Here is an 81,817-nt window from a genome sequence, read left to right on the forward strand (position 1 = left end):
CATTGGGGCGACCAGTGGAGCGACGGGCCTCTTCGAGCACGCAAGTGATCGCCTTGCCGCGCGTCGGTGGCCTCCAGCATCGGTACGCGTGGGCGGAGGCGGCGTGATCGTGTCGCGGACGGGTTCTGAGAACGCACAGGAACGGAGTTGTCGACATCGCCGGGCAGTGCGCGTTGGGGTTTGCAAACGGGCGAGTAGGAAGCTGCTGCAACGGCGGTTGTCGCTTGACCGACGCTGGACGCGAGCCTTTTGTGGCTTCGTGCTCCAGAGCGCTCGGCTTCGGAGGTGGCCCAGCCGCCGAAAAAGGAGGCCGCCTTCTACGAGCCCGGCGCCGCGGTCGGCGTCGGCCGTGGCCACTGCCAGTCTTCTGTCTTCAATTCCCAGCCTCCGCCGAGGACCCGATACAGGAGCGCTACACTCACGAGTTGCTCCCGCTCCACGCGCGCCAGCGCGATCTGGGCGGGAAATAACTCCTGCTGCGCTTGGAGGACTTCGAAGTAATTCGCCAGACCGATTTCATAACGCAAAAAGGAGAGCTCCACGGAACGCCGGAGCGCATCCACCTCGACCTGAACCTTCTTGCGCTGCTCGAGCAGGTTGTGCTGAGCAGTGAGAACGCTCGAAACTTCCGCAAACGCTCGAAGAACCGTTTGCTCGTACAAGGCAACCTCGGCCTCCCAGGCCGCGATCTGGAGCTGGTACTGCTCGTAGTTTCGCCCACCGGTAAAGATCGGTCCGGAGACCGAAGCAGCGATGCCCCAGACGCCGAACGTGCCATTCAGCATGTCCGACAGTTCGGTCGAACTGGCACCATAGAGGCTCGAGAGGCCAATCCTCGGAAAGAAATTGGCAACCGAAACGCCGATTTCGGCGTTCGCGGCCCGCACCTGGTCTTCGGCCTGGCGCAGGTCGGGCCTGCGGCTCAGAAGTTCAGACGGCAGGCCAGCGGGCACCACCGGCAGCGTTCGCTGCTCACTGAGTTTCATTCCGCGGTCGATTTCGCTGGGGTTTCGCCCAAGAAGCAGGCTGATCTCGTTCTCGGTGGCGACTACCTCGGACTGCAGCGCTGGAATCTGCGCCTGCACGTTGGCCAGCGACGCCTGAGCACGAGCGACGGCCAGGTCGGAACCGACGCCACCCTGAAACCGCCGGGTGAAAAGATCGAGCGACTTTTCAAACGACACCACGGTGGACCGGGCGATTTCTATTTCGGCGTCGAGCTCAATCAGGCGGAAGTAGGCTTCCGCCACGGAGCTCACGAGCGAGAGCAAGATTCCGCGTTGCGCCTCTTCGGTGGCGAGCAACTGGGCTTCGGCCGCTTCGGTCGCGCGCCGGATCCGGCCCCAGAGGTCGATTTCCCAGGCCAGATTGAAGGCACCCGTGAAGAGGTTGAAGGTTTGCGGAGGGAGCGGGGGCACGATGACCGAGCTCTGACGAGTCCCGTTGCCGTCGTACCCGACCTGCGGCAGGAGCTCGGACCGGGCCACACCGACAAAGGCCGAAGACTGACGAACCCGCGCAGCGGCGGCACGGATGTCGTAATTCCCCTCGACGGCTCTCGAGATCAAGCGCTGCAGCGCGGGATCTTCGAACACCTCCCACCACGGCAGATCCGCCAGGGACTGTGCCTGCTCGGCGGGGACGGCCAGGCGAAACTCGGCCGGCGAGTGGATTTCCGGCGCTTCGTAGTCCGGCCCCAGTGCACATCCTCCAGCCAGGGCGAGGACCCAGAGAGTCGCGATACCGGTTCGCATCACGGCTGCGTCTCCGGGTTCGAGGCCTTTCCTTCGCGCTTCTCTCGCCAGCTTTCCACGACGTAGAACGATACGGGCACGAGAAAAATCCCGATGAGTGTCGACGCGAGCATGCCCCCGAGAACCGCCGTGCCCAGGACGTTTCGCGCAATGGCTCCCGACCCCGTTGCGATGACGAGAGGGATGACGCCCATGATGAACGCAAACGCGGTCATCATGATGGGGCGAAGCCGCAAACGCGCGGCATCGAGCGCCGCGTCTACAACCGACTCGCCTTCGGCGAGCTTTCCGCGGGCAAACTCGACGATGAGGATTGCATTCTTCGCCGCAAGACCGACCAACATCACGAGTCCAATCTGCGCAAAGACGTCGTTGACCAGTAATCGGACAATGAGGCCGAGGAAGGCTCCGAAGATCGCGATGGGCGTTGCGAGGAGCACACTGATCGGCAGTGCCCAGCTTTCGTAGAGCGCCGCAAGAATCAGAAAGACGGCGAGCAGCGAAAGTCCGAAGACCAAGGCGGGGGACACTCCTTCGGCCGCGACCTTCTCCTGGTACGACATGCCCATGTAGTCATACCCCATGGTCGCCGGCATGGTCTGCTCGAAGACCTCCTCGAAGGCTGCCATGCCCTCCCCTGAGCTAAACCACGGCCAAAGGATGCCGCTGATCTGGGCGGAACTGTGCCCATTGAACCGCAGAGTGAATTCGGGGCCAAAGGTTCGCTCCATCGACACGAAGGTCTCCAGCGGCACCATGTCCCCCTGCGGGTTGCGGACATAGAAAAGATTGATGTCATCCGCGGTGGTTCGATACTTCCCCTCCGCCTGGAGATAGACCTGCCATGTGCGTCCGAATCGATTGAAGTAGTTGACGAAGACCCCACCCATGTAGGCCTGGAGGGTCCGGTACACGTCCGCGAGTTCGACCCCCTGCTTCAGCACCTTGTCGCGGTCGACGTTGGCAAAGATCTGCGGGGTGTCGGGGATCAGGGTGGTCGAGACCCGGGCGAATTCGGGCCGCTCGTTCATCGCCTTGAGGAATTTCTTCGTGTTCGCCGCCAGGCTCTCAGTCGAGCCCCCGGAGAGGTCCTCCAATACGAAGGTGACACCACCGGAGGTCCCCACCCCGGGGATGGCCGGTGGCGAGAACGAGAAGACCTTGGCTTCAGGGACTTCCTTGGCGAACCGTTCGTTCAAACCCCGCATGATGGTTTTCGCATCGAGCCCCTTGGGGTCGCGCTCCTCCCAGTCCTCCAGTGTGATGAAGAGCGTTCCGCAGTAGGTGGTATTCACCTGCGTCAACAGACTGAAGCCCACCACGGTGTTGTAGCTCTTCACGCCCGGCGTATCCTCCAGAATCTTTTCCACCCGCCGCGCAACTTCGTCCGAGCGCTGCAATGAAGCGGCATTTGGGAGCTGGAGGTTGCCGTAGAGGTACCCCTGATCCTCTTCCGGGACGAACCCGCCTGGCAAGCGAGAGCCGATGAATCCGCCGCTCAAAGAGAGGATCAGCAGAAAGAGCATCGCCAACCCGGCTTTGCGGATCAGAAAATGGGACCATCCAATGTAACCGTCGGTCACCCGGGCAAATAGCCGATTGAAGGCGTCAAAGAATCGACCCACAATTCCGCCCGTTGGTTGTCGCGGCCGAAGGAGAAGCGCCGACAGGGCCGGACTGAGCGTCATGGCATTGAAGGAGGAGATCAGCACCGACACCGCGATAGTCACGGCAAACTGCTGGTAGAGTCGTCCGGTGATGCCCGGAATGAAGGCCGTCGGCACGAAGACCGCTACTAGGATGAGAGTCGTCCCGATGATGGGGCTCGTGACGTCTTCCATTGCCTTGAGTGTCGCGCTGCGCGGTTCGAGTCCGTCTTCGATGTTTTTTTCGACCGCCTCGACGACCACGATCGCATCATCGACGACCAGGCCGATCGCTAGCACCAGGCCAAGCAGCGAGAGCGTGTTGATCGAGAATCCGAGGATGGGAAAGATTGCGAAGGTGCCCACGAGCGCGACCGGCACCGCGAGCAGAGGAATCAAGGTCGCACGCCAACCTTGCAAGAAGACGAAGACCACGAGGATGACCAGGGCCAGTGCCTCGAACAAGGTCACGACGATCTCGGAGATGCCCGCTCGGACGGCGGCGGTCGTATCGAGCGAGATCACGTAATCGAGACCCGAAGGGAACCGCTCCTTCAATTCCTCCATCAGAGCGGTTGCTTCGTCCATGGTGTTGATCGCGTTGGATCCGGGATCTTGATAGATCGCCACGATGGCCGCGGGTTTTCCGTTCAAACGTCCAATGTCGCTATAATTCTGGGACCCCAACTCGATTCGCGCGACATCATTCATCGTCACGAGCGAGCCATCGGGATTTGCGCGAATGACGACGTTGGCAAATTCTTCGGGCGTCTTCAGACGGCCCTGAGCGCGGACGGTGTAGGTGAATTCCTGCCCCGGCGGAACCGGCTCGGCACCGATCTGCCCAGCGGGATTCACCGTGTTCTGCTGAGACAGAGCGTCCACCAGGTCGGTGACCGTGAGCTTCATCTCTGCGAGCTTGTCGGGCTCGACCCAGAAGCGCATCGCGTATTGAGCAGCTCCCAAGATCGAAACCTGACCAATGCCGGGCACGCGAGTCATCGCATCGTTGATGTTGATGTACGCGTAGTTCGCCAGAAACTCGGCATCGTAGGTGCCGTCGGGCGAGTAAAGGGAGAACAGCGCAAGGGGGCTGCTCGTCGACTTCTTGATCGTGACTCCCAGGTCTTTCACCTGGGCGGGCAGTTGCGATTCTGCCTGCTGGTAACGCATCTGAGTCAGAACCTGGTCGATGTTGGAGTCGGTTCCGACTTCAAAGTCGACTCGGAGCGTACCGATCCCGTTGCTCGCGTTGGTGGAGTACATGTAGATCATGCCGTCCACGCCGCTCATTTGCTGCTCGATCGGAGTAGACACCGACTCTTGCACCGTAACCGCGTCCGCTCCGACGTACGTCGCGGTCAACTGGATCTCGGGTGGTGCGATGTCCGGGTACTGCGAGATCGGAAGGCTGACCATCGCCACGATGCCCATGAGGGTCATCATGATCGAGATGACGATCGCGACGATCGGTCGATCGATGAAAAATCGTGCCATTCCTCAGCGTCCCTGGGTGGAACTCGGAGCGGGTGCTGCCTTCGGCGTAGGCGTCGGGGCCGGCTTTGCGATTACCTTCGTGCCTCCCCGGATGTCCTGGAGCCCCTGCACGACAACTCGTTCTCCAGCGGCCAGACCCTTCTCGATCACCCATCCCGTGCCGTAGGTGGGCCCTACCTCGACCGTTCGCATTTCGATCACGTCGTCCTTGCCGACGACCGCGATCTGAAAGACACCTTGAATATCATTCATCGCACGTTGCGGCACGAGGATGGCGTTTTTGCGTTGGTCGATCATCGCGCGAACACGTGCGTACTGGCCTGGTCGCAGCAGGCCTTCCGCATTGGGGAAACGCCCCTCCACCATGATCGTACCCGTCTCGGGGTTCACCTCTCGGCCCAGTGCGTAGAACGATCCGGGTTTCGAATACGTCGAACCATCCGCGAGGATGAGCTCCGCTCGAGTCTTTAGTTTCCCGGGCTCGCGGAGCTGGTTGCGTCTGAATTTCAGGTACTGCTGCTCACTAATCGGAAAATCGACTTTGATCGGGTTGATCGTCGACACGGTGGTGAGGAGCGTGGCCGGACCGACCAGGTCGCCGATCTGCGCCACGGCAATGCCGGCCACTCCATCAATGGGAGCATCAATCCGTGTCCAGTCGACGTCGAGCTGCGCTTGTGTGACGGCGGCCTTCGCCGACTGCACCGCGGCCCGGTTCGCGGCCTCGGTTTGAACCGCATCATCCAATTCTTTCCGACTCACGGCGCCTTTGGCGGCCAGCGGCCGGAATCGCGCGACGTTCTGGCGACTTCGACCCAGCGCCGCCTGCGCCTGCCCGAGCTCTCCCTCCGCCTTCTGGAGTTGCGCTTTGAATTGACGCGGGTCGATCTCGAACATCGCCTCGCCCTGTTTTACGTCGCCGCCATTCTGGTATCGCTGCTTGAGCAGATACCCCTCAACCTTCGATCGAATTTGTGCGTTGACAAAGCCGGCGGTCGTACCGACCCATTCGCCGTAGATCGGAACCGTCTCGGTCCAAGACTGAACCGTGAGGACCTCCGGCGTAGGGGCCTTGGCGGGCTCTCCGCCACCGCACGCGGCCAGCAGCAGGGCCCACACCACGGCCAGGTACGAAGCCGCTCCCATACCGCCCCACTTCAGACCCTCCACTTCCCTCACCCGGCCCTCCTCTTCCCCACGGGGACGTTCCAAAACACCACCACCCAATCGCGAGAGCGCATGCGATAAGATGCCCTCGAGGCCCAAATGAAGCAATCGGATGGCGCCCGGCCCCGGACTCTCATAACCAGGTCCGGCGATGCCCCGATACTTCGCCTACGGCTCTAACATGGAGGCGGCGCAGATGACGACCCGGGTGCCCGAGGCCCGCTCGCTCGGGGCGGGCCGGCTCCCCGCGCATCGCTTCTCCTGCAACAAGATCGGCCGAGACGGGTCCGCCAAGGCCAACATCGAACCCAGCGACGGCGACGAGGTCTGGGGCGTGGTCTTCGAGATCTCGGATGCCGGCCTCGCGGATCTCGATCGCTTCGAGGTCGGCTACCGACGCGAGCAGGTCACCGTCCATCTCCGCGACGATGCGACCACAGAATGCGACGCCTACCTCTCGGACCAGGTCTCTCCTGATCTCCTCCCGACCCGAGCGTATCGCGATCGCATGGTGCGTGGAGCGCAGGAGCACGAACTTCCGGCGATCTGCCTACTGGCACTGCGGATCCTCGCCGTCGGCGACTGATCTCGCTTCGGCGCGGAGCGCGAAGATCAGCTCGCGAGGCGTGAGCGGTTCGACCAGAACAACACGACCGGAGCCGCGATGTAGATCGACGAGTAGGTGCCGGTAATGAAGCCGACGACCAGCGTTAGAGCGAACGGCTCGAGACCCTTCCCACCGAGGAAATAGAGCGCGAACAGAACGAACAGCGCAGTGCCGGTGGTGAGCAGAGTGCGAGACAGGGTCTCGTTGATGCTCCGGTTGATCACGTCGGCAAGCGGGGACTTCGGGCTTCGGCGGAGATTCTCGCGGACGCGGTCGGACACGATGATCGTGTCGTGCACGGAGAAGCCGATGACGGTCAGCAGCCCAGCGAGAGTCGTAAGGTCGAAGCTCTGCTGCGTGAGCATCAACGCGCCAGCCGTAATGAAGACGTCGTGGATGAGCGCCACGACCGCGCCGAGGCCGAAACTCGGCTCGAAACGGATCGTGATGTAGATCCCCATGAAGATCGTCGCGAACAGCACGGCAAGGAAGCCCTGCTGCCGCAGATTCGCTCCCACCTTGGGCCCGACACTGTCGATGCTCAAGATCTCGAAGCTCTTCTCGCCTCCGCGGTTTTCCTGGAGCAGCTGCGCGAGGGTCTCCGAGATGGAACTCATCTCGTGACCTACTTTGATCTCGAAGCGAAGCAGGAACTCGCGGCCTTGCTCGCCGAAGTCCTGGACTGTGAGGTCACGAAGGTCGAGGGTCCTGAGCTCAGAACGGAGGTCGGCGGCGGTGGTCGCCTGGGCAAAACGGATCCGAATCGCGGTGCCGCCGGTGAAATCCACGCCGTAGTTCAGGGGCCGAACGAAGAACAGGATGATCGCGGCGATGTTCAATATCGTCGACGCGATCAGGAAGATCTTCCTCTTCCCGACGAAATCAATGTGGAGATCGTCCGGGAGAAGCGTGCGGAAGTTCAACGCGGGTCGGGCACCCTTGCCCCCTGCCCCGCCCGCATTTTTCGTCTGTGGATCAGCCATGGAAATCGTCGTGTGAAACGCCGATTCACTAGCACCCACCCTGGCCAGTCACAACCAGAGGGGCGGTGAGGGCCTCCGGCCTCACATCTCGCGGCGGCCTTCCAGGGACTGAGCTAGCGTCACGATGTCGGTGTATTCGAGGTCTCCGCCCATCGGGATGCCGCGTGCGATGCGGGTCACCCGCACGCCGAGAGGCTTCAGAATGCGAGCGAGGTGATGCGCCGTCGCCTCGCCCTCGGCACTCGGATTGGTGGCGACGATGATCTCGCGAACCTCGCTGCCACGCACCCTCTGGACGAGCTCGTCACACTTCAAATGCTCGGGCCCGATGCCGTCGAGAGGCGCGAGCGCGCCTCCGAGGACGTGATACCGCCCGCGGTACTCCTGCGCGCGCTCGAAGGCCATCATGTCCGCCGCCTCCTCCACGACGCAGATCTCCTCGCTGCGACGGCGCGGATCGGAGCAGATCGGACACGGGTCCTGCTCGGTGAGACCGTAGCAGCCCGAACAGAAGCGGCTCTGTTCCTTCACGCCGAGAAGCGCGTGCGCGAGGTTCGCGGCGAACGCGTGGTCGGAGCGAAGAACGTAGAACGCGAACCGCATCGCGGTCTTCTCGCCCACGCCGGGGAGCCGCTTGAGCTCCTCGACCAATCGCTCCATCGAAGGAGTGAGCCCGAGCGCCATTCCGACTCAGCCGAGCCCGGGGATCTTGAGCCCACCGGTGAGCCGCGACATCTCCTCGGTCATGAGGGCCTGCGCTTTGCGGATCCCTTCGTTCACGGCGGCCATGACGAGGTCCTGGAGCATCTCTCGATCACCGTCTTTCAGGATTTCCGGATCGACCAAGAGGCCGACGACCTCCAGTTTGCCATTCACCTTGGCGGTAACCATCCCACCGCCGGCCGACGCTTCGACCGTTTTGCTTCCCACTTCGGACTGGAGGTCGGCGATCTTCGACTGCATCGCCTGCGCCTGCTCCATGATGTTCCCGATGTCTCCCAGATCGAAGGGCTTCGCCATGAGCTTCACCTAGCAGTTGGGCAACGAACTCTCCCGCGGCGTGCCGTTCAGCCGCCGCCGCGGCGGCCTCGGGCGAGGACGCCCTCCACCCGCCCCTGGAGGACCTCGATGCTCGCCTGAACGAGCGGATCCTCGCGGCCCTGGCGCTCCAGGCTAACAGTCTCGGCTCGGGCCGCCCCGCCCTCAGATGCGCCGTCGGCGGAGACCGGCTCGAAGCGCAAGGCCTGGCCGTACTCCGTCGAGATGGCCTCCTCGATCATCTTGCGGGTGTCGGGCTTCATCAGCTCCGCGAGCGCACTCTTGCCCGTCACGGCGATCTTGATGACGCCCTCACCGAGGCTAACGACCTGGCTGTAGGCGAGCCGGAAGAACCGAGCGGTCTGCTGCTTTTGCAGCTCCCCCACCACGTCCGTCCAGCGTTTCTGGACGACCGGGTCCTCCAGCGGCGTGGGGACCGCGCCGTTCGGCGAAGAAGGCGCCGATCCGGCCGACTGTGGAGGGCTAAACGGGGCCGGTGTCTGGGCCGGGGCCGACGCAGTCACAGATGCCTTGGGCGTTGCGGCCGGCGCTGCAGTCGGCCGCGCGGGGGCTTCCGTCCGGGGAGCAGATGCCTCAGGCGTTGCGGCCGGCGGTGCAGACGGCCGCGCGGGGGCTTCGTTCGGAGACGCGGCTGCCGACGCCTGACCTGACGTGGACGCGGGCGCCTGCGGCGCACTCGCGCGGCCTGCTTGCGGCGCCGGTCCTCCGCGGACGGGCTCGATACGGGGACCCGGCCGCGAACGACCTCCCGGCCCAGACCCGCCGCGCGCGCCGCGCTCCAACGCTTCCAGACGACCCACGAGCTGATCGAGCGGCACCAGAGGCGTCATGGTGGCCATGCGCAGAACGGTCATCTCCAGCACGAGACGCGGCCTAGGGGAGCGCGCCACTTCCTCGGATCCGCCGAGGAGGATCCGGAACCAACGCTGCAGGTCCTCCGTGACGAGCCCCTCTCGGGCGGTACCCAGCTCCTCGATTTCGATCCGGGTGAGGTCGCCCAGGGCCGCCGGCCCGGCGACGACGAGAACTGTGAGGTTCCGGATGCGCTGCAACAGGTCGCCTGCGAATCGCGCGAGGTCCGTGCCCTGCCCGACGACGCGACCAACGACCTCGATCGCACCGGCGGGATCGTGCGCAGCAATCCGGTCCATGAGCTCACGGACGGCCGCAACATCCGGCAACCCGAGCGCGAGGCCGACTGCCCCCGCGTCGATGCGCCCATTGCAGAACGCGAGAACCTGGTCGAGGAGCGAGGTCGCATCGCGCAGGCTGCCGCCCGACTCGCGGGCGATAGCGGCCAACGCTTCGACGTCTGCCTCCATGTTCTCGCCGCGGACCATCGCAGCCAGGGTCTCGACGATCGTGTCGCCGGGGACGGCCCGAAAGTCGAAGCGCTGACAGCGAGAGAGAATGGTCGACGTGAGCTTCTGCGGTGCCGTGGTCGCGAGAATGAACTTCGCGTGGGCTGGGGGTTCCTCTAGCGTCTTCAGGAACGCATCGACCGCCTGCTTCGACAGACCGTGCGCCTCATCGATGATGTACACGCGAAAACGACCGGCAGCGGGTTGGTACTTCACCGTCTCGAGCAGCTCTCGAGTGGCGTCGATCCCGGTCTGCGATGCGGCGTCGACCTCGAGCACGTCGAGCGACCGGCCTTCCGCGATCTCGACGCAGCTCGTGCAGACGTTGCAGGGCTCGGGCGTCGGGCCCTTCTCGCAGTTCAGGGCCTTCGCGAGGATCCGAGCGGTGGTCGTCTTGCCGACCCCGCGCATGCCACTGAAGACGAACGCGTGAGCGAGTCGTCCAGACGAGATGGCGTTCACCAGCGTGCGGGTGACGTGCTCCTGCCCGATGACTTCGGCAAAGGTCTGGGGTCGCGCCCGGCGGGCGAGAACCTCGTAGAAGTCCGCGCCGCCTCCCGGCGACTTCCCAGATGAATCGAGCACGTCAGCGATAGCTAGGCACCCCCGCGGCACAGAGAAAAATTCGGTACCGTTGCTCCCTTCCGGGCCTGGCGGGGTTCGCGACCCCCTCTTGCGCGGGACCTAGCTATCACTCACGTGCCCGTACAAAACCGTACCGCCATCGCTCGGAGCAAGCAAGGATCCTCAATCGCGGGCGCGTAGAACCTGGGCCAGCCGCCAGTGGTAGGTGACTCCGGACCACAGAGCGAGAGCCAGCGCGACCCAGAGGAAGACCATGCCCGCCGCGTGAAAGTCGATGAGCCAGTATTGGTAGTGCAGCAGCAGAGGCACCAGGGCGACGATCTCGAAGGTCATCTTCGCCTTGCCGAGGGTTTCGGCTCCAAGCACGATCCCTTCGTCCCGCGCGATGGCCCGCAGGCCGGTCACCGCGACCTCGCGACAGGCGATCACCGCAACAATCCACGCGGGCACGCGAGGTTCGCGGGTGAGCCCGCAGAGCATGATCAACGCGCTCAGGATCAGGATCTTGTCGGCGAGCGGATCCAGGAACTTCCCGAGGTTCGTGACCTGCCCCGATCGCCTCGCGAGGTATCCGTCGAGCCAGTCGCTCAGGCACGCGATGAAGAACGCCAGCGCCGCAAGAACCGATGTCGTGCGATCCGGCGAGACCAGGAGCCAGATCAAGAGTGGCGCGATCGCCACCCGGCTGAGCGAAATGAGGTTCGGCGCCGTGAGAAGCGGGTTGCGCGGAGGCGGCGCCGGCACGGTCACCGACGAATCCCGCCGGGCTCCCGCAGCGCGTCGTGCAGGTACTCCTGCCGGAACCGGAAGACGCGTCTCAGGTACTCCTGGGTCTCGGCGTAAGGCGGCACGCCGCCGTGAGACTCCACGGCACCGGGACCCGCGTTATAGGCGGCCAGGGCCAGGTGCACGTCGCCCGAATAGCGATCGATCAGACCACGCAGGTAAGACGCACCGCCGTTGAGGTTGTCCTGCGGGTGAAACACGTCGCGGACTCCGACCTCGAGGGCCGTCGCGGGCATGAGCTGCATCAGGCCGCGGGCGCCCGCCCGCGAAACCGCCTGCGGATTGAAGCCCGACTCGGCCCGGACCACCGCGTGCATGAGCGCCGGCTCCAGATCGAACCGGTAGGCGGTGGTCGCGATCATCTCGCGCATCTCCCGCCCCACCCGAAGCTTCGTCCAGGCCGGCTTCGGGGCCTCCCGCTTCAAACTCAGCAGCGTCAGACGCTGGGACGGTGGCGCGAAGGCCTTGAACTTCTTGGTCGTCGGCACGTTGGTAAAGTGCTGGACCCCGTTGGGTGCCCGGTACGTGAAGACGTCATCTCCGGGAGCGGTCCCCGGGCACAGAAGCAAGGCACCGAAAACCGTCAGTGCGGACAGGCTTCGCAGCGTCGTGCCCGACTTACGGCCTCGCTGCGAACCCCTGGTGCTAAAACTTCCCCCGGCCATCCCCACGCCCTCCCCTAGACCACACTGCCGAAGGCGCGCTGTCAAATCCATACACCCCCCAGGGTCGCTTTCCCGTCGCTTGCAGGCAGGAGCAATCCAGCCGTAGGCTGGCCTTTCGACGTGGCAGCCCAGCAACAGCAGCACGGGGCCGGACCCCGCCGCCGGAACCCGCAAGCGGGTGCCATGCGCCGTGATTTCGACTTTCTGGTGATCGGCAGCGGGATCGCCGGGCTCTCCTTTGCCCTGGAGGCGGCGGCCTCGGGTAGCGTTTGCGTAGTCACAAAGGACCGGCTGCCCGAAGGCTCCAGCCAATATGCCCAGGGCGGTGTCGCTACCGTCTGGAGCCCCGATGACTCCTTCGCCTCCCACGCCGCGGACACCGAGAGGGCCGGGGCCGGATTGTGCCACGCGGACATCGTGGATCTCGTCGTGCGCGAGGGGCCCGAGCGCGTTCGCGAGATGATCGAGCGCGGCACCCGATTCTCGCTGCGACCGGATGCCGAGGATGCCTACGACGTCGACCTCGGGTTGGAGGGCGGTCACTCGAAGCGACGCATCCTGCACGCGCTCGACGCGACCGGGCGCGAGATGATGCGAGCCCTCGTCGAAGCGGTGAACGCCCACCCGGAGATCGTCGTACTCGAGCGCCACATCGCCGTCGACCTGATCGCGAGTTCCAAGTTCAACTTGCCCGGACCGGACCGATGTTGCGGCGCCTACCTGCTCGACGTCGACTCCGAGCGCATCACCGTCTCGGCGGCGCGCAACACGCTGCTCGCCACCGGCGGTGCCGGCAAGGTCTACCTCTATACGAGCAACCCGGACGTCGCGAGCGGCGACGGCGTCGCGATGGCGTTTCGCGCGGGTGTTCCCGTCGCGAACATGGAGTTCATCCAGTTCCACCCGACGTGTTTGTTTCATCCTAAGGCCAAGTCGTTCCTCGTGAGCGAGACCGTGCGCGGCGAAGGTGGCGTTCTCGTTCGACCGGACGGGTCACGGTTCATGACCGAGTACGACCAACGCGCGGAACTCGCCCCGCGCGACATCGTCGCGCGCGCGATCGATCAGGAGATGAAGCTGCACGGGTTCGACAACGTGTTCCTCGATGTAACCCATTGCGACGCCGCCTTTCTGGAAAGGCGATTCCCGACGATCCTCGAACGCTGCCGCTCCTTCGGCATAGATCCCCTGCGCGAACCCATCCCCGTCGTGCCGGCGGCGCACTACACCTGCGGAGGCGTGGGGACCGACGCCGATGGCCAAACCCCTCTACCCGGCCTCTACGCAGCCGGCGAAGTCGCGATGACCGGGCTTCACGGCGCGAATCGCCTGGCATCGAACTCCCTCCTCGAAGGCCTGGTCTTCGGGAGACGCGCCGCCGAGCACGCGACCCGTCACCTCGCGGACGTCGATCCGCTCCCCGCCGAGATCCCAGCGTGGAACCCTGGTCGCGCGCGGACGAGCGACGAAGCAGTACTGATCACGCAGAAGTGGGACGAGATCCGACGGCTCATGTGGAACTACGTCGGGATTCTGCGCAGCGATCTCCGGCTCAGCCGAGCCCGGCAACGGATGGACGTGATCCTCGCCGAGATCGAGCGCGACTACTGGGACTTCCTGCCGACCGCCGACCTGGTGGAGCTCCGCAATCTCGCGACGGTGGCCGACGTCATCATCGCTTCGGCAAGCCACCGGCGCGAAAGCCGGGGGCTCCATTTCAACGTCGATTGCCCCGAGGCGGACGACGAGTGGTGTCGCGATACGGTCCTCGTGCGCGACCCGGCGACCCGGCGACCCGTCGCCGCGTGAAGCTCAGGGCTTCGTCTGGGAGGCGTCGAACAGGTGCAGCTGACGCGGCTCCGATTCCTCGGAAACCGGAATCGGGTAGCGCGCGGTGAAGCAGGCATCGCAGAAGTCGCGCTCGCGGTCGTTATCCTGAAAGGCGTAAAGCCCTTCTTCGCTCAAGTACGCGAGGGAGTCGGCGCCGATGAACTCCCGGATCTCTTCGACCGAGTTGGAAGAACCGACGAGTTCTCCGCGCGTCGGGGTATCGATCCCATAGTAACAAGGAGAGATCGTCGGCGGTGAGCAGATCCGCATGTGAACTTCCGCCGCACCCGCCGCGCGCAACATCGCCACGATTTTCTTGCTCGTCGTTCCGCGAACCAGGGAGTCGTCCACGACGACGACTCTCTTGCCCTCCATCAACTCCGGCATCGCGTTGAGCTTCACCCGGACACCGAAGTGGCGGATGGAATCGCTCGGCTCGATGAACGTCCGCCCGACGTAGTGGTTGCGGATCAGCCCCAGCTGGTAAGGGATGCCGGCCTGCTCGGCGTAGCCCAGAGCCGCCGGAACGCCGGAATCGGGGACTGGCGTGACCAGATCGGCCGGTACTTCGCTCTCGCGCGCCAGCTGTCGACCGAGCTCGTGGCGGACGGAGTAAACGGTGCGATCGAACACTCGACTGTCGGGCCGTGCGAAGTAGACGTACTCGAACACGCACCGACGATGAGGCGCCTCGGGAAACGGCTTGAGGCTCTCGAGCCCGTCCTTCGAGATGACGAGCACCTCACCCGGCTCGATCTCCCGGACGTACTCCGCGTTCATGAGGTCGAGCGCGCAGGTCTCGGAGACGACGACCCAGGCATCCTTCACGCGTCCCAACACCAACGGACGGAAGCCCATCGGATCTCGTGCGGCGATCAGTTGGTCCTTCGAGAGGAAGACCATCGAGTACGCGCCGCGGATCTTCGTGAGCGCTTTGATGACCTTGTCGACGAGCCGCTCGCCCGAGGCCTGTGCGATGAGGTGGATCACGACCTCGGTGTCGGAGTTCGACTGGAAGATCGAGCCGGACTCCTCGAGCTCGGCTCGGACTTCGTCTGCGTCGACGATGTTGCCGTTGTGCGCGACGCCGAGAGCCCCGCCCGAGTACTCGACGACGAGCGGCTGTGCGTTCTTCAGAAGGCTCTCGCCATGCGTGCCGTAGCGGTTGTGCCCGATGGCCGCAGTGCCGACGAGGCGCTGGATGATCTCGGGACGGAAGATGTCCGCCACGAGGCCCAGCCCGCGATGCGTAATCAGAGCGTCCCCACGCGAGGACACGATCCCGGAGGACTCCTGGCCGCGATGCTGCAGCGCGTAGAGCGCCAGATAGGCCAGGTTCGCAGCTTCCGGGTGCCCGTAGACACCGACAACCGCGCATTCCTCGTTGAATCGATCGTCGCTGTGCATGGTCTCCTTCAGATCCCGCCGAGTCGTTCGGCTAGGGCCCCATTCCAGATATCGAGAAGCTCGTCCAGCGTGAGACCGATCAACTCCCCGAACTCTAACACGCCGGTCGAAACCTCGCCGATTTGAGAGAATGGAAGCTCAGCCTCGTCGGCCAACTCGCGCAAGGCAGCCAGGTGTTCTCGCGCGACGGAGACGACCACTCGAGCCTGGCTTTCTGCAAACAGCCACGCATCGGGCCGCATCCCCTCATCGATCGAGATACGCGCTCCGCACGGCGCGAGACCATCGGGAGTGGCGCAGCAGGAGCCCACGATCGACAGCGCAAGACCACCCGCGCCTACGTTCCGCGCGGATTTGAGGAACCCTACCGCCCTCGCAGCCGATACGACGCTGTTTACCGACCGCTCCGACCCGAAGTCGACCCATGGAGGATTCCCGTCCACGGCCCCGTGCAGGTAGGCCGCGAACTCGCTGCCGGCGACTTCCTCTCGCGATCGGCCCAGCAGGATGATGACGTCGCCCTCGTCCTTGAACCACGGGGTGAGCGGCGGTCCCTCGAGCGTGCCGAGGAACGCCAAGCCGGGGGTCACCGGTGTCGCGCCGTGATCGTCGTGGCCCGCGGGGCTCGTCGTGAGCGCGAGGCACGGCAGCGCGAAGGCGAGCGCGGCGTCGCGGAGGCCCGCGAGGCCCTGTTCGGCCCGTTTTCGTACGTCCGGTTCATGACTCGCTCCGAAGCTCGTGCCGCCGACCAGAGCACGCGGTGTCGCCCCACACGCCACGAGCCGCCGCACGCCTTCGCACACGGCGATGCAGAACCCGACGTACGGGTCCAAGGCCGCGAAGCGGGGATTTCCGCTCGTCGCGATCGCTACGACGCGACCCGCCGCCGGTGTCCGGAGAGCCGCGGTGCCGCCCCCAGGCCCAGGGTGCAACACCGTCGAACCGCCCGCGAAGGAATCAAAGCGCTGATAGAGCCGTTGGCGCGACGCCAAGTTCGGGGCGCGCAGCATCCGGCGCAGCGCGTCTTCGTAGTCCTCGGGCTCGGGGAGTTCCTCCAGCCGGAGGTCATCAGAGGAGCCACTGTCGTCGGGCTCGCTGCGCTCACTCGGCGTCTCGAGCGGCTCGCGCACCGCGACGGCCGGCAAGACCGTGCGGGCCTCGCCCGAGGGCGGGCCGACGGAAATCGTCTGTGCCTCGCAGAGGGTCCCCAGCACGGCGAGCATGGCGCCGCGAACGGCCGCGACATGGCCCACGTCGTCAACGGCCGCTTCGGGCACGATGAGGAGGATGCTGCGCGCGGGGTCCGGACGTGAGCGCTCCAGCGCCTTCTCCGGGTGCGCCGGGTCGTGTTCCAATGGGGTGAGATCGAGCCCGAGGTCGCCGATTGCGGCGATGGCAGCGCGCAGCGGCACATCGCTGCTCGTGGGGAGTGCCAGGAACGGAATCTCCCGGTCGACCAGTCCCACCCGCACCCGATCCAGCGCGCGCCCGGCGACGGCCACGAGCTTGTCGCCCGCGATCGGCGATCGGCTTGGAACCGCGAGGTCCCCTGCGTCGCACCATCCGATCGCGACGGAGTCCACGAGTAACGAGTGCCCGTACTCGGGATCGAAGCAGATCTCGGCTCCGAGCGTCGCCACGCCCTCCCCACTCGCGTGGGCCGACAACGCTTCGATTGCCGAGCGCAGCCCCGCGCGGGTCGCATCGTTGTCCGGAAGCGCGCAGTGCACGACCGCGTGGAGCGCGAGCGGCCGAACGCCCACCGCGACGAGCTTCGCGAGTGTGGCGGCGATGCCGTCGCGAAGATCGAGCGACGCGGGCGCATCGACGTGCACCCTCGAATCCACCGAGACCGCCACCGCCCCCTCGCTACCGATGGACAGGAAGCCCACCTCTGCCCCGGGGGCGCGATCCACCCCGTCCCACGGCGTCGCGAGCAGCCGGCGAGCAGCCGGCAACCGGCGCAACTCGGCCGCCGGGGGGCAAAGCCAGAGCATGAGGTCGCGCTCCGCATTCGTCGCCGGACGCTCCAGGGCCTCCTCCAACCGTCCGAGCAGAGTCCCGCGTGGTGCCTCGGTGAGAGGCGTCGTGGCTTTCGATCCTCGCACGTCGGCCTCAGCGCTCCGACTCGATCGAGCCGCGATGGGCGCCGACGTCGACCCAGTCGGCAATCGACTCGAACAGGATCCGCCCGGAATCGAGCCCGGGCCACTGCGGCTCGACGAGAGACGCATCCACGACGTTCTCCGGATGCACGGCAATCCCGAGGACGTTGCGCCGGGGGCTCATGATGGCCGCGATGTCGCGATCCGAACCCACCGCATCCTCCGTGAACCGGAGCAGGACGAGGCCATCGCGGTCGAGTTGGTCGAGCTCCGACTTCGCCGCAACGAAGCGGGCCGCCGCGCTTCGGACCGGCAGGCGCCACACATCCCCGACCATCGCCCTCTCCGCCCAGGCGTTGGCGACGCCCTCGACCCGCAGCGGCAGCATCCGACCGAGGAACCCCTCGGGCTCGTTCGGTACCAGCCGCCCGGGCAACAGCCCAAGACTGCACGCTGCGCCGAAGCCCGCCCCAATGGCGAGAAGCAGACCGCCCTCCGAAGCGTGCTCCGCGACGGCACGGCCGAGCGTCCCGGCCGCGACCGCCTGCGAGACGAACGTGCGAGCCCAGGTTTCATCCCCGCAGAGCGCCACGCAGTCCACGTCGCGCAGGTCCGTCGGCTCGCGGGCACAGACGACCCGGTGCTCGAATAGGTCCCGCAGCACGGCAACGAAGTCCGACTCCCACGAGGACCCCGGCGGCGCTACCAGCGCCCACCTCACGGATCGCACCTCTGAGGTCGTTGCCTAGTCGTCCGATCCATCCGAGGGGTCCCCGACCTGTGTATGCGAGATCCCGGTGTGACCAAAGCCCCCCGAACCGCGATCGGTCGCGAGGGCTTCTGCCTCGCCTGCGGACCGCTCCTCCCAGGCGACCCGAACGACCGGGGCCACCACCAACTGGGCGATCCGATCACCGGGCACGATCTCGACGGTCTCCTGGCCCAAGTTCACGAGCGCCACCTGAATCTCGCCCCGGTAGTCCGCGTCGATGGTCCCGGGCGAGTTCAGAACCGTGAGACCACTGCGGAGCGCCAGGCCGCTGCGGGGCCGGACCTGGGCTTCCAGACCCTTGGGCAGTGCGATCGCCCAGCCAGTGGGAACGAGGACCCGCTGTCCCGGGGCCAGGCTGATCTTAGACTCGAGCGCCGCCGACATGTCGCACCCGGAGGCCCCGTCGGTCATGTACTTCGGCAACGCGGTTTCCGCGCGGTCGCCCGTTCGCCAGATAGCGACGGAAACGACGTCACGGGAGCTCTGTCCTCCCCTCGGCATTGGAGTGCCTAGGAGAGGCCCAGGGCTGCGCCGTCCATCGAGGTGTCCTCCAGGTTGCCGAGAAGCGCGGCTGCCATGCGCCCATCGGAGAACAACCGGCTGGCCATCGCCAGAACATCGTCGCCCGTCACCGCGGTGATCGACGTGGCGAGCTCGTGAGGCTCGACGTTGCGACCGAAGTAGATCTCGTTTACCGCGAGGCGCCGCATCCGAGCCGCCGTACTCTCGAGACTGAGGAGCATGCCGCCCTTGATCTGGTTCTTCGAGCGCTCGAGCTCGTCGGCCGGTAGGCCTTCGCGCTCGAGCTTGGACAGCTCTTCGCGAACCACGTCGATCACTTCCGGGACCGACTCCGCCCCGAGCGCCGCGTAGACACCGAACGATCCCGCGTTCGAGAACGAGTCCAGGTAGGAGTAGATCGAGTAGGCCTTGCCGCGCTTCTCTCGGACTTCCTGGAAAAGGCGGGAGCTCATCCCGTCGCCGAGGGCCGTATTGAGGACGAAGGCCGCGTAGCGCTCCTCGTCGACCGCCGACAGGCCCGGCATGCCCAGCATCATCTGAACCTGCTCGAGCGACTTCTGGTGAACACCGAGCTGTAGGCTCGGCGTCGGCATCGCTACGGGCGCCCGATCGACAGTACCTTGGAGGTGGCCGAACCGGGTCTCAATCTGCTCCACGAGCCAGTCGTGCTCGACGCCACCTGCCGCCGCAATGACGATCCGATCGGGACGATAGCGCTCGGCCACGAAGGCGACGAAATCATCGCGCCCCATGCCGGACACCGTCTCCGCCGTGCCACAGATCGGTCGCGAGAGCGGGTCGCCCGGCCAGTACTTCTCATCGAACAACACCTGGACGTACTGGTCCGGTGCGTCTTCGACCTCGGAGATCTCAGCCAGGATCACGGTGCGTTCCCGCTCGATCTCCTCTTCCAGAAACGTGGAGTTCAGGAAGATGTCGGACAGCACGTCCACCGCGATCGGCAGGTGCTCGTCCAAAACCTTCGCGTGGTAGCAAGTCACCTCGCGACCCGTGAAGGCATTGAGCGAACCACCCAGAGACTCGATCTCCTCGGCCACTTCGCGCGCATTGCGACGCTCGGTGCCCTTGAACAGCATGTGCTCGAGGAAGTGCGAGACCCCATTCTGGGCAGGTGACTCGAACCGCGAGCCGTTCTCTACCCAGATGCCGATCGTGGCGGAGCTGAACTGCGGGATCGGCTCCGTGAGGACCCGGATCCCGTTGCTCAGCGTGCTCTTGCGTACGGAACTCTGCTGGGGGTTACCCAAGCTGCCTACTCCGCAGTCCCCTCATCGGCCATGGCCTCCTTCCGGGAGAGACGAATCTTCCCCGACCGGTCGACCTCGAGCACCTTGACTCGCACCGACTCGCCCTCTTTGAGGACGTCGCGCACGTCGCGGATACGCTCCGCGGCGATCTGCGAGATGTGCAGCAACCCATCGGTACCAGGCATGATCTCGACGAAAGCGCCGAAGTCAACGATCTTTCGAACAGTGCCAGGATAGATCCGCCCGACCTCGGCCTCGGCCGTGATCATCTGGATCTTCTCGACCGCCATCTTCATCGAAGCGCCATCGGCCGAAGCGACCTGCACGGTGCCGTCGTCGGAGACGTCGATGCTACAGCCCGTCTCCTCGACGAGACCACGAATCACCTTGCCACCAGGGCCGATGACGTCGCGGATCTTGTCCGTGTTGATCTTGAGGGTGGTAATGCGCGGAGCATAGTCCGACATCTCATCGCGCGGCTTCTCGATCTCCTTGGCCATCTCGCCGAGGATGTGGAGACGCCCGTCGCGAGCCTGCTCGAGAGCAGCCTTCATCACGTCGCGGCTGACGCCCGCGATCTTGATGTCCATCTGCAGAGCAGTGATACCCTCTGCCGTACCGGCGACCTTGAAGTCCATGTCGCCGAGATGATCCTCGTCACCGAGGATGTCGGACAGGACGGCGACGTCGTCGCCTTCCTTGATCAGGCCCATCGCAATACCGGCGACAGGGGCCGCCAGAGGCACGCCAGCGTCGAGCATCGACAGCGAACCGCCACAGACGGTGGCCATCGACGACGAACCATTCGACTCGAGAACCTCCGAGACGATTCGGATCACGTACGGGAACGAATCGCCTTCCGGCAGAACCGGGGTGAGGGCTCGCTCTGCGAGTGCACCGTGACCGACATCGCGGCGGCTGGGGCCGCGAAGGAACTTCGTCTCCCCGACGCTGTACGGCGGGAAGTTGTAGTGCAACAGGAAGCGCTTCTTGTACTGCCCGAGAAGCGCGTCTACCCGCTGCTCGTCCGAGGACGTGCCGAGGGTCGCGGTGACGAGAGCCTGCGTCTCACCGCGCTGGAACACGGCCGAGCCGTGCACGCGCGGGAGCAGCTTTGTCTCACACTCGATCGGACGGACCGTCGTGAGGTCACGACCATCGAGGCGAAGCTTCTGCTTCACGATGCGCTCGCGGACGAGCTCGGCCTTGAGATCACCGAACGCGCCGGAGATCGCCTTGCCGTCATCCGGGAACTTCTCGGCGAGAGCGGCCTTCACTTCGGCCTTCGCGGCATCGAACTTCGCATAACGCTCGATCTTCGCCGGCTCGTCGAGACCCGCCTGCATGAGCTTCGTCGCAACCTTGCGAACGGCCTTCACCAGCGGCTCGTTGACGACCGCCTCAGGAGCCTCGCGCTTGGCCTTGCCAATCGCCTTCTGAAGCTCGTGCTGCATCTTCAGAATCGGCTGCAGACCATCGTGCGCGAAGTACAGCGCCTCGAGCATGATGTCGTCCGCAACGACCTTGGCGCCGCCCTCGACCATGACGAGAGCGTCCTTGCTACCGGCGACGAGGAGATTGATGTCGCTCGCCTCGGCCTGCTCGGCCGTTGGGTTCAGGCAAAGCTTGCCGTCGACGCGGCCCACACGAATGCCCGCAATCGGACCGTCGAACGGGATGTCGGAGATCGAGAGCGCCGCCGAAGCGCCGCAGAGTGCAACGAAATCGGGGTCGTTGTCCTTCTCGGCCGACAGGACGGTCGCGATGACCTGAATCTCACTGCGCCACGTCTGCGGGAACAGCGGACGGATCGGGCGATCGATGAGGCGAGACGTGAGAGTCTCCCTGTCCGAAAGCCGACCTTCACGCTTGAAGAAGCCACCCGGGATCTTACCGGCGGCGTAGGTCTTCTCTTGATAATCAACGGTCAGCGGCAGGAAATCCACACTGTCGCGTACCGACGTCGAGGCCGTCGCGGTGACGAGCACCACGGTGTCGCCGTAGCGACACAATGCCGCACCACCGGCCTGCTTGGCCAAGCGGCCCGCCTCGATCGAGAACGGACGTCCAGCCAAGTCCAATTCAACTACCTTTTGCATACATCTCTCCCCCGGTGGACGTCACGTGCGCCTTTACCGAGTCCGGGAGCCGGCCGCTTGCTCATGCGGCGCGGGCCCTACGCGTTAGCGGCGCAGGCCCAGGCGCTCAATGAGCTTCTTGTAACGCGCCAGGTCTTCCCGCTTGAGGTAGTCGAGGAGACGACGTCTCTGCTGGACGAGCTTGATCAGTCCTCGACGCGAATGATTATCCTTCGCGTGGGTCTTGAAATGCTCGGTCAGCCCTGAAATCCGCTCGCTCAACAAAGCGACCTGAACTTCAGATGATCCGGTATCCGTCTCGTGTGCGCGGTAGCTGTCAATCAGCTCGCGCGTGCGCGTCGCGGCCAAAGCCACAGTTCTTCCTCCATCTGTCGATTCTGTCGTGAATTCCGTAACATCGGGATCACGCCCTGTAAAGTTCGCTTGCCTCGGGCATGACGACTCGACGTAGGCGCCATGTCCCTTCTTGTGACTCGAGCACCGCGAGAAGGCCGCCGTTGGGGGCGATGACCGCCCCCAGGGCCTCCTCTGCAGCTGGTTTCTCGAGTCGGTCCAATACATAGCGTTGCCCGGCGGCAATCGCGAAGGCGGTTTTGCCATCCACCGCAAACTCCCTGCACCCCCGCAGGGCCTCACGGGGCGCCAGCACGGGCAAATCGCCCGGCTCGCGTTCGAGAACTGAATCCAACTCCGCGGACTCCTCGATTTGAAAACAGCCGAATTCCGTCCGTCGAAGGCTGGCGAGGCTACCGAGGGTTCCCAGCGCCTTGCCCAAATCCGAGGCCAGCACCCGAACATAGGTCCCCTTGGAGCAGCGGACCTCGAAATCGAGTTCTCCCGGCGTCTCACACGGCTCGACCCGGAACCGCTCCAGGTGGATCGGTCGCGCCTCTCGCTCGACCTCCACGCCCTGGCGCGCCAGTTCGTATAGCCGCTTTCCGCCCTTCTTCACGGCAGAGTACATGGGCGGGATCTGCTCGGAGTCGCCGAGAAAGGTCTCCGCGACCTCTGCCACGCGCTCAGCGGTGAATTCCGGGACCTCAGCCTCGGCCACCGTCTTGCCGGTCACGTCGAGGGTGTCGGTCTCCAGGCCCAGGCGGATCCGTCCGGTGTAGGCCTTGTGCTCGGCGCCGAGAAACTGCGCGATTCTCGTCCCGCCGTCGATACAGAGTGGCAAGAGGCCCGTCGCCATGGGGTCGAGTGTCCCCAGATGGCCCACGCTCGACGGCCGATGGCGGCGCTTCACCGCGCGGACGACGTCTGCCGAGGTGCAACCACTCGGCTTGTCGATCAAGAGAATCCCGTCGGGCACTAGTCCGTCTTTTCGTCGTTCAGAGATCGTAGGAGGGAGTCGATGTGGCGGGCTTCGTCGAGTTCTTCGTCGTACAAGAACTGGAGCTCCGGTGTGACACGAAGCTCCAGGTCCTTCGCGAGGCGGCGCCGCAGGTATGGGACCACGCGTCCCAGCGCCTCGGTCGCCTCGGTTGGGTCCCCCTGCTCTTTTGAGAGCAGCGCGAAATACACCCGGGCCTGCCGAAGATCCGGGGTGACCTTCACTCGGGTGATGTTGGCGGCGGCCGCACGTTGGTCGCGGATGTCCTGTACGAGGATCTGGCCGATCACTCGTTGGATCTCGCTCGCGACACGTTCGGCGCGACGGCTGGGCGTACCGCCCGCCGCCACGGCGTCCGCTTCCGCGCGCCGTCGGCGATCACGCTTCAAACAGGAACCGCTTTCCTGGAACCGATCGAACTCAGGCCGGCAGCAGAGCCGACGCGCCGCCCATCTCAGGCGACACTGGCGGCACTCGGCTGATTGCCACTGGGTGACGGCGGCGGGAGCTTACGCGCGACTTCCTCAAGCTCGTAGACCTCGATGACGTCGCCCGGTTTCAGATCGTTGAAGCCTTCGAGCCCGATACCGCACTCGTACCCCGACGCCACTTCGCGGACATCATCCTTGAAGCGCCGCAGGCTGCCGATCTTGCCCTCGTGGACGACCGCGTGGTCCCGCAGCAGGCGCGCGAGGCCCCCGCGCAGGATCTTGCCGTCGTTGACCGAAGACCCGGCAATGACTCCGGCGCCGCTGACACCAAAGATCTCGCGAACCTCCGCACGACCGACGGTGCGCTCGCGCACCGCAGGAGAGAGCATGCCTTCCAGGGCATCTCGAACCTGATTGATCGCGTCGTAAATGATCGTGTACAGGCGCAAATCGACGCCTTCGCGCTCCGCGAGCTTCCCGGCCTTCGGCTCGGGTCGGACGTTGAAGCCGATGATGACGGCGTTCGACGCAGACGCCAGCAAGACGTCCGATTCGGTGATGCCGCCGACTGAGGCGTGGATCGTCGAGACCTTCACCTCTTCGTTCGCCAATCGAGTGAACGCGTCGGTGAGGGCATCGATGGAACCCTGTACGTCCACCTTCAGGACCACGCGAAGCTCCTTCGCGGCATCCGATTCGAGCTGCTTGTAAAGATCGTCCAGCGAAACCTTCGCCGGCTTCGAGAGCTCGGCTTGACGCTGCTTGTCCGAGCGGTGTTCGGCGACCTGGCGTGCAGTTGCGTCGTCGGCGACGCCGGCGAATGAATCGCCCGCCGCGGGCACGCCGCTCAGGCCAAGAATTGAGACAGGCGTAGAGGGGCCGGCTTCCTTCACAGGCCTGCCCTGCCAATCCAGCATGGCGCGGAGTCGACCGTGCTGTAGGCCGACCACGAACGGGTCGCCGGCGCGCAGCGTGCCTTCTTGGATGAGAACCGTCGCGACCGGGCCGCGACCACGATCGAGCTTGGCTTCGACGACCGAGCCGCGTGCACGAATTTCGGGGTTCGCCTTCAGGTCCATCAAATCGGCCTGGAGGAGCACCATCTCGAGAAGTTGATCAACACCCTCGCCCGTCTTCGCCGAGACGGGCACGAACGTGGTGTCACCGCCCCAGTCTTCGGGAACGAGGCCGTTGTCGGACAGACCTTGCTTCACCTTCTCGAGGTCGGCATCGGGACGATCGATCTTGTTGACCGCGACGATGACTGGCACTTCCGCCGCACGAGAGTGATTGATGGCCTCGACGGTCTGCGGCATCACGCCGTCGTCCGCCGCCACGACCAAGATGACGATGTCGGTCACCTTGGCACCACGGGCGCGCATTGAAGTGAACGCTTCGTGGCCGGGGGTGTCGAGAAACGCGATACGGCGGCCGTTCACGTCGGCGGTATAGGCGCCCATGTGCTGCGTGATGCCGCCCGCTTCGCCGTCCGCGACGCGTGCTTCGCGAATGTAGTCGAGCAGCGAGGTCTTGCCGTGATCGACGTGGCCCATCACCGTCACGACCGGATCGCGCGGCCCCGACTCGCCCTTGGTTTCCTCGGCCGCGGTGCCTTCGATCTCTTTTTCGGCGTCGAAGGCGACGTTTTCCACGGTGTACTCGAACTCGGACGCGACGAGCGTCGCATGATCCGCATCGAGGAAGTGGTTCATCGTGGCCATCACGCCCATTTCCATGAGCTTCTTGATGACCTCGCCGGCCTTCAGTCCCATCGCCTTGGCGAGTTCGCCGACCGTAATGCCTTCGGAAATCCGGACCTGACGCTTGCGGGCCGACGGCGTGGTGATCTCGGTCCGACGCTGCTCCTTGCCGGGCGCCGCGCGCTTCTTCTGCGGCTTGCGGCCCATGCGGCCGCCCTTGCGCTCGCTGAACGGATCGAACTGACCCGGCTTGCGAATGACCTTCTTGCCCTTGCGACGGCGGGGGGTGTCGTCGGTTCCGGTCCCAGGCGTGGCTACGCCCGTGGGCGCCGCACCGCCCGGGCCGGGTCGGCTGGGGCGCGGCGGCGGCTCGGCCTTTTTCAGGTCGATCTTGCCGAGGACCTGCACGCGGCGCATGCCGTCATCCAGGCTCGGCGCCGTCGGATCGATCCGCGGCGCGACCGTCCTCGTCTGACGCGCCGGCGTAGTCGCTGCTGGCTCGGGCTCGATCGCAATCTCCGTCGCCGAGGCTTCGGCGACGGCTTCGGCTGGCACCTCCGCGGGAGGAGCCTCTTTGGGCGCCTCTGCAGGGTCGGCGTCGGCTACGACTTCGACCGGAGCTTCCGGAGCTTCCGGAGCTTCCGGAGCAGACTCTTCGACTACCGGCTTCTCGGGCTCCGGCAGATCTAGGAGCGCCGCGTCGTCGTCGGCCGACGAATCGTCGCCGAGCATCGGCGCAGCCTCCGCCTCGGGCGGCAGCAGGCCATCGTCCGCAGGTGTCTCCAACGGTGCGGGCGGCATTTCCGGGAGGTCGAGCAGACTTCCGTCGTCGAGATTGCCGGCGTCGGTCGCCGAGATCTCTTTGCGCTCGATGACCTCCACCTTCTTGCGGCGGCGGCGGATCACGTTCGTGCCCACCCGCGCTTCAACGATCCGCTCGCGGGTCGTTACCTCGCCTTCGGAGTCACGCTCGGTGACGACCCGTTCCCCGACGACACGCTCGTCGCCCACTCGGATCGAAGCATCCGAACCGCGTCCAACGGCGGTCTGCACACGACCGAGGTCGGCGTCCGCAAGACTGCTCTGCGAACGCTTCCCGGTGATGCCCAGCTCCGCGATTCTGGCGAGGAGCTCCTTGGTAGGTAGCCCCCATTCCTTCGCCAGTTCGTGGATCCTCTTGGCCATAGTACTTCGGTCCCTCTCCGGTTCATCCGCTCAGGAGATCTCGGCCGTTGCGACGAGAGCCTCACGGGCATCACGCGCAATGCGGGCGCGCAGCCCCGGCACGAGTTTTTTACGCGCAACGAACTTCGTCGCGCAGTCCCCCGACGGGTGCAGATAGCTACCTCGACCACCCGCCCGTCGCCACTCCAAGCTACCATTGCCCACAAGGCCGAACCGGCGCATGTGGTCCTTCGGCGCACGTCCACCGCAGCCCGCACAGGTGCGGACCGGCGCGGGGCGCGTGTGGCGCCTATGCAGGCCTCCGATCAAGCCTTGTCCCCTTCGGCCGGCGGGGTCTCTTCGGCCGCCGCAGTGGCCTCTTCGGCCGGCGGAGTCTCTTGTGCAGCCACGGCCGCCTCGTCGGCCGCTGGTGCGGCCTCATCGTCCAAGACGACGCCCGAGTCGTCCGCGGCCGGGTCGCCTTCCAGGGCGAGCCCTTCCTCGAGCGCGCGTGTCGCCTCGGCCTCGGCTTCGGCCTTCGCGAGGGCATCGGCTTCCGCCTTCGCGATTGCCTCGGCTTCGGCTCGCACCGCCGCCTCGGCTTCGAGCACCTTGACCTCCGCTACGTGCGGAATCGCGGCTTCGATGATGGCCGCTGCTCGCTCTGCGTCTAGCCCCTCGACCTCGGCCAGTGCGTCGACCGGGGACAGCGAGATCTCTTCCGCCGACTTGAAGCCGTGCTGCATCAGCAGCTCGGCTGTAACATCACTGACTCCCGGGACACCGGTGAGCGAGGCTCGCGACTGGCGCACTTCCTCGTCGGCCTCGGACTCACCGCGCACGTCGAGACGCCACCCGGTCAGGCGCGAGGCCAACGTGACGTTCTGGCCTTTCTTGCCGATCGCGAGCGACAGCTGGTCATCGGGAACGATGACCTCCATCGAGTGCTCGTCCTCGTCGAGGATGATCTTCGCGACCTTGGCCGGCGCAAGCCCCCGGCAAACGAACTCAGCCGGGTCTTCAGTCCAGTGGATGATGTCGATCTTCTCGCCGCGCAGCTCCTGCACGACCGCCTGCACGCGCGTTCCGCGCATGCCGACGCAGGCGCCGACCGGGTCGACGTCGCGATCGTGGGAGACGACGGCGATCTTCGCGCGACCGCCCGGCTCGCGAACCGCGGCCTTCACCTCGACGATACTCTCGTAGATCTCCGGGACTTCCTGACGGAACAGCTCAATCAGAAGGTTCGGATGTGTGCGGCTCAGGATGATCTGCGGGCCCTTGGCCGTTAGATCGACGTCGTAGATGTAAGCGCGAATCCGGTCACCCTGCCGGTAGCGTTCGCGCGGGATCTGCTCGCGCTCGGGCAGGATCGCATCCGTGCGGCCCAGGTTGACGATGATGTTCTTGCGCTCGAAGCGCTGAACGATGCCGGAGAAGATCTCGCCCTTCCGGTCCTTGAACTCGTTGTAGATGATTTCGCGCTCGGCATCGCGGACCTTCTGGATGATCGCCTGCTTTGCGGCCTGCGCGCCGATCCGACCGAAGTCGCTTCGGGGGAGCTTGGCGAGAAATTCATCGCCGACCTCGGCTTCGGGGTCGTAGCTCTTGCGGGCGGTCTCCAGGGTGATCTCCGAAAGGGGATCGATCACCTCGTCGACGACGCGCTTGATCTCGAAGAGCTCGACCTCGCCGATGTCCTGGTTGTACTGCGCTTCGATCTGGCGTTCGGCGCCCAGCATCTTTCGCGCAGCCTGAACCATCGCGCTCTCGACGGCCTCGATGACCACATCGCGATCGATCTGCTTTTCTTTGCTGACTTGTTCGATGACTCGGCCGAGCGGAAGCTCCATCTTCGTCTCTCAGTCTCGCTCGCCCCGGAGGTCCCGGGCGAAGTCATGCTCGTAGTGGGCGTCGTCGATCAGCCCATACGGGACGGAAAGTCGGCCATGGGAGCGGTCATCGATCTCGATGCCCCCTTCTCCCGCGGAGACCAAGAGGCCTGCGAATCTCTTCGCGCCCTCGATCGCCGTCGTGGTCCGAAGGGCGACTTCCTTGCCACAGAAGCGGTTGAAGTCAGCCGGCTTCTTCAGCGACCGATTCACACCCGGCGAAGAGCATTCGAGCGTGTATTCGACGGGCACGGTGTCGTGCGCATCCAGCAGGTCACTCAGCTCGCGACTCACCTTGGCGAGGTGGTCGACGCTGATGCCGCCCTCACGATCGAGGACGAGGCGAAGGACGTTCCGTCCGCCGCCGGGCGCAAACTCGACGTCGACGAGCTCGAGGCCAAGGGCCTCGGCCACCGGTCGGGCGAGCTCCGCCACCGCTGTAGGTACCTGTTCGCTCAAATTTTCTCCGCTTAACAGCCCAAAAACCGTCTTCCGTCCGCCAAGAGCAGATGGCACAAACAAAAAAAGCGGGCTGGGGGCCCACTTTTCGACAGCCTAGGGTTGGAAACGCTTAGCACGCGCTACGCGGACCGACAACTGCCCGGAATCTGGACGAAAACATAAACCGCCCACTTTTTGGGACAGATTCTCAGTCCTCGAGGTCGTGCAGGGTCTTCAGGTCGAGGATCTCGATGTTCTTTTTGCCGTTCGGTGTGTGAACGACGACCTCGTCGCCGACCGCCTTGTTCAGCAGCGCCTGTCCAATGGGTGAGCTGATCGAAATCGTCGGGGTCCCGCGCTCGACCTCCTCGGGGAAGACGATGTGGTACTCGACCTCGGCCCCGGAGTCGGCATCTTCGACGGTGACCCGGCTCCCGTACGAAGCCCGGTCGAGCGGTATTCTCGCCCGATCGTAGACCGAGAGGTCTCCGATCCGTTCGCGTATCTGAGCCATGCGGGCCCTGACGAGGCCCTGCCGGTTCTTCGCGGCGTCGTATTCCGCGTTCTCCCGCAGGTCTCCGTGGGCGCGAGCCTCCTCGAGGCGCTTGGGGAGTTCCTGGGTCATCTCCACCTGGAGATCTCCCAGCTCCTCCTTGAGCTTCACGATGATCGGTAGCTCTTTCATTACTTCCTCGGGTCAGCTGCCGGAGGCCGTTCGGCCTGCTGCCGCCACATATTCCTGTCCAGAATACGACGATTCCGTGGCGGAGAGCATGCGCTCGACCTCGTCACGGAACGGGATCTCGCCGGTAAGGTACCAGTACATGAGCGATGCCCCCAACCCAACGCCGATCATGAACCGTATCATCAGTCCTCTACCCGGCTCGCGGCCATGTGCACACGATACAAATTCGTTCGCGCGCGCCTCGCGGAGGCGAGCCCCGCCCTATAGGAGCGGAGTGCGAGCCATCCCGTGACCTGGATCGTAGACGTTCTGCTGGCACTTCTCTACCCACCGAGCTGCGTGGCTTGCGACCGCGACCTGCTCCGCGCGGGCCCGCCGCGCTTCTGCGGCGCCTGCCGAGCGTCTCTCGGGAACGTCGTCGATCCCTGCCGGCACTGCGCCGAGCCGGCCGCAGCCCCCATTTGCGATCGCTGCGCGCTGGACTTGCCCCCCTTCCGCAGGACTCTCGCCTGCTCGCCTTACCGGGACGACTCGACCCTGGCGGCCGCGATTGTCCGGTGGAAGTACGACGGCGCGCCCGAGGTCGGCGTTGCGCTCGAGCGCGAGTTCGCCGAGCGGACAGCCTCTGCGGGCCTGTGCTACGACCTCGTCGTGCCGGTCCCGCTGCATCGCTCGAAGCTTAGAAGCCGGGGGTTCAACCAGGCAGCGCTCCTCGCCCGCGCACTCACGCGGCTCGCACCGACTACCGGCCGCTTCGCCCCCGACGTCCTCATTCGCACGAGCGCAGCATCGGTCCAAGCACGGCTGGGACGAGGCGCTCGAAGCCGGAACGCGCGTGCGGCCTTCCGCGCCCGACGGCCGGTCCCCGGAAGAACCATCCTCCTGGTCGACGACGTCTTCACGTCCGGCGCCACTGCCGCGTCCTGCGCCTCCGCTCTCCGCGACGCCGGAGCCAGCCTCGTCGACGTCGCGGTACTGGCACGCACCCCCCGCAGCGGCGCGCGGCCATGACGGAGCGCGCTACCTGGGACCGCCGCTACGAGACCGCTGATCCGCCCGCGCCCCCGTCTCCGTTCGTCGTGGCGCAAGCGACGGCTCTGGCGGCTGCCGGAGCCCCCGGTCGAGCTCTCGACCTCGCCTGCGGCGCCGGCCGCCACGTGAGGTTACTGGCCGACTTGGGGTTCTCCTCGGTCGCGCTGGACTTCTCGCTAGCCGCCGTCGGGCGAGCGGCCAGCGGGCCCGCGTTCGGGGTGGTCGCCGATGCGGGCGCCCTCCCGTTTCGCACGGGTTCGTTCGATCTGATCGTCCAGACCTGCTTCCTCGACCGGGCGCTCTTCCCCACCTTGAGCGCCCTGCTCCGTCCTGGCGGCGTACTGATAGCCGAGACGTTCGCCCTCGCGCAGTTCGAGGCTACCGGCCACCCCCGGCGGGAGTATTGCCTCGGTCCGGGCGAATTCGAACATCTTTGCGAAGCGCCCGAGACAGGCCTCGAGATCACCGCTGCATCGAGTGCAGATCGCGGCGATGAAAAAAAGCCACGGCACCTCTGCGCAATCGCAGCCCGTCGGGCTTGAGTTTCCCTGCCATCGTCCTAATAACAGACAGCCTGTTGGAGGCGCTCACGGGCGGCCCCCCGTTTCTATGAATCTCGGCATCCTCATATCGGGCCGCGGATCGAATCTCAAAGCGATTCTCACCGCGGTCGCCGAACATCGACTAGATGCCACTTCGCGCGTCGTGGTCAGTAACCGCGCCGGTGTGGGCGGTCTCGAGTATGCGCAGAAACGCGACATCCCAACGAGCGTCGTGCCGCACGGCGAGTTCGCGACGCGCGCGCTGTTCGACGAGGCCGTCGTTGAGATCCTTCGTGCGCACGATGTCGACACCGTCGCGCTCGCCGGCTTCGATCGACTCATCACACCGGTTCTCCTCGATGCCTTCCCGGGGCACGTCGTGAACGTGCACCCCGCTCTGCTTCCCTCGTTTCCAGGCCTTCATGCGCAGAGACAAGCCTTGGAGTACGGAGCGCGCGTGACCGGCGTCACCGTACACCTCGTGGACGAGCAGATGGACCACGGCCCCATCCTTGCGCAAGCAGCCGTGCCCGTACTCGACGACGACACTGAAGAGAGCCTCGCTTCGAGGATTCTCGAGGAGGAGCACAGAATCTATCCGCTCGCGCTTCAGCGCCTCGCCGACGGCGCTATCCGCGTTGAGGGCCGCCGGGTCTTGGGAGGCGTCCCATCGACGTAAAGGATCAGCGAAGCTCACCGACCGCAGCCGAGGTACGAGGGCTGCGCGAACGGGGCGAACTCCATCGGGTCATCGATCAGTACGGTGCAATCGACGAGAGTGGCGTCGAGGGTTGGGACGATCTCGACCTCGTGCTCGAACTCGCGCGAACCTATTCGCTCGTCGGCAACGAGGCTCGGGTCGAGCAGTTCTTTCTTCGCTGCGTCGAGCTGAATCCGCGTCGCGCCGCGCTCTATCACTGTCAGATCGGCTGGCACTTCCAGCGCAAGAAGCGGTGGGCGCGCGCGCTCTCGTGGTACGACCGCGCGCTCGAGACCTTCCAGGCCTATCATCTCTGCCTGTTCCGCAAGGGCTACTGCCTCGAACGCCTCCACCGCCCCCGTGCTGCGGTCGATGCGTTCAAGTCCGCCGACGAGTCGTACTCAGCATCTCCACCGGAACAACAAGAGCGCGGCCGTGGGATTCAGATTCAGGTTCTCTTTCACCTGGCGCGCAACCTCCGCGAGGTCGGAGAAACCGAGCGGGCCCGCGCGGCGCTGGACCGCTGCGCCCACCTCGACGACCGGCCGGGCGAGCGTGTCATCCGTAGCGAGCACCGATTGGCGAGCTACGGCGAAACCTACCTGCGCGACGAGAATCACCAAGCCGCCATCCGCTGCCTCGAGGAGGCCCGCGGCCTCGACGCCGGCTCGTCCGTCATCTGGGAGCGGCTCGGCCGCGCGTATGAACGCAGCGATCGCCTCGAAGATGCCGAGGCCGCGCTTCGCCGATCGACAGAGCTCCCCAAGGGAGAGGTCGCGTTGGTCGCGCTCGGTTCGTTCCTGCGCCGCGCCGGCCGAGTGACCGAGGCTGCCCAGGTTCTGGCCAGCGCGCTCGAGCGTCACCCGCGAGGTGAAGTCCAGATCCGCATGGAGTTCGCCGAGCTCCAGATCGCACTCAACCGTCCGCGCTCGGCACTCGAAGAGCTCGAACGACTCGCCGGGGGACGCGTCCCTCCGGGGTCGACCCTGGCCGCCGCGGTAGAGTCGCGCATCGCGGAAGTGCTGATCCAGCACGGACAGCTCTCGCGTGCCCTCCCGTACCTACGCTCCGCGGCCGAACAAGAAGCTGCGGGCGAAGTGGAGCGTGCCCGTTTGGATGCCCTCCTTGCGCGCATCGAATCTCCCCAGGGGCAGCCGACGGCGACCGAGAGCGTCGTCGACGAGCCGCTGCCCGACGAGCTCGCACGAGTGCTCGGTCGTGAGCGCCCCAGAGTCGAGGGCCGCGTCGCGAGCTACTTCGCAGACCGCGGGTTTGGCTTCATCGCACATGGCGACGGCGGCGAGACGATCTTCTTCCACGTGAGCCACTGCGAGATCCGCGACGGAGAAGCCCTCGCGGCCGGGAACGAAGTGTCGTTCGTGGTCGGTCTGAACCAGCGGAACCGCCGACCCCAGGCCGAGAAGGTCCGGCTGCGCGCGGCGGCGCAGTAGCGCTACCGGACCGCGCGGTACAGCCGCGCCAAACGGTCTGGCGAGACGCCCACGAAGTATGCGAACCGAAGCCACCACATCAGGGTGATCGTCCGAAGGACGCCTCGCGTCTCCCAACGCCGTCCGGACGTACTCACCTTCGCGCGGAGACTCGCGATCGGCCCCTCATCCTTCAGGCGCTTGCTGAGTGCGAGGTCCTCCATCACAGGAATGGCCTCGAACCCGCCGACGGCCTCGAACACGGCGCGCCGCACGAAGATCGCCTGATCCCCGGTGTAGAGGCGGCTCCAGCGCGATCGCCGATTCATCGCAGCCGCGACAACGCGAAGCATCGCACTGGCTCCGCGCAGATCGACGTCGAAACGGCCCGCGACGGCACCCTCATCGAGTGCGGCACAGACCTGATCGTGCCAGTCCGCGGGCAACCACGTGTCCGCGTGAAGGAAGATCAAGGCATTCCCGGTGGTCGACTCGGCCCCCACGTTCATCTGGTTCGCGCGGCCCCGTGTCGCCTGGACCACCCGGACCCCCAGCGCCTCGGTGCGCGCCACCGTGTCGTCCGCGCTCCCGCCGTCGACCACGACGATCTCATGCGTTCCCGCCGGCCCCACGCTGCGCAGCGCCGCCTCGATCTCGTGCGCTTCCTCGAGCGCAGGTACCACGACGGAAACCGACCACGGGCCGGTCGGCGTCATCGCGCGTCCGCGGCGACTGCCGCCGCTTCCTTCGCGCCGGCCCCGACGAGCTCGGTCACCGAGTTGCAGCCCCGCCGCGCCAGCTCGCGATCGAGCTGGATGGCGAGGCGTCGCGCTAGGAGCGGGCCTTCGTAGATCATCCCGGTGTAGAGCGAGACGAGATCGGCGCCCGCGTCGAGCTTCGCGATGACGTCCTCCACCGTGAAGATGCCGCCGATCCCGATGATCGGTACGTCGGGCCCGACGACGAAGCGGATCCGCGAGAGGATTCGAGTCGACCGCTCGCGCAGCGGTGCCCCCGAAAGACCACCGACCTCGGCGCGCAGCGGACTCGCGATGCCCTCGCGAGACAGGGTCGTGTTGGTCGCGATGAAGCCTTCCGCGCCCGCCGACAGTGCGGCGGCGCAGATTTCGGGAACGCCGTCCTCGGCGAGATCCGGCGAGAGCTTCACCAGGACCTTCGGGCAACTCACGCCGAGCCCCAGCAGTTTGAGCTCGCCGCATACCGCCTCGACGAGCTTGGCGAGACGCGTCGGCTCCTGCAGATCCCGCAGTCCGGGAGTATTGGGGGAACTCACGTTTACCGCGACGTAGTCCGCGTAGCGGCCGAGTCGGCGGGTAGACTCGCGGTAGTCCAGAAGTTCCTTTTCCGGATCGCCGACGTGCACGCGAGAACTGCCGACGTTGATTCCGACCGGAGCGCGGGGTCGCGCGTGCAGGCTTGCGTTCAACCGGGCCTCGACGGCCGTCGCCCCTTGGTTGTTGAACCCGAGCCGGTTCACGACCGCCTCGTCTTCGGGCAGCCGGAACAAACGTGGCGAGGGATTCCCCGGCTGGGCGAGTGCGGTGACGGTTCCCAGTTCGGCGAAGCCGAAACCCAGAGCAGGCCACAGATGGCTCGCGACCGCGTTCTTGTCGAAGCCCGCGGCGAGGCCGATTGGGTTCGGAAAGGTCAATCCGAGGAGGCGCCTCTCCAGGCGAGAGCTCGTCGGCGGAGCGGCGCGCAGGCCCGCACGTGCAGCCCAACCCAAGGCCGTTCCCGCGACGCTTGAGAGGCGGACCGCCTGACGATGCGCCTCTTCCGCTCCGAGCCCGAAGAGCAGCGGACGAATCCGCGCGTACAGGGACTCGCTCACTCGCTCAGCAGCGGATCCAGTTGTCCGCGACTCTCGAGCGCCGCGAGTTCGTCGTAGCCGCCGATGGACTCGTCGCCGATGAAGATCTGCGGCACCGTGCGCTGCCCGGTGACGTCCGCCAGTCGCGCCCGCTCCTCGAAGTCGCCGGCGACGTCGACTTCAGTGAATGCGACGCCTTTTTCTGCGAGAAGATCCTTCGCAGCGTGACAGTAGGGGCAGTAGGGCGTGGTGTAGATTTTGACCGCGGACATCCTGCCTTTTTCCTAGAGGTTGGCCCCACCTGCGGCAAATAGGAGACGACGTGAAGGATTTCGACGATCTGGTGGCGGTCATGGCCCGCCTGCGAGCCCCCGACGGCTGCCCCTGGGACCGGGAGCAGACGCACTCCTCCATCCGGAAGTACGTGATCGAGGAGGCCTACGAGGTGGCCGAAGCGATCGACCAGGGTGACCCGAACGAGCTCTGCACCGAGCTCGGTGACCTGCTCCTTCAGGTGGTCTTCCACGCCCGGATGGCCGAGGAGGCCGGCACATTTGCCGTCGCGGACGTTTGTCAGGCGGTCGTCCAGAAGCTCGAGAGGCGTCATCCCCACGTCTTCGGCGACGTCGGGGTAAGGGATTCCGCCGAGGTGTCCACGAACTGGGAAGTCATCAAGGCCGCCGAACGTGGGCCCGGCGCCTCGGCCATCGACGGGGTTCCAAAGGCCCTACCCGCCCTTCAGCGGGCGGAACGAGTCTCGGAGAAGGCGTCCCGCACAGGCTTCGACTGGCCGGGTCCGGCCGAGGTTCTGGAGAAGCTGGACGAGGAGCGGGCGGAGCTCGCGGAGGCCCTCGCCGGGGGCGATCCCGAGAGAATCGGCGACGAGCTCGGGGACGTCCTATTCACGGTGGCCAACCTCGCCCGGAAGCTCGAACGGGAGCCGGAGTTGGCCCTCAGCCGGGCCGTCGACCGGTTCGAGCAACGATTCCGGCAAGTGGAATCGACCGCACGCGAAGCGCGCGAAGACCTAGGGGCCCTTGCCCCCGAGGCCCTGGAGGCCCGCTGGCAGGCTGCAAAAAGAACCCTCGCAGGCGGTCAGACGGATTGACCCGGGCGCGCCCGATCGTTAGGGAACGCGGGATCAGGCGAGGAATCTAATGGCGAATCACCCATCAGCGATCAAACGGCACCGTCAGTCCATCAAGCGCGCAGCCCGGAATCAGGCGATCCGGACCAACGTGCGGACTTCGGTGAAAAAGGTGCGCGCCCTCGTCCAGTCGGGCGACAAGGCGGCCGCGACCGAAGCGGTCATCCAGGTACAGCGCACACTGGACAAGGCTGTCTCGAAGGGTGTTCTGCATCGCAAGAACGCCTCTCGCCGAGCCGCTCGCCTCGCGCGTCACGTCGACGCGTTGAGCTGAAGCAGCATCCTCTCCAAACCCGCGGCAGGGTCTCCATGCCCGGTCTTGGCGGCGACGTCGACCTGACCGAGCTGGCGTAGCGCACGAACCAGCTCCCCCCGGCGGAAGTTCCGCGCCCGCGGGACTACGAAGTAGCCGCGACCGCCGCCGAAGGCCTTCATCGCGGCTGATTCGTCGAGCCCCGAATCCAGGAGCGCCCGGGCACGCAGCAACGCACGGAGCGCGCCCGCCAGCTGCCCCACGATCATTTCTGGTCGCTCTCCCTGCGCGAGCGACCTGCGAAGCTCCGCGATCGCACGACCGATGCGCCGCTCACGCAGCGCCCCCTCGAGCGCGAAGGCGGTGAGAGCGCGCTCGCCTCCGAGGCTCTCGAGAACCTGCCTCGGCTCGACCTTGTTGTCGCCGAACCGCAGCGAGAGCTTCTCGAGCTCGTTCACCATCCGCGACGTATCGTCTTGGATGAAGTCCACGAAGACGGCCAGTGCCTCACGGGTCAACTGAACCGAGCGCTCCTTCGCGAGGCCGGCCGCCGCATCGATCAGCTCGCCCCGCGCACGGCTTCCGTCGCGTTTGGAACCCATCCCGAGCATCTCGACGTCGCCCTGCTTCTTCAGTGCCGCAAAGAGGGTCTTCCGCATGTCCGGCGCTTCGCTGACCACGACGAAACGGGTCTGGGGAGGGATGTCGTCCAGCAGCGCCGCGACGCCCTTCTGGACGTCTTCTCTGAGCTTCTCCGGCTGCCGCAGCGCGACGAACCGGGTGCCCATGAGGGGCAGGGTCATGACCGCGACGCAGATCGACTCGAGGTCGGTACGGTCCCCGTAGATCGTCTCGGCCGCGCCGAAGGCCGGCGGGTCGCCGACGGCATCCTTCTGAAGCGCGGCGAGTCTTTCTCGGACGAGATACGAATCGCCCGCAAGGAGGAGCGCCTTGGCCGAGTCGCGTTTCGGCTTGGGCTTTGCCTTGGCCTTGGCAGCGCCGCCCTTGGCGGCCGACTGGCGCTTCGTACTCAGAAGTCCTCCACCATCGAGTTGTAGAGATCGCGGGACATGTTCTCCAGAACGCGTTCGATCGCCTCGTCTTTCTGCGATTCGGACAGCTGCACTTCGGTGAGTTGGGCGAGGTTCTGCTGGTTCAACGTGGATTGCTCCTGGAACTGGGAGGACTGAACCACGACGGTCCCTGGCACCGCGCCGAACGAGTCGCTCTCCCGCAGGTTCGCCACCCGCCAGACGAGCGCCTTGCGGCGCGTATCCAGCAGCGAAGCTGAGAGCGTCATGACCGTCTCGTACTGGAGAGCCTCATCCGAGTTCGAGAAGGCGATCGGGCGGGACTGAAGCGACTCAATCACGCCCTCCAAGACCACATCGGCCGTGTCTTCGGAGACCAGCTCGAAGTTCCCGCGGCGCAGGATCTCGTCCTCGAGCGCGTCGCGGACGCCGTTCTCGAGGCCGGGTTCACGGCTCTGATTGGTGAAGGTCGAGACGTAGACGGTGGTTCCGCCGCCCGGGAGTACACTCGCGTCGCCGGGGAAGTGATACCCGCAGCCGACGATTCCGAGCGAAACCACCACTGCCAGCCACCGAACCATCCGTTCCTCCTCGATACGCGCGTTCGCGGTGCGCTCAGGCGACCACGTTCACCAGACGACCGGGAACCACGATCACCTTGCGGATCTCACGGTCACCCACCAACTCCTTCACCTTGTCGCTCGCAAGCGCCTGCTCGCGCAAGGCATCGCGATCCGCATCCCGCGCCACGACGAGACGATCACGCACTTTGCCGTTCACCTGCAAGGCGATCTCGACCGTATCCTCGACGAGGGCTCCTTCGTCCCACGACGGCCAGCCCCCGTCAAAAACCGAGCCCTCGCCCCCGAACCAGGAATGGAACTCCTCGGCGAGATGCGGCGCGAACGGTGCGAGGAGCCGCGCGACGGTCCACGCCATCCCACAGAACAGCGGGGAGGCCTCGGGCGCCGCCGAACGCTGCTTCTGCGCCTCGTTCAGGAGCTCCATCAGGGCCGCGATCGCGGTGTTGAACGCGAAGGCTTCCGTGTCCTCGGTCACCCGCTTGATCGTTACGTGCAGGCGTCGGCGGAGCTGCTGCTCCTCGTCGGAAAGGCCGTCGGCGGACGCGATCAGGCCATCGAGGCCCGCGGCGCCCAGCCGCGCATGCTCCGCCGCTATCTTCTCGCGATCGGGCTTGAAGAGACTCACCCACCGGTTCAAGAAGCGCTCCGCGCCGCCGACTCCTTCGTCGCTCCATTCCATGTTGTTCTCGGGTGGCGCGGCGAACAGCAGCGTGATGCGGGCGACGTCGGAGCCGTGCTCGCGAATGAACGGTCCCATCGGCACGCCATTCCCCGAACTCTTGCTCATCGTGACCGGCCCACTCCGTGCACTCCAGTCCTCCCCGCGGGCGACCAGGGTGTGGCTGTTTTCTTTCAGGCGATCGCGCATCTCGGCCACAGAGAGCGCGTCCGCGGAGAGGCCGAGGGTCTTCTGGAGCTCTTCGGGCGGCGCCAGGCGACCGTCCGCCGTCGTCTCCAGCGGCGTCGTCACCCGGCGCTGGACCATGCCCTGCGTGAAGAGCGCCCGGAACGGCTCGTCCTCGGGGACCAGCCCTTCGTCGTAGAGCACCTTCGTGATGAAGCGCGAGTACAGAAGATGGAGGATCGCGTGCTCGACGCCGCCGATGTACTGGTCGATCGGCATCCATCGCTGGATCGCCTCGGGCGACCAGATGGCCTCCTCGTTCTGCGCGTCGACGTAGCGCAGGTAGTACCAGGAAGAGTCGACGAACGTGTCCATCGTGTCCGTGTCGCGCAGGGCGGGCTCACCCGTTTCGGGATCCTTCGCGTGAACGAACTCCGGGCTCGAGGCGAGCGGCGACTTGCCGTGCGGGAGGTAGTCCTCGATCTCGGGCAACCGCACCGGCAGGTCCTCTTCCGGAACCGGCACGACGGTACCGTCGGCCAGGTGCAGCATCGGGATGGGGGCACCCCAGTAACGCTGCCGACTCACAAACCAATCGCGCAGCCGGTAGGTGACCGTCGCTTTGCCGAGGCCGCGTTCGTCCAGCCATGCGGTGATGGCACGACCGGCTTCCCGGTTCGGCTGCCCGTCGTACTCGCCGGACTGCACCATGAGACCGTCTTCGGCCGAGGCTTCTGCCGGCTCGCCGTCGGGCGCTTTGCCGTCGGCCGCAATCACCGTCCGGATCGGAAGACCCATCTTCCGAGCGAACTCGAAGTCCCGCGTATCGTGGGCGGGCACGGCCATGATGGCGCCGGTTCCGTACCCGGTGAGGACGTAATCGGCGATCCATACCGGAACTTCTTCGCCGTTCACCGGGTTCACGCACGACGCACCGAGCGGAACGCCGGTCTTCTCGCGCTCGAGGCTCTGACGATCGATCTCGCTTCGCCGTGCGGCCTGCGCCACGTAGGCATCGACTTCCTCGCGGCGCTCGTCACTAGTGAGAGTCGCGACCAGCGGGTGCTCCGGCGCGAGAACCAGGAAGGTCGCCCCGAAGAGCGTGTCTGCGCGCGTCGTAAAGACTGTGACGGACTCGTCGCGGCCGACGACCTTGAACCGGGCTTCCGCACCCTCGCTGCGCCCAATCCAGTTGCGCTGCATCGCGCGAACCTTCTCCGGCCACGCGTCGAGCTTGTCGAGATCCTGCAGCAGTCGTTCTGCGTAGTCGGTGATCTTGAAGAACCACTGCGAGAGCTCGCGCTTCTCGACGAGCGCTCCACTGCGCCAACTCCGGCCGGACGCATCGACCTGCTCGTTCGCGAGGACGGTTTGATCCACCGGATCCCAGTTCACCGTCGCCGTCGCTCGGTACGCGAGGCCGCGCCGATGCAGCAAGAGGAACAGCCACTGTGTCCACCGGTAGTAATCCGGCTCGCACGTCGTCACTTCGCGCGACCAGTCGTACATCAGACCCGCCGCTTCGAGAGAACTCTTCGACTCCGCGATGTTGCCGAGGGTCCAGTCGCGCGGAGGCCTGCCGGTCTTGATGGCCGCGTTCTCCGCCGGGAGGCCGAACGCATCCCACCCGAACGGATGCAGGACATCGTAGCCTTGCATGACGTAGTAGCGGGTCAGGGAGTCGCCGATAAAGTAGTTCTTCCCGTGACCCATGTGGAGATCGCCACTGGGGTACGGGAACATCACGAGGATATACTTCCGCGGCGCGTCCGCGCGACGGCCTGCCTGGAACGTCCCTCGTTCGGCCCAGAACGCACGCCAGCGTGGCTCGATCGTTGGATCGAACCGTACTCGTTCTCGCTGTTCGTCGTCGCGCGTCATCCCTTTTCTTCCCCTCGGACGGCGGGCCTGGATCGGCCCTGCCCGATCCTTCCTACTCGGTACCCGCGTTCATATGCTTCGCGCGAAGCTCACGGGCAACCGCATCGAGCACACCGTTCACGAATCCGGTCGAGTCTTTTCCGCCGAACTCTCGCGCGACCTCGACGGCTTCGTCGATCACTACCGGAGCCGGCAAGTCTTTGGTCCCCGCACGCAGCTCGGCCACGGCGACACGGAGGATCTGAAGATCGAGCGGCGACATACGGTCGACGCGCCAACGAGTTCCCGACGCCCCCAACAACTGATCGATGAGAACGCGTTCGCGGTCGACGTCACCGACGAGCTTCTTCGCATACGGGAGCTCCGGCGGATCCTCCGTCGGCTCTTCGTCGTTCGAGAGCCGAATCGCGATCCGAATCGCCGTTGCCGCCGGATCATCGCCGACATGCATCAGGTAGAGCGCCTGCACCGCCAAGATTCGAGCGAGGCGGCGCACGCTAGCTTCCGTGTTCATTGTTCGACCTAGGTCGCCGCGGCCAGGTCTCGCAGGAGGCCGGCCATCTCGAGCGCCGTCGTCGCGGCCTCGAGGCCCTTGTTGCCATGCCCCTCGCCCGCACGAGCGAGTGCCTGTGCCATCGTGTCTGTCGTGAGCACGCCGAACGCCATCGGAACCGAATGCCGGCAGGCGGCTTCCGACACGCCTCGGCTCACCTCTCGGGCGATGAACTCAAAGTGGGGCGTCTCTCCGCGAACCACTGCCCCGAGGCAGATGACGGCGGCGTATCGGCCGGTGCGCCCGGCCTCGGACGCAGCAACCGTGATCTCGAAGGCGCCAGGGACGTGCAGGACGTCGATCGCGTCATCCGCGACGCCGTGCTCGCGCAGCGCTTCGAGCGCGCCGTCGAGTAGGCCGCCCGTCACGGTCCGATTGAAGCGGGCCACCACGATCGCGATCCGCAGGGCTTTGCCGTCGACCTTCCCTTCGAGCTCACGCATCAGCTCGGCTCCTCTTGGGACCCGTCGAGGCCCGTCAGGAGATGACCGAGCTTCTCCTGCTTGGTGCGAAGGTAGGCGATGTTGCCGGCGTGCGGCTTCACTTCCAATGCAACGCGCTCGACGACCTCGATGCCGTAGCGGGCGAGACCGCTGATCTTTCGCTCGTTGTTGGTCATCAGACGAACGCGAGTGACCCCGAGATCGCGGAGGATCTGCGCGCTAATCCCGTAGTCGCGCTGATCATCGTCGAAGCCGAGTTCGAGGTTCGCCTCGACCGTGTCCATCCCCTGGTCCTGCAGTGCGTACGCACGGATCTTGTTCCCGAGTCCGATGCCGCGTCCCTCCTGGTGGAGATAGACCAGAATCCCGCGGCCGTGCTCTGCGATCTCCAAGAGCGAGTCGACGAGCTGTTCGCCACAGTCGCAGCGACGCGAACCCAACACGTCGCCAGTGAGACACTGCGAGTGCACGCGAACCAAGGTGGGCTCATCCGGACGAAGCCGGCCCCGGACGAGCGCCAGATGTTCGGTCTCATCTACCTTGTTGCGGTACGCGATCGCGCGGAACATTCCTCCGTGCTCGCTCTCGAGCTCGGTCTCATCGAGGCGCTCGACGAGTAGTTCCGCACGCAACCGGTGTTGCAGAACGCCGTCGACCGAAACGATTCGAAGGGCGTGTTCTTCGGCAAATTTCCGGAGCGCATCGCCAGCGGCGATCTCACCGTCTTCGTCGAGAACCGTGCAGACCGTGGCAGCCGGGGCGCGTCCGGCGAGCCGTACGAGATCCAACGCTGCCTCCATGCGACCGGGCTTCTCCATGACGCCGCCCACCCCGACCTCGATCGGCGGGATGTGTCCGGGCATGACAATGTCGCCCGGGCCCGAGCGGGAGTCCACCGCCACGCGGATGGTGGCGGCGCGATCCGATGCCGAGATCCCCGTCGTGACGCCCTCCCGGGCTTCGAACGAGATCCCATAGGACAGGCCGTCTTCGGCCGCACGATCGGCCGGCATCAGGGGAATGCCGAGGCGACGAAGAGCCGCCGGAACGAGCGTCACGCAAACGAGGCCGCGGGCATGGACCGCCATGAAGCCTACGTGCTCGGGCGTCGTGAGGTCGGCAGCCACGCAGAGATCGCCCCTCCGGGGGTTCTCCAGATGGTCCACCACGAGCACCATCCGTCCGGCGGCCACGTCTTCGAGCGCGTCACCGAGTGTCTGATCTGTCTGCGTCGACGTCATTTTCAACCCTCGGTTGGTAGACGAGCCGTCCAAAGAGTGTCGACTCCCACCCGGGAAACCCGAACGTCGCCGAGGCGAGGCGCCTTGGCGAGGGACTCGATCCCCAACGCTTGAATCATCGGGATTCCGTCGCCTCCGATCAAGAGAGGCGCCTGGAAGACGCAGAGTTCATCCACCAGGCCCGCTCGCAGAAGAGAAGCCGCCAGAGTCGATCCGCCCTCCGCCAGAACCGAGGTCACACCACGCCGGCCGAGCGCCTGCAGCAGTGCCCGAGGGTCCACCCGGCCCTCGCGGGCCTTCACACGCAGAATGTCGCCCCCGGCTGCCTCGAGGCGTCGAGCGCGGCCCTCTGAGGCCTCTTTCGTGGTCACGAGCCAGACCGGCGCGTCTCCGGCCTGAAAGAGGCGCGCGGTCGGTAGAGTGCGCAGCCGGCTGTCCGCGACAACCCGAATCGGGTCCCGGCCACGCGGGCGGCGGCAATCGAGTGTCGGATCGTCCGCCCGGACGGTCCCGGAGCCAACCAGGACCGCATCGAGTTGATCCCGCCAACGATGAACCTCCGCGCGAGCCGCGTCGCCTGTGATCCACTTCGACGTTCCGTCGCGCAGAGCGATCCGTCCATCGAGCGACGTTGCGAGCTTCAGTCGGACCCAGGGCCGACCCGCGCGGCGGTGCCGGTCATAGAACCGGAGCAACTCGTCGCACGCGGCCGTTTCCACGCCCGTGGTGACATCGATCCCCGCGCGTCGAATCCGTCGGATTCCGCGACCCGCCACGCGACGGTCGGTATCGACGCTTCCCAAAACTACGCGCGCGACACCAGCATCGATGACGGCCGGTGCACACGCCGGCGTCCGCCCTTCGACGGTGCAGGGCTCGAGCGTGCAGTAGAGCGTCGCCCCCCTGGCGCGCTTACCGGCGGCCGCGAACGCGAGCGCTTCCGCATGCGGCTCCCCGGCGCGGTGGTGCCACCCTTGTCCTACGACCTCGCCGCGCCGAACGAGCACCGCGCCGACCGGAGGATTGGGATGCGTACGTCCGAGCCCACGTTTGGCGAGCGTGAGCGCCCGGTGCATGTAGCGTGCGTCGAGCGCCTCGCCGCTCCGCGGCTTCGCGGCCATCGCTACGACTCGGATTGCGGAGTTCGCGCCGGCTTGGCGCTCGCCGCGCTCGAACGCTTCCGCCGTTTGCGACTCGTACCTCGTCGCTCCTTCAAGAGGTCCTCGAGCTCGTCCACGAACTCGTCGATGTCCTGGAAGGAGCGGTAGACCGAGGCGAAGCGGACGTAGGCGACGCTGTCGAGGTCGTGCAGAGCCGTCATGATCGTCTCTCCGACGACGGAGCTCGGCACTTCCTTGTCGCCCTTCTCCAGCAGGTTGCGCTCGATCAAGTCGGCGGTCAGCTCGATCGTCTCGACGCTGATCGGGCGCTTCTCACACGCCTTCTTCAAGCCCGCAAGAACCTTCATGCGATCGTACGACTCGCGTCGGCCGTCTTTCTTCACGACCGAAGGGAGGTAATCCTCTACGCGCTCGTACGTCGTGAAACGGCGGGCGCACTGTTCGCACTCCCGGCGGCGACGGATGACGTCCCCGTCCTTGCCCAGGCGCGAATCAATGACCCGGTTGTTCAGGTCGCGGCAGGCAGGGCATTTCAACGGCTGGCCTCAGCGATCGCTATACAGCGGAAACTCGCGACAGAGCGCGGTCGTCTCTTCGGCGACCTTCGCCAGCCCGGCTTCGTCGCCGACATGCGCCAGCGCCTTCTCGATCAGACCGGCGATTCGATCCATCTCCGGCTCGCGCATGCCGCGCGACGTGACGGTCGGCGTTCCCATGCGAACGCCACTCGTGACGAACGGCGAACGAGTCTCGAACGGCACCGTGTTCCGGTTCGCCGTGATCCGCGCGAGGTCGAGGTTCTCCTGGCAGGCCTTGCCCGTGAGCTCCGTTCCGCGCAGATCGAGCAGAAGCAGGTGGTTGTCCGTGCCGCCGGAAACTAATTTGAAGTTCCGCTTCATGAGCCCGTCGGCCAGAGCGCGCGCATTCGCGACGACCTGCCGCTGGTACTCGGCAAAGGCCGGCTCGGCGGCCTCTTTAAACGCGACGGCCTTCGCGGCGATCACGTGCATCAGCGGTCCACCCTGATTCCCGGGAAACACCGAACTATTGATGGTCTTCGCCTCAGCATCGCGGCAGAGGATCAATCCACCGCGCGGACCGCGCAGGGTCTTGTGCGTCGTGGTGGTCACGAACTCCGCGAACGGAACCGGCGACGGGTGCACGCCGGCAGCGACCAGGCCGGCGAAGTGCGCCATGTCGACCATGAGCTTCGCACCGACCTCGTCCGCGGCTTCACGGAACGGCGCGAAGTCGACCTCGCGAGGGTACGCGCTGTGACCCGCGACGATCATCTTCGGGCGATGCTCGCGGGCCAGTTTCCGAACCGCCTCGTAGTCGATCCGCTCGTCGTCTTCGCGAACGCCGTACGGGACCACCTTGAACCACTTGCCCGAGAAGTTGACCGGGCTGCCGTGCGTCAGGTGCCCACCGTGCGAGAGATCCATGCTGAGGATCGTGTCGCCCGGCTGCAGCTGCGAGAAGTAGACCTCCATGTTCGCCTGCGAGCCCGAATGGGGCTGCACGTTCGCATGGTCGGCGCCGAACAGCGCCCGCGCGCGATCGATCGCGAGCTGCTCGACGACGTCGACGTGCTCACAGCCACCGTAGTACCGCTTGCCGGGATACCCTTCGGCATACTTGTTCGTGAGGACCGAGCCCTGCGCCTCGAGAACGGCGGCGCTGACCGCGTTCTCGGACGGGATGAGCTCCAGGTTGTCCTCTTGCCGCTGCAGCTCCCGCGCAACGCATTCGGCAACCGCCGGGTCGGAATCGGCCAGCGGTGCTCGGGACAAGCTCACTTCTTATGGCTCTCGATGTAGCCCACCACGTCGCCGACGGTCCGGATCTTCTCCGCGTCCTCGTCGGAGATCTCGAGGTCGTATTCCTCCTCGAGGGCCATCACCAGCTCGACGATATCGAGCGAGTCCGCGCCGAGATCTTCAATGAACGATGCATTTGGGGCCACCTCTTCTTCGGACACCCCAAGCTGCTCGCAGACGATTTCCTTGACCTTGTTTTCGACGTCCGAAGCCATAGCGTTGCTCCTGTTCTCCCCGTCCTCAATCCACACGCGGAGGCGGCGTGCCGCCTCCCGACGCCCACACGGGCCGGGACAGCTTTAGCCAGTTGATCCGGGTTCTGCCAGATTTGACGCGAGGGCGCATCCCGAAGCGCGCCTAAGTATAAAGGCCCCCGTTTACCGCCAGGACATGCCCGGTCACGTAGGAGGCGTCGGGGCCGCACAGATAGGCCACTGCCGCGGCCACTTCTTCGGACTTCCCAAGGCGGCCCAGGGGGATCATCGCGAGGTAGGTTGCGCGCGCCTCCTCGGGCAATCCGGCCGTCATCTCGGTGTCGATTAAGCCCGGAGCGACGGCGTTCACGGTGACGTCCCTCGAGGCCAGCTCCCGGGCCAGGGCCTTCGTCATGCCCTCGAGGCCGGCTTTGGTGGTGGCGTACGCGGCCTGCCCCGTCGTCCCCATCGAAGCGACGACGGAGGACACGTTCACGATCCGGCCGTAGCGCTTGCGCGCCATGAACCGCGCCGCCGCGCGGCTGCACCGAAACGCGCCGCCGAGATTGACCTCGAGCGTCTTGTGCCAGTCGTCTTCCCGGTAGCGCAGAAGCAATCCGTCGATCGTGATCCCGGCGTTGTTCACCAGGATGTCCAGACGACCCTTCTCCTTCGCGAAGGCCCCAATGTGCGTCACCGGTGCATCGGCCTCGCTCACGTCGAACGGGAGCAGCTGGGCGGTTCCGCCGGCGGCCTCGATCTCGTCGAGGCACGAGCGGGCAGCATCCTCCCCGGCGCGATAGTTGATCGCGACGTGGGCGCCTCGTCGTGCCAGCTCCTGCGCCACCGCGCGACCGATACCGCGCGAAGCACCCGTGACGAGGGCGACCTGCCCCTCGAGCGGCTTTGCCACGGCGCTCACGCCGAGAGTTCCTCGAGCACTTTACGCACGCCCGCGACATCGCCAGTCGGCCGGCAGGCAAAGGAGCGTTCGATCCGGCGCATGAGGCCACCCAGCACGCGGCCGGGGCCGACCTCGATCCCGATCTCCGCGGACGTGGCGATCTTCTGGCCGCACTCTTCCCAGCGCACGACCGCGGTGACCTGCTGCCGCAGCAGCGGCGCGATGCGAGCCGGATCTGAGAGTGGGGTCGCTTCGACGTTCGTCACGACGGGGGCACGCGGCGACACGATAGTGAGGTCGTCGAGCACGGGGCCCAAGCGTTCCGCCGCGGGCGCCATGAGGGGGCTATGGAACGGGGCGCTCACCTTGAGCCGACTCACGCGGTTCTTCCGCGCGGCCGCAGCCTCCTCGAGGCGCGCCACCGCCGGCATGTGACCGGCGACCACTATCTGCCCGCCTCCGTTGAGGTTCGCCGGCACGACGACCTCTTCGCCGGAGCTCGCGTCGCGACACATCTCTTCGACCGACGGGAGGTCGGTTCCGAGCACGGCGGACATCGCGCCGACGCCGGGGGCCACCGCGTCCTGCATGAACTGGCCGCGCATACGTGCCGCACCGACGGCAGGCCCAAACTCCAGAGCCCCGACCAGGACCCATGCCGACCACTCCCCAAGGCTGTGCCCAGCGGCGATCACGGGCGTCACACCCGCCTCGGCTTCGAGGACGCGAGCGATGGCGACCGACATCGTCAGGAGGGCCGGCTGGGTGTTCTCGGTGAGGGTGAGCGCCTCTTCGGGGCCGTCTCGACAGATGGCGGAGAGACCGAGTCCGAGTGCATCATCTGCTTCTTCGAACGTACGCCGCGCGGGTTCGAACTCGGCGCAGAGATCCACGCCCATTCCGACGTGCTGGGCACCCTGCCCCGGACAAAGGTACGCGACCTGCTTCACGTCTTCACCTTCGGGTCGCCTTCGGTCGTCGGCTCGGGTTCGGAGGCCGGTGCGTCCATCGTTCCCTCTTCGATCGTCGGCGGATCCACTTCGGCCGGTGCGACCGGCCCGGCTTCGTTCGCGGCCGCGACCAGGGCGACATCCTCTTCGGTCTCACCTGTGCGGTCTCGTCGCAAACGCTTCCGGACCGAGTTCCAAAGGCGCCGCGCGCGCCCGGGTTCGGGACCGTCATCCGTGGGGAGGTTCACACCGGCAGCGACGATCTCGAGACACGCGGCGATACTGCGTCCGACCTCTTGGCTCACGCGAGCCTGCGCGAGATCCGAGGCCACGCCGATCGCATTGCGAATCGCACGAGCGTCCGACGAACCGTGCGCCTTCACGACGGTACCGTTCAGTCCGAGGAGCAACGCTCCACCGGTCTCTCCCGGATCGAGATCACGTGCGAGCTTGCCGAGATGCCGACGTAGGATCAATCCAGCGAGCCGCCGCAGGACACCCTGCTGCAGCATGTCGCGCAGACGCGAGCCCACCAGAGAGCCGAAGCCCTCCATCGTCTTCAACACGACATTGCCGACGAAACCGTCGCAGACGACGACGTCGACTTCACCACGAACGATGTCCGCACCTTCGACGTAGCCTACGTAGTTGATCGGCAGCTGGTCCAGGAGAGGTCCCGCCTCTCGCACGGCAGCGGTGCCCTTGGTGTCTTCGGTGCCGTTCGAGAGAAGACCGATCCGGGGCGCCGCAACGTGACGGATCACCCGCGCGTAGGCATCCCCCATGAGTGCGAATTGAACGAGATGCGTCCCGCGCGAATCCACGTTGGCGCCCGCATCCAAGAGGATCGTATGACCCTTCACGTTTGGCACCTGAACCGCGATTGCCGGGCGCTCTACCCCGGTCACGCGACCCAGAACATGGGCCCCGAGCACCATCCCGGCACCCGTATTGCCGGCATAGACCATGCCGTCGGCGTCCCCGTCGCGGAGACCCGTAAGAGCCACGGCCATGGACGAATCGGCCTTCCGCAGCGCCGCGGTCGGCGCCTCGTCCATCCCGATTTCTTCGGCCGCATGACGGGCCTCGATGTCGAGACCGTGCGTCTTGTACTTGGCGAGCTCGGGCGCGACGCGCGTGCGGTCGCCGACCAGGAGGATCGACAGGCCGAGGTCACGTGCAGCCGCAACTGCGCCTTCGACTACCGCGCCGGGAGCGTTGTCCCCGCCCATCGCGTCGACCGCGATGCGCATATCAGTGCGCCCTTCCTGCCGGGCTCACTCGCTACTCGCCGCGAGGTTCGGAGACCTTCCGCCCGCGATAGACTCCGCAGGTCGGGCATGCGCGATGACGAACGTGGGGTTCGCCACACTGAGGGCACGGAAGGAGCGTCGGCGCGGTGAGCGAATCGTGTGCGCGGCGCTTGTTTCGTTTGCTGACGGACGTTCTTCTCTTCGGTACGGCCATGTCTCTCTCCTGCGTCGGGGAATTCTATCACCAGATGAACTCGCTCGCGCGGCCCATCGGAATCATCGTTGGATTGGGTTGCTTGTCTCGCCGTTCAGGACGCGGGCTTCCACTCGCGCAGTGCCGCCCATCGCGGATCGGGAACGGCCGTGTCGCAATTGCACGCGTCCTTGTTGCGATCGCCACCACAAACCGAGCAGAGCCCCGCACAATCTTCGCGGCACAGCGCTCGGGTCGGCAGCGTCAGAATCGCTTGCTCACTGCAGAGCGGCTCGAGTTCGATTTCTTTGCCCGAGAAAAAGCTCAGGGCGACGTCATCGGCGTCGAGTTCCTGATCCGGGTCTTCGGGCGGTCGCGCCGGCGACAGGACGAACTGGAACGGTTCGCTGAGCGCGACCGGATAAGTCGTGAGGCAGCGCGCGCATGAAGCATCCAGCGTCGTCTCGAGCTGGCCGTGGAAGTACAGATCCTCCCCAGCACGGTAGTACGTGACGTCTACGGCGAGGGGCTCCGCGAGACGGAACTCCTCGGCCTCATGCCGACCCTCGGCAAGACGTCCGTTTACGGCCTCGGAGGTCGCGGAGAAAGTCTTGTGGGTCGACTCCTCGGTGATGTCTTCGAGCCGGATCTTCATGGAATTCCAGAAGATAGTAGGGGACGGGGGCCGGAAATCAATTGCTGCTGCGGAGCGTCAATCCTTCCCGAGTGCCCTCTCCAGCCGCCGGACGCGCCGCAGGAGCTCCGGCAGCTTGCGGGCCGCCGCCGAGACCCGCCGCCAGAGGCCCACATCCATGGCCGGATAGCCCCCCATGACGGCCCCCTCGGGGACGTCGCCGGGGACCCCGCTCTGGGCCGCAATCCGGGCTCCCTCGCCGATCGACAGATGCCCCGCGGAGCCTACCTGGCCCCCCAGCTGGGCCCGGGCCCCCACGGTCGTGCTGCCCGCTAGGCCGGTCTGGGCGGCGATCAGGGCCTCGGGACCGATTCGGCAGCCGTGGGCGATCATCACCAGATTGTCGATCTTGGCGCCCTTTTCGATCCGCGTGACCCCGATGGCCGCTCGGTCGATCGTGGTGTTGGCCCCGATCTCGACGTCGTCCTCGATCTCCACGGTGCCGATCTGGCGCATGTTCCAGACCCCGCCGTCGGGCAGCGGGATGTACCCGAATCCCTCACCGCCGAGGGCAACGCCCGCGGCCAGGGTGACCCGGTGCCCGATCCGGACCCTTTCGCGGACCACGACATTCGCGTGCGCGGTAAAATCATCGCCGATCGAGACGTCCGGGTAGACCACGACCCCGGGATGAAGCGCCGCGCGGGCGCCGATCCGAGCGTTCTCACCCACGTGGACACCCGGCGCGATCCGGGCGCCCGCCGCGATTTCGGCGGAATCGGCCACGAACGCCCGCGGGTCGACGCCCTCGGGGAGCTGGATCGGCCGGTCGAAGAGCTCGAGGGCCTTCGCGAAGGCCAGATAGGCGTCGGCGACGCGAAGGACGGTGCATCCGGGGCCTTCGACGTCGGGACCCAGGATCACGGCCCCCGCGCCGGTCGTCGCGAGCTGCGGCGCATAGCGGGGATTTGACAGGAAAGAGAGAGATCGAGGCCCCGCGCCGTCGAGCGGTGCCAATTCGTCGACTTCGAGAGTCGCGTCGCCCTCGACGACGGCCTCCAGGGCGCATGCAATGTCTGCGACTCTCACCTCATGGCTTGTACCAACGCTCCCGCCGCATCTCCACGCTCGTCGGCTCGGATTGCGTTTCTGATCGAGCGCGGGTAGTCCAAAATGATGAGAGGCTCCCGACGTCGAGCGGCAGGTGCGCTCGCCGCGGCCTGCCTCCTCGTGGTGGTGACCACGGCCGGCTGCGCCGCGAGGCGAGATGTGCCACCCGGCCCCGCCCTCCCCGAGGTGCGGTTCGTGCCCCCCTGCGACCCCGAAGCCGCCATCGCCCTCTCCGCGGAGGACGAGAAGGCTCTCGTCATGCGAGACCGCCTCCTGCAGCAGCGAATCCGTCAGTTGGAATCGATCCTGCGCGAGGACTTCTGAGCGACACTCTCCAGGTCGCGCGGAGATTGCTTATGGAAGGTCCGGATTTCAGCAAAGGGCTGTTGCCCGCCGTCGCGCAGGATCACGAGACGGGCGAGGTCTTGATGCTCGCGTACATGAACGAAGACAGCTGGCAGGAGACCCTGCGCACGCGCCGCGCCACGTACTGGACGCGCTCGCGACAGAAGTTGTGGCGCAAGGGTGAGGAATCCGGAAACGTTCAAGAGGTGGTCGACATTCTGATCGATTGCGACCGCGACACCATCGTCCTCAAGGTCAGGCAAATCGGCGGCGCGGCGTGCCACAAAGGCTACCGCAGCTGCTTCTACCGCCGCCTGGACGGCAACGACTGGGCCATCGAAGACGAGCGTGTCTTCGACCCCGACGAGGTCTATCAGAAGTAGAGCCATGAGTACTTCCGACGCACCACTGAAGCTCGGCATCCCCAAGGGAAGCCTCGAAAAGCCCACGATCGAGCTGTTCGCCAAGGCCGGCTGGTACATCCAGACCAGCGGCCGCAGCTACTTCCCGACGATCGACGACGACGCCATCCGCTGCTCGCTCATGCGACCGCAGGAGATGCCCCGCTACCTCGAGAGCGGCGCGCTCGACGGCGGCGTCACGGGCCAGGATTGGATCGTCGAGAACGACTCCAAGGTCCACACGCTGTGCGACCTCGTCTACTCGAAGGTGAGCCTGCAAGGCACGCGCTGGGTCCTCGTCGTGCGCGACGACTCCGACGTAAAGAAGCCCGAGGATCTCGCCGGAAAGCGCATCTCGACCGAACTCGTCCACGTGACGAAGCGCTTCTTTGAGGAACGGAACATCCCCGTCGAGGTCGAATTCTCGTGGGGCGCCACCGAAGCGAAGGTCGCCGAGGGTCTCGTCGATGCCATCGTCGACGTCACCGAAACCGGCTCCACGTTGCGGGCCAACAAACTGCGGATCGTGGCCGACCTCCTGACGTCCAACCCTCAGCTCGTCGCCAACCTCGAAGCCTGGAAGGACCCCGCGCGGCGCGAGAAGCTCGAGCAGATCTCACTCCTGCTGCGCGGTGCGCTCGAGGCGCAGACTCAGGTGGGTATCAAGCTGAACGTCCGCAAGGACCACCTGGGGGAGGTGATCGCCCTCCTCCCGAGCCTCACGGCTCCGACGGTCTCGAACCTCTACCCGACCGAGCAGCTCCACGGTGAGGAATGGTTCTCCGTCGAGACGGTCATCAGCGAACGGGCCGCCCGCGACCTGATCCCGCGCCTCATCAAGGCCGGGGCGCTCGGCATCATCGAGTACCCTCTGAACAAGCTGATCTGAGGGTCTGCGGGCGCAGGTATCGCCCTGGAGCCGAACGACGAAATGCGATGAAGGAGAGCGGCGCCTAAGCGCCGGCTTCTTCCGAATCGTCGTAGCCGAGAGCGGCGCGGAAGCCCTCCCGCGCGCCGTGCGGCATGATGTAGATGCCGTCCCAGCCGCAGACTTCCTCGCACAGCTTGCAGCCCACGCAGGTCTTCTCGTTGACCTCGACCAGCCCCAGATAGGCCGCCGCGTTGTCGGGCGACGGGGTGATCGAATCGAACGGGCAGACGTCGATACAGACGCCGCAGCCGTTGCAGTTGTCCGGGTGGACGACCGCGAGCGGTCGCTCGGCCTTCTTCAGCACCGAGGTCATGTTCCCGTACGTGTCGAGGATCGCCTCGTCCGGACAGATGACTCCACAAGCGCCACAATCGATGCACATCGTGGACTCGATGAAGTAGGCCTTCTTGGGATCCCCCGAGATGGCCCGAGTCGGACAGCGCTGCTCGCAAGCACTGCAGCCGGTGCAGTTCTCCGCAATGATGAAGAAAGGCATGAGGGCGTTATTCCATCATGTCGCGAAGAATCTCGTCTTCGCGTCCCTGCCGAATGAACTCATCGTTCCGGCGCGCCTCGCGGAAGCCGAGGTACGTGAACCAGAACAGCAGAAACAGCATCCCGATGATTGGGATGTTGTCCGGCAGGAACATGATGAAGAGGAACGCCTCCAGGGCGGTCGCATCATGGGCGAGGTGCATGATTTTTGGCTACCAATGGCGAAAAGCAGAGTCAATCCAGGGCTTCTCGCGGATCGGCCGATTCTTGGTCTTCAGAGGCCCCCACACCCATCGCTCCGACGATGCCGGAGAGCTGCTGGATTTGATCCCGAGCGGCGACGAGCTGCTCCAGGAGAGCGGATACGCGAGCCTGGGCCGCGTCGAGCTCGTCCCTGGAGATTGCGGCGGCGGCGCTCCGGACCTGCTCGTATCGCTGTACGAGTTCCGCGACACCGGCAAACCCGTTGTCCCCCAACCGACGGAGGAACTCCCCGTGCGAGCGAAGAACTTCGTCGGTCTCCTGCCTCAACTCCTCATTCAACATAGCAGGGTTCATACCGCGCGGTCTGTGCGGGCGGAAGAGAGAATCAAGCCACGCGGCGCGTTCGAGACGCATCCTGCTCGCTGTCGGCTATGGCGGCACGTGCAACATCGACGATCTGCGGTGCGAGACGATCCCAACGGTGGTGCTCGCGCAGCACCTGGAGCGCCGCTCGGCCACGGCGAGCGCAGTCGCGAGGAGCGCCGAGTGCGGAGACTAATGCCGACGCGAGAGCTTTGGGCGTGTCGCCATCGACGACCCAACCCGTCTCGCCCGGACGAACTCCTTTGGCCGATGCAGCAAGCGCGAGCGTCGGCGTTCCGCTCGCCATGTAGTTCAGAGTCTTGATCGGGAAGCCGGACCACGACGCGCGCGGCGACACGGCGACCATTGACGAGCCGAGTTCTTGGGCAACCTCGTCGAGCGAAGTCACGACCCGCACACGAACCCGTTCGCCGAGATGCGCTCGCCTAAGCCGCCGAGCCGCACCGCCACGCTGCACGTGCGTCACGAGGACCAGCTCGCTCGAAGGATCCCGCGCCTCGACGAGCCTCCACGCCGACAACAGCAGCTCCAGATTCTGGTAGCCATCGAGATTGCCCGTGAAGATCGCGCGGCGTTTCCTTAGCTTCGCCCGGTGCGCGTCGAACGGCGTCGGGTCGAGCCCCGGCGGGATGACCGAGATCCGGTGCGACTCCACGCCGAGTGCCCCCAAGTGCGCCGAAACATCGTCGCTAAGGGTCACCACGCGGTCTGCGAGACGCGGAAACGTGCGATCGCACCACGCTCCGAATCGTCCAGCCGCTCCCCGAAGCGTGCGCGGTGCATACGTCGGAAGCTCGTCCGCGAAGACGTTGTGGCTGTGGTAGACGACCGGCACACCGCGCAGTGCACGAACCGCAAGAGACGTGACGAGCCCCTCGTAGTTGTGCGCATGCAGGACCTGCAGCCCTTCGCGCGCGACCGTCGACGCGAGCCGCGCGGTGAGCGTGGCATCCACGAGGGGCCGAAGCAGACCGGTCAGGCCGCCCGCGCGGGCACGGGGAACGGCGGGCTCGACGGCGTGCGTGTGGTACGGACGCTCGCGCGCACGGGGGTCGAGTGGTGCGATGAGGTGCGTATCGACGCCCTCCTCAGCGAGAGACTCTGCCATCTCCTGGATCAGGACCTGGGAGCCGCGCGGCGCCGGAAAGGCGCATGCGGCAACGAGACCTACGCGGAGATCCTCTTCGGCTCGTACTGGATTCCTATTCACGACTTGGCCGCGACGCCCTAGGCGGCGTCGCCCCCGGGTCATCGCATCCAGGAGCCCGTTGCGCCAGACTTCGTCTGCCCGGGACCGAGCGAGCGCCCTGGCAACTCCGCCGCAACCGGAACGCCGAGCTCGCCCAGGACCGTCGGCGCCAGGTCCAGAACCGAAACGGGGCCGGCTGCGAGCGGCACGCTCGAGAGCAGCAAGCCGCGCTCCGGTGCCGCGCCCAAGCCCCGGTGCCCGCCGCGCCCCCCCAAGGCGCTCGAGGCGATCACCTCGCCCGCTGCGCCTCCCTCGGCGTCGTCGGGCGCCCCGCCGAAGCCGGCTGCAAACGACACGACGAGTTCGGCTGCATTTCCATCGAACGGCCCCAGCGGCTCCGGACCTCTGCGCAGGATCTCCTCCACCACCGGTGATGCCGTGGCCCCGTATCGGAGCGTCCGGAGACCGGCCGAGATCTCTTCGAGCAACACCTGCGCCTCGAGGCCGGGCGCGACGATGCCATCGCGCTCTCGCCCCGCGAGGTTCAGGTAGACCTGTCCCGAGCCGATCGCGTATGCGCGGGTTCGCCCCCAGTCGACGTTCTCGAGGCCACCTCCGGTCCCGGTTCTCGTCTGGAAACCCTCTCGCTCGAGCCAGGCGTTGAGGCTGACGGCCCGACTGAAGCGGTCGGATCCGTGGGTGGACACGACGAACAAGATTGTGTCTGCCGGCAGGTGACGCCGGACATCCCCGATGATCCGATCCACGGCGCGGTACGCGTGCTCGACGAGGCCATCGGCCTCGTCGTTCCCGAACAGCCGCAACACGTCACCCGTCTCCGTGAAAACCGAAACGACGAGCTCCGCATCCCGTTGGTCGATCTCGTGCAGAGTCGCGCGACGCGCCCAGTCGAGCGCGAGCCCGGCGTGGCCGACGAACCCGGCCTCATCCACGACCTCTGCCTCGTACGCCGAAGCGGAGCGCGCAGCGCCCAGCGGCTCGAACAGACCCACCTGCATCGCGAGCTGCGATGCGAACTCCGGGGGCGCCGAGATAGGCCGCTCCGGATGCCGCGGGTCCACGGCCGGCGAGGAGACGTAGATTCGGACTTCCGGCTCGATCGACCGGACATACACGCGAATCGTCGCCGCCACAGAATGGAACGGGCTCACGTCGAAAACGATGCCCTGAAGCTCGCTCCACTTGCCCTCTTCCAAGAAGATCTCGCGCTCGCCGATGCTGATGCGGACCTTCGGACCGTTGCGAGCAAACGAGATCGGAACCGGCGGCGCCGACCACCCGTCGACTTCGATTCCCGAGATCTCACCGCTGTCCGCGCCCGACGTCGACCTGAGTTCCACGAAGCCGCCGCCCGGAGCCACGTCAAACACGCCCACGCCACAAAGCGACCGGCCGTGCTCCAGACTACGTGGCGGGAAGGCGTACGGCACCCGGAGTACGACGGTCCTCACACCGGCCTCATCCGCGCGTTCCCAGAACGTCGCGCCTTTTGCCCCAGACGTGGCTGTGGGCCCGTACAGCGGGAATCCCAGCACCATCTCTGGGCCGCCGAGCGACTGGACTGCGTCGAGAACCTCGTAGGTCGCCGGGTCCCGCCGCATCCGCCCGAACACGCCGTGCTCCGCGGGCGTGAGCCCCGTCGAGAACGACGTCCACGCGACCGGCGCGGCGACCGGCAATGTCGTCTCCAGCGGACGGTAGTCGCCGTCCTCGATCAGAGCGTCGATGTTCGGAAGCTTCCCGTCCGCACGCAACGCATCCAGGCGCTCGGGATCGAGGCCGTCGAAGCCGAGCACCACGACGCGCGGGTTCCCCACAACGCCGGCGCCACGGCGCTGACAGGCCGACACACCCATGAGAACGGCGAGGCCGGACGCAACGAGGGCGCAGAGCCCGAAGCCCTGCGCCCTCGTCCTACGCATCTTTTCTTCCGCTTCCTGCTCGCTGCGTCCTTAGGTCGAGACGCCGCAAGAGCCGGAAAACGTGCGGATCAGGCGTTTGCCGCGAACCAGTCGACGGTGAGCTTCATTCCGTCTTCGAAGTTGACGAGCGGCTCGTACTTGAGGAGTTCTCGCGCCTTCGAAATGTCGGCCAACGTGTGCTTCACGTCGCCGGCACGATCCGGCTCGTGGTTGCGCTTCACCGGCTTACCGAGACCCTTCTCGACTTGGGTGAGCACGTCGAGCAAGGAATAGCGCTCGTTACACGCGATGTTAAACGGCTCGCCCGCCACACCCGGCGCTTTTGCAGCCAGGAGGTTCGCCGACACGACGTTGTCGATGAACGTGAAGTCGCGCGACTGCTCGCCGTCCCCGTGCACCTCGGCCGCTTCGTCGGCCAGTGCGGCGCAGATGAAGCGTGGGATAACCGCGGCGTACTTTGATTCCGGGTCCTGACGGGGCCCGAACACATTGAAGTACCGCATCGACACCGTCTCGAGATCGTAGAGGTTCGAGTAGATCCTGCAGTAGTACTCGCCCATGATCTTCGAAGCCGCGTACGGGGAGATCGGCTGCGGGGTCTGCGTCTCGACCTTCGGCAGCGTCGGATCGGCGCCGTAGACCGACGAAGACGACGCGTAGACCACACGCTGCACGCCGGCCTTCTTCGAGGCGATCAACAGGTTCAGGATGCCGGTCACGTTCACGTCGTTGTTCGCCCGCGGATCATCGATCGACCGAGGCACCGAACGCAGCGCAGCCTGCTGGTAAACGTACTGACAGCCCTGCACCGCACGCTCGAGCGCGTCGGGGTCCCGGAGATCCCCTTCGATGACCTCGACGTCGTCCTTGAACGCCGCGAGGTTGCTCTGCTTGCCAGTAGAGAAGTCGTCGAGGATGCGCACCTTCTCGCCGTTTGCGAGAAGCTGCGCGGCAATGTGCGAACCGATAAAGCCGGCGCCGCCCGTCACTAGGTTCATGAAGCTTGGTCTCCTTGGATCAGAAAAGGGTGTAGACGAAGGGCGAAGACGCCGTGGATCGTCCAAAATAGAGCAACAGAGCGGTGATGAGCAGGACACTCACAGCCGGAGTTATCCACCAAATCTTATACCTCCAGAGGAACTGAAGTAGCCCCTCCTCATGCTCATCGTCGACTTCTCCGGCCATACCAACTCCCCGCAAATGCTGAACGCCAGCACCACACCTTAGGCGTTCGACTCGATCAGGTCGAGGTCGCGGGTGGGCTCACGTTGAAGATCGGTTGATCGGCCTTGTTTCCGCGGTTCCGGAATTCCTCGCGTTTCATGCCGTAGGATTTCATCTTGCGATGAAGCGTCGCAGCGTCGACCAGAGCGTGCTTGGCGCTATGGCTGATGCCCCCTCGGTACTTCCGCAGGATGTGCCCGAGGTAGTCCTTCTCTGCGCGACGCAAAAACTCCTTTAGGGGCACCTCGTAGTCGAACGAGCGACGCTGGGAACCTTCGTTCGTGGCCCGGATCGGTCCGCCCCCCGGGATGTCGATGTCGCGGATCATCGGACCGCTGGTCTTCAGGATGGCGCGTTCCAAGAGGTTCCCGAGCTCGCGCACGTTGCCCGGCCAGCCGTATCCCATGAGGCTCGACAGAGCCTTGTTTGAGACGCGGTTGATGTTCTTCTCTTTGGCCAGCTGCGAGTTGCGCAGGAACTCGGCCACGAGCAGCGGGACATCCTCGATGCGCTCCCGAAGTGGCGGAATTCGAATCGGGACGACGTTCACGCGGTAGTAGAAATCCTCGCGCATCTGACCGCTGGCGACGAGCGCTTCGAGGTCGACGTTCGTCGCCGCGATCACACGCATGTTGACCTTCACTCGGCGGTTGCCGCCGAGGCGCTCGATCTCACGTTCCTCGAGGACCCGCAGCAACTTCAGCTGCATGTTGAGAGAGATCGACTCGATTTCGTCGAGGAACAACGTTCCGCCCGACGAGAGCTCAATCTTCCCTACTCGATCGTGAACGGCGCCGGTGAACGCACCGCGCTGGTACCCGAACAGCTCACTCTCGAGCAGCGTATCGGGGAACGCCGCGCAGTTGATTGGAACAAACTTGCCCGCCTTACGTTTCCCCTGGAAGTGGACCGCGCGAGCGCACAACTCTTTGCCCGTCCCGGACTCGCCGGTGAGGAGCGTCGTCGCATCGCTCGAAGCGAGCACTGCGATCTGGGAAAAGATCTCGTGCATCCGCGGATTGCGCGAGACCATGTTCGCAAACGAGTACCGGTCTGCCAGCTGCCCGCGAAGGTAGTTGATTTCATCGAGAAGGCGCCGCTTCTCGAGCACCTTCTCCGTCGCGAGAAGGATCTCCTCGTTCTGAAAGGGCTTGGTTATGTAGTCCGAAGCGCCCTGCTTGATGGCTTCGACGGCCCCTTTGATGCTCGCGTACCCGGTGATCATGATCACGTCGAGATCGGGCCAGCGACTTCGAACTTCACGCGTCAGACTTAGCCCGTCGGTACCGGGGATCTTCAGATCTACGAGCGCGAGCGAGTAGTCCTGCTGCGAGAGAAAGTCGAAGGCATCCGAAGCAGTCGTGGCGCTATCCACCACGTAGTTCTGCGCCCGAAAGAGCTCTTCGAGTTGTCGACAGATGAACGCATCATCGTCGATGATCAGAATTCGCGTCTCCATGCTCCTCCGGTCCTACTTCCCGAGCGCCAGGCGCACGACGCACCCACCGATTTCGTCTTGTTGACGCGAGGACGTCCGAAGCGCGCCCCCCTGCATGACGATCAACTTCCGTGCGATCGCCCATTCCATGACAGCAATCTCGAGCGGTGCTTCGCCGCCCGTCGCGTCGAGCAAGAACTCGACCGAGTCCGCATCGTCGCAGAGCGCGAGCGTGCACGAGAAGCTCTCGCGGTTGGCTCCACCCATGAGATTCGCAACGAGTCGCAACGCCAGCGAAAACCGCTGCGGGTCGAGCGAGACCATCGTGCCGGCCGCGGATTCGTCCACCGTCACGGTGACTTCCCGCTCGGGCAGCTCCGTTTGCAGGAGCGACTCACTGGCTGCGGCCACGTCCGGCGCCGACATTGTCATCGGCGACGCCTTGTCCGCCTCGAAGTAGCGCAACCCGAGTTCCAGGAATTCCTGGAACCGCTGCAGGACGCCGCTCATCTCTTCGGCCTGTTTGGCGCGGGCGGAGGCGTCCTCCTCCGAGCCGATTCGATCGACCCAGTAGAAGAGCTTGTGGAAGTGGTTCCCGGCGGAATGGCGGAGATCACGCACGACGTCCTCTTCGACGTGCATCATCTGGCCTGCCCCGGAACCACCTTCGTCTGCGTCGCGGGGCGCCTCGGGCGCCTCCACGGCAGATCGTGCCATCGCTTCCCGCATCGAACTCGCTCTACCCCCCGCTGCCGCCCAATCCTCGGCGACTCATCCATGTGTCGGCTGCCCGAGCCAGCGCCATTAGCGCCATCGTGGCTCTTTCGCACGATTTGGGGGTGAGGAGTTGCAGGAAACAACGGCAGTGCGCCGCCCCCCGACGACGACCGAAGCCGCCGAAGTACTTGATCTACTTACGTTTTATACCTGAACCAGGCCTGGACCACCGGTCGTTCGTCGCTTCCCGCGTCAGACGACCCCTCCCGGCGCGGACCCTCACATTCTCGCAAACGTGCCAGCCGGGATCCGGCGATCCTGCCAGAGTTCTACCCGATGAGTCCAGCCATCCACAGCAGCACGTGCGTTCCGACGATCACCGTGGCGATCCCGATGAATAGCAGCGCGGGCGGTCGTTCTCGTCGCACCCCACGCCGACGCGGCGGGGGCTGGAACTCGATTCTCACGGCCATACCTGTGGATACGGAGAAACGGCCCAAGCTGTCAACACACCTTCTGGATCCCGCTTCCTTGCCCTTTTGCAAGCGCCGTGGCGCCTTGCGCGGATGGCATGGCCTTGCAAACCCACGAGATCCGAAAAGACGAGGCGCCACCTATTTCCCACGCCCGGCGAGCCCACGGGCTCGCCCCTTTACACCCGGGGCAGCCGGTCCTTAGACTCCCCGACCAGTCCGTCCACAGGGAGATCCAGAAATGTCAGCGAAGAAGCCGGGAAACGTGAACAGCCGATTGGTCACCGAGGGCGATAGTCGCGCCCCCAACCGGGCCATGCTCCGGGCGGTCGGGTTCGGCGACGACGATTTCACAAAGCCCATCATAGGGATCTCAAACAGCCACAGCACCATCACGCCCTGCAACGCCGGGATCCAGGTCCTCGCGGACCGGGCGGCCGGCGGGATCTCCGCCGCCGGCGGCATGCCCCAGGTCTTCGGCACCATCACGATCAGCGACGGCATCTCCATGGGGACCGAGGGCATGAAGTGTTCCCTCGTCAGCCGCGAAGTAATCGCCGACTCGATCGAGACGGTGTGCCGCGGCCAGAGCCATGACGGCATCCTCGCAATCGGTGGCTGCGACAAGAACATGCCCGGCGCCATGATGGGCATCGCTCGGCTGAACATCCCCGGCATCTTCGTGTACGGCGGCACGATCAAGCCCGGCCACTACGGCGGTCAGGATCTTACGATCGTAAGCGTCTTCGAAGCGGTCGGTGCGCACAACGAAGGCAACATGTCAGGCGAGGACTTCTCGGAGATCGAACGCCGTGCCTGCCCCAGCGTCGGCTCCTGCGGCGGCATGTTCACCGCAAACACGATGTCGTCGGCGATCGAAGCCATGGGGATGAGCCTCCCGATGACATCGACGATGGCCGCGCCCGACGGGGAGAAGGCCGACAGCACTGAGGCCGCCGGCAAGCGCCTCGTCGGCCTCGTCGCGGACCAGCTTCTGCCCCGCGACATCATGACGCGCGCCGCCTTCGAGAACGCGATCGCCGTCACGATGGCGCTCGGCGGGTCGACGAATGCGGTCCTCCACCTGCTCGCGATCGCGCACGCCGCTCAGGTCGAACTCGAGCTCGACGACTTCGAGAAGATCCGTCGCGAGGTGCCCGTCTTGTGCGACCTGAAGCCGAGCGGCCAGTACGTCGCCACGGACCTGCGCCGCGTCGGCGGCGTCCCCCTCGTAATGAAGATACTTCTGCGGGCCGGACTCTTGAACGGCGCGTGCCGCACCGTCACCGGCAATACGATCGAAGAGAACCTCGCCGAGATCCCCGACACGCCTCCGAGCGACCAAGAGGTCGTGCGCCCATTCGACAAGCCCGTGTACGCCAAGGGACACCTCGCCGTGCTCCGCGGCAACCTCGCCCCCGAGGGCTCCGTTGCGAAGATCTCCGGGCTCGCCTCTTCGACAATCACGGGACCCGCACGCGTGTTCGAATCCGAAGAGAGCTGCCTCGAGGCCATCCTCGCCGACAAGATCAAGGCGGGGGACGTTCTCGTGATCCGTTACGAGGGACCGTGTGGCGGCCCCGGGATGCGCGAAATGCTCGCGCCGACCTCGGCGATCATCGGGAAGGGGCTCGGAGACTCGGTCGGCATGGTCACCGACGGCCGCTTCTCCGGCGGCACCTACGGAATGGTCGTGGGCCACGTCGCTCCCGAAGCTCAGCTCGGAGGACCGCTCGCCCTGGTGCACGAGGGCGACTCGATCACCATCGACGCCGACCAGAACCTGCTACAGTTCGACGTGGACGATGCCGAGCTCGAGAAGCGTCGCGCAGGGTGGAAGGCACCGGAGCCTCGCTACACGCGGGGCGTCCTCTGGAAGTATGCGCGGCTGGTGTCGAGCAGCTCGCTCGGCGCCGTGACCGACGGACTCTGAGCCGGCTTGCTCGGGGGGACTCCCACCATTCTGCAAGTCTGAGGCGGTTCCGGGAGCTTCTCCTGAGTTCGGCCGGGCGCGGGAGCCCGCGTCGAGGCGTCGACCAAGCGCTCTCAGTGATAGAGGGCCGGCTTACTCCGGCGCCGGTTTGCGAACGAGCTGGACGACGTTGTCGCCTCGCTTGCCGGCGCGCTTCTTCGGGGCGGGAGCCTTCGGCTTCTCTTGCGGCTCAGGCTCGTCACTCGCGTCGGGGCGCTGCAGGTGGACCTCACCCGGGTCGGGGAGGCGCTCGATCTGAACGGGCCGTCCACCCATGCTGAACGACGTGCCGTCGATCTGCTCGCGCTCGAGAATCCAGGTGACCGGCTGCAGGGGCTGAGCGAGGAACAGCAGGTCGCACTCGTGCCAGCCCGGCCGCGCGTGTCCGCGAATGGCCTCCACGCGGGCGTAGCCGGCCGGCTTCCCATCGAGATGCACCAGGACGACGTCTCCCGGCCCGTTGTAGACTTTCTCGTCGGCCATCGCGGTTGTTTAGCCGAGGGAGCCTAAGCCTGCGAATTTGCGGCGGCGGGCACGCGCAGAATCGCCCGCACCTCGTCGTGGAGCGCGGCGCTCGTTCCGATCCCGGAGCCGGCATCGATCCCGGCCTCGCCGTTCCAGCCCACGAAACGCCCGCCCGCGGCCTCGAGGATCGGCAGAACGGCGGCGATGTCCCACGGGTTCAGGAGCGGATCCAGCATGATCTGCGCGCGCCCCGAGACGACGAGCGCATAGCCGTAGCAATCGCCCCAGCCACGATAGCGCCCGACCCGATGTACCAGACGGTCGAAGTCGGCGTGCCGTTGGCCGAACTGCTCGTGCTTGATGTCGCTGGAAAGGAGCGTCGCGTTTGCCAGCGGCGTCTCGTCGTCGACCCGGACGACCGAGCCATTGCGATAGGCGGGCCCACCGGCAGCCGCCGAGTACGTTTCCGAGAGGGGCGGGAAACACATCACGCCCGCCACGCAGCGCCCTTCATCCTCCAGGCCGAGCAGAACACCATACAGCGGCACACCGCGGACGAAGGACTGGGTTCCGTCGATCGGGTCGATGATCCACCGGCGACCGCTCTTGCCGGCCTTCTCGCCGAACTCTTCGCCGAGTTGGCCATCCTCGGGGAACGCCTCGTCGAGGCGTTTGCGGATCAGCTGCTCGGCGCCGCGATCGGCGATCGTGACGGGGCTTTCGTCGGCCTTCAGCTCCACCTCGAGCGCGGTACCGAAGTGTTCGAGGGTAAGACGGCCGGCACTCTCGGCGATCTCGATGGCGGCTTCCAATTCGCGCTCGTATCCGGACATGACGGGAATCAATCATAGCAGCCGTCGATGAACCATTGGTCCCCGGCCGAAGCGCGATTTCCCAGGTCCCGATAGAGCCGGTAGATGCCGCCATCGGAAAGCTGCACGTCGTAGTAATCCCGCCGACACGGACGCTCACTCCACCATTCGGTCTCGATCCGCCAGGGCCCTCCGGAGACGACCGCCCGTCCCCCCAATCCTGGAGCGCGAACGTAGGCGATGCTCCCCCCCTCTTGAAAGACCTGCGCACGACGAGGGGGACGCAGGGCACGCAGCGCGGACCGACCACTGCGCGGCAACTCCGGCTCCAAATCTTCGGGCGGCCGGCCTCGCTCTTCCGCGACCGGATCGAACGAGGTCACGGTGAACGCCTCCGGACAATGGCCCCGGGGCGGTACCGGGCGGCCGACCTTCTCTGAGCCGCAGAGAGCGGCGAGGCGTACGAGCGTGGTGGCGAGGCGTTCCGGTGACGGTCCCGTCGGACGGAAGAGATCGAGCTGCGTCGGTCGGGCACGATCGGCGATGGCGACTGCACGCACGCCTACGATGGCCTCGCGCGGAGGCTCGGCCTCGATCGCATGGCGCGTGAGGATCGCCAACGCCTTCACGTCGGCCGTCGGTGCGAGGACGCCGACACGACGCTCTGCGTGTCCTCCGTCCGCGAGGTCGAGCCCAACGCGAAGGCCACTGCAGGAGAGGCCGTGGATCGCCAGGCGATGGATCAGGCGATCGATCAATCCACGCATCAAGAATAAAAGTGCCTCGAGAGACTCCACGGAATACTCGAGGCTCATCCCTTCGGTGAACTCCAACGCCGGTGGTTCAGGAAGAAGCGGCATCGATTCCTTGCCGGCGGCAATGCGCCAGAGCCGCGTTCCCGCCTTTCCGAAACGACTCCCCACCTCTCCGCGCGGAAGGCGTGCCAGATCCCCCAGGCGCCGCAGTCCCAGCCTCCGGAAGCTCTCCTGCAACGCCGGCCAGGTCGCTCGTGCGCCGGCCCCGAACGTCTTCGGCTCGGCCACGGGCGTCAGCACCGAGAGAGGATGCGGCATGAGCCAGGCCGCGTCTTTCCCCACGGGAACGAGGTTCGCGTCACCGTCGCGCGCAGCGAGCCCCGCGGCGATGCGCGCGGTCGTCTTGCTGCCCGCCGTTCCGATTCCAACGGTGAGACCGAGACGTTCCGCTCTCGTCGAGAGCGCTGCTGCGATGCCGCCGTCGGAGGAGAAGAGCTTCTCGAGGCCTTCGATGTCGAGATAGACGGCGTTCCCCTCGGGCTCGACTCGGGGCGAGACGGACCCCGCGACATCGATCAGGGCCTCGCGCGCCGCTCCGATGGCACACTCGTCGAGCGGACGAACGACGAGATCCGACTGCCGGACGAGTGCCTGTGCCACGGTCATGCCCGGACGAACGCCGAGCCGCTCGGCCTCCCGCGAAACCCCGACCAGAACCGAACGCGGACCGGGGACGCGGCCATTCGCAGCGTTTTCGTCCGGGCGACAGATCACCAGGGGGCAACCGCGCAACTCGGGCTCGGCCCGCAGAAGCGCAGCCGTGGAGAACCGGGGAACGACGACGCAGGCAAAACGAGGCACGTGCCCCACGAGACGGCCCCGAGGGCCCTTCAGGCCAACCGAATGCGGGCCTGACGACTCCGCGAGTGGTTCGAATGTAGGGCCTCCGGACCACGGTTGCGCGTGACGTCGACCTGGGAAACGAGCCCCTCGAGAAGAGACGGCGCGCCCGGAGCCCCTTCCCAGACGGCCTCTCCGGACGAGAGCTCGAGCCGGACACCCGCGGCCGCTCCCGTGAGGCCTCCACTGCCGACCGGGGCATTCGAGCCGTGAGGGCCATGCGAGCCCGGGAGGACGACCAATGCCGTGCGCGATTGCTCCGCCGCGCGTGCGAGCCGCAGCCAGGTCTGAGGGGCCGTGAGCATGCGGCGGCCCTTCTGCGGGCCGGCTTGCCAACCGGAAGTTTTCCCGCCCGAAGTTTGCCCACCGGTGTGCCGTCGTGCAGTCGCACCACGCCGGCCCTGCGCACTCCGCTCGCCCTGCCCACCCGGTGCGCCTCGCCCCCCTCGAGCTCCCTGTCTCTCGCTCACGCCGTAGCCCCCGGCCGTGTCCAGCAGCACCAGGGCGAACCCACCGGTTGCGAGGAGAATCTCGGTGGCCGCGAAAGCCGCGACGAGATCGGGTGGACGCACCCAGAGGAGCCGGTGCAACGCGATTCCGGCCGCGCTCGCGCTCGCCGGATCGAACGTGTCGGCGACGTCGACCCAGGCGGCAAAGTTCGCCTCGGCGGTGACGCCCGCCAGAAGCCGCTGCGCCAGACTGGTGGCGCCGAAGGCACCTCGCCCGACCAACTCGGAGAGACGCCCGCGGGGAAGCCCGCCACCGAGGAGATCATCGACCTCCGGGTAGCCGGTGGGGAGGCGGCCTCCCTTGCCCTCCCACTCCGGGGCCACCGGCACGTGTCCGCGCCGGATGGTCCCCGGGAGCTGAGAGAGAAGATCTTCTACGCGAAGCTGAGAGGCGGCCTGCACCTCTCGATCTTCGCCCTTTATTCGCCCTCAGGTCAAGAGGGTCGAACTCAATCCTTCTTGATCACTCCACACGCCAGGATCTGGCGCTTCGCATCGTTGTTGCCCCGGTACATAACCACTGATTTTCCGGGCAGTTCGCTCAGGGTGATTCCTTCGGCCGTGACCGAAACGGTCGCATTGCCGTCCTGGAGAATGCCGATGTCGGGCAGCACGCCGGCCTGTGAATCCGTCGGCGTCATGTCCTTGCAGTCGCCGGTCGCTCGAATCCGGAGCCCGTGCTCGTACACAGCGTGCCCACCGGTCGTCGTCAGCGGCTGCTCGCTCTGGACGTTCGGGAGATTCCGGATCTGGATCAGGATATCGACGCCTTTGTCGTCTTTTCCTGCGGAGAACCGCAGATAACCGATGGGTCGGCTCGAGATCCGGCCACTCCCCGGATCGACGTGGTGCAGATCGGCCTCGGCCGTGTCCGCGGACGCCGCGGACGGCGCTAGCAGCATGGTTCCGGCCGCCAGGGCAGCCAACAAGATGAATCGGGTCGCGTTGATTAGTCGTCGCATTTCTAGAGCCCTCCTCTGCTCCAGCAATTCCTACATCAATTCGGGAGCTCACCCAACGGCTGGCCGAAGTTTGAGAACCGAATTGCGGGTCTGTGATTCGTATAGTAGGCGAAGCCCCGATCCCCGGTAGCTCAGTTGGTAGAGCAGTCGGCTGTTAACCGACTTGTCGCTGGTTCGAGTCCGGCCCGGGGAGCTTTTCATTTTCGCACCACAGCGGAGGAGAACCATGAGCACGCGCGTTGCCCGTACCCTTACCCTCGCCGCTCTCTGCGGACTCGTCGTCGGGACACCAGCGAACCCGGCGCAGGCAGCCTGCACCTACAGCGTGGGCGAGGATCCCGTGAAGGTCGAGTGGACGGCCTTCAAGCTCACCGAGAAGCTCGGCGTCACCGGGACCTTCAACACCACCACGCTCAGCGGCCCGACCGAAGCCGCCTCCCTGGTCGATCTCGCCAAGGGGCTATCGATGGAGATCGACGGCACGTCGATCGAGTCGGACAACCCGGGACGAAACGCGACGATCAGCCAGTTCTTCTTCCAGGAATTCGCCTCGTCCCCCAACATCACGGGCAAGGTCGAGAGCGTCGACGGCGACGACAGCAAGGGAACGCTGAAGATCGCCGTCACGATGAACGGCGCGACGAAGGCCGTCCCCTTCGCCTACACCATCTCGAAAGACCACGGGGTCGAGGCCACGGCCACGATCGACATGATGGACTTCGCGATGCAGAAGCCCTTCGATTCACTTCACCGCGCCTGCGAAGAGCAGCACACCGGCGAAGACGGCGTGTCCAAAACCTGGACGGACGTCGTCCTGAAGCTCAGCGGCAAGTTCGCCGAATCCTGCAACTGATCGCGGCGACACACGCGCCGCAGTCCACCCGTGGCGCGAGCACGACCCGGATCATTCGGTACCCGACACCCAGCCCATTTCGGGAGCGCCCGCTACGATCCACAGTCGGATGATCTCGCGCAGGTACGACTTGAGCTTGCCCTTCTGGAACGGCATGCGCTCGCCGAGACTCGGCTCGAGTCCGCCTTGCAGCTTCTGGTACAGGTAGCTCGTGCCCTCGTTCCCGGCCGTCACTCGCAGCCAGCCGAGCTGACCCGCCGCGAAGTTCACGGGGGGCACTCCGACGAGCGAGGGGTACGACGCGCCGGTCTCGAGTAGCAGTCCGCCGGCGAACGTCTGTGAGTCGTGACAGCCGCTGGTGGCGCAGTTCTGATCCAGGATCTGCCTCTGAATCCGATCGAACGTCCCCGAGTACAACGTCTGCGGATCACACCCCGTCGGTGCGGGCTTGCAGATGAACTTCATCGCGTCCTTGTCGGTGAACGTCTTGCCGGCACTGATGTCGAACTCCGACTGCGTCGTCATCTTGAGCTTCTTCTTGCCCGACTGACACCGGTTACCCGGGAACGGGCCGCGCACACGCACCGTGATGAAGCTCGTTCCGGTGCAGTCGTCCGGGTCCGTGTTCGGCAGATCCAGCTCGTTGTCGATCCGATCCTGGATCGCCTGAAAATCCGGGTCGAACTTCGGATCTCCGTTGTCCGCCGAGTGATCGACGAAGATCGACTCCACTCCGCTCAGCGTGCAATTCGCAATGGAGGTGTCGTTCACGCACACGCCCAGGTCGAACGTACATTGACCATCGATGGTCGCGTCCGAATCACAGGCCGGATTACCGTCCACGCAGATGATCTTCCGCTGGTTCGCCGGCAACACGACCGAGGTTTCGAATACGGCCAAACAGTCCGTCTTCTTGCTTCCTCCGCCACCGACCGTGGTCGCAGCAGCGGGCGCGGCAACGAGCCACCCGCCGAGCAACACCGCTCCGAACACCGACACTCGCCCCTGCATCCGTTTGATCAACACTTCCGTGACCTCCCCCACGGGAACCTCCCGTTTCTCTCGCTCGGCCCCCCGCCCTCCGAGCCTATCGGGCTCGCCCCAAAAAGCTGCGGCCGCGAGTGCCCTCAGAGCGTGAACAGCCCTCCGAGGATCGTGCCAAAGACAGCGAGAAACGTAACGACGTCAGTCGCACGGATGCCATTTTTTTTCCCGGATCGGTTCATGTGGGCGTCGTTCCTTAGTCATTCGACAGGGCCCCCGGCGTTGCTTCGGAGGCTCGGTGTCGGTCTCAATACTTCTGTGCCTTGCGTCACGCTGCGGCATCTACTGAGCGACCTGCACATCCCGGTGGCGAGACGATGCCGGAATCGTCGAGACTGCGACGCTGTAGCGCGATCTGCAGCGAGTCTTCCTCAGACGCAGGGAGGGACGCAAGACCGAAGTTGTCTCACACCGTCTCGCCCTGCGAGACGGACGCTAGACCTCAGTCGCGGCGCGGCGCCGCGTGCACCGTCTTGTACCGAGCGAGCTCGACTTTGCCTGGAGCGAAGCCGCGCGGCTTGCGCACATCGGACTTCTGCGCGTAGTGCACGGCGACCCTTCCCCCTTCCCGAGCGCGCGAGTGTCCGGCCGCGAGGCCCGCGGCATGCTGCAGCGTCTCCTTCGGGGGGCGCGCCTCGCCGTCCGGGTTTCGAATGACCACGTGAGAGCCGGACTCCGAAGCCACATGCAACCAAAAATCCTTGGGCTCCGCGAGGCGGACGGTCAGTGTGTCGTTGTCCTCAGCACTGCGGCCCACCAGGATCGTCCACCCGTCCGCCGACACGATCCGCTTCGCGACCGAGCGGCCCTGATAGATGCCCTGCTCGGGATCGCTCGGAGGCGGAGGGCCTTTGGGTGCGCGCGCCATGGGGAGTACGCGGTGCATAGCATTCCAACGTCTTTACCCCGAGAGCTCCTGGCGCATCCCACTCCACAAATGAAACGCTCGCTTCTGTTCCTCGGGATGTTCGCCCTTCTCCTCGCCCCGGCTCCGCTAAGGGCTGCCTCCGAGTGCGCCACCGAGCTCTCGGCCCTCTGCGCGGCCGAGTCCGCGACGCCCGAGGAGTTCGTGGCGTGCGCCCGCGCCAAAGACGGGCTGCTCTCCGAAGCCTGTCAGGCCCAACTCGCGCAGGGCCGACGTCCGTTCGAAGAGCGGCGAGCCAGGCGCCGAGCCGAGCTTCGCGATGCCTGCGAAGCCGAGGTCGAACGCCTCTGCGTCGGCGTAAAACGACGGCCGAAGCCACTCGCGCACTGCCTCGACGCGAACCGCGACGAGGTCTCTGCCCGCTGTCTCGGCGCGGCCGGGCGATTCATCGCGCGACACACGTCCTAAGCCCAATGCCGTCGACACGGGGGAGCGCAGAGCGCCTCGCCCGGAGCCTCACCCAAGAGGCGCCGCGAGCCGTCGCCGACGAACATCGAGCCATGTTTCGCAAGAGGCGCAAGGCTTCGAAGTAGGGAGGTTCCTTAATCTCGGCGGCTTCTCTAATCGGCACTCTTGTCGCGCCTCGTCGGGGAGCTTTCGGTGGTTCGTCTTGATCTTCGGCGGGCACGAGGGCTTCTACTGATTTCGGCCGGGCGCGGGAGCCACTGCCGGTTCCCGTTCCCCGATCGTGCACAGCAGCACCACCGAGCACTTTCACCGTTACTGGGCGCGGGCAATGCCTAGTCGGCCAGTACCTCGTCGGCGAAGTACGCGGCGCCCAGCAGCGCGGCCCGGGGATTCGTGGAGACCCACACGTCGAGACTCATCATCATCTCCGTGAAGCGACCCTTGTCCGTGAAGCCCCGTAAAAAACTGCCGTTGGTCAGGAACGACAAATTCTTTGGTGCGATACCGCCGCCGACGAAGACGCCGCCGTATGTGAGCGCCCGCAGCGCCATGTTGCCCGCCTCGGCGCCGTAAAGCTCGCAGAAGAGATTCATGGTGGCCAGACAGATGGCCTCACCGGACTCCGCCGCTTCCCCCGAGACGGTGGCACTCGGATCGCCCGCGGCGATCTTCTCCGCCAACCAGGCGGGCTCGGTTTGCCGACCGGTGTCCCGCAGGAACTCGTAGATCTCGTAAACCCCGGGCCCGGACAGCACCCGCTCGCAGCTCACGCGTCCCCCCAGCTTCCGTCGGAGGTAGTGCAGGAGATCGACCTCTTGCTCTGTGCGCGGCGCAAAGTCGGAGTGGCCGCCTTCGGTCGCTATCGGCCGATGACGCCCTCCGTCCCAGTAGAGGTAGGCTTCACCTAGGCCGGTCCCCGCAGCAATCACCGCAATGTTGCCCCGACGACGCGGGCGTCGGCCCACGTTCAGCTGCACCAGGTCCGACTTCGGAAGGTGGAGCACGCCGTACGCGGTCCCCTCGAGGTCGTTCAGCAACTTCACTCGCGGCGCCCTTACGGTGCTCGCCAGAGCACCTTCGTCGAGGCTCCACGGAAGATTCGTCGTCTCGCAGGCACCGTCGACAACCGGCCCGGCGACCGCGAAGCACGCACCGCGCAGCGGCGGACGACCCGCGTTCGAAAGGAACGGTTCGAGGATCTCGTCGAAGGTCTTCGGCCCCTGACTGGCGGCTTGCTCCTCATGGACGACCTCGATCCCGTCGTCGGTCTGCTCGAACAACGCGAGCACGGTCTTTGTCCCGCCAATGTCGCCCGCCAGAATCATCCCGCGCCCTTGCCAGTTCCTAAAGGGTACGCCAACGCCGTCCCGCCGCCTCAATCATTCGATCCGCCTCCACCGGCCCCCAACTGCCGGCCGCGTACTCCGGCAGCCAGCGTGAACCCGAGGCCTCCCAGCCTTCGAGGATTCCGGTGACCCACTCCCACGAGGCCTCGACCGCATCCCGACGCATGAAGAGCGACGCGTCCCCGACCGCGACGTCGAGCAACAAGCGCTCGTACGCTTCGGGGGACTGTCCGGCGAACGCGGTCCCGTAGTTGAAATCCATGTCGACCGGCGAGATGATCGCGTTCGGGCCCGGCTGCTTCGTCGCGATCTGAAGCGTCAGTCCTTCATCGGGCTGAATCCGCAGTACCAGCACGTTCCCGTCGACCGCCTGCTCCGGGTTCGCGTTAAACAACACCGGGGGCGCACACTTGAACTGGATCGCGATCTCGCTCGCCCGCTTCGGCAGCTGTTTGCCCGTGCGGATATAGAAGGGCACGCCCGACCAGCGCCAGTTGTCCACATAGGCCTGAATCGCGACGTAGGTCTCGGTCGTCGATTCCGGGGCAACTCGATCCTCGCGGCGATAGCCGCGGACATCCTCGCCACCGGACGTTCCAGGGCCGTACTGCGCACGGATCACATGCTGGTTCACTTCGGCACCGCGGAGCGGTCGCAGGCAGTTCAGGACCCCCATCTTGTGGTCGCGCACGACCTCCGCGTCGAGGGACCAGGGCGGCTCCATCGCCGTGAGACAGAGGAGCTGGAGGATGTGGTTCTGCACCATGTCCCGCAGCGCGCCCGCCTCCTCGTAGTAGCCGCCGCGCGTCCCCACACCTTCTTCTTCCGACACCGTGATCTGGACGTGGTCTATGTACTTCTGGTTCCAGAGCGGCTCGAAGATCGAGTTCGAGAAGCGGAGCACCAGGATGCTCTGCACCGTCTCTTTTCCGAGGTAGTGGTCGATTCGAAAGACGTCCTCCTCGTCGAACACCGCGGCGACCGTGTCGTTGATTTCGCGGGCACTTGCGAGATCGTGACCCACCGGCTTCTCGACGATGACGCGGGCGTACGATCCGTCCGGCGCCTTCGCGAGCCCCGCGGCCTTCAATTGCTGCACGCACGTCTCGATCGCACTCGGTGGGATCGAGAGGTAGAAGACCCGGTTCGCCGGAATCCCGCGTTCCGCTTCGACCTCCTCGAGACGGCGCTTCAACTCGAGGAACGCACCGGCGTCATCGAACGATCCGCGCGTGTAGAAGACGTTGCTCTCGAACTCCGGCCACCGGTCCTCATCCACGGGACGGCGGGAGTAGCTCTTCACTCCTTCGCGCGCGACGGTTCGGAACGACTCGTCGTCGAGGTCGCGCCGCGCGAAGCCCATCACCGCGTAGCGCTCCGGCAACAAGCCGTCGAGCGCGAGATTGTAGATCGCCGGCAGGAGCTTCCGCCGGGTCAGGTCACCAGCCGCGCCAAGAATCACCACCGTGCACGGAGCTGGCCCGGCCTGGACTCGGCTCATGTGAGACCCCCCTCAGACGATTCCCTCATCGCCGTACTCAATCTCCCGAAGCCCGCTCGACGTGCCCGCCGAACTGCATCCGCATGGCCGAGCAGACCTTCTCCGCGAAGGTGTGATCGCGCCGCGACCGGAAACGCGCGTAAAGCGCCGATGTCAGGACCTCGCAGGGCACGGCCTCCTCGATCGCCGCCTGAATCGTCCAGCGGCCCTCGCCGGAGTCCGCCACGACCCCAGTGTACTTGTCCAGATGCGGATCCTCCGCCAGAGCGGCCGCGGCGAGATCAAGAAGCCACGCCCCCACGACGCTCCCTCGGCGCCAGACCTCGGCCACATCGGCGACCTTGATGTCGTAGTCGAGATCCTTGCTCATCCGCGGCGCCGTTTCGGCGTCGACTTTGTGCTCCTGGTTGTCGACGTCGGCGTTCTCCAGGATGTCGAAGCCCTCGGCGAACGCAGCCATGATGCCGTACTCGACACCGTTGTGGACCATCTTCACGAAGTGGCCGGCGCCCGACCGGCCGCAGTGGAGGTACCCCTCCTCGGCGGTCTTGTTGCCGTTCTCACGACCGGGCGTGGCCTCGATGTCACCCCGGCCCGGAGCAATCGTCTTCCAAATCGGATCCAGATGCTGCACGGCGCCGGTGTCGCCACCGATCATGAGACAGTAGCCACGGTCGAGGCCCCACACGCCACCACTCGTGCCGCAGTCGAGGTAGTGAATCCCCTTGGGTGCGAGAGCTGTGGAGCGAGCGCGATCGTCGCGGTAGTAGGAGTTCCCACCGTCGATCAGGATGTCGCCCTTTTCGAGGTACTGCGAGACTTCGTCGACGACCTTGCCCGTCACGCCCGCCGGCACCATCATCCACGCGGCGCGGGGCTTCTCGAGCTTGTCCACAAAGTCCTTCATCGAGGTCGACGCAGTCGCGCCTTCCGCTTCGAGTTGCTTCACCGTTTCCGGGTTCGTGTCGTACACGACGCACGTGTGCCCATCGCGCATCAAGCGCTTGACGATGTTGTACCCCATCCGTCCGAGACCGATCATTCCGAGCTGCACGTGCGACCCTCCTTACAGATTGAAGGCGACCATCAGGCGCGCTCCATCGCGCGCACCTGGTCGCCTTCCTGAACCAAGACTACGTCGGCCATTCCGACGAAGAGACCCGTCCCGAGCACTCCCGGGATGGCCAGAATTCTACGTTCCAGACCGACGGGGTCGTCGATCGGCTCGACTACACAGTCGAGGATGAAGTTATGGTTGTCCGTGATGTACGGTTTGCCGCCGTCGACACGCAAATTGGGCGTGCAGCCGAGCGCCACCAGTTCGCGCTCGCACAGTGTGCGTCCGAACGGCACGACCTCGACCGGTAGCTTTCCGCGGCCACCGACGCGAGCCACGATCTTCTCGTCGCCCACGAGGATGATCAGCCGCTTCGAGGAGGCGGCGACGATCTTCTCACGCACCAGCGCGCCGCCGTACCCTTTGATCAGGTCCAGAGCCGGAGAGACCTCGTCGGCGCCGTCGAACGTGGTGTCGATTCGACCGGCCTCTTCGAGGGTCAGCAGCCCGATCCCGAGCTCGCGGGCCAGTGCTTCGGTCGAGTCCGAGGTGGGGACGCCGCGCACCTTCATTCCGTCCGCCACGCGAGCGCCGAGGGCTCGCACGAAGGCGGTAGCAGCGCGCCCGGTACCGAGCCCGACGACGGTGTCTTCATGCACGTACTCCAGGGCGCGCAGAGCGACACCGACCAGGGCGTCCGCCTCGCCACTCATGGCGTCGATCCGCTCACCTGGCCTACAGCGGCCTCCGTGTCGCTCATTCCCTCTCCTCTTCCAGCAATCCACACCCGGCCCCAGGACCGGGCCGACTCACGCTGCGTTCAGAACGCTGCGCTTCTTCTCAATCGCCTTGAGGAGTGTGTCGAAGGCTTGCGAGAACTTCGTTACTCCCTCCTCGAGCAGCTGGTCCGTACAGGCATCCATCGAAACACCGACATCGGCCAACGTCGCCATGGTCGCCTTCGCGGCCGCGAGCTTCGCGTCCCAGCCATCCTGCAACGCGGGCGTCGGCTTTCCACTCTCGCGGTACTCGTTGAAGGTGTCCGTCGGGATCGTATTGACGGTGTCCTGCCCGACCAGCTCATCAACGTATTTCGTCTTGGGGTAGGCCTTGTTCTTGGTGCTCGTGCTCGCCCAGAGGACACGCTGCGTAGACGCCCCCTTCGCCGCAAGCGCCTGCCAGCGATCGCTCCCGATCAGCTGGTGATAGCGGTCATACGCGACCAAGCCGTTGGCAACGGCGACCTTTCCAAGAAGCCCCTCGATCTCGGCCTTGCGACCCGGGTTTGCGGCGGCGGCTTCGGCGAGCTTGTCGTCCACGAGGCTGTCGATGCGGCTGATGAAGAAACTCGCGACGCTCGCGAGCAGCGAAGGATCGTTGCCCTTGCCCACCCAGGTCTCGAGGCCTTCCATGTACGCCTCCGCGCACGCCACGTAAGCATCCACCGAGAAGAGAAGCGTGACGTTCACACTGATGCCCTCGCCGATCAACGTGGCGATGGCAGGCATTCCCTCCGGGGTTCCCGGCACCTTGATCAGGACGTTCTCGCGACCGAGCAATTTGTGGACTCGACGCGCATACTCCACCGTCTTCGCCGTGTCCGCGGCGAGGTACGGAGAGACCTCGAAGCTCACGTAGCCGTCGCGACGCCCGGTCCTGTCGAACACCAGCCGAAGCATGTCGGCCGCGAGTTGGATGTCCTCGATGGCGACGCGTTCGTAGATGTCCATCGCGGAATCGACACCCTGCAGAACGTGGGCGCGAATCGCGGGGTCGTAGTCGTTGCTGTCCGCGATCGCTTTCTCGAAGATCGCGGGATTCGACGTGATGCCGAGCAGGCCGTCATCGTCGATCATCCTTTGCAGGTCTCCCGAGGTTATCATCCCGCGGCGGATGTTGTCGTACCAGATGCTCTGCCCGTACTTTTGAACGTCGATCAGCGGATTACTCATGACATCTCCCCGGGGCCGAGCACGGCCCGACCCCCCATCCCGTCGCGGCGCCCTCCGACTGCGAGAATCGAGTTCGGTACGGCTACGCCTCTATGATTGAGGGGTGCCAGGGATTTCGCGCTATTACAAGACGGATCGGACTCAACGAATGCTGTACGGGCGGAGCTTCCTGTGCAGCATGACCCGCGAGAGGCCCAGGCCCCCCGGCAGTCCGAGGGACGGCGCCCCAGGAGGTCTCCGATGCAGAGCTCCTCGAACCGCGCCCGGGCCTCCCGAAGAAGAACCTGGGGCCCCCAGGGCACGATCGAGGTGCCCGAGACCGCACCGTGCGCGCCCCAGGCGACCTTGGCGGGCAGATCTTCCGGCTCGAGCCGGTCGCCTTTCCCGCGTCGCGCCGGTGAACTCAAGCAGATCCCGCAGCGAGGCGCGCGCGAATCGTTGCCGCCTCGAGCCCGCTCACGACGAGCGTCTTGTCGCGACTGGTCTCACCGGCAACGACCGCGAGCGAGCTGCGCGCGACCCCGAGTGCCTGCGCGAGCACCTCGACCAGGGCCTTGTTGGCGCGCCCTTTCTCGGGTGGCGCGCGAACCGCCACCTTGAGAACGTCGCCGTACAGACCGAGGACGCCTTCCTTGCGCGCCCCCGGCGATACGCGGACGCGAATCCGCTGACCGCCACCGCCGGGTTCCAACCATAGATCGTCGAATCGAGAGCTCACTTGCGGGTCGGGTGAAACGAAGCCAGGGACGAAACTAGGGAGCCGGTCGCACGGAACTCAAGGCGGTAAGCGCCAAACGGGTTGCTCGTTTCGGGAATCGGACACTACAATCAACTTCCGGAGACAAATGAGAATGCTCAAATATAGAAGATCACTGGCCTTTTGTATGACCCTGGCGTTCGGCATGGGGTTCGCTCCCGTGGCACAGAGCCAGCCGACCGGGCGACAGACCACCCCCGACGGCAAGCAGGTCCTAGTGAACCGTGCTGAGGGCGGCCTGCAGTGGGCGATCTCATACTCTCCCAATGAGGGAACGATCACCGGGAACGTGTTCGACCCGAGCGGCGGCGACCCAAGCTACATCTGGTGCCGGCGCATCGGCGACGACGGCTCGTTCGACCCGGCTGCAATTGCGATCGACTGGCAATGCGAGGGCGCCAACGCGTGCACGATGTCGCCGTGCGATTCCTCGGGCTGGAGCAATCTGGGTGTCGTCGAGTTGGGGGGCTTCTTCTTCCTGCCCGCGCGCGACCCCTTCGTCACGCTTCAGCGTCCCGGGGCGTACTGCGATCCGTTGATCCTCGGCTTCGTCGAGGAGTTCGCCGGCAATCCGAGCTGGGAGGTCGACACGTCGATCTGCCCCTACGCGAGCATGACGCAGAACACGCGCACGCCGATCGAGGCCGGCGAGGACGTGTTCGTCCGCTTCTGGAACTGGCCGCTCGATGACCCGGCCGGCGGAACCTTCCACTTCACACTCATGCTCGGCGACGAAGTGATCTACTCCGAGACAGCCTCGATTCCGAAGCAGAGCGGGCTCCTCGGACCGCTAGACGACGAGAACAACCCGGCCGCGATCTGCGTCCGGCCAGACAACCCGGTCCCGGCTGGCACTCCGATCTCCTGGAACGTGCAGTTGCGCGAGGCACCGGGGGCCGAGGAGGCCCAGGTGGCGGTCGTCGACGGAATCCCGGACCTCGCCGGGCCGCTGCACCGGACGCCCGGAGTCGTGCACATGATCGAGGTCAGCGTTGGCTCCAACTGTGAGGGAGAGCCTCTGGGCCGGCGCCTCGTCGCGCCCGACGCCTGGACTCACGTGAGCCCCGGTCTCCCAGTGCTGCCACTCCCGTAGGAGCCGCTAGCCCGGGGTGTTCGCCCCGGGCTTGAGCGACTGCCGCCAGTTCTTCGGCAAAGGCTCGCCCTCGGGCAGCTTCCGGCAGCCGCTGAAATCCGGCGCCAGTGAGCAGATGGAGCCCTCGCCGGTCTTCGTGTCGATCCGCCAGGCCCTCTTCCAATCCTCCGTCGAAGCGGAGATATGAAACCGTCCCGGCTCTTCTGCCAGAGCCGCGTTTCCCATCGCGATCGCGGCGATCAGCATCGTCGTCCGAAGCACCCAACGCATCAGCATTCGCCCCAGAGTCAGCCGAAAAGGCTTGCCGCGGTGACACAGGCCAGGCAAGGGCGTCAACTCGCGGGCCCTTCGGGCCGGTGTTAGGGAATCGGTGTTCACGCAGTGCACCTTTTCTGAGCCGAGGAGACCCAAGCATGTCCGGAATTCGAGCGTACGGCGCCTACATCCCGGCGACGCGCCTCCCTCTGTCCCTGATCCAGGGACGCCCCGCGAAGGAAGGCGGCCCCGAGAAAGCCGTCGCCTATGACGACGAAGATGCGGTCACGATGGCGGTTGCGGCCGCAATCGATTGTCTGACCGGCATCGACCGCAGCGAGATCGACGGCGTGATGTTTGCGTCGACGAGCTACACGCTCAAAGAGAAGCAGGGCGCCGCGGTCATCGCGAAGGCCCTGGATCTGCGGCGCGACGTCCTCACGACCGACTTCTCCGGCTCGCTGCGTTCCGGCACGAGCGCGATCGAAGCCGCGTCCAACGCGGTCGCCGCGGGCACCGCGAAGAACGTGCTCGTAGTCGCAAGCGATTGTCGAATGGGCGCTCCGCGCGGGGCGCTCGAGTCGAAGCTCGGTGACGCGGCGGCAGCGCTGCTTTTCAGTTCCGACGACGTCATCGCAACGCTCGACGGTAGCTACGCGGTGTCCGACGAATTCCAGGACATGTGGCGCGTCGATGGAGAAGCCTTCACCCACGCGTGGGAAGATCGGTTCATCATCACAGAGGGCTACACGCCCAACATGATCGATGCGGTCAAAGGCCTCTTCGAGAAGAGCGGACGCAGTGCCAGCGACTACGCAAAGGCCGCACTCGTCGCGCCGGACGCCCGCAGCATGGGCGGCGTCGTGAAGCAGGTCGGCCTCGACAAGTCGCAGGTGCAGGACCCGCTCTTCGGCCGACTCGGCCACTCGGGAGCCTCGTTTGCACCCATCCTCCTCGTCGCCGCGCTCGAAGACGCGCGCGCCGGCGACCGCCTGCTCACGGCGAGTGCTGGAGACGGAGCGCACGCGCTCTCGTTCGAAGTCACCGACGGCATCGGCAAGCTGCCGCCACGCCGAGGCGTGAAGGGCCATCTCGATCGCCGTCGCCCCCTGCCCTCGTATGACACGTACTTGAAGTCGCGAAACCTCGACCCGAAGGAGTGGGCCGCCGGTGCCGACCTCGGATTGTCCGCCACCATTCGGTACCGCGAGCGCGATGCCGACATCGGTTTCGTCGGAGAGAAGTGCAAGAACTGCGGGCAGATCCACATTCCGAAGACCCGTGTTTGCTACAAGTGTCACACCAAAGACGAGTGGGAGCCCGCCCGATTGTCCGACAAGCGGGGCACAGTTCTCTCGTACACGTTCGACTTCTTCTTCCCGACCGCACAGCCGCCGACGATCATGATCGTGACCGAGGTGGAGGGTTGCCGCGTCCAGGTACAACTCGCGAATGCGAAGCCCGACGAAGTGAAGCTCGATATGCCCGTCGAATACGTCTTCCGGAAGATCCACAATGCCGGAGGCAAGGCGAACTATTTCTGGAAGGCCAGCCCCCTTCCCGCGGGAGCCTGACATGAGTGGAACCATCAAGGACAAGGTCGCCATCGTGGGTGTCGGCGCGTGCAAGTTCGGCGAGAACTGGACGTCGTCTCGCGAGGACATGATCGTCGACGCAGCATACGAGGCCTATGCCGACGCCGGGATCGAGAACCCGCAACAGCAGATCGAGGCCGTGTTCTGCGGAGCGGTCTATCCGCGTGAAGGCACCGCCGAGATCGCCGAAGCCCTGAAGATCTTCGGTAAGCCGATCAGCATCGTTTCCGACTACTGCCAGACCGGCACCGACGCGTTCCGCTTCGGCGCGCTCGCCGTCGCGTCGGGCATGTACGACACGGTTCTGGTCGTCGGCTTCGACAAGCCGAAGGATCGTGGTGTGTCCGGGCCCTCGGTCAACTTCGACCGCGTCCGCGGACTCCCCTCGACGCCGGCCGGCTGGTTCTCCCTCTGCGCCGCCCGCTACTTCGAGACGTACAACGCAGGCCGCGAGGACCTCGCCAAGATCGCGGTGAAGAATCACCACAATGGAACGCTCGCGCCAAAGTCGATGCTGAAGCGCGAGATCACGGTCGACGACGTCTTGAACGCTCGACTGATTTCGTGGCCCTTCGGTCTCTACGACTGCGCTGCGCAATCCGACGGCGCGGCGGCGTGCATCCTCACGCGCGCCGAGTCCGCCAAGAACTACCGCGATGACCACGTGCTCGTGAAAGCCGTCACGATCGCCGTGTCCGAGCACCCGCAGCGAGACCCCGAGTTCGACTTCCTCGGCTGGAAGCCGACACAGTACGCCGCGAAGGACGCCTACCGGCAAGCCGGGATCTCGGACCCGTTCAAGGAGCTGGACGTCGTCCAGCTGCACGACTGCTTCACGCTGACCGAGATGCTCACCTACGAGGACCTCGGCCTCATCGAGAGGGGTTCGGCGAAGGACCACATCGCGAGCGGCACGTTCGAGCTCGACGGCGAGCTTCCGATCAACACGGACGGCGGTCTCAAGACGTTTGGACACCCAACCGGCGCAACCGGCGTCCGCATGATCTACGAGAACACTCTGCAGCTTCAGGGTCGGGCCGAGAAGCGCCAGGTGAAGAACGCCACCATGGCGCTGAGCCACAACATCGGCGGTCCGCCGACCACCTGCGGCATCGCGATCATCGGGATGCCCTGAGAAGGGGCTGGTTCGCAGTGCATTGCGGGGCGTCGGCAGAAGTGTCGGCGCCCTGTTTCTCGTTTCGGCGTGCGTCGAGACGCCCTTCGTGGACAGGCAGCCGCGGCCGGAGACTGGGAAGCTCGCTCTTGGCAGTCGCAGCGCCCCACCACCGCTGTGTCTCGCGCTGCCTTCTTCGATTCGTATCCCAACGAGGATCGGGCCGTTTGGATCAGCGCACACGCCCTTCGCACCGACAGGCCACGCGAGGATGCGTAGGCGACCTGTCGGCGACGAACGCGTGCGCTCACCACTTTTTTGCCGAGATCTCCTTCATGACTTCGATCT

At 65.6% G+C, this 81,817-nt stretch carries 83 protein-coding genes, 1 tRNA gene, 1 other RNA gene and 1 pseudogene; 18 read left to right on the top strand and 68 right to left on the bottom strand.

All coding sequences use genetic code 11. The annotated features are described in order from the left end of the window. Window positions 1–317: 317 nt before the first annotated feature. From P8R42_15230 to P8R42_15240, 3 genes are read right to left on the bottom strand one after another with little or no spacing between them, the layout of a single operon-like run. The gene (locus P8R42_15230; GenBank protein MDG2305968.1) at window positions 318–1,754 is read right to left on the bottom strand and encodes an efflux transporter outer membrane subunit; all 1,437 of its coding nucleotides are present in this window, start codon (window positions 1,752–1,754) and stop codon (window positions 318–320) included. Then, window positions 1,754–4,897, bottom strand: a complete 3,144-nt coding sequence (locus tag P8R42_15235; GenBank protein MDG2305969.1) for a multidrug efflux RND transporter permease subunit — start codon at window positions 4,895–4,897, stop codon at window positions 1,754–1,756. The genes P8R42_15230 and P8R42_15235 overlap by 1 nt, the downstream gene beginning before the upstream one ends. 3 nt (window positions 4,898–4,900) lie before the next feature. After that, the gene (locus tag P8R42_15240; GenBank protein ID MDG2305970.1) at window positions 4,901–6,076 is read right to left on the bottom strand and encodes an efflux RND transporter periplasmic adaptor subunit; all 1,176 of its coding nucleotides are present in this window, start codon (window positions 6,074–6,076) and stop codon (window positions 4,901–4,903) included. Window positions 6,077–6,215: 139 nt separating this feature from the next. Between P8R42_15240 and P8R42_15245 the strand changes: the two genes are divergently transcribed. Beyond that, window positions 6,216–6,650: a gamma-glutamylcyclotransferase gene (locus P8R42_15245; GenBank protein ID MDG2305971.1), complete on the top strand. Its 435-nt coding sequence runs from the start codon at window positions 6,216–6,218 to the stop codon at window positions 6,648–6,650. A gap of 26 nt (window positions 6,651–6,676) precedes the next feature. Here P8R42_15245 and secF read toward each other — a convergent pair whose 3' ends face one another. From secF to P8R42_15280, 7 genes are all read right to left on the bottom strand, one after another. Next, complete coding sequence (gene secF, locus P8R42_15250; protein MDG2305972.1) at window positions 6,677–7,654, bottom strand: protein translocase subunit SecF; 978 nt, start codon at window positions 7,652–7,654, stop codon at window positions 6,677–6,679. 81 nt (window positions 7,655–7,735) lie between these two features. Continuing rightward, a complete protein-coding gene (recR, locus tag P8R42_15255; protein ID MDG2305973.1) occupies window positions 7,736–8,338 on the bottom strand; it encodes a recombination mediator RecR in 603 nt (200 codons plus the stop codon). 6 nt (window positions 8,339–8,344) lie between these two features. Continuing rightward, window positions 8,345–8,674: a YbaB/EbfC family nucleoid-associated protein gene (locus P8R42_15260; protein MDG2305974.1), complete on the bottom strand. Its 330-nt coding sequence runs from the start codon at window positions 8,672–8,674 to the stop codon at window positions 8,345–8,347. Between the two features lie 47 nt (window positions 8,675–8,721). Next, window positions 8,722–10,659 carry a DNA polymerase III subunit gamma/tau gene (dnaX, locus tag P8R42_15265; protein ID MDG2305975.1) on the bottom strand — a complete coding sequence of 646 codons (1,938 nt, stop codon included), beginning with the start codon at window positions 10,657–10,659 and terminating at the stop codon, window positions 8,722–8,724. 6 nt (window positions 10,660–10,665) lie between these two features. Continuing rightward, an RNA gene (gene ffs / locus P8R42_15270) (signal recognition particle sRNA small type) lies at window positions 10,666–10,764 on the bottom strand. A 57-nt stretch (window positions 10,765–10,821) separates the two neighbouring features. Next, the gene (pgsA, locus tag P8R42_15275; GenBank protein MDG2305976.1) at window positions 10,822–11,409 is read right to left on the bottom strand and encodes a CDP-diacylglycerol--glycerol-3-phosphate 3-phosphatidyltransferase; all 588 of its coding nucleotides are present in this window, start codon (window positions 11,407–11,409) and stop codon (window positions 10,822–10,824) included. After that, window positions 11,406–12,110, bottom strand: coding sequence for a lytic transglycosylase domain-containing protein (locus P8R42_15280; protein ID MDG2305977.1), 705 nt, complete (start codon window positions 12,108–12,110; stop codon window positions 11,406–11,408). The genes pgsA and P8R42_15280 overlap by 4 nt, the downstream gene beginning before the upstream one ends. A gap of 183 nt (window positions 12,111–12,293) precedes the next feature. On the opposite strand from P8R42_15280, the gene nadB reads away from it, so the two are divergent. Next, window positions 12,294–13,919: an L-aspartate oxidase gene (gene nadB / locus P8R42_15285; GenBank protein ID MDG2305978.1), complete on the top strand. Its 1,626-nt coding sequence runs from the start codon at window positions 12,294–12,296 to the stop codon at window positions 13,917–13,919. Window positions 13,920–13,922: 3 nt separating this feature from the next. On the opposite strand, the gene purF is transcribed toward nadB, so the two are convergent. From purF to P8R42_15355, 14 genes are all read right to left on the bottom strand, one after another. Then, a complete protein-coding gene (gene purF, locus P8R42_15290; protein MDG2305979.1) occupies window positions 13,923–15,347 on the bottom strand; it encodes an amidophosphoribosyltransferase in 1,425 nt (474 codons plus the stop codon). Between the two features lie 8 nt (window positions 15,348–15,355). Beyond that, window positions 15,356–17,455: an AIR synthase related protein gene (locus tag P8R42_15295; GenBank protein MDG2305980.1), complete on the bottom strand. Its 2,100-nt coding sequence runs from the start codon at window positions 17,453–17,455 to the stop codon at window positions 15,356–15,358. Window positions 17,456–17,462: 7 nt separating this feature from the next. Continuing rightward, window positions 17,463–18,173, bottom strand: coding sequence for a phosphoribosylformylglycinamidine synthase subunit PurQ (locus P8R42_15300; GenBank protein MDG2305981.1), 711 nt, complete (start codon window positions 18,171–18,173; stop codon window positions 17,463–17,465). Window positions 18,174–18,197: 24 nt separating this feature from the next. After that, window positions 18,198–18,725 (bottom strand): dUTP diphosphatase, encoded by a 528-nt coding sequence (dut, locus tag P8R42_15305; protein ID MDG2305982.1) that lies wholly within the window; start codon window positions 18,723–18,725, stop codon window positions 18,198–18,200. Window positions 18,726–18,733: 8 nt separating this feature from the next. Beyond that, window positions 18,734–20,014, bottom strand: a complete 1,281-nt coding sequence (locus P8R42_15310; protein ID MDG2305983.1) for a pitrilysin family protein — start codon at window positions 20,012–20,014, stop codon at window positions 18,734–18,736. 5 nt (window positions 20,015–20,019) lie between these two features. After that, entirely contained in the window at window positions 20,020–22,113 is a 2,094-nt protein-coding gene (gene pnp / locus P8R42_15315) for a polyribonucleotide nucleotidyltransferase (GenBank protein MDG2305984.1), read from the bottom strand. An 84-nt stretch (window positions 22,114–22,197) separates the two neighbouring features. Then, complete coding sequence (rpsO, locus tag P8R42_15320) at window positions 22,198–22,467, bottom strand: 30S ribosomal protein S15 (GenBank protein MDG2305985.1); 270 nt, start codon at window positions 22,465–22,467, stop codon at window positions 22,198–22,200. 49 nt (window positions 22,468–22,516) lie between these two features. Continuing rightward, a complete protein-coding gene (truB, locus tag P8R42_15325) occupies window positions 22,517–23,425 on the bottom strand; it encodes a tRNA pseudouridine(55) synthase TruB (protein MDG2305986.1) in 909 nt (302 codons plus the stop codon). Next, complete coding sequence (rbfA, locus tag P8R42_15330) at window positions 23,425–23,835, bottom strand: 30S ribosome-binding factor RbfA (protein ID MDG2305987.1); 411 nt, start codon at window positions 23,833–23,835, stop codon at window positions 23,425–23,427. Before rbfA ends, truB begins: the two co-directional genes overlap by 1 nt. 65 nt (window positions 23,836–23,900) lie before the next feature. Continuing rightward, the gene (infB, locus tag P8R42_15335) at window positions 23,901–26,762 is read right to left on the bottom strand and encodes a translation initiation factor IF-2 (protein MDG2305988.1); all 2,862 of its coding nucleotides are present in this window, start codon (window positions 26,760–26,762) and stop codon (window positions 23,901–23,903) included. 305 nt (window positions 26,763–27,067) lie between these two features. Then, complete coding sequence (gene nusA, locus P8R42_15340; protein MDG2305989.1) at window positions 27,068–28,594, bottom strand: transcription termination factor NusA; 1,527 nt, start codon at window positions 28,592–28,594, stop codon at window positions 27,068–27,070. Window positions 28,595–28,603: 9 nt separating this feature from the next. After that, window positions 28,604–29,092, bottom strand: a complete 489-nt coding sequence (gene rimP / locus P8R42_15345; protein MDG2305990.1) for a ribosome maturation factor RimP — start codon at window positions 29,090–29,092, stop codon at window positions 28,604–28,606. 190 nt (window positions 29,093–29,282) lie between these two features. Next, window positions 29,283–29,759, bottom strand: a complete 477-nt coding sequence (greA, locus tag P8R42_15350; GenBank protein ID MDG2305991.1) for a transcription elongation factor GreA — start codon at window positions 29,757–29,759, stop codon at window positions 29,283–29,285. 12 nt (window positions 29,760–29,771) lie between these two features. After that, entirely contained in the window at window positions 29,772–29,942 is a 171-nt protein-coding gene (locus P8R42_15355; protein ID MDG2305992.1) for a hypothetical protein, read from the bottom strand. A 105-nt stretch (window positions 29,943–30,047) separates the two neighbouring features. Between P8R42_15355 and P8R42_15360 the strand changes: the two genes are divergently transcribed. From P8R42_15360 to P8R42_15375, 4 genes are all read left to right on the top strand, one after another. Beyond that, the gene (locus P8R42_15360) at window positions 30,048–30,770 is read left to right on the top strand and encodes a phosphoribosyltransferase family protein (protein MDG2305993.1); all 723 of its coding nucleotides are present in this window, start codon (window positions 30,048–30,050) and stop codon (window positions 30,768–30,770) included. Continuing rightward, window positions 30,767–31,333: a class I SAM-dependent methyltransferase gene (locus P8R42_15365; GenBank protein ID MDG2305994.1), complete on the top strand. Its 567-nt coding sequence runs from the start codon at window positions 30,767–30,769 to the stop codon at window positions 31,331–31,333. Before P8R42_15360 ends, P8R42_15365 begins: the two co-directional genes overlap by 4 nt. A 67-nt stretch (window positions 31,334–31,400) precedes the next feature. Then, the gene (gene purN, locus P8R42_15370) at window positions 31,401–32,012 is read left to right on the top strand and encodes a phosphoribosylglycinamide formyltransferase (GenBank protein ID MDG2305995.1); all 612 of its coding nucleotides are present in this window, start codon (window positions 31,401–31,403) and stop codon (window positions 32,010–32,012) included. 131 nt (window positions 32,013–32,143) lie between these two features. Further along, complete coding sequence (locus P8R42_15375) at window positions 32,144–33,484, top strand: tetratricopeptide repeat protein (protein MDG2305996.1); 1,341 nt, start codon at window positions 32,144–32,146, stop codon at window positions 33,482–33,484. 2 nt (window positions 33,485–33,486) lie between these two features. Here the strand turns inward: P8R42_15375 and P8R42_15380 are convergent, their stop codons facing one another. Genes P8R42_15380 through grxC form a run of 3 tightly spaced genes read right to left on the bottom strand, consistent with a single transcriptional unit; the run spans window position 33,487 to window position 35,566 of the window. Next, window positions 33,487–34,179: a TIGR04283 family arsenosugar biosynthesis glycosyltransferase gene (locus tag P8R42_15380; GenBank protein MDG2305997.1), complete on the bottom strand. Its 693-nt coding sequence runs from the start codon at window positions 34,177–34,179 to the stop codon at window positions 33,487–33,489. After that, window positions 34,176–35,315: a quinone-dependent dihydroorotate dehydrogenase gene (locus tag P8R42_15385; protein MDG2305998.1), complete on the bottom strand. Its 1,140-nt coding sequence runs from the start codon at window positions 35,313–35,315 to the stop codon at window positions 34,176–34,178. The genes P8R42_15380 and P8R42_15385 overlap by 4 nt, the downstream gene beginning before the upstream one ends. After that, on the bottom strand, window positions 35,312–35,566 hold the full coding sequence (grxC, locus tag P8R42_15390) for a glutaredoxin 3 (protein ID MDG2305999.1): 255 nt from the start codon (window positions 35,564–35,566) through the stop codon (window positions 35,312–35,314). The genes P8R42_15385 and grxC overlap by 4 nt, the downstream gene beginning before the upstream one ends. Before the next feature lie 50 nt (window positions 35,567–35,616). Here grxC and mazG point away from each other — a divergent pair, with 50 nt between their 5' ends. Both mazG and rpsT read left to right on the top strand, forming a co-directional pair. After that, window positions 35,617–36,402 (top strand): nucleoside triphosphate pyrophosphohydrolase, encoded by a 786-nt coding sequence (gene mazG, locus P8R42_15395; protein ID MDG2306000.1) that lies wholly within the window; start codon window positions 35,617–35,619, stop codon window positions 36,400–36,402. Between the two features lie 49 nt (window positions 36,403–36,451). Next, entirely contained in the window at window positions 36,452–36,715 is a 264-nt protein-coding gene (rpsT, locus tag P8R42_15400; GenBank protein MDG2306001.1) for a 30S ribosomal protein S20, read from the top strand. Here the strand turns inward: rpsT and holA are convergent. The 16 genes from holA to lpxD all read right to left on the bottom strand — a co-directional run bounded on the left by holA (window position 36,694) and on the right by lpxD (window position 51,429). Further along, on the bottom strand, window positions 36,694–37,728 hold the full coding sequence (holA, locus tag P8R42_15405) for a DNA polymerase III subunit delta (protein MDG2306002.1): 1,035 nt from the start codon (window positions 37,726–37,728) through the stop codon (window positions 36,694–36,696). The genes rpsT and holA overlap by 22 nt on opposite strands. Then, complete coding sequence (locus P8R42_15410; protein ID MDG2306003.1) at window positions 37,725–38,306, bottom strand: LptE family protein; 582 nt, start codon at window positions 38,304–38,306, stop codon at window positions 37,725–37,727. The genes holA and P8R42_15410 overlap by 4 nt, the downstream gene beginning before the upstream one ends. A 34-nt stretch (window positions 38,307–38,340) precedes the next feature. Further along, window positions 38,341–41,034 carry a leucine--tRNA ligase gene (gene leuS, locus P8R42_15415; GenBank protein ID MDG2306004.1) on the bottom strand — a complete coding sequence of 898 codons (2,694 nt, stop codon included), beginning with the start codon at window positions 41,032–41,034 and terminating at the stop codon, window positions 38,341–38,343. Window positions 41,035–41,086: 52 nt separating this feature from the next. Then, window positions 41,087–41,548: a transcription antitermination factor NusB gene (nusB, locus tag P8R42_15420; GenBank protein MDG2306005.1), complete on the bottom strand. Its 462-nt coding sequence runs from the start codon at window positions 41,546–41,548 to the stop codon at window positions 41,087–41,089. A gap of 8 nt (window positions 41,549–41,556) precedes the next feature. After that, a complete protein-coding gene (gene ribH / locus P8R42_15425; GenBank protein MDG2306006.1) occupies window positions 41,557–42,033 on the bottom strand; it encodes a 6,7-dimethyl-8-ribityllumazine synthase in 477 nt (158 codons plus the stop codon). Next, window positions 42,030–43,271: a GTP cyclohydrolase II gene (gene ribA / locus P8R42_15430; GenBank protein MDG2306007.1), complete on the bottom strand. Its 1,242-nt coding sequence runs from the start codon at window positions 43,269–43,271 to the stop codon at window positions 42,030–42,032. The genes ribH and ribA overlap by 4 nt, the downstream gene beginning before the upstream one ends. A gap of 2 nt (window positions 43,272–43,273) precedes the next feature. Next, complete coding sequence (gene ribD, locus P8R42_15435; protein MDG2306008.1) at window positions 43,274–44,392, bottom strand: bifunctional diaminohydroxyphosphoribosylaminopyrimidine deaminase/5-amino-6-(5-phosphoribosylamino)uracil reductase RibD; 1,119 nt, start codon at window positions 44,390–44,392, stop codon at window positions 43,274–43,276. 2 nt (window positions 44,393–44,394) lie between these two features. Further along, entirely contained in the window at window positions 44,395–44,928 is a 534-nt protein-coding gene (nrdR, locus tag P8R42_15440; GenBank protein MDG2306009.1) for a transcriptional regulator NrdR, read from the bottom strand. A gap of 9 nt (window positions 44,929–44,937) precedes the next feature. After that, window positions 44,938–46,170, bottom strand: coding sequence for a serine hydroxymethyltransferase (gene glyA / locus P8R42_15445; protein ID MDG2306010.1), 1,233 nt, complete (start codon window positions 46,168–46,170; stop codon window positions 44,938–44,940). A 17-nt stretch (window positions 46,171–46,187) separates the two neighbouring features. Beyond that, window positions 46,188–46,427 carry an acyl carrier protein gene (gene acpP, locus P8R42_15450; GenBank protein ID MDG2306011.1) on the bottom strand — a complete coding sequence of 80 codons (240 nt, stop codon included), beginning with the start codon at window positions 46,425–46,427 and terminating at the stop codon, window positions 46,188–46,190. Window positions 46,428–46,569: 142 nt separating this feature from the next. Beyond that, on the bottom strand, window positions 46,570–47,328 hold the full coding sequence (gene fabG, locus P8R42_15455; protein ID MDG2306012.1) for a 3-oxoacyl-[acyl-carrier-protein] reductase: 759 nt from the start codon (window positions 47,326–47,328) through the stop codon (window positions 46,570–46,572). Beyond that, window positions 47,325–48,260: an ACP S-malonyltransferase gene (fabD, locus tag P8R42_15460; GenBank protein ID MDG2306013.1), complete on the bottom strand. Its 936-nt coding sequence runs from the start codon at window positions 48,258–48,260 to the stop codon at window positions 47,325–47,327. The genes fabG and fabD overlap by 4 nt, the downstream gene beginning before the upstream one ends. Then, entirely contained in the window at window positions 48,257–49,513 is a 1,257-nt protein-coding gene (gene plsX, locus P8R42_15465; GenBank protein MDG2306014.1) for a phosphate acyltransferase PlsX, read from the bottom strand. The genes fabD and plsX overlap by 4 nt, the downstream gene beginning before the upstream one ends. A 31-nt stretch (window positions 49,514–49,544) precedes the next feature. After that, on the bottom strand, window positions 49,545–49,727 hold the full coding sequence (rpmF, locus tag P8R42_15470) for a 50S ribosomal protein L32 (GenBank protein MDG2306015.1): 183 nt from the start codon (window positions 49,725–49,727) through the stop codon (window positions 49,545–49,547). Window positions 49,728–49,821: 94 nt separating this feature from the next. Next, window positions 49,822–50,361 carry a DUF177 domain-containing protein gene (locus P8R42_15475; GenBank protein ID MDG2306016.1) on the bottom strand — a complete coding sequence of 180 codons (540 nt, stop codon included), beginning with the start codon at window positions 50,359–50,361 and terminating at the stop codon, window positions 49,822–49,824. Between the two features lie 57 nt (window positions 50,362–50,418). Then, the gene (gene lpxD / locus P8R42_15480) at window positions 50,419–51,429 is read right to left on the bottom strand and encodes a UDP-3-O-(3-hydroxymyristoyl)glucosamine N-acyltransferase (protein MDG2306017.1); all 1,011 of its coding nucleotides are present in this window, start codon (window positions 51,427–51,429) and stop codon (window positions 50,419–50,421) included. A gap of 87 nt (window positions 51,430–51,516) precedes the next feature. On the opposite strand from lpxD, the gene P8R42_15485 reads away from it, so the two are divergent. The 3 genes from P8R42_15485 to hisG are packed head-to-tail and all read left to right on the top strand — an operon-like array spanning window position 51,517 to window position 53,085. Further along, on the top strand, window positions 51,517–51,774 hold the full coding sequence (locus P8R42_15485; protein MDG2306018.1) for a hypothetical protein: 258 nt from the start codon (window positions 51,517–51,519) through the stop codon (window positions 51,772–51,774). A 32-nt stretch (window positions 51,775–51,806) separates the two neighbouring features. Continuing rightward, window positions 51,807–52,178 carry a phosphoribosyl-AMP cyclohydrolase gene (hisI, locus tag P8R42_15490; protein MDG2306019.1) on the top strand — a complete coding sequence of 124 codons (372 nt, stop codon included), beginning with the start codon at window positions 51,807–51,809 and terminating at the stop codon, window positions 52,176–52,178. 4 nt (window positions 52,179–52,182) lie between these two features. After that, entirely contained in the window at window positions 52,183–53,085 is a 903-nt protein-coding gene (gene hisG / locus P8R42_15495) for an ATP phosphoribosyltransferase (protein MDG2306020.1), read from the top strand. Between the two features lie 64 nt (window positions 53,086–53,149). Here hisG and P8R42_15500 read toward each other — a convergent pair whose 3' ends face one another. The 10 genes from P8R42_15500 to P8R42_15545 all read right to left on the bottom strand — a co-directional run bounded on the left by P8R42_15500 (window position 53,150) and on the right by P8R42_15545 (window position 61,188). Beyond that, window positions 53,150–53,623, bottom strand: coding sequence for a 4Fe-4S binding protein (locus P8R42_15500; GenBank protein MDG2306021.1), 474 nt, complete (start codon window positions 53,621–53,623; stop codon window positions 53,150–53,152). 7 nt (window positions 53,624–53,630) lie between these two features. After that, on the bottom strand, window positions 53,631–53,825 hold the full coding sequence (locus tag P8R42_15505) for a hypothetical protein (protein MDG2306022.1): 195 nt from the start codon (window positions 53,823–53,825) through the stop codon (window positions 53,631–53,633). Between the two features lie 31 nt (window positions 53,826–53,856). Then, window positions 53,857–54,168, bottom strand: a complete 312-nt coding sequence (locus P8R42_15510; protein MDG2306023.1) for a hypothetical protein — start codon at window positions 54,166–54,168, stop codon at window positions 53,857–53,859. Window positions 54,169–54,211: 43 nt separating this feature from the next. Beyond that, window positions 54,212–55,462: a glycosyltransferase family 4 protein gene (locus P8R42_15515; GenBank protein MDG2306024.1), complete on the bottom strand. Its 1,251-nt coding sequence runs from the start codon at window positions 55,460–55,462 to the stop codon at window positions 54,212–54,214. After that, window positions 55,459–57,342: an alkaline phosphatase family protein gene (locus P8R42_15520; GenBank protein ID MDG2306025.1), complete on the bottom strand. Its 1,884-nt coding sequence runs from the start codon at window positions 57,340–57,342 to the stop codon at window positions 55,459–55,461. Before P8R42_15520 ends, P8R42_15515 begins: the two co-directional genes overlap by 4 nt. A gap of 68 nt (window positions 57,343–57,410) precedes the next feature. Then, window positions 57,411–58,340 carry an SDR family oxidoreductase gene (locus P8R42_15525; GenBank protein ID MDG2306026.1) on the bottom strand — a complete coding sequence of 310 codons (930 nt, stop codon included), beginning with the start codon at window positions 58,338–58,340 and terminating at the stop codon, window positions 57,411–57,413. Between the two features lie 19 nt (window positions 58,341–58,359). Continuing rightward, window positions 58,360–58,527 (bottom strand): DUF5989 family protein, encoded by a 168-nt coding sequence (locus P8R42_15530; protein ID MDG2306027.1) that lies wholly within the window; start codon window positions 58,525–58,527, stop codon window positions 58,360–58,362. A 55-nt stretch (window positions 58,528–58,582) separates the two neighbouring features. Beyond that, window positions 58,583–60,025, bottom strand: a complete 1,443-nt coding sequence (locus P8R42_15535; GenBank protein MDG2306028.1) for a sigma-54 dependent transcriptional regulator — start codon at window positions 60,023–60,025, stop codon at window positions 58,583–58,585. Between the two features lie 12 nt (window positions 60,026–60,037). Continuing rightward, window positions 60,038–60,721, bottom strand: coding sequence for a hypothetical protein (locus tag P8R42_15540; GenBank protein MDG2306029.1), 684 nt, complete (start codon window positions 60,719–60,721; stop codon window positions 60,038–60,040). Between the two features lie 329 nt (window positions 60,722–61,050). Continuing rightward, window positions 61,051–61,188, bottom strand: a complete 138-nt coding sequence (locus P8R42_15545; protein ID MDG2306030.1) for a hypothetical protein — start codon at window positions 61,186–61,188, stop codon at window positions 61,051–61,053. 247 nt (window positions 61,189–61,435) lie between these two features. Here P8R42_15545 and ilvD point away from each other — a divergent pair, with 247 nt between their 5' ends. After that, a complete protein-coding gene (gene ilvD, locus P8R42_15550; GenBank protein MDG2306031.1) occupies window positions 61,436–63,127 on the top strand; it encodes a dihydroxy-acid dehydratase in 1,692 nt (563 codons plus the stop codon). Window positions 63,128–63,259: 132 nt separating this feature from the next. Here ilvD and P8R42_15555 read toward each other — a convergent pair whose 3' ends face one another. Genes P8R42_15555 through P8R42_15575 form a run of 5 tightly spaced genes read right to left on the bottom strand, consistent with a single transcriptional unit; the run spans window position 63,260 to window position 67,569 of the window. After that, entirely contained in the window at window positions 63,260–63,649 is a 390-nt protein-coding gene (locus P8R42_15555) for a hypothetical protein (protein ID MDG2306032.1), read from the bottom strand. A 23-nt stretch (window positions 63,650–63,672) separates the two neighbouring features. Then, the gene (locus tag P8R42_15560) at window positions 63,673–64,464 is read right to left on the bottom strand and encodes an inositol monophosphatase family protein (protein ID MDG2306033.1); all 792 of its coding nucleotides are present in this window, start codon (window positions 64,462–64,464) and stop codon (window positions 63,673–63,675) included. An 8-nt stretch (window positions 64,465–64,472) separates the two neighbouring features. Beyond that, window positions 64,473–66,059 (bottom strand): DNA polymerase Y family protein, encoded by a 1,587-nt coding sequence (locus tag P8R42_15565; protein ID MDG2306034.1) that lies wholly within the window; start codon window positions 66,057–66,059, stop codon window positions 64,473–64,475. Between the two features lie 29 nt (window positions 66,060–66,088). Beyond that, window positions 66,089–67,009 (bottom strand): hypothetical protein, encoded by a 921-nt coding sequence (locus tag P8R42_15570; GenBank protein MDG2306035.1) that lies wholly within the window; start codon window positions 67,007–67,009, stop codon window positions 66,089–66,091. Between the two features lie 47 nt (window positions 67,010–67,056). After that, window positions 67,057–67,569: a hypothetical protein gene (locus P8R42_15575; protein MDG2306036.1), complete on the bottom strand. Its 513-nt coding sequence runs from the start codon at window positions 67,567–67,569 to the stop codon at window positions 67,057–67,059. A gap of 120 nt (window positions 67,570–67,689) precedes the next feature. Between P8R42_15575 and P8R42_15580 the strand changes: the two genes are divergently transcribed. Together P8R42_15580 and P8R42_15585 are read left to right on the top strand one after the other, a co-directional pair. After that, window positions 67,690–67,762 (top strand) — tRNA-Asn (locus P8R42_15580). Window positions 67,763–67,795: 33 nt separating this feature from the next. After that, window positions 67,796–68,422 (top strand): YceI family protein, encoded by a 627-nt coding sequence (locus tag P8R42_15585; protein MDG2306037.1) that lies wholly within the window; start codon window positions 67,796–67,798, stop codon window positions 68,420–68,422. A gap of 51 nt (window positions 68,423–68,473) precedes the next feature. Here P8R42_15585 and P8R42_15590 read toward each other — a convergent pair whose 3' ends face one another. Together P8R42_15590 and P8R42_15595 are read right to left on the bottom strand one after the other, a co-directional pair. Continuing rightward, window positions 68,474–69,466 carry a hypothetical protein gene (locus P8R42_15590; protein MDG2306038.1) on the bottom strand — a complete coding sequence of 331 codons (993 nt, stop codon included), beginning with the start codon at window positions 69,464–69,466 and terminating at the stop codon, window positions 68,474–68,476. 442 nt (window positions 69,467–69,908) lie between these two features. Next, on the bottom strand, window positions 69,909–70,352 hold the full coding sequence (locus P8R42_15595) for an NFACT RNA binding domain-containing protein (protein ID MDG2306039.1): 444 nt from the start codon (window positions 70,350–70,352) through the stop codon (window positions 69,909–69,911). 51 nt (window positions 70,353–70,403) lie between these two features. On the opposite strand from P8R42_15595, the gene P8R42_15600 reads away from it, so the two are divergent. After that, on the top strand, window positions 70,404–70,799 hold the full coding sequence (locus P8R42_15600; GenBank protein MDG2306040.1) for a hypothetical protein: 396 nt from the start codon (window positions 70,404–70,406) through the stop codon (window positions 70,797–70,799). 332 nt (window positions 70,800–71,131) lie between these two features. Here the strand turns inward: P8R42_15600 and glk are convergent, their stop codons facing one another. The 6 genes from glk to P8R42_15630 all read right to left on the bottom strand — a co-directional run bounded on the left by glk (window position 71,132) and on the right by P8R42_15630 (window position 77,373). Then, window positions 71,132–72,124, bottom strand: a complete 993-nt coding sequence (glk, locus tag P8R42_15605; protein MDG2306041.1) for a glucokinase — start codon at window positions 72,122–72,124, stop codon at window positions 71,132–71,134. 19 nt (window positions 72,125–72,143) lie between these two features. Continuing rightward, window positions 72,144–73,646 (bottom strand): glucose-6-phosphate dehydrogenase, encoded by a 1,503-nt coding sequence (gene zwf / locus P8R42_15610; GenBank protein ID MDG2306042.1) that lies wholly within the window; start codon window positions 73,644–73,646, stop codon window positions 72,144–72,146. 37 nt (window positions 73,647–73,683) lie between these two features. Next, the gene (gene gnd / locus P8R42_15615) at window positions 73,684–74,700 is read right to left on the bottom strand and encodes a decarboxylating 6-phosphogluconate dehydrogenase (GenBank protein MDG2306043.1); all 1,017 of its coding nucleotides are present in this window, start codon (window positions 74,698–74,700) and stop codon (window positions 73,684–73,686) included. 32 nt (window positions 74,701–74,732) lie between these two features. Then, window positions 74,733–75,416 carry a ribose-5-phosphate isomerase RpiA gene (gene rpiA / locus P8R42_15620; protein MDG2306044.1) on the bottom strand — a complete coding sequence of 228 codons (684 nt, stop codon included), beginning with the start codon at window positions 75,414–75,416 and terminating at the stop codon, window positions 74,733–74,735. Window positions 75,417–75,512: 96 nt separating this feature from the next. Next, window positions 75,513–76,655: a transaldolase gene (gene tal, locus P8R42_15625; protein MDG2306045.1), complete on the bottom strand. Its 1,143-nt coding sequence runs from the start codon at window positions 76,653–76,655 to the stop codon at window positions 75,513–75,515. A 403-nt stretch (window positions 76,656–77,058) separates the two neighbouring features. After that, a complete protein-coding gene (locus P8R42_15630) occupies window positions 77,059–77,373 on the bottom strand; it encodes a DUF167 domain-containing protein (protein MDG2306046.1) in 315 nt (104 codons plus the stop codon). Window positions 77,374–77,539: 166 nt separating this feature from the next. Between P8R42_15630 and P8R42_15635 the strand changes: the two genes are divergently transcribed. Continuing rightward, complete coding sequence (locus tag P8R42_15635) at window positions 77,540–78,505, top strand: hypothetical protein (GenBank protein MDG2306047.1); 966 nt, start codon at window positions 77,540–77,542, stop codon at window positions 78,503–78,505. 6 nt (window positions 78,506–78,511) lie between these two features. Here the strand turns inward: P8R42_15635 and P8R42_15640 are convergent, their stop codons facing one another. Next, the gene (locus tag P8R42_15640) at window positions 78,512–78,781 is read right to left on the bottom strand and encodes a hypothetical protein (protein MDG2306048.1); all 270 of its coding nucleotides are present in this window, start codon (window positions 78,779–78,781) and stop codon (window positions 78,512–78,514) included. Window positions 78,782–78,918: 137 nt separating this feature from the next. Between P8R42_15640 and P8R42_15645 the strand changes: the two genes are divergently transcribed. Beyond that, a complete protein-coding gene (locus tag P8R42_15645) occupies window positions 78,919–80,334 on the top strand; it encodes an OB-fold domain-containing protein (GenBank protein MDG2306049.1) in 1,416 nt (471 codons plus the stop codon). A gap of 1 nt (window position 80,335) precedes the next feature. Then, entirely contained in the window at window positions 80,336–81,490 is a 1,155-nt protein-coding gene (locus P8R42_15650) for an acetyl-CoA acetyltransferase (GenBank protein MDG2306050.1), read from the top strand. A 146-nt stretch (window positions 81,491–81,636) separates the two neighbouring features. Here the strand turns inward: P8R42_15650 and P8R42_15655 are convergent. Beyond that, a pseudogene (locus P8R42_15655) lies at window positions 81,637–81,817 on the bottom strand (IS3 family transposase).

The organism is Candidatus Binatia bacterium, assembly GCA_029243485.1.
Taxonomy (GTDB): domain Bacteria; phylum Desulfobacterota; class Binatia; order UBA12015; family UBA12015; genus VGTG01.

Excerpts from the sequence above, each read along its gene's own strand:
- P8R42_15230 (MDG2305968.1), bottom strand. The coding sequence starts at position 1,754 with ATGCGAACCGGTATCGCGACTCTCTGGGTCCTCGCCCTGGCTGGAGGA.
- P8R42_15235 (MDG2305969.1), bottom strand. The coding sequence starts at position 4,897 with ATGGCACGATTTTTCATCGATCGACCGATCGTCGCGATCGTCATCTCG.
- P8R42_15245 (MDG2305971.1), top strand. The coding sequence starts at position 6,216 with ATGCCCCGATACTTCGCCTACGGCTCTAACATGGAGGCGGCGCAGATG.
- secF (MDG2305972.1), bottom strand. The coding sequence starts at position 7,654 with ATGGCTGATCCACAGACGAAAAATGCGGGCGGGGCAGGGGGCAAGGGT.
- recR (MDG2305973.1), bottom strand. The coding sequence starts at position 8,338 with ATGGCGCTCGGGCTCACTCCTTCGATGGAGCGATTGGTCGAGGAGCTC.
- P8R42_15260 (MDG2305974.1), bottom strand. The coding sequence starts at position 8,674 with ATGGCGAAGCCCTTCGATCTGGGAGACATCGGGAACATCATGGAGCAG.
- P8R42_15280 (MDG2305977.1), bottom strand. The coding sequence starts at position 12,110 with ATGGCCGGGGGAAGTTTTAGCACCAGGGGTTCGCAGCGAGGCCGTAAG.
- nadB (MDG2305978.1), top strand. The coding sequence starts at position 12,294 with ATGCGCCGTGATTTCGACTTTCTGGTGATCGGCAGCGGGATCGCCGGG.
- purF (MDG2305979.1), bottom strand. The coding sequence starts at position 15,347 with ATGCACAGCGACGATCGATTCAACGAGGAATGCGCGGTTGTCGGTGTC.
- dut (MDG2305982.1), bottom strand. The coding sequence starts at position 18,725 with ATGCCGAGGGGAGGACAGAGCTCCCGTGACGTCGTTTCCGTCGCTATC.
- pnp (MDG2305984.1), bottom strand. The coding sequence starts at position 22,113 with ATGCAAAAGGTAGTTGAATTGGACTTGGCTGGACGTCCGTTCTCGATC.
- infB (MDG2305988.1), bottom strand. The coding sequence starts at position 26,762 with ATGGCCAAGAGGATCCACGAACTGGCGAAGGAATGGGGGCTACCTACC.
- nusA (MDG2305989.1), bottom strand. The coding sequence starts at position 28,594 with ATGGAGCTTCCGCTCGGCCGAGTCATCGAACAAGTCAGCAAAGAAAAG.
- greA (MDG2305991.1), bottom strand. The coding sequence starts at position 29,759 with ATGAAAGAGCTACCGATCATCGTGAAGCTCAAGGAGGAGCTGGGAGAT.
- P8R42_15355 (MDG2305992.1), bottom strand. The coding sequence starts at position 29,942 with ATGATACGGTTCATGATCGGCGTTGGGTTGGGGGCATCGCTCATGTAC.
- P8R42_15365 (MDG2305994.1), top strand. The coding sequence starts at position 30,767 with ATGACGGAGCGCGCTACCTGGGACCGCCGCTACGAGACCGCTGATCCG.
- purN (MDG2305995.1), top strand. The coding sequence starts at position 31,401 with ATGAATCTCGGCATCCTCATATCGGGCCGCGGATCGAATCTCAAAGCG.
- P8R42_15380 (MDG2305997.1), bottom strand. The coding sequence starts at position 34,179 with ATGACGCCGACCGGCCCGTGGTCGGTTTCCGTCGTGGTACCTGCGCTC.
- grxC (MDG2305999.1), bottom strand. The coding sequence starts at position 35,566 with ATGTCCGCGGTCAAAATCTACACCACGCCCTACTGCCCCTACTGTCAC.
- rpsT (MDG2306001.1), top strand. The coding sequence starts at position 36,452 with ATGGCGAATCACCCATCAGCGATCAAACGGCACCGTCAGTCCATCAAG.
- P8R42_15410 (MDG2306003.1), bottom strand. The coding sequence starts at position 38,306 with ATGGTTCGGTGGCTGGCAGTGGTGGTTTCGCTCGGAATCGTCGGCTGC.
- leuS (MDG2306004.1), bottom strand. The coding sequence starts at position 41,034 with ATGACGCGCGACGACGAACAGCGAGAACGAGTACGGTTCGATCCAACG.
- nusB (MDG2306005.1), bottom strand. The coding sequence starts at position 41,548 with ATGAACACGGAAGCTAGCGTGCGCCGCCTCGCTCGAATCTTGGCGGTG.
- ribA (MDG2306007.1), bottom strand. The coding sequence starts at position 43,271 with ATGACGTCGACGCAGACAGATCAGACACTCGGTGACGCGCTCGAAGAC.
- ribD (MDG2306008.1), bottom strand. The coding sequence starts at position 44,392 with ATGGCCGCGAAGCCGCGGAGCGGCGAGGCGCTCGACGCACGCTACATG.
- acpP (MDG2306011.1), bottom strand. The coding sequence starts at position 46,427 with ATGGCTTCGGACGTCGAAAACAAGGTCAAGGAAATCGTCTGCGAGCAG.
- plsX (MDG2306014.1), bottom strand. The coding sequence starts at position 49,513 with ATGCGCATCGCGGTCGACGCGATGGGCGGGGACAACGCTCCCGGCGCG.
- rpmF (MDG2306015.1), bottom strand. The coding sequence starts at position 49,727 with ATGGCCGTACCGAAGAGAAGAACGTCCGTCAGCAAACGAAACAAGCGC.
- P8R42_15475 (MDG2306016.1), bottom strand. The coding sequence starts at position 50,361 with ATGAAGATCCGGCTCGAAGACATCACCGAGGAGTCGACCCACAAGACT.
- P8R42_15485 (MDG2306018.1), top strand. The coding sequence starts at position 51,517 with ATGAGAGGCTCCCGACGTCGAGCGGCAGGTGCGCTCGCCGCGGCCTGC.
- hisI (MDG2306019.1), top strand. The coding sequence starts at position 51,807 with ATGGAAGGTCCGGATTTCAGCAAAGGGCTGTTGCCCGCCGTCGCGCAG.
- hisG (MDG2306020.1), top strand. The coding sequence starts at position 52,183 with ATGAGTACTTCCGACGCACCACTGAAGCTCGGCATCCCCAAGGGAAGC.
- P8R42_15500 (MDG2306021.1), bottom strand. The coding sequence starts at position 53,623 with ATGCCTTTCTTCATCATTGCGGAGAACTGCACCGGCTGCAGTGCTTGC.
- P8R42_15505 (MDG2306022.1), bottom strand. The coding sequence starts at position 53,825 with ATGCACCTCGCCCATGATGCGACCGCCCTGGAGGCGTTCCTCTTCATC.
- P8R42_15510 (MDG2306023.1), bottom strand. The coding sequence starts at position 54,168 with ATGTTGAATGAGGAGTTGAGGCAGGAGACCGACGAAGTTCTTCGCTCG.
- P8R42_15515 (MDG2306024.1), bottom strand. The coding sequence starts at position 55,462 with ATGACCCGGGGGCGACGCCGCCTAGGGCGTCGCGGCCAAGTCGTGAAT.
- P8R42_15520 (MDG2306025.1), bottom strand. The coding sequence starts at position 57,342 with ATGCGTAGGACGAGGGCGCAGGGCTTCGGGCTCTGCGCCCTCGTTGCG.
- P8R42_15525 (MDG2306026.1), bottom strand. The coding sequence starts at position 58,340 with ATGAACCTAGTGACGGGCGGCGCCGGCTTTATCGGTTCGCACATTGCC.
- P8R42_15530 (MDG2306027.1), bottom strand. The coding sequence starts at position 58,527 with ATGGCCGGAGAAGTCGACGATGAGCATGAGGAGGGGCTACTTCAGTTC.
- P8R42_15535 (MDG2306028.1), bottom strand. The coding sequence starts at position 60,025 with ATGGAGACGCGAATTCTGATCATCGACGATGATGCGTTCATCTGTCGA.
- P8R42_15540 (MDG2306029.1), bottom strand. The coding sequence starts at position 60,721 with ATGGCACGATCTGCCGTGGAGGCGCCCGAGGCGCCCCGCGACGCAGAC.
- ilvD (MDG2306031.1), top strand. The coding sequence starts at position 61,436 with ATGTCAGCGAAGAAGCCGGGAAACGTGAACAGCCGATTGGTCACCGAG.
- P8R42_15555 (MDG2306032.1), bottom strand. The coding sequence starts at position 63,649 with ATGGCCGACGAGAAAGTCTACAACGGGCCGGGAGACGTCGTCCTGGTG.
- P8R42_15560 (MDG2306033.1), bottom strand. The coding sequence starts at position 64,464 with ATGTCCGGATACGAGCGCGAATTGGAAGCCGCCATCGAGATCGCCGAG.
- P8R42_15575 (MDG2306036.1), bottom strand. The coding sequence starts at position 67,569 with ATGCGACGACTAATCAACGCGACCCGATTCATCTTGTTGGCTGCCCTG.
- P8R42_15585 (MDG2306037.1), top strand. The coding sequence starts at position 67,796 with ATGAGCACGCGCGTTGCCCGTACCCTTACCCTCGCCGCTCTCTGCGGA.
- P8R42_15595 (MDG2306039.1), bottom strand. The coding sequence starts at position 70,352 with ATGCACCGCGTACTCCCCATGGCGCGCGCACCCAAAGGCCCTCCGCCT.
- P8R42_15600 (MDG2306040.1), top strand. The coding sequence starts at position 70,404 with ATGAAACGCTCGCTTCTGTTCCTCGGGATGTTCGCCCTTCTCCTCGCC.
- glk (MDG2306041.1), bottom strand. The coding sequence starts at position 72,124 with ATGATTCTGGCGGGCGACATTGGCGGGACAAAGACCGTGCTCGCGTTG.
- zwf (MDG2306042.1), bottom strand. The coding sequence starts at position 73,646 with ATGAGCCGAGTCCAGGCCGGGCCAGCTCCGTGCACGGTGGTGATTCTT.
- rpiA (MDG2306044.1), bottom strand. The coding sequence starts at position 75,416 with ATGAGTGGCGAGGCGGACGCCCTGGTCGGTGTCGCTCTGCGCGCCCTG.
- tal (MDG2306045.1), bottom strand. The coding sequence starts at position 76,655 with ATGAGTAATCCGCTGATCGACGTTCAAAAGTACGGGCAGAGCATCTGG.
- P8R42_15635 (MDG2306047.1), top strand. The coding sequence starts at position 77,540 with ATGACCCTGGCGTTCGGCATGGGGTTCGCTCCCGTGGCACAGAGCCAG.
- P8R42_15640 (MDG2306048.1), bottom strand. The coding sequence starts at position 78,781 with ATGCTGATGCGTTGGGTGCTTCGGACGACGATGCTGATCGCCGCGATC.
- P8R42_15645 (MDG2306049.1), top strand. The coding sequence starts at position 78,919 with ATGTCCGGAATTCGAGCGTACGGCGCCTACATCCCGGCGACGCGCCTC.
- P8R42_15650 (MDG2306050.1), top strand. The coding sequence starts at position 80,336 with ATGAGTGGAACCATCAAGGACAAGGTCGCCATCGTGGGTGTCGGCGCG.